This window comes from Kitasatospora sp. NPDC018058, assembly GCF_044327205.1.
Lineage (GTDB): Bacteria > Actinomycetota > Actinomycetes > Streptomycetales > Streptomycetaceae > Kitasatospora.
The window spans coordinates 112496-224413 of record NZ_JBIRFA010000012.1 but is presented as its reverse complement, the minus strand read 5'-3'; the positions used below and the strand labels follow the sequence as shown (position 1 = coordinate 224413).

The window sequence follows — 111918 nt, the reverse complement described above, 5'->3', positions numbered from 1 at the left end:
CGATCACCCTGGACCTGGAGGAGCTGGAGGAGGAGGCCGGCGGCAGCGGCGGGCTGACCTCCGAGTTCCTGGCCAAGGTCATCCAGGAGGACATCCAGGCCCAGTACGGCGCCCGCGAGGACCAGCTCGGTGAGGAGATCATGCGCGAGCTGGAGCGCCGGGTCGTCCTGTCGGTGCTGGACCGCCGCTGGCGCGAGCACCTCTACGAGATGGACTACCTCCAGGAGGGCATCGGCCTGCGGGCCATGGCGCAGCGCGACCCGCTGGTCGAGTACCAGCGCGAGGGCTTCGACATGTTCACCGCGATGATGGAGGGCATCAAGGAGGAGTCCGTCGGCTACCTGTTCAACCTGGAGGTCCAGGTCGAGCAGCAGGTCGAGGAGGTCCCGGTCGAGGACGCCCAGGTGGTGCTCGACAAGCTGGAGAAGGACGCCGCCCGCCCGGAGATCAAGGCCAAGGGCCTGGAGGCCCCGAAGCCCCAGCGGCTGCACTACACGGCCCCCTCGGACGAGGTCGGCGGCGGTGTCATCGAGGGCGACTTCGAGGACCTGGCGCCGGAGGACGAGGGCGACGGGCTGACCCGCGCCGAGCGCCGCAAGGCCGCCAAGTCCGCCGCCAAGGGCCGTCGCCGCAAGGGCTGAGCCCGACGTAGGACGCCGCACAGGGCGCCGCACCCGCACGGGGGCGGCGCCCTGTGCCGTCCCGTGCCGCCGGGGGGTCATCGGGCCTCCACGGCGGTGCACTGCCACTGCCCGGCCGGGCCGCGCTGCTCCAGCCGGAAGGCCACCATGTGGTGCCGCCGGCCGAGATCGACCCGGACGCAGGCCTCGACCGCGTCGGGTGAGGGCGATCGGTCGTGCACCGGGCCGAGCCGGGGCCGGCCGGCGGGGCCGCCGCGGCGCAGCGCACCGGCCCTGACCAGCGAGGCGAGCTGCCCGTAGCCGTCCAGGCTGGTGTGCCGCATCAGCTGGCCGGAGGGCCGGGCGCCGGTGAGCACCTCGACCAGCTGGTGGGCGAAGCGGGCGGCGAGCGCCCGGGGGTCGTGCTCGTGGGGGACGACGGTGCCGGTGCAGGCGGCGCGCGGTCGGCGCGGCCGGCGTCCGGCCGGGTCGCAGCCGCCGGAGGCGCGGACGCAGCGGTGCGGGCGGGCGGTGAGGTGGGCGGTCACGGTGGCTCCCGGTGCGGGTGGTGCGGGTACGGACGGGTCCAGGCTGGCGGCGCCGCGCGCGGGGCGGCAACGTGTTTTCGGGCCGCCCGGGGCCTGGCGCGGAGTTCACCTATCCGGGGGAATCGACCAATGCGGCGACGGGCCCGGCGGGCCGTCCGCCGATGCCCCGGTTGACGCCCGGGGGCGGGCCGTACGGTCCGAAAGGGGACGCCCCGGTACGGCGGACCGGGTGGCCCCGCCCGGGTCTGCCGATGCGTCGTACGGCCGTCCGCGCGCACCGTCGGAGCCTCGACCCGTTCCCGACGACGACGGGCGGCCGGGACGACGACGGCCGGAATCACGCCGCGGGCGGCGGGGGCCTCCACCGCCACGGTCGCGGCGCCCCGGCCGATCCGGCGGTGACGGGCCCGGACACGATGGACCCGGCCCGCCGGGGCGAGGTGCCGGAGAGCGGCCGTGGACCGGCCGGGAGGCCCTGCGGGCCGCGCGCCGATCGGGGTGGAGGGTGATCACGGCGGGCCCGGCGGAGCTTATTCTTGGGGCGCTGCAGAATCTGTGCCGCTGGACGAACCCCGCTGGACGAACCGGAGAGTGCCACCGATGCGCGTGTACGTGCCCACCACCCTGACCGGCCTGGCGGCGGCGCACGAGGGCGGCGCCCTGGAGCAGTCCGCGGCGTACGCCGTGACCCCCGCGCTGCGCGAGTGGTACGTCAGCGACGACCTGGAGGAGCTGGAGTACGCGGCGCTGAACCGGGCCGCCCAGTCCTCGCTGCGGCTGCTGGCCGACGACCCGGACGCCCCGCGCCGCCGGGTCGTGGTGGCGCTGGACGTCGCCGACTCCGCCGTGAAGCCCTTCCCCGGTGACGAGTACCAGGACCAGGCCTCGCTGGGCCGGGTGGTGCTGGCCGGCCCGGTGAAGCTGGCCAAGGCCGCCTCGGTGCACGCGGACGTGGCCGACGACGAGGTGGTCGCGGACGTCACGGCGGCGGTGGCGGCGGTGGCCGCGGCCGACGCGGGCGACCAGGACTCCCAGTTCACCGTGGACGGCGCCGAGGACCACGACCTGCTCTGGTACGCGACCCAGGAGATCCCCTCGCTGCTGGCCTGAGTGACCCCGGTCCTACCGGTGCGTCGTCCGTCCGGGTTACCGTTTGCGCCCGTGCGCACTCACATCGTTTGGGACTGGAACGGCACCCTCTTCCACGACATGGACGCGGTGCTCGGCGCGAGCAACGCCGCCTTCGCGACCATCGGCGTCGGGCCGATGACCATGCAGCAGTACCGCGAGCAGTACGAGATCCCGATCCCCAACTTCTACGAGCGGCTGCTCGGTCGGATGCCCTCCCAGGAGGAGTGGCTGAAGCTGGACGACGCCTTCCAGGACCGCTACCGCGAGCTCAGCCCGGCCTGCGGCCTGACCGACGGCGTGCTGGAGCTGCTGGAGGACTGGCAGAGCGCCGGGCACAGCCAGTCCCTGCTGTCGATGTACATGCACGACAAGCTGGTCCCGCTGGTCGACTCCTTCGGCCTGACCGGCCGCTTCCTGCGGGTGGACGGCCGCAGCGGCCCGTCCGGCGGCCAGAAGGCGGAGCAACTCACGAGGCACCTGGCCGCGCTCGGGGAGCAGGTGGACCCCGCCCGTACGGTCCTGATCGGCGACGCCGCGGACGACGCCCTGGCGGCACTGAACGCGGGTGCCCACGCGGTGCTCTACACCGGCGGCTCGCACACCCGGGAGAAGCTGGAGCCGGTCGGTGTCCCGGTGGTGGACAGCCTGGCCGAGGCGGTCGAGCTGGCGGGCCGGATGGCGGGCTGAGCCGCCCGGACAGTGGCGTGCGCCACGTCCGCCGTCCGCGTGTCCGAACAGGCGGAACCCGTCCCCGCTGGTCAGGCTGGAGCCGAGCCCGTCTCCTGGATCCTCGCCGCGCCCGCGACGTGATCCAGGAGACCGGCCCTGATCCCCAGCCGCCGGCAGGACGGAGCCGCCATGCCCATCGACGCAGTCACCGAGGTGCCGAACCCGGTCAACGAGCCGGTTCAGGCGTACGCGCCCGGCAGCCCGGAGCGGGAGCGGCTGGTCCGGCGGCTGGACGAGCTGGCGGCCGAGCAGATCCCGCTGCCGATGACCATCGGCGGCGAGCAGCGCTTCGGGGGCGGTGAGCGGATCGACGTCGTCCAGCCGCACTACCACGCCGCCAAGCTGGGCGTGCTCGGCAACGCCACCCGGGAGGACGCCCGGGCGGCGGTGGACGCGGCGCTGGCGGCCGGGCGGCAGTGGCGCTCGCTGTCCTTCGACGACCGGGCGGCGGTCTTCCTGCGCGCCGCCGACCTGCTGTCCGGGCCCTGGCGGGAGACGCTCAACGCGGCCACCATGCTCGGCCAGTCCAAGACGGTGCAGCAGGCCGAGATCGACTCCGCCTGCGAGCTGATCGACTTCTGGCGGTTCAACGTCCACTTCGCCCGGCAGGTCCTGGCCGACCAGCCGGTCTCCTCCCCGGGGGTGTGGAACCGGGTCGACCACCGCCCGCTGGAGGGTTTCGTCTACGCGATCACCCCGTTCAACTTCACCGCGATCGCCGGGAACCTGCCCACCGCCCCCGCGCTGATGGGCAACACCGTGGTCTGGAAGCCCGCGCCGACCCAGACGCTGGCCGCCCACTACCTGATGCGGCTGCTGGAGGCGGCCGGCCTGCCGCCCGGGGTGATCAACCTGGTCACCGGAGACGGCCTGCAGGTCTCCCCGGTGGCCCTCACCGACCCGGCGCTCGCCGGGCTGCACTTCACCGGCTCCACCGCGACCTTCCAGTCGCTGTGGCAGGCCGTCGGCGCGGGCATCGGCGGCTACCGCACCTACCCGAGGATCGTCGGCGAGACCGGCGGCAAGGACTTCCTGCTGGCCCACCCCTCGGCCGACCCGGAGATCCTGAAGACCGCCCTGATCCGCGGCGCCTTCGAGTACCAGGGCCAGAAGTGCTCGGCGCTCTCCCGCGCCTACCTGCCGCGCAGCGTGTGGCTGAGGATCAAGGACGACTTCCTGGCCGAGGTGGACGCCCTCACGGTGGGCGACGTCACCGACCTGTCCAACTTCATGGGCGCCCTGATCGACAAGCGGGCCTTCGAGAAGAACCGCATCGCGATCGAGCGGGCCAAGGCCGACCCGACCGTCGAGCTGGTGGCCGGCGGCCAGTACGACGACGCGATCGGCTGGTTCGTCCGCCCGACCGTCCTGGTCTCCTCCGACCACCGGGGCGAGATCTTCCGCACCGAGTACTTCGGCCCCATCCTGGCGGTCCACGTCTACGAGGACTCCCGCTGGGACGACGTGCTCGGCCGGGTCGACGCGGGCGCCCCGTACGGCCTGACCGGCGCGGTGATCGCGCAGGATCGTTACGCCATCGCCCAAGCCGTGGAGGAACTGCGCTTCACCGCCGGAAACTTCTACATCAACGACAAACCCACCGGCGCCGTGGTCGGCCAGCAGCCCTTCGGCGGCTCCCGGGCCTCCGGAACCAACGACAAGGCGGGCGCCGCCCAGAACCTGCTGCGCTGGACCTCGGCCCGGGCGATCAAGGAGACCTTCGTCCCGCCGACCCACCACGGATACCCGCACATGGGCTGAGAGTGAACATGAGGCTCCGGTTTGGACATGCTGTCCAGGACGGACCCGGCATCCTGCGGGTTTGCGCCTCCCTGTCCCTGTGCACCTTCGATTGATCCGGTTAGGCTGGCTGGCGTCGTCGGGTGGCTTGCAGGACGAAGGAGTCGTCCTACCCGCTGGGAGGGCATTTCATGCGTGCCATGAGCCCCTTTCAGTCGGATGGTGCGGCAGGATTGCGGTGACCCGTCGGTGTACATCCACACACCACCGAGTCACGCAACGGCGCGCGACAGGAGCCAAGAAGTCATGCAGACCAAGCTGGACGCAGCCAAGGCCGAACTGCTCAAGAAGGCAGCCGCAGCCGCTGAGAACAGCCAGGTGGGGGGAGCGGCGCCCGGGGAGGGTCTGAGCAACGGCGCTCTGACCGCGTACCTGCACCACTACTACCTGCACACCGCGCCCGAGGACCTGGTCGACCACGACCCGGTCGACGTGTACGGCGCGGCCGCCTCCCACTACCGCCTGGGCCTCAAGCGCCCCCAGGGCACCGCCGAGGTGCGGGTCCACACCCCCTCGGTCGAGGAGAACGGCTGGTCCTGCGGCCACACCGTGGTCGAGGTCGTCACCGACGACATGCCCTTCCTGGTGGACTCGGTCACCAACGAGCTGTCCCGCCAGGACCGCGCGATCCACATCGTCATCCACCCCCAGCTGGTCGTCCGCCGTGACATCACCGGCAAGCTGCTGGAGATCCTGGACGTCGACGCCTGCGCCCGCAGCCAGGCCGCCGGCACCGAGTGGCCCGCCGACGCGACCGTCGAGTCGTGGATGCACATCGAGATCGACCGCGAGACCGACCGCGACGACCTGCGCTCCATCGAGACCAACCTGCGCCGTGTGCTCGGCGACGTCCGCGAGGTCGTCGAGGACTGGGGCAAGATGCGCGAGAGCGCGCTGCGCCTGGCCGACGAGCTGGCCGAGGAGCCCCCGGCCGGCCTGGCCGAGCAGGAGGTCGGCGAGGCCTGGGAGCTGATGCGCTGGCTCGCCGACGACCACTTCACCTTCCTCGGCTACCGCGAGTACGACCTGGTCGAGCACGAGGACGAGGAGGTCCTCAAGGCCGTCGCCGGGACCGGCCTCGGCATCCTGCGCTCCGACCCGCGCAGCCACGACGACCGCCACCACTCGGTCTCCGAGGCCTTCGGCCGCCTCTCCGCGCCGGTGCGCGCCAAGGCCCACGAGAAGAAGCTCCTCGTCCTGACCAAGGCCAACAGCCGCGCCACCGTGCACCGCCCGGCCTACCTGGACTACGTCGGCGTCAAGAAGTTCAACGCCGCCGGCGAGCCGATCGGCGAGCGCCGCTTCCTCGGTCTGTTCTCCTCCGCCGCCTACACCGAGTCGGTCACCCGCATCCCGGTCGTGCGCCGCAAGGTCCAGGAGGTGCTGGACGGCTCCGGCTTCTCCAGCGAGAGCCACGACGGCCGCGACCTGCTGCAGATCATGGAGACCTTCCCGCGCGACGAGATCTTCCAGACCTCGGCCGCCGAGCTGCTCTCCATCGCCACCAGCGTGCTCTACCTGCAGGAGCGCCGTAAGCTGCGCCTCTTCCTGCGCCAGGACGAGTACGGGCGCTACTTCTCCGCGTTCATCTACCTGCCGCGCGACCGCTACACCACGCGCATCCGGCTGCTGCTCACCGACATCCTCAAGGAGGAGCTGAACGGCGCCACCATCGACTACACGGTGTACGCCACCGAGTCGGTGCTGACCCGCCTGCACTTCGTGGTCCGGGTCGCCCCGGGCACCGAGCTCCCCCAGCTCACCGACACCGACATCGAGCGGATCGAGAACCGCCTGGCCGAGGCCGCCCGGTTCTGGATGGACGGCTTCCACGACCAGCTGCACACCGAGCTGGGCGAGGAGAAGGCCGCCGAGCTCGGCCACAAGTACGCCAACGCCTTCCCCGACGGCTACCGCGCCGACTTCCCGCCGCGCACCGCCGTCTCCGACATCAAGCAGATCGAGTCGCTGCACGGCGAGGGCGACTTCCGCCTGAACCTGTACCAGCCGGTCGGCGCGGGCGACGACGAGCGCCGCTTCAAGATCTACCGGGTCGGCGGCCCGATCTCGCTCACCGAGGTCCTGCCGGTGCTGCAGCGCCTGGGGGTCGAGGTGCTGGACGAGCACCCGTACGCGCTGCGCCGCTCCGACGGCACCACCGCGTGGGTGTACGACTTCGGACTGAAGCTGCGCGAGGCCACCGGGCTCACCGACGAGGCCCGCGAGCGCTTCCAGGAGACCTTCGCGGCCACCTGGACCGGCAAGGCCGAGAACGACGGCTTCAACGAGCTGGTCCTGACCGCCGGGCTGAACTGGCGCCAGGCGGTGGTGCTGCGCGCGTACGCCAAGTACCTGCGCCAGGCGGGCTCCACGTTCTCCCAGGACTACATGGAGGACGCGCTCCGCAACAACACCCACACCACCCGCCTGCTGGTCAACCTGTTCGAGGCCCGGCTGAGCCCGAGCCACCGTTCGGGCGCCCTGGAGCTGACCGAGGGCATCCTGGAGGAGCTGGCCGGCGCGCTCGACGAGGTCGTCTCGCTGGACGAGGACCGCATCCTGCGCTCCTTCCTGAACCTCATCAAGGCGACCCTGCGGACCAACTTCTTCCAGCACGACGGCTCCGGCGCGTGGCACTCCTACGTGTCGATGAAGTTCGACCCGAAGGCCATCCCGGACCTGCCGGCCCCGCGCCCGGCGTTCGAGATCTGGGTCTACTCGCCGCAGGTCGAGGGCGTGCACCTGCGCTTCGGCAAGGTCGCCCGCGGTGGTCTGCGCTGGTCCGACCGGCGTGAGGACTTCCGTACCGAGATCCTCGGCCTGGTCAAGGCCCAGATGGTCAAGAACACCGTCATCGTCCCGGTCGGGGCCAAGGGCGGCTTCGTCGCCAAGCAGCTGCCGGACCCGTCGGTGGACCGTGACGCCTGGCTGGCCGAGGGCATCTCGTCGTACAAGACCTTCATCTCGGCGCTGCTGGACATCACCGACAACCTGGTGGCCGGCGAGGTCGTCCACCCGGCCGACGTGGTCCGCCACGACGAGGACGACACCTACCTGGTCGTCGCCGCCGACAAGGGCACCGCGACCTTCTCCGACATCGCCAACGGCGTCGCGGAGTCGTACGGCTTCTGGCTCGGCGACGCCTTCGCCTCCGGCGGCTCGGCCGGCTACGACCACAAGGGCATGGGCATCACCGCCCGCGGCGCCTGGGAGTCGGTCAAGCGCAACTTCCGCGAGCTCGGCGTCGACACCCAGTCCGAGGACTTCACCGTCATCGGCATCGGCGACATGTCCGGCGACGTCTTCGGCAACGGCATGCTGCTCAGCGAGCACATCCGCCTGGTCGCCGCCTTCGACCACCGCCACATCTTCCTCGACCCGAACCCGGACGCGGCCGCCTCGTACGCCGAGCGCCGCCGTCTGTTCGAGCTGCCGCGCAGCTCCTGGGACGACTACGACAAGTCGCTGATCTCGGCCGGCGGCGGGGTCTTCCCCCGCAGCGCCAAGTCGATCCAGATCAGCGCGCAGGTCCGGGCCGCCCTCGGCATCGAGGAGAGCCGCCTGACCCCGGCCGACCTGATGAAGGCGATCCTGCAGGCGCCGGTCGACCTGTTCTGGAACGGCGGCATCGGCACCTACGTCAAGGCCTCCGGCGAGACCAACGCCGAGGTCGGCGACAAGGCCAACGACGCCATCCGCGTCAACGGCGAGCAGGTCCGCGCCCGGGTCATCGGCGAGGGCGGCAACCTCGGCTGCACCCAGCTCGGTCGCATCGAGTACGCGGCCTCCGGCGGCCCCGAGGGCACCGGTGGCTGGATCAACACCGACGCCATCGACAACTCGGCCGGTGTGGACACCTCGGACCACGAGGTCAACATCAAGATCCTGCTCAACCAGGTCGTCGCCGAGGGCGACATGACGGTCAAGCAGCGCAACGTTCTCCTCGCCGAGATGACCGACGAGGTCGGCCACCTGGTGCTGCGCAACAACTACGCGCAGAACGTGGTGCTGGCCAACGCCGTCTCCCAGGCGCACAGCATGGTCAACGTCCACGCGCGGATGATCAACCGGTTCGAGGCGGCCGGCCAGCTGGACCGGGCGCTGGAGTTCCTGCCCGCCGAGCGCCAGATCCGCGAGCGCCAGCAGAGCGGTCGCGGCCTCTCGCAGCCCGAGATGTCCGTGCTGCTCGCCTACACCAAGATCATCCTGGCTGACGAGCTGCTGACCACCGACCTGCCCGACGACCCGTACTTCCGCGCCTCGCTGCACGAGTACTTCCCGAGCGCGCTGCGGGCGAAGTTCGCCGACGCGATCGACAGCCACGCGCTGCGCCGCGAGATCATCACCACGCTGATCGTCAACGACACGATCAACCGCGGTGGCTGCACCTTCGCCTTCCGCCTGAAGGAGGAGACCGGCGCGACCTACGAGGAGATCGCCCGGACGCACACCGCCGCGCGGGCCGTCTTCGGCCTGGAGGAGATCTGGGCCGAGATCGAGGGCCTCGACAACAAGGTCCAGGCCCGGGTCCAGACCAAGATGCGGCTGCACTCGCGCCGCCTGGTCGAGCGCGCCACCCGGTGGATGCTCAACAACCGCCGCCAGCCGCTCGACATCGCCGGCACCATCGAGTTCTTCCACGACCGGGTCAACCAGGTCTGGGGCTCGCTGCCCAAGCCGCTGCGCGGCGAGGACCTGGTCTGGTTCGAGTCGATCTACAACGAGCTCGCCTCGGCCGGAGTGCCGGAGGAGCTGGCCACCCGGATCGCCGGCCTGTCCTCGGTCTTCCCGACCCTGGACATCACCGAGGTCGCGGACCGCTCCGGCAAGGACGTCGCCGACGTCGCCGAGCTGTACTACGACCTGGGCGACCGCCTGCAGATCTCGCACCTGCTCGACCGCATCATCGACCTGCCCCGCACCGACCGCTGGTCGTCGATGGCCCGGGCCGCGATCCGCGAGGACCTCTTCGCGGCGCACGCGGCGCTGACCGCCGACGTCCTGGCCTGCGGTCCCGAGGGCGCCACCCCCGAGGAGCGCTACAACGCCTGGGCGGACCTCAACTCCACCCTGCTCAACCGCGCCAAGAGCACCCTCGACGACATAAGGGGTTCGGACAACTACGAGCTGTCCAGCCTCTCGGTCGCGATGCGTGTCATCCGCACCCTGCTGCGCACCGGTTCGATGCGCTGACGGACGGCCGAACGGAAGGGCCCGCGTCCACGGGACGCGGGCCCTTCCGCGTTCCGGTACCCGTTCTCTTTCGCGTTCCCGATCGTGCCCTGTGCGCCTTCCCGGGGTACCGGGGCCTGAAGCTGTCCATGACCAAGGATGAGGCGCTGGCCTCCGGCGCGCTGGAGACCGATCCGGTCTCGCTGCTCAACGGCTGCACCGACTTCGCGTACAAGGGCGGACCGGCGCCGGACCCGGTGCGGATGGCGGCCGAGGCGGACGCCCGGGCCAAGTCCGACCGGGCGACGGCCAAGATGGACGAGATCAAGGCGAAGATGAAGGCGCCCGAGACGCTGCCGCCGGGCGCCTCGGCGCTGACGGCCGACACCGACGAGTCGCCCGCGCCCGCGCAGGGCCGCGCGGGCGCGGGCGACGCCCTCGGACGTGACGGCCGCGCCGGTGCCGACCGCCAGGGTTCTGCCGCCGGGGCCCGCCCATGAGGGGCGCGTTCACCGGCTGTGTCGCTGACCGCTCAGCGCGAGGCGGCGCGTTGGAGGGCGCTGGCGAGGAGGGCGAGGTCGGTGGGGCCGTTGCCGAGCTCGCGGACCGGGCGGCGGGCGGGCGGGGCACCGAGTTGGAGCGGGTCTATCGCGACCACGGTGGGCCGCAGGGTGGCGGTGCGGGGGATGCGGCCGCTGATCCGGGCGGTCTGGAAGGCGGTGACCCCGCCGTCGGGCCGGCGCAGGTAGCCGCGGCCGGGGGTGTCCTCCGGGATGGCGGCCGCGTCGCCGAGGTGGATCAGCAGGTCGGAGTCGGCCGGGTCCTCGGTGCGCAGGGCGATCCGGAGCAGGGCGGCCTCGTCGACCTCGGTGCCGGCGCTCTCCTCCGGGCGGCCGGTGGCGACCGCGAGGTGGATGCCGAGCGGGCCGCCGCGCCGGGCGACGGCGGCGAGCGCGCGGGCCAGCGGGCGGCCGGCCGGCGAGGTGGGGGAGAGCAGGTCGTCGTAGTCGTCGACCACGACGACCAGCCGGGCCGGGGCCGGGTGGGCTGGGGCGGCGGCCGGCCGGGCGTCGGAGGCGCTGCGCGGCGGGATGATCCGCGCGCCGCCGGTCGAGGCGGCACCGACCGTGGCGGGCACCGGGATCTGCGGGCGGTCCGCGCCCAGGCCCCGGTCGTCCAGGCCGCGTCCGTCCAGGCTGTGCCCGTCCAAGATGCGCGCCGCGTGCCAGGCGGCGAAGTCCAGCCCGCCGAACAGCCGCTCCCGCAGGGCGAGTTCGTCCTCCAGCGCCTCGGCCGTGAGCAGTGCGGCGCGCGGGTCGGAGGCGGCGTTGACCCGCCCGGTGACGTGCGGCAGCTCGGTGCAGCCGTCCAGGCCGTCCTGCCCGTCCGCGGCGGCCCGGCCCTCGATGAGGGTGACGGCCAGGCGCTCGGGCCGTTCGGAGACGGCGAGCGAGGCGACCAGGGTGCGCAGCAGTTCGGTCTTGCCGGAGCCGCGCGCGCCGCCGATCAGCAGGTGCGGGCCGCCCGGGTCGGGGGAGGGGAGGGCGAGTTCGGGGTCGGCCAGGTCGAGGGTGCACAGCTCGTCCCGGGTGGTGCCGAGCAGCGCGCCGGCCGCGCCGATGCCGCCGGCGTGGGCGGCCCAACGGGCGGACAGCTTGGCCGGGGTGACGGTGTCGAGCTGGAGCAGGTCGAGCAGCCGCAGCGCGTCCGGCAGCGGGCCGCGGGCGGCCGGGGTGGCCTCGCGCAGCGGGGCGAGGACGCGGGCGAGCCGCTCGGCCCAGGCGTCGGAGACGGCGTCCAGCGAGACCTCGTGCAGGGTCTCGCGGCCGCGGGCGACCGGGCGGTCGATGGAGAGGTGGGTGCCGACCTCGCCGGTGATCAGCGCGGTGGCGCCGAGGCCCCGGGGGAGCAGCTCGGGCTGCTCGGCGAGGCAGATCGGGAAGATGCCGACCGCCGGGCCCTGCCGCAGCAGCAGGTCGAGCGCGTGCCGGGCGGCCTCGGTGGCCGGGCGGCCGTCCACCACGACCACGGTGGCGGGGTGGCCGCCGAGGCCGGCCGGGCCGCTGAGCCGGGTGGTGAGTTCGGTCAGCCGGGAGGTGGCCTGTTCGTCGTCGAGGCCGAGCAGCAGTCGGCAGTCCTGGCCGTCGGCGGGGCGCAGGTGGGGCAGCCAGAGCGCCCAGGCCCAGGTGTCGACGCGTTCCTCGGGGCTGCGGGCCGGGTCGGCGTCGACCACGACCAGGCTCAGCCCGGTCGGCGGGTGCAGCGCGGCGAGTTGGGCGACGACGGCGCGGGTGAGCGCGTCCAGGCGCTCGCGGGGGCCGCTGAGGCCGAGGCTGCCGGCGGTCTGCAGGTCGAGGGTGACCGGGACGGCGGGCAGCATGGTGCCGGGCGTGGTGCCGGGGCCGCCGGGGCGGTCGGCGGTGCCCAGGCGCAGGGTGAGCGCGTCGGGGTGGCCGGGACCGCGTTCCCAGAGCCGGGGGCCGGGGCCGACGGCGTTGAGCAGCACGGTGGCGAGGTCGGGCCAGCGCTCGCGCTGGGCGGCGGCCTGGCGCAGCCGTACCGCGGCGTGGTGGCGCTCGGCGCTCTCCTCGGGCGGTTCGGCGGTGCGGCCGGACAACAGGGAGAACAGGCCGAGGCCGCGTCCGTGGGTGGGCTCGGGGGCGGTGGGCGGCTCGATCACGGGTGGTGCGGGCCGGACCGGGCCGGGGGCGGCGAGCTGGAGGTGGCCGTTGCCGTCGGGCAGGGCGGCGCGGGCGGGTTCCCCGGCCGGTTCGAAGACCTGCAGGGTGGACTCGCCGATCCGCAGCAGGGCGCCGTTCTCCAGCGGGACGGCGGCTTCGGCCGGGGCGGGCGGGACGATCCGGCCGTCCAGGGTGGTGCCGTTGGTGGAGCCGAGGTCGCGGACGGCGATCCGGCCGTCCTCGCCGAGGTGCAGGGCGAGGTGCAGCCGGGAGACGTCCGGGTCGTCGAGCGGGACGTCGGCCTCGCCGGAGCGGCCGATCCGGATCTCCCGGCCGTGCAGTCGGTGCACGCCGCCGGCGTCCGGGCCGCCGACCACCCGCAGCTCGGCGGCGGGGGTGTCGTCGGGGTCGTCGGCGGTCGGGTCGGGCTCGTTGAGGCTGAGGACGGCTCCGTCGAGCAGCGGGGGGTGGCCGAGCAGGGTGTGCTCGTCCACCCGGTGCGCCCCGGCGTACAAGTGCACGTGGGTGGCGGCCCGCGGTCCGCGCACGCCCACGGCGCCCGCGAGCGCGCCCGCGATGGCGCCGAGCGCGGTGCCGACGGGCGCGGTGACCAGCACGTCCACGTAGGGGATGGCGGAGCCGGCGGCGGTCGGGCCGCTGCGCGGTCGGAGGACGGTCAGCCGGATCTGCATCTCGCCCGCGGGTCCCTTCTGCTGGTGTGATGCCTGGTACCGCTGCCACGTGTCGTCGCGGTCGCACCGGGCGGTCGCGTCGACCCTTTGGGCCACATGAGTGGCGAGTGTCCATCCTGCCATCCGGCGTGGACGGTCCGCGCACGGTACCGGATTTGACGATCTTGCGATCATCGCCATGGTGGAGGCGACGGAGAGTCAGGTCAACCGCAGCCGCGACGACGCCGCGACGGCCCCGGCCAGCGGCTCCGGCCGGTCCCCCGGGGAGCGTCCGGGAAGTCCCCTAGGGGATGTCCCCCAACCCTGCTCGGGTGGTCTGCCGACCACCTCAAAAACCTGAACGGACACGGTTAGAGTGGCCGCAAACACGGGCCCGGCAGGCTCACCGCACCGGCGGAGGAGCGCCCCGCGCGGGCGGCACGGCGAGGAGTGCGACAGGTGCGGCCAGTCGGCAGCAAATATCTGCTTGAGGAGACCCTGGGACGGGGTGCCACCGGGACCGTCTGGCGCGGCCTGGTGCGTCCGGACGTCCAGGTGCCGGGCAGTGAGCCCGGGCAGCAGGTGGCGATCAAGGTGCTGCGCGAGGAACTGGCGGCCGACCCGGACGTCGTGATGCGCTTCCTGCGCGAGCGCTCGCTACTGCTGCGGCTGACCCACCCGAACATCGTCCGGGTCCGTGACCTGGTCGTCGAGGGCGAGCTGCTGGCCCTGGTGATGGACCTGGTGGAGGGCCCGGACCTGGCCCGCTACCTGCGCGCCAACGGCCCCTTCAGCCCGATCGCGGGCGCTCTGCTGATGGCCCAGGTCGCCGACGCACTGGCGGCCAGCCACGCGGACGGGATCGTCCACCGCGACCTCAAGCCGGCCAACGTGCTGCTCGCCTCCGTCCTGGTGGACGGCACCGAGCAGATGCACCCGATGCTGACCGACTTCGGCATCGCCCGGCTCGCCGACTCCCCGGGGGTCACCCGCACCCACGAGTTCGTCGGCACCCCCGCGTACGTCGCGCCGGAGTCCGCCGAGGGCCGCCCGCAGACCTCCGCGGTGGACGTCTACGGCGCCGGGATCATGCTGTACGAGCTGGTCACCGGCCGCCAGCCGTTCCAGGGCGACAGCGCACTGGCCGTCCTCCAGGCCCACCTGTCGCAGGAGCCGCAGCGGCCCAGCACCATGCCCGAGCCGGTCTGGACGGTGATCGAGCGCTGCCTGCGCAAGGACCCGGCCCAGCGGCCGAGCGCCACCTCGCTGGCCCGCGCGCTGCGGGTGGTCGCGGCCGGGGTCGGCGTGCACGCCTCCCCGGCGGCGGTGGACGAGGCGCTCGCGGTCGCCGCCCTGCTGCTGCCGGACCCGCAGCCGACCACCGCGCCCGGCACCGTGCCGGCCGCACCCGGGGCCGGCGCCGAGGACCGCACCCAGGTGCTGCCCCCGCCCCCGGGCGGCCCGCAGTACGACCCGGCCGGGGCGACCCGGGTGATGGGCACCCAGCCGCCGCCCGCGCCCCCGTACGGCACCCAGGACCGCACCCAGGTGATGCCGCCCACCGCCGTGCCCCCGCCCGGAGCGCCCGCCGCGCCGCAGGAGGAGGCGCCGCACCCGTGGCAGACCCAGCTGCGCGCGGCGCGCGACCGCAACCAGCAGACCCAGGTCGGCTACTTCGGCCCCGAGGACTTCGAGGAGCCGCAGGTCGCCCCGCCGCCCTACCAGGCCGGACCGGGGGGCCAGGCCGGCCAGGGCGCGCCCGGCTACCAGCCGCAGCCGCCGGCCGGCTACCGCCCGGACCAGCGCCGCCAGGGCCCGCCGCCCGGCTACGTCCAGCGCCCGCCGGTCGCCCCGCCGCCCTACCGGAGCGGACAGGGAGGCCAGGGCGGCCGAAACGACCAGGGCGGCCCCGGCGCGCAGGGCGGCTACCGGCAGCCGCCGGCCGGGTACGGTCAGCCACCGGGTGGCTACCCGCCGCCCCCGCCCGCCCCGGTTCCGCGCCGGGCCGAGCCGCCCGCGCCGCAGTACCGGGAGCCCCCGCAGCGCCGCGAGGAGCCGCCCGCGCCGCCCCGGCGCGAGCCCGCCCCGCCGCGCGAGCGCCGTCCGCGCAGCCGCAACCGGATGTACATCCCGGGGCTCGGCTGCCTCAAGGGCTGTCTGATGGTGCTGCTGGTGCTGGCCCTGGCCGGCATCGCGTTGTGGAAGTTCACCCCGCTGCCGCACTACTGGGACAACGTCGTCGGCTGGTTCGACTCGGCGCGGGACTGGGTGAACAGCGTCTTCGGCGCATAGCCGCGGATCGCCTCCGGGGCGGCAGGATTGACGCTTTGTCGATAATTCACGAGATTTCCCGCCCCGGAGTCCCGCCCCGGGGCCGTCAGGCGGCCCGCACGGGGGGTCGGGGCGCGTAGGTTGGTCGCTGTTGTCCCGCCCCACCGAGCGCGCCCGGACCCCCGGAGCGCTCCCGCGCCGCCCACGGAGCAGCATTGGCACGCAAGATCGGCAGCCGGTACACCGTCCACCAGGTGATCGGCCGGGGTTCGGCCGGTACGGTCTGGCTCGGCGAGGGGCCGGACGGTCCGGTGGCGGTCAAGCTGCTGCGCGAGGACCTCGCCGCCGACCAGGTGCTGGTCGGCCGCTTCGTCCAGGAACGCACCGCGCTGACCAGCCTCGACCACCCCCGGGTGGTCGGCGTGCGCGACATGGTGGTGGACGGCAGCGACCTCGCCCTGGTGATGGAGCTGGTCCAGGGCACCGACCTGCGCTCCCGCCTGGAGCGGGACGGCGCCCTCCCACCGCAGACCGCCGCCTCGATCATCGCCGACGTCGCCGACGGCCTGGCCGCCGCGCACGCGGCCGGGATCGTCCACCGCGACGTCAAGCCGGAGAACGTCCTGCTCGACCTCGCCGCCGCCCCCGGCCCCGGGGGCGCCCCGCGCGCCAAGCTCACCGACTTCGGCGTGGCCCGCCTGGTCGACGCCCCGCGCCGGACCCGGGCCACCCGGATCATCGGCACCCCCGACTACCTCGCCCCCGAGATCATCGAGGGCCTGGAACCGCGCGCCGCCGTCGACATCTACGCCCTCGCCACCGTGCTCTACGAGCTGCTGGCCGGCTTCACCCCGTTCGGCGGCGGCCACACCGGCGCGGTGCTGCGCCGGCACGTCACCGAGCAGGTGCCGCCGATCCCCGGCCTGCCGGACGGGCTGTGGCGGATCATCTCGGAGTGCCTGGCCAAGGCCCCGGCCTCCCGGCTGCGCGCCGCGGAGCTGGCCGCCCGGCTGCGCGAGCAGCTGCCCTCGCTGGCCGGTCTGCCGGTGCTGGCGGTGCCCTCCCAGGGCCGCGCCCCGGCCGAGGAGCAGCTGACCCCCGGCGAGGCCGTCTACGCCGAGATCGACGCCGGCCCGGGCACCCACAAGCGGCGCCGCGGCCCGGCCGTTCCGCTGGTGCCCGGTGTCGCCCCGGACTCCACCCGGGACACCCACACCAGCCTGCGCCGCCCCTCGGCCGACGAGCTGGCCGCGTACGCGGCCGAGTCGCGCGCCCAGCGCGCCGCCCCGGGCCACCGCCGGGACCGCCAGGCCCTGCTGCGCCGCCGCCGGCTGCTGGCCGTGCTGCTGGCCACCGTCCTGCTGCTGGCGGGCGCCGCCGCGGCCTGGACGGCCTTCGCGACCACCGGGCCGGACCGCGGCCACCCGGCCCGCCCGGCCGTGCACAGCACCGCCCCGCGGGCCCCGTAGGGCCGGTCTCCCGGGTTTCGTCCGGATCGGGCAAGGGCCGGGAGGGCGGCTCCGACCCCGGGCGAACCGGGGGTGTCGTCATGACCACTCCCGGAACCATTACCCTGGGGGGCGTGGCAGCCGTCGATCCTTCCGAAGAGCTCAAGAACCTCGATACGACCATGGGGTCGATCGAGGCCGTCCTCGACCTGGACAAGATCCGGGCCGACATCGCGGTCCTGGAGGAGGAGGCAGCCGCCCCCACCCTGTGGGACGACGTCGCGAACGCGCAGAAGGTGACCAGCCGGCTCTCCTTCCTCCAGGGTGAACTGCGCCGGGTCGAGGGCCTGCGCGGCCGCATCGACGACCTGGGTGTGCTGTTCGAGCTGGCCGAGGCCGAGGACGACGCGGAGACCCGCGCCGAGGCCGAGGTCGAGCTGGTGGCCGTCAAGAAGGCGGTCGAGGAGCTGGAGGTCCGCACCCTCCTGTCCGGCGAGTACGACGCCCGCGAGGCGCTGATCAACATCCGTGCCGAGGCCGGTGGCGTCGACGCCGCCGACTTCGCCGAGCAGCTGATGCGCATGTACCTGCGCTGGGCCGAGCGGCACGGGTACCCCACCGAGGTGTACGACACCTCGTACGCCGAAGAGGCCGGCATCAAGTCCGCGACCTTCACCGTGAAGGCGCCGTACGCCTACGGCACCCTCTCGGTCGAGCAGGGCACCCACCGTCTGGTCCGCATCTCGCCGTTCGACAACCAGGGCCGCCGGCAGACCTCCTTCGCCGGTGTCGAGGTGCTCCCGGTCGTCGAGCAGGCCGACCACGTCGACATCGACGAGGGCGAGCTGCGGGTGGACGTCTACCGCGCCTCCGGCCCCGGCGGCCAGGGCGTCAACACCACCGACTCGGCGGTGCGCATCACGCACATCCCGACCGGCATCGTGGTCTCCTGCCAGAACGAGCGCTCGCAGATCCAGAACAAGGCGTCCGCGATGAACGTCCTCCAGGCCAAGCTGCTCGAGCGGCGCCGCCAGGAGGAGAAGGCGGCGATGGACGCGCTCAAGGACAGCGGCAGCTCCTGGGGCAACCAGATGCGCTCCTACGTGCTGCACCCGTACCAGATGGTCAAGGACGTCCGCACGGCGTTCGAGGCCGGTAACCCGCAGTCGGTGCTGGACGGCGACATCGACGGCTTCATCGAGGCCGGCATCCGGTGGCGCAAGCAACGCGAGACCAGCGCCGAGTAAGCACCCGGACACGGAGAAGGCCCCCGACCGCAGTGGTCGGGGGCCTTTCCGTCACGTCTCGTCGGTTCTCAGGCCAGCGCCTGCCGCGCGATCAGCGCCACCGCGAGCAGACCGGCCAGCAGGGCCAGCAGCATCGCGGGGGAGAGCGTGGCGAACGGCCCCTGCTGCTCCTGCAGCCGGGCCCGGTTGGCGCGGCACACCGGGCACCGCCCGTCGCTGACGCGGCCGTTGCAGTTGGCGCACACCAGATGGTCGCACGTCATGCGATCTCCTCCTCGCTGCTACAGCCAACGCACCGGACGGGGCTTTGGTTCCTTTTCCTGCCCTGTACGGGGGAGCGGCCGAACACGGTCGCCACCTCCACTCTGCCAGGTTCTGGCGCTTCCGGCTCCCGGGCTGTGAGATGGCTCGCAATATTCAGGGCATAACCGGACATTCTCCCCCAGATTTCGACCGCCGTCCTGGACCGACCCTGCGGGCCGGTCGCCGATTCGCGTATGGTCCCAGACCGGGAGCGGCCCTCCGCGCTCCCTTCGCCCGCCCCTGGACCGGGCCTCCGGGGTGGACCGACCGAGGACTGGCGCCGCCTAGGATGGCCTCCGTGATGCAGCCGTGATCAGATTCGACAACGTCTCCAAGACCTATCCCAAGCAGAACCGTCCCGCCCTGGACAACGTCTCGCTGGAGATCGAGAAGGGTGAGTTCGTCTTCCTGGTCGGCTCGTCCGGCTCGGGCAAGTCCACGTTCCTGCGCCTGTGCCTGCGCGAGGAGCGCCCCAGCACCGGTGCGGTGCACGTGCTGGGCAAGGACCTCGGCAAGCTGTCCAACTGGAAGGTGCCGCACATGCGCCGCCAGCTGGGCACCGTCTTCCAGGACTTCCGCCTGCTGCCGAACAAGACGGTCGCGCAGAACGTCGCCTTCGCCCTGGAGGTGATCGGCAAGCCCAAGAGCGCCATCAACAAGGTGGTGCCCGAGGTGCTGGAGCTGGTCGGCCTCGGCGGCAAGGAGGACCGCATGCCGGGCGAGCTGTCCGGTGGTGAGCAGCAGCGAGTGGCGATCGCCCGCGCCTTCGTGAACCGCCCGATGCTGCTCATCGCGGACGAGCCCACCGGTAACCTCGACCCGCAGAACTCGGTCGGCATCATGAAGCTGCTCGACCGCATCAACCGCACCGGCACCACGGTGCTGATGGCCACCCACGACCAGGCCATCGTCGACCAGATGCGCAAGCGAGTCATCGAACTCGACAAGGGGCTGCTCGTCCGCGACCAGGCCCGCGGCGTCTACGGGTACCAGCACTGACCCCCCAGCGCTGACCCGTAGGGCCGTCGGCCCGGACGCCAGACCGAGCAGTACCGACCCTGGAGTTGTATCCCGCATGCGTGCCCAGTTCGTCCTGTCGGAGATCGGTGTGGGTCTCCGACGCAACCTGACCATGACCATCGCGGTCGTCGTCAGTGTCGCGCTCTCCCTCGCCCTCGCCGGTTCCTCGCTCCTGGTCCGCGACCAGGTGAACTCCATGAAGGGGTACTGGTACGACAAGGTCGAGGTGAGCATCTACTTCTGCACCAAGGCGGATGCCCGCAACTCGCCGCAGTGCGACAAGGGCGCGGCCACCGACCAGCAGGTCCAGGACATCAAGGACCAGCTGGACAAGATGAGTTCGGTGGTCCAGTCGTCCACCTACGAGAGCTCCGCCGACGCGTACAAGCACTGGAAGGAGATGAACCCGGAGAACCCGCTCATCTCCGTCCTGGGCGCGGACGCCATGCCGCAGTCCTGGCGGGTCAAGCTCAACGACCCGACCAAGTACGACGTCATCCAGAGCGCCTTCGCCGGCAAGCCCGGCGTCAAGTCGGTCGAGGACCAGCGGAAGATCCTGGAGAACCTCTTCGGCCTGCTCAACGGTCTCCAGACGGCGGCCTTCGTGATCATGGTGCTGATGCTCTTCGTCGCGTTGCTGCTGATCGTCAACACCGTCCGGGTGTCGGCGTTCAGCAGGCGGCGCGAGACAGGCATCATGCGCCTGGTCGGTGCCTCGAACTTCTACGTCCAGATGCCGTTCATCGCCGAGGCCGCGTTCGCCGCGCTGCTGGGTGCGGTGATGGCCTCGGGGCTGCTGCTCGGCGGGCACTTCTTCGTCCAGCACTGGCTGGCCGACCGGGTGCAGTTCATCCACTTCATCGGTCTGAGCTCGGTGCTCGCGGTGATCCCGCTGCTGGTCGTGGTGGGTATGGGCATGGCCGGCATCGCGGCGTTCTTCACGCTGCGCAAGTACCTCAAGGTCTGATCCCCATCGGGTGCTTCGGCCCCGGACGGCACTGCGCCGTCCGGGGCCGTCGCCGTTTCGTGGTCCGTCGTTCCGGCCCGCCGCGCGCGATGCGGTGTCTACACTCCGGTCCATGCCGCAAACTCCGCGCAGGGCACGTCAGGTGGCCGCCCTCAGCCTGGTGTTCGGTGCCGTGCTGCTCGCGGGCGCCGCCACCGGCGCCTGGGGCGACCCGAGCGCGCCTTCGCGCCGCGCCTCCGCCGACCTCGCCCCGGCCGCCGCCGGGCTCCCGGCGGACCCGGCGGGCACCGCGCTGTCCGAGCAGCAGGCCGAGCACCTGCTCGCGGCCGGCGGCGACCGCTGGGGCGCGTACTACAGCGCCCGGGAGTACGCCGAGTTCAGCCAGGGCCTGGACGGCCGCTACCTGGGCGTCGGCCTCTCGGTCGGCCGCGGCGAGGACGGCGTCACCACGGTCTCCCAGGTCACCCCGGCCGGACCGGCCGCCGAGGCCGGGATCGCCCCCGGCGACCGGCTGCTGCGGATCGACCAGGACCAGGCCGACCGGCTGCCGGTCACCGAGGTGGTCGCCCGGCTGCGAGGGCAGGGCGGCGAGCGCGGCGTCGGCTCCGAGGTCACCCTGGCCGTCCGGCGCGGCGACGGGCAGGTGCGCGAACTGCGGCTGCGGCGCGTGCTGCTGGACAGCCAGCAGGTCACCGCCGAGCGGCTGGACGAGGCGGACCTGCGGATCACCGTCCGGGCCTTCACCAGCGGCGTGGCCGAGCAGGTGCGCACCGCGCTGCGCGCCCCGCACACCGGCGTGGTGCTCGATCTGCGCGGCAACTCCGGCGGGTTGGTGGACGAGGCGGTCGGCACCGCCGGGGTCTTCCTGGACGGCGGGGCGGTCGGCTCGTACCAGGAGCGCGGCGAGAAGCGGGAGCTGACCGCCCCGTCGGGCGGCGACCAGCGCACCCCGCTGGTGGTGCTGGTGGACGGCGGCACGATGAGCGCCGCCGAACTGCTCGCCGGGGCCCTGCAGGACCGCAGCCGCGCCGTGGTGGTGGGCTCCCGGACCTTCGGCAAGGGCACCGTCCAGCAGCCCAGCAGACTCGCCGACGGCGCGGTGCTGGAGATGACCGTCGGCCGCTACTACACCCCGGCCGGCCGCTCGCTGGACGGCACCGGCCTCGCCCCGGACGTCCCGGCCGCGGTCGGCGAGGACGCCGACGCGCTGGCCCTGCGCGTCCTCGCCGGGCTCGGCACCCGGGCCTGAGGCCCGCCGACGCCCCGCCGACACCCGCCGACGCCGCGCCGGCATCCGTCCGCACCCCGCGCCCGCGCCTAAAGCAGCTGCCCGATCCGGCGTCGAAGTGCGAGAATGACCGCGCTATGGCAAAGGAAACCGGACAGAAGCTGATCGCGCAGAACAAGAAGGCGCGACACGAGTACACGATCCTCGACACCTACGAGTGCGGCCTCGTACTCACCGGCACCGAGGTGAAGTCACTGCGCGAGGGGCGGGCCAACCTGGTCGACGGCTACGCCTACATCCAGAACCACGAGGCGTGGATCGACAACGTCTTCATCCCCGAGTACACCCAGGGGACGTGGACCAACCACGCGGCCCGGCGCAAGCGCAAGCTGCTGCTGCACAAGCTGGAGATCCGCAAGATCGAGACCAAGGTCCGCGACGCGGGCCACACCCTGGTCCCGCTCTCGCTGTACTTCAAGGACGGCCGGGTCAAGCTCGAACTCGCGCTCGCGGTCGGCAAGAAGTTGTACGACAAGCGCCAGACGCTGCGCGAGAAGCAGGACACCCGCGAGACGGCGCGTGCCGTGGCCGCGGCTCGACGGCGCCAGGGTTAATCCGCTGGACCCTCGCCCGTCGCCTCGCGTACTATGGCGCCAGCAACACGGACGGTCACCGTCCGAGCTGTTTCTCAATAAAACATGGGGATGATCGGTTTCGACAGGGGATGTTGAAACAGGGGAAGCGAGCCGAGGAACGCGGCAATGATCTCGTTAACCACGTGTCGCAAAAAAATAATCGCCAACTCTAAGCGCGATTCCCAGCAGTTCGCTCTCGCTGCCTAATAAGCACCGATAGCGCTTGGGTGTCAGACCGGGGAGTTCCCGACCCGGACCCTGGCATAATCTAGGGAACTCAACCGTCCGCCCGGGCTGCGGGGGTGGATGGGAAATCAAACAGCAGCTGGGCCTGTTGGCGGCTTGTCCGTGTGACCGCCAGGGCCGAGAAAAGCACAGCGGACTGCGCTCGGAGAAGCCCTGAATTAACTCCACTGGACCCGGGTTCGATTCCCGGCATCTCCACCACCCCATGTTCACACCGAAGGCCGTCCACCGCTCCGCGCGGAGGGCGGCCTTCGGATTTTTTACGATCCCGGTGAGGCGCGGCGGCCCACCCGGGCGTAGGATCATCCGTCCGCTCGTTTTCCGGAGCCGGATTCCGTCGCAACCCCCGAGGCCATGCAGAGCAACACGGACACCACCCCCACCGCCGACCACGAGACCGTCCGCGAGCGCGAGATCGCCGGTGAACAGCAGCACCTCGACACCGTCTACCACCGGCTGGAGGAGAAGCTCGCCGAGGCCGAGTACATCCTGGAGGACGCCGCCAAGCGGGTTCACGTCGGCACCCCCGGCGCGCTCGCCGAGCGTGACGCCCAGGTCTACCGGGCCGGCGCCCACCTCCAGCGACTCAACAACGAGTTCGAGGACTTCCTCTTCGGCCGGATCGACCTCCAGCGGGCGGACGCCCCGGAGGAGCACGGCATCCCGTCCGACACCCCGCTGGACCCGGCCGACCCGGCCGTCGCCGAGACCCTCCACATCGGCCGCCTGGGCGTGCTGGACGCCGAGTACGGCCCGCTGGTGATCGACTGGCGGGCGCCCGCCGCCGCGCCGTTCTACCGCGCCACCCCGGTCGAGCCGGGCCGGGTGATCCGCCGCCGGGTGATCCGTTCCAAGGGGCGCAAGGTGATCGGTGTCGAGGACGACCTGCTGCGCCCCGACCTCACCCCCACTCTGGACGGCCGGGAGCTCGCCGTGGTCGGCGACGGTGCGCTGATGGCCTCGCTCGGCCGCGCCCGCAGCCACTCGATGCGCGACATCGTCTCCTCGATCCAGAAGGAGCAGGACGAGGTGATCCGCGCCGCCGCGGCCGGTGCCACCCTCGTCACCGGCGGCCCCGGCACCGGCAAGACCGCGGTCGCCCTGCACCGTGCCGCCTACCTGCTCTACCAGGACCGACGCCGCTACGCCGGGGGCATCCTGGTGGTCTCGCCGACCCCGCTGCTGGTCTCCTACACCGAGGGCGTGCTGCCCTCGCTCGGCGAGGAGGGCCAGGTCGCCATCCGCGCGGTCGGCTCGCTGGTCGACGGCATCGAGGCCGGCACCTACGACACCCCGGCGGCGGCCCGGGTCAAGGGCTCGGCCCGGATGACGCAGCTGCTGCGCCGGGCCGCCCGGGCGGCGCTGGAGCTGGGCGCCCCGCAGGAGCTCAAGGTGGTGGCCCGCGGCGAGGTGCTGAAGCTGGACGCGGGTCGGCTGAAGGCCGTCCGCGGCAACGTCGTGGGCTCCGGCGGCACCCCGCTGAACCTGCTGCGCCCGCGCGCCCGCCGGCTGCTGCTGGACGCCCTGTGGCAGGAGGTCGTCAAGCACCTGCCCAAGCCCACCGACCACTACGCGCGTGAGCAGCGCCAGGAGGAGAAGGAGTCCTTCGACGAGTACGTCTCGGACGAGGCGCCGTTCCTGGACTTCCTGGACGCCTGGTGGCCGGCCCTGACCCCGCGCCGGGTGCTCGGCACGCTCAAGCAGAGCCGGCACATCAACCGGATCGCCCGCCGCGCCGTCACCCCGGACGAGGCGAGGCTGCTGGCCGCCTCCTGGCGCCACCTGTCCCCGGAGGGCGGGGGCGCGCTGTCCGCGCACGACGTCGCGCTGGTGGACGAGCTGCAGGTGCTGCTCGGCGAGCCGGCCCGGCCGAAGGTCCGCGAGGTGGACGCGGTGGACCTGCTGAGCGGCCTGGAGGAGGTCACCACCTTCGCCGACCGCAGCGCCCGCCAGCGCGACCGCCAGCCGGTCGAGCGCAAGGAGTACGCGCACGTCATCGTGGACGAGGCGCAGGACCTCACCCCGATGCAGTGGCGGATGATCGGCCGCCGGGCCCGGATGGCTACCTGGACGATCGTCGGCGACCCGGCGCAGTCCTCCTGGCCGTTCCCGCAGGAGGCCCAGGCCGCGCTGGACGAGGTGCTCTCCGGCAAGCCGCGCCGCCGCTTCACGCTGACCGTCAACTACCGCAACCCGGCCGAGATCGCCGAGGTCGCGGCCAAGGTGCTGGCGCTGGCCGCGCCGGGCACGCCCTCGCCGAGCGCGGTGCGCCGGGTCGGCGTGGAGCCGCGCTTCGCGGCCGTCGCCGACCCCTCGCCGGAGGCCTTCGGCAAGGCCGCCAGGGCCGAGCTGGAGCGGCTGCTGGGCGAGGTGGACGGCACCGTGGCGATCGTGGTGCCGATGGACCGCCGGGCGGAGGCGGCCGGCTGGGTCGAGGGCCTGGGCGAGCGCGTGGCGGTGCTGGGCAGCCTGGAGGCCAAGGGCCTGGAGTATGACGCGACGGTGGTCGCCGACCCGACCGGCATCGCCGGTGAGTCGGAGGCCGGTCTGCGGGTGCTGTACGTGGCGCTGACCCGGGCGACCCAGCGGCTGACCGTGCTGTCCGGCCCGGACGACCTGCCGGACGCGGCTGGCGTGCCCGCGCTGCTGCACGGCTGACCCGGACCAATGCGAAGGCCCCTCACCGACGGTGAGGGGCCTTCAGACGTTTACGACACCGACCCGCCATGCTCGCCTCGCGGCAAGTGGTCCCTCGAAGGGACGAAGGTTGGGCCCGGGGGCTTGGATCGAGCCGGTGTCCCGTCCAATGTAACGCATCGGCCCGGAGAGGCAAGGAGTGGACGGGGAAAGACCTCGGGCGGCGGGTCGGGGTTGTCGGATCCGCACACTCAATGAACGTTATTTCTGGCTACCCCTTGGTAGGTGCGACGATCGAGGTCTAGCATGCGCAGGCGATGCCTTCAACAAAATGTTGAGCCTGCGGGACAGACGGAAGAAGGAAGCGTCGATGGCGACGGTGCCCAGTGTCTCCAACTCGATCACGGTGCGACTGGAGGTCCCGGCCCGCGGCAACGCGGTCAGCGCGATCACCACGGCCGTGGAGTCCTCCGGTGGATCGGTGACCGGCCTCGACGTCACCGCGTCCGGCCTGGAGGCGCTGCGGATCGACGTGACCGTGGCGGCCACCTCGGTCGCGCACGGCGAGGAGATCGTCGAGAAGCTGCGGGCGATCGACGGCGTGTCGATCGGCAAGGTCTCGGACCGCACCTTCCTGATGCACCTCGGCGGCAAGATCGAGATGTCCTCGAAGCTGCCGATCCGCAACCGTGACGACCTGTCCATGATCTACACCCCGGGTGTCGCCCGGGTCTGCATGGCGATCGCCGAGAACCCCGAGGACGCCCGCCGTCTCACCATCAAGCGCAACAGCGTCGCGGTGGTCACCGACGGCTCGGCGGTGCTGGGCCTCGGCAACATCGGCCCGGCGGCCGCGCTGCCCGTCATGGAGGGCAAGGCGGCCCTGTTCAAGCGCTTCGCCGGGATCGACGCCTGGCCGATCTGCCTGGACACCCAGGACACCGACGAGATCGTGGCCATCGTCAAGGCGATCGCCCCGGGCTTCGCCGGCATCAACCTGGAGGACATCTCCGCGCCGCGCTGCTTCGAGATCGAGGCCCGGCTGCGCGAGGCCCTGGACATCCCGGTCTTCCACGACGACCAGCACGGCACCGCGATCGTGGTGCTGGCCGCCCTCACCAACGCGCTGAAGGTGGTCGGCAAGGAGATCGGCGACATCCGCGTGGTGATGTCGGGCGCCGGCGCCGCCGGTACCGCGATCCTCAAGCTGCTGCTGGCGGCCGGTGTCGAGCACGCCACCGTGGCGGACGTTCACGGTGTGGTCCACCAGGGCCGTGAGGACCTCAACGACAGCCTGCGCTGGATCGCCGAGCACACCAACCGCTCGGCCCGCACCGGCAGCCTCAAGGAGGCCGTGGCGGGCGCCGACGTCTTCATCGGCGTCTCGGCCCCGAACGTGCTGGACGGCGACGACCTGGCCACCATGGCCGAGGACGCGATCGTCTTCGCGCTGGCCAACCCGGACCCGGAGGTCGACCCGAACGTCGCCCGCCAGACCGCCGCCGTGGTCGCCACCGGCCGCAGCGACTTCCCGAACCAGATCAACAACGTGCTGGTCTTCCCGGGCGTCTTCCGCGGCCTGCTGGACGCCCAGAGCCGTACGGTCAACACCGAGATGATGATCGCCGCCGCCCGGGCGCTGGCCACCACCGTGGCCGACGACGAGCTGAACGCCAACTACATCATCCCGAGCGTCTTCCACAAGGACGTCGCCAAGACCGTCGCTTCCGCGGTGCGCGAGGCGGCCCTGGCCGGCGCCCAGGAGGCCCCGGTCCCGGCCCGCCCGACCCCCGGCATGGTCGGCACCCTCGACACCTCCGCCTTCCCCACCGTCAAGCTCTGACGGTCCGGCCCGACGACGTGTCGTCGATCGGCCAAATGTCCGATTAGCGGCCATAGTCGCCCGAGCGCGCCCCGAACCCTTGCGACACAAGGGCGAGGGGCGTGTTTGGGCTTGTCAGTCCTAGGGCGTACGGTAGCCCTGCACGGGGCAGGCGTGTCCGACAAGTACGGAACGTCCCCCTGGTCTTCCGGCGAGTCGTCCCGACCGCCGCCCGCGCCCGGTCCGCCGGAGCCGACGGAGCGTCACACCTCCAACGGGCGGGCGTTGTTCGGGTGGCCCGGCCGGGGCCCGATTGGCTTTCTCGGGGCCGGTCGGGGCAGGATTCGTTCCCAGGCAAGCGGGCGGGCCTTCGACGGCTCCGGCGTGCGGCATCGGGTGCGGACCCGGCCCGCGACCACGCATTGCCTGCATGAGCACAGTGTGCGGACCTGCGGCCCATCCGGGTGCCCCCCGGTGGGAGCACCGATGGGCCCCCGCACACCGCAAGCGAACAGACCACAGGAGTACACATGAACCGCAGTGAGCTGGTGGCCGCGCTGTCCGAGCGCGCCGAGGTGACCCGCAAGGACGCCGACGCCGTTCTGGCCGCCTTCGCCGAGATCGTCGGCGAGGTCGTCGCCAAGGGCGACGAGAAGGTCACCATCCCCGGTTTCCTGACCTTCGAGCGCACCCACCGCGCTGCCCGCACCGCCCGCAACCCGCAGACCGGTGAGCCGATCCAGATCGCGGCCGGCTACAGCGCCAAGGTGAGCGCCGGCTCCAAGCTGAAGGAAGCCGCCAAGGGCGCCTGAACCACCCCTTGAACGCCCGAGAGGCCGGGCTCCCCAGCGGGGAGCCCGGCCTCTCGCCGTACGGCCCGGTCGTCAGGCGTCGACCAGTTGCTCGCTGGGCAGCTCCACGTGGGCGCCCAGGTCGCGCAGCTTCTCCATGAAGTTCTCGTAGCCGCGGTTGATCAGGTCGATGCCGTGCACGGTCGAGGTGCCCTCGGCCGCCAGCGCCGCGATCAGGTACGAGAAGCCGCCGCGCAGGTCCGGGATGACCAGCTCGGCGCCGATCAGCTTGGACGGGCCGGAGACGACCGCGGAGTGCAGGAAGTTGCGCGCGCCGAAGCGGCACGGGGTGCCGCCAAGGCACTCGCGGTACAGCTGGATGTGCGCGCCCATCTGGTTGAGCGCGCCGGTGAAGCCCAGGCGCGACTCGTACACCGTCTCGTGCACGATGGAGAGCCCGGTGGCCTGGGTCAGCGCGACCACCAGCGGCTGCTGCCAGTCGGTCTGGAAGCCCGGGTGCACGTCGGTCTCCAGGGCGATCGCCTTGAGCTCGCCGCCCGGGTGCCAGAAGCGGATGCCCTCGTCGTCCACCTCGAAGGCGCCGCCGACCTTCCGGAAGGTGTTGAGGAAGGTCATCATCTCCAGCTGGCGGGCGCCGCGGACGTAGATGTCGCCCTTGGTGGCGAGCGCAGCGCAGGCCCAGGAGGCGGCCTCCAGGCGGTCCGGCAGGGCACGGTGGGTGTAGCCGCCCAGCTCGTCCACACCGGTGATCAGGATGGTGCGGTCGGTGCCCAGGGTGATGATCGCGCCCATCTTCTGCAGCACGCAGATCAGGTCGACGATCTCCGGCTCGATGGCCGCGTTGCGCAGCTCGGTGACGCCCTCGGCGAGGACGGCGGTGAGCAGCACCTGCTCGGTCGCGCCGACCGAGGGGTAGGGCAGCTCGATCTTGGTGCCGCGCAGCCGCTGCGGGGCGACCAGGTAGGTGCCCTGCGGGTGCTTCTCGATCGTGGCGCCGAACTGGCGCAGCACCTCGAAGTGGAAGTCGACCGGGCGGCCGCCGATGTCGCAGCCGCCCAGGCCCGGGATGAAGGCGTGGCCGAGGCGGTGCAGCAGCGGGCCGCAGAACAGGATCGGGATCCGCGAGGAGCCGGCGTGCGCGTCGATGTCGGCCACATTGGCGCTCTCGACGTGCGAGGGGTCGAGGATCAGCTCGCCGTCCTCGTCACCGGTGCGCACGGTCACACCGTGCAGCTGCAGCAGGCCGCGGACCACCTTGACGTCGCGGATGTCCGGGACGTTGCGCAGTCTGCTGGGGCCCTGGCCGAGGAGGGCGGCGACCATGGCCTTGGGGACCAGGTTCTTCGCACCGCGGACGCGGATCTCGCCTTCGAGCGGGTTTCCGCCGTGGACCAGCAGGACGTCGTCGGTCATCGTTCTCGCAATCCGGGGTGCCAGAGGAGTGGGACGGGCTCCGGTTCGGAGCCACTGGTGGACCGGTGGTTCGGGCGTACGGGCGCGCTCGGGCCCCCGGAGAATCCGAGTCGGCACCGTAGAGGGGCGTCCACCATCCGTAGATGGTAGTAGGCGTCCCGATGGTTCCCGTGAGCCTCTCCCGTGATGGTGCTCTCTCCCCGGTCCCTCCCGCCCGCCGATGCGGCCGTACGGGTGTTCGTTCGGCGTGGCGGGGTTTCGGGTGTTGCGGTGTCCGACCGGTGCCGTTCTGCGGGATCATGTGTGGCATGACGGCGGCCCATTCGCACGGAGGCCGGTCCCACACCGGCCGTCTGCTCGTCGCGACGCCCCTGCTCACCGATCCGAACTTCGCGCGGGCGGTGGTGCTCCTCCTCGACCACGACGCCGAGGGGGCGCTCGGTGTGGTCCTCAACCGGCCGACGCCGGTCGAGGTGGGCAGTGTGCTGGACGGCTGGGGCAGACTCGTCGGGCAGCCGGCGGTGGTGTTCCAGGGCGGGCCGGTGGCGCTGGACTCGGCGCTGGGCCTGGCCGTCGCGCCGGGGGAGCCGGGCACCGGCGAGCCGCTGGGCTGGCGGCGGGTGCACGGCGCGATCGGCCTGGTGGACCTGGAGGCGCCGCCCGAGGTGCTGGCCGGCGAACTGGGGAGCCTGCGGATCTTCGCCGGGTACGCCGGCTGGTCGCCGGGCCAGCTGGAGGCCGAGCTGGAGAGCGGCGCCTGGTGCCTGGTGGACTGTGAGCCCGGCGACATCTCCAGCCCCGAGCCGGAGCGGCTGTGGCGCTCGGTGCTGCGCCGCCAGCGCGGGCCGCTGGCGCTGCTGGCGACCTACCCGGACGACCCGATGCTGAACTGAACTCCGTACGGATGTGCGGGCCCGTCCGCGCGACACTGGCCCGGTTTCCGGAGGCGCCCATAGACTTGTCACCTATGAGCACTCTTGAGCCCGAGCGCGGCCTCGGCACCGGCACCCTGGTCGAGCCCGTCCCGCAGGTGTCCAACGGGGACGGCGACCACGAGCGCTTCGCGCACTACGTCCAGAAGGACAAGATCATGGAGAGCGCGCTCTCCGGGTCCCCGGTGGTCGCGCTCTGCGGCAAGGTGTGGGTGCCCGGGCGCGACCCGAAGAAGTACCCGGTCTGCCCGATGTGCAAGGAGATCTACGACGGCATCGGCAAGCCGCAGGGCGGCGACGGCGACAAGTAGTCCCCGGCCGCCCCGGTTCCGGCGCACGCCGTGCGACGCCGTTTCGCAGGGCACCGCGCTTCCGCAGAGGTCTATGCCAATCGTTCCGGGCGTGGGCAGGATGTCGGAATGGACCTCATTCCCGCACCTTCGAGTGCCGTCCGCCGCCCGGACGAGGACTTCCCGCTCGATGCCGCGACCACGCTGACCGCCCCGCCCGGGCTGGCCGACGCCGAGCGCTGGCTGCGCGGCGCGCTGTCCGCCGCCACCGGGCTGCCGTTCGGCCCGGGCCGGCCGGGCGCGGGGGTCGAGCTGGTGCGGGACGACCGGCTGGCCGCCGAGGCGTACCGGATCGCGGTGCGCCCCGGCCACGCCCGGCTCGCCGCGGGCGGCCCGGCCGGTGCGCTGTGGGCCGCCCAGACCCTGCGGCAGCTGCTCGGGCCGGACGCCTACCGGCGCTCCCCGCTGCGCCGCGAGGGCTGGGTGCTGCCCGGCGCGGACATCGCGGACGCCCCCCGGTTCGGCTGGCGCGGCGTGCTGCTGGACGTGGCCCGGCACTTCCTGCCCAAGTCCGACGTGCTGCGCTTCGTCGACCTGCTGGCGGTGCACAAGCTCAACGTGCTGCACCTGCACCTGACCGACGACCAGGGGTGGCGGGTGGAGATCAAGCGCTACCCGAGGCTGACCGGACGCGGCGCCTGGCGGGAGCGCTCGATGGTCGGCCACCGCGCCGGTCGGCGACGCGACGACCGCCCGCACGGCGGTTTCTACACCCAGGACGACCTGCGCGAGATCGTCGCGTACGCGGCCGCGCGCGGGATCACCGTCGTCCCGGAGATCGACCTGCCCGGCCACACCCAGGCCGCCGTCGCCGCCTACCCCGAGCTGGGCAACACCGACGTGGTGGACACCGCCGCGCTCGGCGTCTGGACGGACTGGGGGGTGAGCCACAACGTGCTCAACGCCTCCGAGGAGACCCTGCGCTTCTTCGAGGGGGTACTGGAGGAGGTCCTGGAGCTGTTCCCGTCCGAGTTCATCCACCTCGGCGGCGACGAGTGCCCCAAGGAGCAGTGGAAGGACAGCGCCGCCGTGCAGGCCCGGATCCGCGAGCTGGGCCTGGCCGACGAGGACGAGCTGCAGAGCCATCTGATCCGGCACTTCGACCGCTGGCTGGCCGAGCGCGGCCGCCGACTGATCGGCTGGGACGAGATCCTGGAGGGTGGCCTGGCCATCGCCACCACCCCGAAGGGCGCGGGTGCCGAGCGCCCGGAGGCGTGGGGGCGGTCACGCGCGGTGGTCTCCTCCTGGCGCGGCTTCGGCGGCGGGATCGCGGCCGCGCGGGCCGGGCACGACGTGGTGATGTGCCCCGAGCAGCACGTCTACTTCGACCACCGGCAGGCGGACGGTCCGGAGGAGCCGATCCCGATCGGCTTCGTGCGCACCCTGGAGGACGTCTACCGCTTCGAACCGGTGCCGAAGCAGCTGGACGGGGCCGCCGCCCGGCGCGTCATCGGCACCCAGGCCAACCTGTGGAGCGAGTTCACGGACAGCGCCCGGGACATCGACTACCGCGCCTTCCCCCGGCTGGTCGCCTTCGCCGAGGTCGCCTGGTCCGACCTGCCCGTCGAGCCGACCGAACGCGACTTCGCGGGCTTCGAGCGGCGGCTGGCCGTCCACCTCGGGGTGCTGGACGCGCTCGGCGTGGAGTACCGCCCGGCCGACGGCCCGCACCCCTGGCAGCGCCGGCCGGGAGTGGCCGGCCGGCCGATCGACGGACCGCCGCCGGTGCGGTGATCGGCGCGCCGTCGCGAAGTGGGGAGTGCGGGAACTTATGGGTGGTCATCTGACGTCAAGAACAGATGAACATCTGCCCAGGCCCGGTCCGGGTCGGGGCAGATACCGCCCGGTATCCGCCCCAAACGGGCAGTCCCGTTCACCGGTCCCGAAATGATCATCGAGCATTGTGTGCCAGAGTTGCCCAACCCGGCCCGATCGCCCGTACCCTACGGGCCAGGCCGGGCTGCTGACGCGGACAGCACGGCCAGGGCCGCGGGCGGCGAGCGATCGATGAGCAAGTGGAGCACGGTGGGACCCAGGTGAACCGGACGATCATGCTGCCGGCCTCGCTCGACGAGGCCGTCGACGCGCTGGCCGCCGCCCCGGCCGCGGTACCGGTGGCCGGGGCCACCGACCTCATGGAGGCCGTCAACGCCGGACGGCTGCGCCCCGCCGCCCTGGTCGGCCTCGGCCGGATCACCGAACTGCGCGGCTGGCGCTACGAGGACGGCGGCACCGCCGTCCTCGGCGCCGGACTCACCCACGCCCGGATGGACCGCCCCGACTTCGCCGCGCTCATCCCCGCGCTCGCCGACGCCGCCCGCACCGCCGGCCCGCCGCAGGTCCGCAACGTCGGCACCCTCGGCGGCAACATTGTCACCGCCGCCCCGGCCGGCGACACCCTCCCGGTGCTCGCCGCGCTGGAGGCCAGCGTCACCCTGGCCCGGGCCGGCGCCAGCCGCGAGGTGCCGGTCAGTCACCTGCTCACCGGCCTCGACCCGGTGCGCCCGGGTGAACTGCTCACCTGGGTGCGGGTCCCGCTGCTGCACGCGCCGCAGGTCTTCCTCAAGGCCACCGGACGCAGCGGCCCGGCCCGCGCCACCGCCTCCGTCGCGCTCGTCCTCGACCCGGCCCGGCGCGCCGTGCGCTGCGCCGTCGGAGCCGTCGCCCCGGTGCCGCTGCGCCCGCTGGAGGCCGAGGCCTGGGTGGCCGGCTGCATCGACTGGGACGGCAGCCGGGAGATCGACCCGGCCGCCACCGCCGCCTTCGGTGAGTACGTGGCCGCCGCCTGCGTCCCCGACAACTACGGCGCCGAGGGTGCCTGGGAGGCCGTGACCGAGGGGCCGACCGCGGCCGCCGTTCGGCTGCGGCGTACCGTAGCGGTGCTGGCCCGACGGGCACTGGGAAGGGCGCTGAAGTGACCACAGACCCCATCGAGACCCTCGACGCCGACCCGCTCGGCCTCACCCCGCAGGTCACCCGCGAGCTGCGCCCGTGCGCCTCCTACACGCTGCGGGTCAACGGTTTCGAACGACCCGTCACCGACGCCTGGATCGGTGAGAGCCTGCTCTACGTGCTGCGCGAGCGGCTCGGCCTGGCCGGCGCCAAGGACGGCTGCGAGCAGGGCGAGTGCGGCGCCTGCTCGGTGCAGGTGGACGGCCAGCTGGTGGCCGGCTGCCTGGTGCCCGCCGCGCTGGCCGCCGACAGCGAGATCAACACCGTCGAGGGCCTGTCGGCCGGCGGCGGCGCGAGCGACGTCCAGCAGGCGCTGGCCGCCTCCGGCGCCGTCCAGTGCGGCTACTGCACCCCCGGCATGGCGATGGCCGTGCACGACCTGCTCCAGCGCAACCACCGGCCCACCGAGGTCGAGGCCCGGCAGGCGCTGTGCGGCAACCTCTGCCGCTGCACCGGCTACCGCGGCGTGCTGGCCGCCGTCCAGACCGTCGCGGACGCCCGCGCGCTGGAGGCCGAGGAAGCGGAGGAGGCCGCCGCGGCCGCCGCCGAGGAGGCCGTCGCCGAGCCGCCCGCCGTGGAGACCCCGGTCGAGGTGTCGGCCGAGGCGTCGGTCGGGCAACCCGCCGCCGTCGAGCCGGAGCCGATCGTCGAGCCGCCGGTCTACACCGACGCCGAGGCCTGGATCGAGCACACCCCGCAGCCGGTCCCGGAGTCGGCGCCCGGCCAGGTCGTGCCCGACCCCGGGTACGGCGACGGCGGCTACGACACCGGCGTGTACGACACCTCCGCGCTGACCGCGATGCACCCGGGCATCCCCGCCCAGGCCTCCGACGACCAGGTCTACTACCCGCCGCAGGGCTACCCCGAGCAGACCTACCAGGCCACCCCCGCGCACGGCACCTACGTGCCGGCCGGCTACCCGGACGGCCACCAGCCGCAGCACGGCTACGACACCGGCTACGACGCCCCGGTCTACGAGCCCACCCCCGCGCACGGCACCCCGCTGCCCGCCGCCGTCTACGAGCCCACCCCCGCGCACGGCACCCCGCTGCCCGCCGCCGTCTACGACGGCACGCCCCCGCACGACACCCCGTACGCCGACCCGCACGGTGCCCCGGCCGGCGTCCCGTACACCGCCACCCCCGCCCACGGCATCCGCCTCCCCGAGGACGACCACGCATCATGACGTCGCCTACCGACATCGGCGCAGCAATCCAGCAGGACGGCGGCGAGGGCGGCGCGCCGGAGCCGTTCGGCCTGGGCAGCTCCCCGCTGCGCAGCGACGCGCTGCCCAAGGCGCTCGGCATCTACCCGTACGCGGCCGACCTGTGGGCCGAGGGGCTGCTCTGGGGCGCGGTGCTGCGTTCGCCGCACCCGCACGCCCGGATCCGCGGCATCGACACCTCGGCCGCGCTCGCCCTGCCCGGCGTGCACGCCGTGGTCACCGCCGAGGACCTGCCGCCCGGTCCGGACGGCACCCCGGACGGCGCCCCGGCCGGCCCGATCGTCGCCGACCGGCCGGTCCTGGCCGCCGGCGTGGTGCGCCACCACGGCGAGCCGGTCGCCGCGGTCGCCGCCGACCACCCGGACACCGCCCGGCTGGCGGTCGGCCTGATCGCGGTCGACTACGAGCCGCTGGAGGCCGTGACCGACCCCGAGCAGGCCTTCACCGCGCCGCCGCTGCACCCGGACGGCAACCTGTTCCGCCACCTGCCGCTGCGCACCGGGGACCCGGACGCGGTGGGCGAGATCATCGTCGAGGGCCTCTACCAGGTCGGTCGGCAGGACCCGGCCCCGCTCGGCGCCGAGGCCGGGCTGGCCGTACCGCGCCCGGACGGCGGCGTCGAGCTGCACCTGTCCTCCACCGACCCGCACGGCGACCGCGACCGCACCGCCGCCTGTCTGGGCCTGGAGCCCGACCGGGTCCGACTGGTGGTCACCGGCGTGCCCGGCGCCACCACCGACCGCGAGGACCTCGGCTTCCAGGTCACCCTGGCGCTGTTGGCGCTGCGCACCGGCCGCCCGGTGAAGATGACGCTGACCCGCGAGGAGTCCTTCCACACCCACGCCTCGCGCCACCCCGCGCTCCTGCGCTACCGCCACCACGCCGACGCCGAGGGCAACCTGGTGAAGGTCGAGGCGCAGATCCTGCTGGACGGCGGCGCCTACGCGGACGTCTCCGCCGAGGCGCTGGCCGCCGCGACGGCCTTCTCGGTCGGCCCGTACGTCTGCCCGAACGTGTTCGTGGACGCCTGGGCGGTGCGCACCAACAACCCGCCGGCCGGGCGGATGCGCGGCGAGGGCGCGCTGCAGGCCTGCTTCGCGTACGAGGCCCAGCTGGACCAGCTGGCCGCCCGGGTGGGCGTGGACCCGGTGGAGATCCGCCGCCGCAACGCGATGTCCACCGGCGACCCGATGCCGACCGGGCAGGCCGTCACCTGCCCGGCGCCGGTGAAGGCGCTGCTGGACGCGGTGTCGGCCGAGCCGCTGCCGGCCCTGCCGGTGGACGACCCGGACGCCGAGTGGCTGCTGCCCGGCGGGCCCGGCGGTGCCGGGGACCCGGCGGCGGTGCGCCGCGGCATCGGCTACGCCGTCGGCATGGTGCACATGCTCGGCGCCGAGGGCGAGGACGAGGTCTCCACCGCCACCGTGCGGGTCAGCGGCGACCACGCCACGGTGATCTGCGCGGCCGTCGACGCCGGACAGGGCTTCGCCACGCTGGCCCGGCAGATCGTGCAGACCGTGCTGGGCGTCAGCGAGGTCTACATCGCGCCCGCCGACAGCGACCAGTCGATCGCCGGGCCCTCCGCCCGGGGCCGGCACACCTGGGTCTCCGGCGGCGCGGTCGAGCGGGCCGCGCTGATGGTCCGCCATCAGCTGCTGCAGCCGATCGCGGCCAACTTCGGGATGTCCGTGGAGCTGCTGCAGATCGCCGACGGCAAGATCACCTCCTACGACGGGGTGCTCGGCATGCCGGTCGCCGAGGCGCTGGAGGGCAAGGAGCTCTGGGCGACCGCGCAGTGCCGCCCGCACCCGACCGAGCCATTGGACGAGTCCGGTCAGGGCGACGCCTTCGTCTCCATCTCCTTCTGCGCGATGCGCGCGGTGGTGGACGTGGACATCGATCTGGGGGCCGTCCGGGTGGTCGAGATGACCGTCGCCCAGGACGTCGGCCGGGCGCTCAACCCGCGGCAGATCGAGGACCGGATCGAGGCGGGCGTGGCCCAGGGCGTGGGCCTGGCGCTGATGGAGGACCTGTGCACGGAGGGCGGGGTGCTGCGCAACCCCTCGCTCACCGGCTACCGGCTGCCCACCTCGCTGGACACCCCGGAGGTGCGGATCGCCGCGCTGCTGGAGGAGCGGGACGTGGTCGCCACCTTCGGCGCCAAGGCGGTCAGCGCCGTCCCCGCGGTGGTCGCCCCGGCGGCCGTCGCTGCCGCCGTCCGGGCCGCCACCGGCCTGCCGGTCGGCCGGCTGCCGATCCGCGCGGAGGACGCGGTCACGGCCTGAGCGTGGCCCGGGCGTGGCCTGAGCGAAAAACAGAAAAGCGGAATGCGGAATTGCCGATCGACTTTCGAAGTCGACCGGCAATTCCCCTTTACGAGGCCGTGGCGGGAATTGAACCCGCGTTCACCGCTTTGCAGACGGTCCCCTGAGCCACTCGGGCACACGGCCAGTGAATTCAGGATGGCGGAGCGCGGGAATGGGGTCAATGAAGTTTTGTAAATTCTGTATGGCAATGTGTGCTACCGTCGAAGGCAGTGGCTGTTTTTCCCGCCACTCCGGACGAGCGCGTCGTACCCGGTGACGACAAGACGACGCAGTTCAGCGGCAATCCGGCCGCTGTGGACTGCGGAGGTACGGCCGTCATGGCTTGGCTCGTTCTGATCGTCTCGGGTCTCCTGGAGACCGTCTGGGCGGTGGCCCTGGAATCGTCCAAGGGCTTCTCCCGCCTCGTTCCCGGCCTCGTGTTCGGCGTCGCCCTGCTGTTCAGCATGGGCGGGCTGGCGTACGCGATGCGCACCATCCCGATCGGCACCGGGTACGCGGTCTGGGTCGGCATCGGCGCGGTCGGCACCGCGCTCTACGGCATGGCCGCCCTGGGGGACCCGGCGACCGCGGCCCGGATCGGCTGCCTGCTGCTGATCGTCTCCGGCGTGGTGGGGCTCAAGGTGCTGCACTGAGCCCCGGTCCTACGTCCAGGGACCCAGGAGATCACCGACTCGGGTCAGGGGTCACCGAGGCGGACGGCTCTTACGATGTGATGTATGAGCACTGCCTCCCCCACCTCCGTCGACTCCACCTCCATACCCGACGGAACCGACCCCGGTGGCGGGGTCCTCGGCGGCCGCTACCGCGCGCTGACGCTGGGGATCGTGTCGGTGGTCCTGGTGATCGCCTTCGAGGCGACCGCCGTCAACACCGCGATGCCGACCGCGGCCCGCCAGCTGAACGGCCTCGGGCTGTACGCCTTCGCCTTCTCCGGCTACTTCACCACCACGCTGTTCGCGCTGGTCGTCTCCGGTCAGTGGTGCGACCGGCGCGGGCCGCTGCAGCCGCTGTTCACCGGCATCGCGGTGTTCGGCATGGGCCTGGTGGTGGCCGGGACGGCGCCCGGCATGTGGGTGTTCGTGGCCGGGCGGGCGATCCAGGGCCTGGGCGGCGGGCTGGTGATCGTCGCGCTGTACGTGGTGGTCGGCCGGGCCTACCCGGAGCGGCTGCGGCCGGCGGTGTTCGCGGCCTTCTCCTCGGCCTGGGTGCTGCCCTCGATCATCGGGCCGCTGGTCTCCGGGACCGTCACCCAGCACCTCGGCTGGCGCTGGGTGTTCCTGGCGGTGCCGGTGCTGATCCTGCTGCCGCTGGCCGTGATGGGCCCGGCGCTGGCCCGGTCCGAACGGGAGCACCCGGTGCTCAAGGGCGCGGACTTCGACCGCCGCCGCACCCTGCTGGCCGCGATGGCCGCGGTCGGCGCCGGCCTGCTGCAGTACGCGGGGCAGCGGCGCGACCTGGTCGGGCTGCTCCCCGGGATCGCCGGGGCGGCGCTGCTGGTGCCGGCCGTCCTGGGGCTGCTGCCCGAGCGGACCCTGCGGGCCGGGCGCGGACTGCCGACCGTCATCCTGCTGCGCGGACTGGCGGCCGGGGCGTTCCTCGGGGCCGAGGCCTTCGTCCCGCTGATGATGACCACCCAGCGCGACCTCTCGCCGACGCTGTCCGGACTGACCCTGACCAGCGGCGGGCTCACCTGGGCCCTGGGCTCCTGGCTGCAGGGGCGGCCGGGGGCCGAGCGCTACCGCGAGGCGATGATCCGGGGCGGCTTCGTGCTGACCTCGGTGGCGATCGCGGGGGCCGCGCTGGTGCTGGTCCCGGCGGTGCCGGCCTGGGTGGCCTCGGTGGCCTGGGGCGTCGGCGGCATCGGGATGGGGCTGACGGTCGCGAGCGTCAGCGTGCTGATGATGAAGCTCTCCGCGCCGGAGGACGCCGGGGCCAACTCGGCCGCCCTGCAGATGAGCGACGCGCTGGGCAACGTGCTGCTGACGGGCCTGGCGGGGGTGCTGTTCGCGGCGCTGGGCGGTGGCTCGCTCGCCGCCGCCCACGAGGGCGCCGGGGCCGCCGGCTCGCCCGGCGCCTTCGCGGTGATCCTGCTGGTGATGGCCGGGGTGGCGCTGGTGGGGGCGCTGCTCTCCGGCCGGGTCCGCAGCCGCGCCTGACGGTCAGCCCACGGCGGCGGGGGAGGTGGCCGGCGGCGCCGCGGCCGGGGCGCCGAGGAAGTTCTCCCAGCCGCCGGCCGGGGACTGGCCCGGGGCGAGGCTCTGCAGTTTGCGCAGCACCGCCGGCTCCTGGGCGTCCAGCCAGTCCACCAGCTGGCGGAAGGAGACCAGCCGGACCTCCGGCTTGCCCGCGATGGCCTTGAGCGTGTCCTCGACGGCGTTCATGTAGATGCCGCCGTTCCACTCCTCGAAGTGGTTGCCGATGATGTACGGCGCCCGGTTGCCGTTGTACGTGCGGTCGAAGCCCATCAGGTAGGCGTCCCGGGCCTGGGCCTGGAAGCCCGGGTGGAGCGCCGGGTCGGCCTTGGTGTTGGGGCCGCACTGGTTGTACATGATGTTGTAGTCCATCGACAGCACCTGGAAGGTGTGCCCGGGGAAGGGGATGGCCTGCAGCGGGAGGTCCCACAGCTCGCCGCCCTGGATCTTCTGCGGCCACACCTGGGTGCCGTTGCCGCTGCTGTCGTAGCGCCAGCCGCGCTTGACCGCGGTGGGCAGCAGGTTGCGCCGGCCCTCCAGGCAGGGGGTGCGGCTGCCGATCAGCTCCTTGCGGTAGTCGAAGGGCAGCGCCGGCAGGTCGGTGAAGCCGGTGTTGGTGCGCCAGTTCATCACGAAGTCCATCGCCTGCTGGGTCTCGCTGTCCCACTCCTCGGGGGACCAGTTGCCGACGCCGGTGGCGCCGCAGAAGTGCCCGTTGAAGTGGGTGCCGATCTCGTGGCCCTCCAGCCAGGCGGCGCGCACGTTCTGCAGGGTGACGCGGATGTGCTGGTCGCTCAGGTAGCCGATCTCGGAGGCGCCGGCCTCGTGCTGCGGCGGACGGTACTGGTCCTTCTTGGACTCCGGCAGCAGGTAGAGGCCGCTGAGGAAGAAGGTCATCGAGGCGTTGTGCTCCTGGGCCAGCCGGCGGAAGCGGCCGAACAGGCCGTTGTCGAGCTCGCCGGCGCCGTCCCAGGAGAAGACCACGAACTGCGGCGGGCGCCGGCCGGGCCGGAGCCTCTCGGGGACGGGCTGGTGCGGCTGGGCGCCGGTGTCGGAGGTGGAGCCGTCGCCGATCAGTACGGCCTGCGGCTTCTGCGGGACCGCGGCCGGGGTGGGGCTCTGCCTGCCGTCCGTCGGGGCGGCCTGGGCGGCTCCGCCCGACGTGTGCTCTCCGCCGCCGGACCGGTCGCTGCCGCAGCCGGCTGCCAGGGCTGCGACGGTGGCCGCTCCGGCGGCCAACAGGGTCCGGCGGGAGAGAGCGTCCATGGTCACTCCGTTCATGAGGCGTTCGGCAGGCGTACAGCGTGCGGAAGTCCGGTCGGACTGGAGGAGCGATAGAACCCGTGATCGGGTCAGCATGGCATGCGGGCTGAAACGGTCTCAGAGGCGCATCGATCGGTCGTAATCGATCGCCCGATTGACGCAACCGAACCGGAGGACCGGGGCGTCGGTGCTGTTCGACGGGTCGTTCCACCGCGCCCGCTCGCGGACCGGGCCCGTCACGCTCGGTGCCGGAACCCCCACTCGGCGCACGGATGGGGGCTGCGACCCTGCCGATCGGCGGGTGCGGATACGACCGTCGTGGGGACGTGCCTTAGGGTCCGATCCGATTGAATGAGTTCCCAGGAAACTCCCAGAAAGCGGGATTCCGGTCGGCAGAGGGGAGCGCCCATGGGCGTCCAGCAGAACAGGAGCCCCTGGCCGGGCACCCTGGCGGCGGGCGCCGCGCTGGTGCTCGGCGCCTGGCTGCTGCACGGCGGCGGCGCGCCCGTGCTGCCGCCCGCCCCGCAGGCCGGGCAGGCGCTGTCCGGCCTCGCGCCGGTCTCCGTCGTCCCGCCGCTCGGCCCGTCCGCCCCGACCCGGGTCCGCATCCCGGCCGTCCGCCTGGACGCCCCCGTCACCGAACTCGGCCTGGACCCCGACGGCCACCTGCAGGCCCCGCCCGAGGCGGACCGCAACCTCGCGGGCTGGTACCGCGGCGGCGCCACCCCGGGCCAGCGCGGCACCGCCATCCTGGCGGGGCACGTCGACAACAAGGCCGGGCCGGCCGTCTTCTACCATCTCGGATCGCTCCGTCGGGGCGACCGGGTCGAGATCGCCCGGGTGGACGGAGCCACCGCCGTCTACCAGCTGTACGCCATCGAAGTGCACGACCGAAAGGACTTCCCGGACGACCGGGTCTACCGCCAGGCCGCCGACGCGCAGCTGCGGGTGATCACCTGCGGCGGCGCGTACAGCGAGGAACACGGCTACGAGGGCAACGTCGTGGCCTACGGATTCCTGGCCGACACCACTCCTCCGGGCGAAGCCGCATGACCACGCTCACCCTCGCCTCCCGCTGGAACCCGATCGACTGGCCGCTCACCCACGGCCCGGTCCCGTACGCCGTGCTCGCCGTCGGCTGGGCGGCGCTCGCACTGCTGGCCCTGTCCCGGCACGAGCGCTGGCGCGCCCCGCGCATGCTCGGCGCCCTGCTCGCGGGCGCAGCGCTGACCGCCCTGGTGAAGGTCGCCGTCGACAGTTGGTGGCGCCCCTTCCCCGAGGGCACGCCGGACTTCGTGATGCGCTGGATAGCCGTCGCACTGTTCGGCATATCCCTGCTCTGCTTCCGGGTGTCGCTGCTGTCCAACCGCCGCAGGCTGCTGGCGGCCGGCGGCGCCGCCCTGGTGGTGGTGATGGCCGCCTCGCAGATCAACCGGGGCTTCGACCAGTACCCGACCGCCCGGTCCATGCTGGCGCCGCGGACCGACGAACTGACCGAGGGTCGCGCGACCGCCGTCGTCCGGGGCGCGCCCGACCGGCCGCTCGCCGAGCTCTGGCACGCGTCGCCCGGTCTGCCCGACAAGGGCACTCTTTCCACCGTGACCATCCCCGGTACCAAGTCCGGCTTCTCCGCCCGGCCCGGCTACGTCTACCTGCCGCCCGCCTACCGGGCCAACCCCCGGCCGCTGCTGCCGGTCGTGGTGCTGCTGCCCGGCCAGCCCGGCGCCCCGGAGGACTGGGTCAACTCCGGCGGCATCCGGGACACCCTGGACGCCTTCGCCGCCGAGCACCAGGGCCTGGCGCCGATCGTGGTGGTCGCCGACGAGACCGGCGGTCAGTTCGCCAACCCGCTCTGCGTGGATTCGAAGATCGCCAAGTCGCAGACCTACCTGGCCGACGACATCCCGGACTGGATCCACCGAAACCTGCAGACCGCCACCGGCCGCGGCTCGCTCGCCATCGGCGGGATCTCGCTCGGCGGGACCTGCTCGCTCCAACTGGCCCTCAACCGGCCGGACGTGTACGGCACCTTCCTGGACGTCTCCGGTCAGGAGGAACCGACCCTGGGCAGCCACGACGAGACCGTGTCCAAGGCCTTCGACGGCGACGAGAACGCGTTCGCCGCCGTCGACCCGCTGCACCTGATGGCCCGCAAGCGGTTCCCCGACACCGCCGGCATGTTCGTGGTCGGCGCCAACGACCAGTGGTACCGGCCGGGCCAGGAGAAGGTGTACGCGGCGGCCCAGGCGGCCGGGATGAAGGTCGGCTACCAGACCATCCCCGGCCAGCACAGCTGGGTGGTGTTCCGCCAGGCCTTCGAGCAGAACCTGCCCTGGCTCGCCCAGCAGACCGGACTGATCCGGTGACCCGCCTGAAGCGGCCGCGACGCTCCCCCGGCCTTCGGCCGGGCGGTACCCCCAGGGCGCAAGCGCACCTCGCCGCGTTGTCGCCAGTCGCCGATGTCCCCCAGCTCGGAGGCCGGGAGGTGCCCCCACCGCACGGACTCTCACCCGGCCCGGCGGCTGGGAGGGGCCCCCATCCTCCGCCGTGCGGTGCACCCACTCGGACGCCGCGGTCCGATCCGACGACATCCGCCGGACGGCCCCCGGCGGCCCCGGCGGCCCCGACCGCCGAGCACGACCGCGGCGCCGACCTCGGGCCGGTCACCCGGACGGTGGAGCCGCGCCCGCAGCGGGTGCGGCGGGCGGCCCGGGTGCTCCGCGACCGGCTGCGCGCGGCGCCGCTGACCCTGGCGCTGCTGGCCGGGCTCTGGACGCTCGGCGCGGCCGCCGGGAGCCTGGCCACCGGGCCGTCCGAGCGGCTGCTCGGCCGTGCCGGCGTCGGCCTGCCTACGCTCGCCGAGGGCCGCTGGTGGACGCCGGTCACCTCGATGCTGTGGTGCTCGGGCATCGGCGCGTACGTCTTCACCAGCCTGCTGTTGCTCCTGGTCGGCCCGGCCGCCGAGCGGCGGCTCGGCCGACTGCGCACCCTCGCGGTGCTGGTCGGCGGGCAGGTGGCCGGCACCCTGCTGGGCGCCGGGCTGGTCGAGTTCGGCTCCGCGGTGGGGGAGCAGTGGACCGGCTCGGTGGCCGACCAGATCTCGGTCGGGCCCGGCGTCGGCCTGTTCGCCCTGGCCGGGGTGCTCGGCTACCGGCTCACCGTGCTCTGGCGCCGCCGGCTGCACCTGCTGGTGCTGCTCGTCCCGTTGGTCATGACGCTGTACGTCGGCCACCTGCAGAGCGTCCAGCGCTGCGCCGCCGCGCTGGTCGGACTGGGCGCCGGTGCCCTGCTCAGCCGGGGCCGGCCGTACCTGCGCACCCCCCGTTCCTCGCACACCGAGACCCGGGTGCTGGTCGCGCTCTGCCTGGTCGCCGCCGCCTTCGGGCCGCTGATCGCCTCGCTGTACGACAACGCCAGCGGGCCGTTCAACACCTTCTCCGAGCTGTACTTCTCGCACCGGCTCAGCCCGGAGGAGGTGGCCGACTTCTGCGCGATGTCGGCCCACGACTGCGCCCGGGCGCACGCCGTCGAGCGGATCTTCGACACCCCGGGGCGGCTGATGGCCGCACTGTTCCCGGCGCTGCTGCTGGTGCTCGCCGAGGGGCTGCGCCGGGGGCTGCGGTTCGCCTGGCGGATCACCGTCGTCGCCGAGCTGCTCTGGGTGGCGCTGCTGGCCTGGCTGTACCTGGACACCGGGCCGGTCAGCGGGGACGTGGTGCAGTACTTCGTCGAGGCGATGCTGCTGCCGCTGCTGACCACCGGTCTGCTGCTGGCCACCCGGCAGCGGTTCCGGGTACGGCTGTCCGGCCGGGCGGTGCGTCGGCTGGCCGTGGTGGTCGGTGGGGCCGCGCTGGTCTCCTCGGCCGCCTACGTGGGGCTCGGGCGCCTGGTGGCCCACCAGTTCGAGCCGGGGGCGACCGTCCGCCGGCTGATGCACGGACTGCCGGCCCAGTTCCTGCCGCCCGCGTACAACGACCTGACGCCGGACTACCCGATCGCGGTCGGGCCGGTGGCGCTGTTCCTGGAGACGTACTGCGGGCTGGCGTTCTGGGTGGTCACGCTGTGCGCGCTGCTGTCCGTCTTCCGCCGTCCGGTACTGCACACCGACGCGGCGGCCGCCGCCCGGGCCCGGGCGCTGCTCAGCGCGCACGGCGGCGGGACGCTGTCCTTCATCACGACCTGGGACGGCAACCACTACTGGTTCGACGAGCAGGGCCGCGCCGCCGTCGCCTACCGGCTGGTGGGCACCGTGGCGCTGACCACCGGCGACCCGTTCGGCGCGCCGGACGCGCGGGCGCGGGCGGTGGCCGGCTTCGCCCGGCACTGCGACGCCCGCGGCTGGACGCCGTGCTTCTACAGCGTCTCCGCCGAGACCAGGGCCGCCGCCGCCCAGCTGGGCTGGCGCTCGGTGCAGGTCGCCGAGGACACCGTGGTGCCGCTGCCCGAGCTGGCCTTCACCGGCCGCAAGTGGCAGGACATCCGCACCGCCCTCAACAAGGCCGGCAAGCAGGGCATCACCGCCGAGTGGTGGGCGTACCACGAGGCGCCGATCGCGCTGCGCGAGCAGATCCGGGCGATCTCCGAGGAGTGGGTCTCCGAGAAGGGCCTGCCCGAGATGGGCTTCACCCTCGGCGGGCTGGAGGAGCTGGACGACCCGGACGTACGGGTGCTGATCGCGGTGGACGAGCAGCGCACGGTGCACGGGCTGACCAGCTGGATGCCGGTGTACGAGAACGGCGTGCCGGTCGGCTGGACGCTGGACTTCATGCGGCGGCGCTCGGACGGCTTCCGCGGCGTCAACGAGTTCCTGATCGCCTCGGCCGCGCTCGGCTTCAAGGGCGAGGGCGCGCGCTTCCTGTCGCTGTCGGGCGCGCCGCTGGCCCGCACCGGGCAGGACGAGGAGCCCACCGGGCTGCAGCGGATGCTGGACTGGATGGGCAAGGTGCTGGAACCGGTGTACGGCTTCCGCTCGCTGCTCGCGTTCAAGGCGAAGTTCCAGCCGGAGTACCGGCCGATGTACATGGCCTACCCCGACCCGGCCGCGCTGCCCGGCATCACCAGGGCGATCGGCAAGGCCTACCTGCCGCACCTGACGGCGGGGCAGGGCGTGCGGCTGATGCGCAAGCTGTCGGGCTAGCCCTTCCCGGGCCCCGGACCGGGGACCGGTCGTGCCGGCCGCCGTGGTGGCCGGTTCTGACGGCCGGAAGCCCGGGGGCGCTCCCGGACTCCGTCCGGCGGTCAGCCGAGCAGCTGGGCGAGCGCGCGGTCGGCGTCCAGGTGCAGGTGCTCCTCGCCCTCGGCGACGAGCAGTCGGCTGCGCCACAGGAAACGCCGCAGGTCGGTGGTGTCGAACCGGAGCAGCGCGGTGCCCTCCGGGGCCCGCAGCTCCACCATGGTGCGCCGGCCGGTCGCGGGCCGGACGTGGACGTCGCCGACGCCGGCCGCCAGCTCCAGGCCGGCCGAGAGCAACTGGCGGGCGAAGACCCAGACGATGTCCTCGGCGCCCTGGTCGTCCGTGACCTCGTCCAGCGAGAACTCGGCGGGAAAGGCCATCCGCACCGCGAACGGGTCCTCCGGCAGGTAGGACAGCACCACGCGCAGCCGGGCGGAGCGGTGCGGGGAGAGGATCAGGTGGGCCTGGACGGTCTCTTCGACGGCGGCGTGCTGCATGGCGGGGTTCCTCCGGGCGGTCGGGGTGGGGCGGCCTTACACCGGTGAGAGCGGTGGGGCGGCCTGCCATTACGCGCCTCCGACGGGATTTCGATGTGACCATCGTCACGTCGATTTCCGGCCGCCCCGGCCCCGCGCCGACTCGGGTCGAAGCGGCCGAACGGTGGCGGGGCCGGTAGGCTGGGCGGGTTGTCCGATCGCCGCCCGACCGCGGGACGGGGCTGCAAAACCGCCCCTGACCTGCGATGATCCCCCCTCGGAGACCGTGAGTACTGCCGCCGCCTCCTCGATGCCGCTGTTCTCCGACGTACCGGAGACGCAAGATCCCGTCCGGGCCGTCGGCCACGCTGCGCCCGCCGCCTCGCACCACCTCTCCCCGGCCTTCCCCGGTCGCGCCCCCTGGGGCACCGCGGGCAAGCTGCGGGCCTGGCAGCAGGGTGCGCTGGACAAGTACATCGAGACCCAGCCGCGCGACTTCCTCGCGGTCGCCACCCCGGGCGCAGGCAAGACCACCTTCGCGCTCACCCTGGCCTCGTACCTGCTGCACAACCACCTGGTGCAGCAGGTGACGGTGGTCGCGCCGACCGAGCACCTGAAGAAGCAGTGGGCCGAGGCCGCCGCCCGGATAGGTATCAAGCTGGACCCGGCGTACTCCTCCGGACCGCTGTCCCGGGAGTACCACGGCATCGTGGTCACCTACGCGGGCGTCGGGGTCAACCCGATGCTGCACCGCAACCGGACCGAGGCCCGCAAGACCCTCGTGATCATGGACGAGATCCACCATGCCGGTGACTCCAAATCCTGGGGCGAGGCCTGCTTCGAGGCCTTCGAGCCCGCCACCCGTCGGCTGGCGCTGACCGGGACGCCGTTCCGCTCGGACACCAACCCGATCCCGTTCGTCTCGTACGAGGCGGGCGGCGACGGCATCCGCAAGTCCGTCGCCGACTACACCTACGGCTACGGGCACGCGCTCGCCGACCACGTCGTCCGCCCGGTGATCTTCCTCAGCTACAGCGGCAACATGCGCTGGCGCACCAAGTCCGGCGACGAGCTGGAGGCCAGGCTCGGCGAGCCGATGACCAAGGACCTGATCGCCCAGGCCTGGCGCACCGCGCTGTCCCCGCAGGGCGAGTGGATCCCGGCGGTGCTGCAGGCCGCCGACCGGCGGCTGTCCGAGGTCCGCAAGGCGATCCCGGACGCCGGCGGACTGGTGATCGCCACCGACCAGACGGTGGCCCGCGCCTACGCCAAGATGCTGCGCGAGATCAGCGGCGAGAAGGTCACCCTGGTCCTCTCCGACGAGACCGAGGCCTCGAAGCGGATCTCCGACTACTCGGCCGGGACCTCGCGCTGGATGGTCGCGGTCCGCATGGTGTCCGAGGGCGTCGACGTGCCGCGGCTGTGCGTCGGGGTGTACGCCACCTCGATCTCCACCCCGCTGTTCTTCGCCCAGGCCGTCGGCCGCTTCGTGCGCGCCCGCAAGCGCGGCGAGACGGCCTCGGTGTTCCTGCCGACGATCCCGATGCTGCTGGGCTTCGCCAACGAGATGGAGCTCCAGCGCGACCACGTGCTGGACCGGCCGAAGAAGGAGGGCGACGGCCTCTTCGACGAGGAGGACCGACTGCTCGCCGAGGCCGAGCGGGCCAACGACGGGCCGGACGGCGCGGGCGGCGATGAGTTCTCCTACGAGGCGCTCGGCTCCGACGCGGTCTTCGACCGGGTGCTGTACAACGCCATGGAATTCGGCATGCAGGCCCACCCGGGCAGCGAGGAGGAGGACGACTACCTCGGCATCCCGGGCCTGCTGGAGCCGGACCAGGTGCAGATGCTGCTGCAGAAGCGCCAGCACCGCCAGATCCAGCGCAGCAAGACCAAGCCCGCCGAGGAGGCCGACCTGCTGGAGCTGCCGGCCGAGCAGCGGCCGGTCGTCACCCACCAGGAGCTGCGCGAGCTGCGCAAGGAGCTGAACGCGCTGGTGGCCGCCTGGCACCACCGCACCAACCAGCCGCACGGCACCATCCACAACGAGCTGCGCCGCCAGTGCGGCGGGCCGCTCACCGCGCAGGCCACCGCCAACCAGCTGAAGGCGCGGATCGCCCGCATTCGGGAGTGGGCGAAGTAACGGTCCGGCGGGCGGGGGCGGGCCTGTCCGCCCCGGGCCTGTCTGCCCCGGTGTGTCCGGACATCGGACCGAGGTCGATCTCGTGCCCTGTTGTACCTGGTGACTTGGGGGTGTTTGTCCGGAATTCCGGCTGGCGTTGGTGACGATCACGCCCGAATTTTGGACAACCACTTCCGCCGCGACATTTCCTTCACTACCTTTCCCCCACGCTCTTCCGGTGGGCAACCCCCGCGGGACGGGCTCCGCAGGACCGCGCGGCCGTCAACGACGACGCCGCGCGGCCCGAGCGCGGCCACCCCCACCTGCGCGCGACGCCGGCCTTTCGGCCCGGCGCCGCCCGCCCCGCGAGCGCCGCGGAAAGGAATGTCCGTCGTGACTGCCGAGACCTCCCAGACGCTGGACCGCGGCGTCCGCGTCCTCAAGCTCCTCGCCGACTCCGAGCGCGGGCTCACCGTCACCGAGCTGGCCGCCCGGCTGGCCGTCAACCGCACCGTGGTCTACCGGCTGCTCGCCACCCTGGAACAGCACGGCCTGGTCCGTCGCGACATCGGCGGCCGCGCCCGGGTGGGCCTGGGCGTGCTGCGGCTGGCGCACCGGGTGCACCCGCTGCTGCGCGAGGCCGCGCTGCCCGCCCTGCGCAGCCTGGCCGAGGACCTCGGCGCCACCGCCCACCTGACCCTGGTGGACGGCAACGAGGCGCTGGCCGTCGCCGTGGTCGAGCCGAGCTGGACCGACTTCCACGTCGCCTACCGGACCGGACTGCGCCACCCGCTCACCGAGAGCGCGGCCGGTCGCGCGATCCTGGAGGCCCGCGGCTTCCCCAGCCAGCGCCGACCCGAGCAGGGCTTCGTCATCACCCGTGCGGAGGAGCAGTCCGGCGCCAGCGGGGCAGCCGCCGCGCTGCTCGGGCTGAGCGGCATCGAGGGCAGCGTCGGCGTGGTGATGCTGAACGGGCTGGTGCCCGAGCGGGTCGGCCCCCGGGTGGTGGAGGCGGCCACCGAGGTGGCCGACGCCCTGAGGTAGCGCCTCCGCCCCGGGCCGGCAGCGAGCGGGCGAACCACGGAGCGGCGCCGGGTGTGTTTGGATTCCCCTTGTGTCCGACACCAAGCTGCCCAAGGCCCTCTCCGCCCCGCGGACCCGCGCGCTCGCGCTCTGCGGGGTGCTGGTCGCCGCGCTGTTCGGCGTGGCCGCCTTCGTCCCGTTGCCGTACACCCTGACCTGGCCGGGCCTGACCGCGGACACCCTGGGCTCCTACCAGGACCGCCCGGTGCTCACCATCACCGGGGCGCCGCTGCGCACCACCGAGGGCGAGCTGCGGATGGTCACCATCTCGGCCACCAACCCGGGCCAGAAGACCAGGTTCTGGCGCGCCCTGCAGGCCTGGTTCGACCCCAAGGAGGCGGTCCGCCCGACCGACACCGTGTACCCGCAGGGCAACCCGGCCAAGGCCGAGGAGGTGACGGCCCAGCAGATGGCCGAGTCGCAGGACAGCGCCACCGAGGCCGCGCTCAGCTACCTCCACCTCTCGCCGGACCAGGTGAAGGTGAAGGTCGACCTGGGCGACGTGGGCGGCCCGAGCGCCGGCCAGATGCTGGCGCTGGGCATCGTGGACAAGCTGGCCGGCGACGGCAAGGGCGGTGACCTCACCGGCGGGCTGAAGGTCGCCGGCACCGGCACCATCGAGAAGGACGGCACCGTCGGCCCGGTCGGCGGCGTCCCGCTGAAGACCCAGGCGGCCGCCCGGGACGGCGCCACGGTGTTCCTGCTGCCCAAGGAGGAGTGCGCGGACGCCAAGGTGAACACCCCCAAGACGCTGCGCCTGGTGCCGGTCGGCACACTCGCCGAGTCGGTCTCGGCGCTGGAGGCGCTCAGGAGCGGGGGCAGCGTCCCCAGTTGCTGACCGGTCGCCGTCGCCGATTCTCCGTGGGTGGGCCGCCCTACTCGGCGGCCGCCTGGTCCACCAGCGGCAGGATCCGGTACGGCACCGGGTTCTCCAGCACGATCGCGGTGGAGGAACGGACGATCCCGTCGAAGCCCACCACCCGGTCGATCACCCGCTGCAGATCGGCGTTGGAGCGGGCCACGATCCGCACCAGCATGTCCCCGATGCCGGTGATCGTGTGCAGCTCCAGCACCTCCGGCACACCCGCCAGGTGCGCCCGCACGTCCGCGCCCTGGCCCTGGGAGATCTCCAGGGTGGCGAAGGCCGTCACCGGGTAGCCGATCGCCGCCGGGTCCACCTCCGGGCCGAACCCGCTGATCACCCCCTTGGCCTGCAGCCGGTCCAGCCGGGCCTGCACGGTGCCGCGGGCGACCTGCAGCCGGCGCGAGCACTCCAGCACACCGATCCGGGGCTCCTCCGCCAGCAGCCGGATCAGCCGGCCGTCCAGGGCGTCGATGGCGTCGTTCCCGCCGCCCGGCGGGGGAGTGGAAACGCCCTGGGGGGTGGGGGAGTTGGGCGAGCCGGGGGAGCTCGGGGAGTGGGCGGGGGGCATCGCGGCTCCTCCTCCGGTGGGCATTCTGTACAGCGGTGCCGCCGATTCTCCCGCTCCGGGGCACAGCTTGACCAGGAGGAAACGGAACAGTTGCGCGTAGGTCGGCTCGGCGCCACCCTCCAGCCACGACTCCGTGCCTCGGGCCCCACCCCGGACGCGGGGCGGTCCGTACGCCTACCGGGAGGGCCGTCATGACCGACACCGCCGCCGAACCCGTCCTGCTCGCCGCGGGCCTGGCCGAGGGGACGGGGGAGCCGGATCCGCTGGCGATGGGCCGCGCCGACGCGGTGGTCTTCGCGGTCGCCGACGCGCGGCGGGCGGCCCGCCGCTACTGCGCCGCGCTCGGACTGCGCTGCACCGCGTACGCCGGGCCGGAGACCGGCGAGCCGGAGACGGTGTCGTACGTGCTCTCCGCGCCGGGGACGCGGATCGTACTCACCTCGCCGGTGCGGGTGACCGGTCCGCGCGGCCGGGAGCTGGCCGCGCACCTGGCCCGGCACGGGGGCGGGGTGCTGGACCTCGCGGTGAGCGTGCCGGACGTCTACTACGCGTACGACTACGCGGTGGACCGGGGCGCGCTGTCGCTGGCCGAGCCGTACGAGGTGCGGGACCGGTTCGGCTCGGTGGTGCTGGCCACCATCGGGGTGCCGGGCGGCACCAGACACACGCTGGTGGACCGGGCCGGGTACGCGGGGCCGTACCTGCCGGGGTACGTGCCCTTCGAGGGCTGGTGACGCCGGGGTGACACCGGTGACGCGGCCTCAGCGGATCGCCGTCTCCACGATCGGCGGGTGGCCGTTCCAGTAGACGAACACCGAGTTGGCCTGGTCGCCCTTGGTGAAGTCCACCCGCATCCACTGGTCGCCGTTCCACACCTGCATCTGCCAGCCCGGGTCCGGGGTGGCGGAGACCAGCGAGGCCCGGTCGGCGCGGATGTCCAGGGCGACCCGGCCGCCGGGGATCGGATAGCTCCTCACCGTGGACGTCGCGGTGGCGGTCGGCGTGGGCCGCCGGGCGGGCGGGGTGGCCGGGGCGACGGTCGGTGGGCGGGTGGCGGTGGCGGTCGGGGAGGCCGGCGCGGGCGTGGGCCCGTCCTGGGCGGAGGTACGCGGTTGGTCGGGGGTGGCGGTCGCGGTGTACGGCGTGCCGTCGGCCCTCGGGGAGGGCAGCGGCAGCGCCGTGGGCTGCTCGAACGCGGCGTCGGTGAGCACCGCGTGCACGCCGAGCCAGGACAGCGCCACCGCCGCCCCGGTGGCCGCCGCCCAGGCGCCGAGCTGTACCAGTCCGTTCCGCATCGTCCGCACATCCTGCCGTATTCCCGGGCCGTCGAGGGCGGCACCCTCGCTGTTCGGCAGGGCAGTTGGGCGATGTCCGGACCCGGCCCGGGCCCACCCCCGAGGTACAGACCACTGCCCGCCGATGGCGTACCGTGCAGGCCCATGGCAACAGTGCTCGTGGTCGAGGACGACCCCTTCGTGCGTTCCGCCCTCATCCGCCACCTGACCGACACCGGTCACGCGGTCCGCAGTGTGGGCACGGCTCTGGAAGCGCTGCGGGAGGTCGCCCAGGTCGGCTGTGACCTGGTGATCCTGGACCTGGGACTGCCCGATCTGGACGGCAGCGAGGCGCTCAAGATGATCCGCGGGCTGACCGACGTCCCGGTGATCATCTCCACCGCCCGGGACGACGAGGCGGAGATCGTCCGTCTGCTCAACGACGGGGCCGACGACTACCTGGTGAAACCTTTCTCGGGGGAGCACCTGAGCGCCCGGATGGCCGCCGTGCTGCGTCGGTTCGGCAGCGGTGCCGCGCCCGTCGCCCAGGTGCTGCGGGTCGGCGGACTGGCCGTCGACCTACAGCGGCGCGAGGCCGTCCTGGACGGGCGGCTGCTCGACCTGACCCGGCGTGAGTTCGACCTGCTGGCCTTCCTGGCGGGTCGGCCCGGCGTGGTGGTGCCGCGCAAGGAGATCCTCGCCGAGGTCTGGCGGCAGACCTACGGCGGTGACCAGACCATCGACGTCCACCTCTCCTGGCTGCGCCGCAAACTCGGCGAGACCGCCGCCGACCCCCGCTACCTGCACACGGTCCGCGGCGTCGGGGTCCGGCTGGAGGCCGTCGGGGACCCCGGGGAGCACCGGACGTGAAGCGGTCCGCGCACTCGCTGCGCTGGGCCCTGATCAAGGCCGCCGTGGCCGGGACCACCATGGTCGCCCTGGCCTTCCTCATCCCGCTCGGCCTGATGGTCCAACAGACCGCCCGGGACCGGGCGTTCACCGCCGCCGAGCGGCAGGCCGCCGCGCTCGGCCCGGCGCTGGCCATCACCACCGACCAGGACGCCGTCAACCGGGCGCTGGCCAGCACCGACGCGGGCGCGCAGGGCCGGATGGCGGTGCACCTGCCGGTGCCCACCGGGGTGCCGACCGGCGGCGGGCCGGACGGGCCCACCATCGGCGAGGGGCGCGCGGCCCTCGCCGACGTGGCCACCGCCGGTGGGCAGGGCCGCTCCTTCACCGTCGCGGTGCCCGGCGGCTACACGCTGCTCCAGCCGGTCGCGGTGGACACCGGCCGGACCGCCGTGATCGAGGTGTTCGTGGCCGAGAGCGACCTCACCCGGGGCGTCTCCACCGCCTGGCTGGTGCTCTCCGCGGTCGCGCTCGGCCTGGTCGCCATCTCGGTGCTGGTCGCCGACCGGATGGGCAGCCGGATCGTCGCCTCCGCCCGCCGGCTCGCCACCGCCGCCCGTTCGCTCGGCGCCGGCAACCTCGCGGTGCGGGTCCCGGTGACGGGCAAGCAGGTCGACGGCAGCCCCGAGGAACTGCGCGAGGCCGCCCAGGCGTTCAACACCATGGCCGACCGGGTGGTCCAACTCGTCGCCGCCGAACGCGAGTTGGCCGCCGACCTGTCGCACCGGCTGCGCACCCCGCTGACCGTGCTGCGGCTCAACGCCGCCTCGCTCGGCGACGGCGACGCGGCCGACGCCACCCGGCACGCGGTGGCCCAACTGGAACGCGAGGTCGACCAGATCATCCGCTCCGCCCGCCGCGCCCCCGAGGACGCGCCCGCCGTCGTGGTCGGCTGCGACGCCGCCGAGGTGATCCGCGAACGGGTCGGCTTCTGGTCCGCGCTGGCCGAGGACGAGGGCCGCCGCTGGCAGCTGGCCGGCGCCGAACAGGCCGTGCCGGTACCCGTCCAGCGCGCCGACCTGGCCGCCGTCGTCGACGCGCTGCTCGGCAACGTCTTCCGCCACACCGCCGTCGGCACCGCCTTCTCGGTGGACGTCCTGGCCACCGACTCCTCGGTGATCGTGCTGGTCGGCGACGGCGGGCCGGGCTACAGCGACCCGGCCGCCGCCCTCAAGCGCGGCGAGGGCCACGGCGGCGAGGGCTCCACCGGCCTCGGCCTGGACATCGTCCGCAAACTCGCCGAGTCCACCGGCGGCGACCTGGCGCTCGGCCGCTCCGCCGTCCTCGGCGGCGCGGAGACCCGGCTGCGGCTGCGCACCCGGGCGGAGGGGGCGGCCCCCACGCGGGCCGGGCGGCGACGCTCGCGGGGCGCGCTGTTCCCGAAGTGACCCGGTGTCGCCCCGCCCGCGCGCCTTCGGTTCGGCTCGGCTCGGGGCGGTTTCGGGGCGGCGTCGGGGCCGTTCCTTAACTGCGGCCTAAGGGAGTTCTACCGCATGCTCAGCCCGCCGCTTCGGCCGCTTCCGCGCCGTTAGCGTCGGTCGCGCCGGTCACCCGACCGGCGAAGGCACTCGGAGGTAACGCGCCATGACCAGCCAGCCCACCCGCCGTTCCGGTCGCCGCAGGCGCAGCCGCAAGGGCGCGATCTTCGGGGCCTCCGCGGTCGCCGCCGCCGTGGTCGCGGGCGGGGTCGTGGTACTCGCCTCCTCGGCCAGCGCCGCCTCGCTCGGCGCCGTCTACAGCCGGACCAGCGACTGGGACTCCGGCTACACCGGTCAGTACCTGGTCACCAACCCGGACCGCAGCGCGATCGAGGACTGGACGCTCAGCTTCGACCTGCCGACCGGGGCGAAGATCGACTCGCTCTGGAACGCCACCTTCACCGCCGACGGGCAGCACATCACCGTCAAACCGGAGTCCTGGAGCAAGCGGCTGGAGCCCGGCAAGAGCGTGGTGGTCGGCTTCGTCGCCCGAGGCACGGGCGCGGCGCAAGCCGAGCCGGGCAACTGCCTGATCGACAACGTCTCCTGCAAGGCGGGCGACGGCACCGTGCCCACGCCCTCCGGGCGGCCGACGGCCACCGCCACCGCGGTTCCCACCGCCACGGCCACGGTCTCGGCTTCGGCCACGGCTTCGGCCAGTGCGAGTGCCACCGCCAAGCCCACCCCGACCGCCACCGCGAAGCCGACCACCCCGGCGCCGGTCCCTGTGACCACCGGCCCCGGCCAGCCCGCCACCCCCACGGCGACCGGTGCGCCCGTACCCCCGGCCGGCGCCGGGGCCGGCTTCGCCCCCTACGTGGACACCTCCCTCTACCCGCCCTACGACCTGGCCGCCACCGCCAAGGCCACCGGCGTGAAGAACTTCAACCTCGCCTTCGTGGTCTCCGGCGGCGGCTGCGTGCCCAAGTGGGGCGGCGTGAGCGACCTGTCCGTCGACGCGGTGGCCGCCCAGATCGGCGCGCTGCGGGCGGCCGGCGGCGACGTCCGGGTCTCCTTCGGCGGTGCCAACGGCAGTGAGCTGGCCCTCGCCTGCGGCTCCACCGCCGAGCTGGCCGCCGCGTACCAGAAGGTCGTCGACGCCTACGGGGTGACCAAGCTCGACTTCGACGTCGAGGGCGGTGCGATCGCCGACGCCGCCGCCAACACCCGGCGCGCCCAGGCCGTCGCCCAGCTGCAGAAGAACGCCGCCGCCAAGGGCAAGGCCCTCGACGTCTCCTTCACCCTGCCCGCGCTGCCCTCCGGCCTGACCCAGGAGGGCGTCAACCTGGTCGCCGATGCCAAGGCCAACGGCGTCGCGATCGGCGCCGTCGACATCATGGCGATGGACTTCGGCGACGGCGTCGCCCCCAACCCGCAGGGCCGGATGGGCACCTACGCGATCGCCGCGGCCACCGCCACCCAGGCCCAGGTCAAGAGCGTGCTGGGGCTGGACGACGCGGCCGCCTGGCGCAAGGTCGCGGTCACCCCGATGATCGGCGTCAACGACGTCGCCAGCGAGGTCTTCACGGTGGCCGACGCCAAGCAGCTCGCCGACTTCGCCGCGACCAAGCACCTGGCCTGGCTGGCGATGTGGTCCGGCACCCGGGACAAGGCCTGCGACGGCGGCGCCAAGGGCTACGCCGACGCCACCTGCAGCAGCATCGTCCAGCAGCCGCTGGACTTCACCCGGACCCTCGGCGGCTACACCGGCTGAGGTCCCCCCGCCCCCGGGCCCCCTGTTCGCCACCGGGCCCCTGGTCGGCCCCGGACGTCCGTGCCCAGCCCGCAGCCGGGCACGGACGGCCGGGGCGTCACTGTTCCGCAGCTCGGGCCGCATTTATGACGCTGCGTAGTCGATCGTGCCCAGGCCGGGGCCGGCGCCATCCGGTATCGTCGCTGGTTGGCCGAGCGGTGGACGGAGTGGACAGTGACAGCGGTGCAAGACGAGCGCAGCCCGGTGCGGACCGTACCCGACCCCTCGCCCGCCCCCCTGTCCGACCGGCTGCGGCTCGCGCTCGGCGCCCCCGTGCGCGCGCTGCGCGAGGCCCCCCGCCGCCCGCTGCTGGCCGCCTCGGCCCTGGCCCTGCTGTCCCTGGTCGTGTACGCAGTGGTCCGCCACTTCGTCCACACCTCGATGGTGGACATGATCGTCTACCGGGCCGAGGGCGCCGCCGTCGCCAACGGCACCGACCTGTACGCGCTGCGCGTCACCGAGTGGAACCTGCCCGCGACGTACCCGCCGTTCGCGGCGATGCTGTTCGTCCCGACCACCTGGTTCCCGGTCCCCTTCCTCCGGGTGGTGATCACTCTCGGCAACCTCGGGCTGCTCGCCCTGCTGACCCACCTGTCCTTCAAGCTGGTCGGCTGGCCCCGCCGCGAGCTGCGGCCGATCGGCGTGGTCCTGGTGACTGGCCTCGGCGTCTGGCTCGAACCCGTCTTCACCACGCTCCGGTACGGCCAGATCAACCTCGCCCTCGCCTGCCTGATCCTCTGGGACCTCACCCGGCCGGACACGCACCGTGGCAAGGGCATGGCGATCGGCATCGCGGCCGGCCTCAAGCTCACCCCCGGCCTGTTCGCCGTCTACCTGCTGCTCACCGGCCGGGTCCGGGCCGCCTTCACGGCCGGCCTCACCTTCCTCGGCACCTTCCTGATCGGCGCGCTCTTCCTGCCCGACGCCACCTGGGGCTTCTGGACCAAGTACCTCTACGACTCCTCCCGGGTCGGCAAGACCGAGATCGTCGACAACCAGTCGCTGCGCGGCGCCTTGGCCCGCCTGCTGCACACCGCCGACCCCGGAGTCCTCGCCACCCTCGGGGCCGGCCTGGTCGCGCTGGCCGGCCTCGCCGTCGCCGCCTGGGCCGCCCGCAGCGGCCGCTGGCTGCCCCGGTCCGAGGCCTGGGGCGTCTGCTGCGCCGCCGTCACGGCCGTGCTGATCTCGCCGATCAGCTGGACCCACCACTGGGTCTGGTGCGTGCCGCTGCTCGTCCTGCTCGCCGCCGAGGCCTCCGTCGAGCACGCCCGCCCGGCGGGCGTGCGCAGGCTCCGCTGGCGGGCCGCGTTCTGGGCCACGCTGGTCGCCTTCCTGTCCTTCGCGATGTGGGCCGCCAAGCCGCTCGGCCCGGCCGTCCTCCACATGTCACCGCTGCGCCAGCTGCCCACCTCGATCTATCCGTGGGTCGGACTCTGCTTCCTGCTCGCCGCCGCGATCCGGATGAGGGCCCGGCGGCGGTCCGCCGGCGCGCCCCCGGTCCGGCTGCCCGGACAGCGCGGCGGCGACGGCGGCCCGGACGCCACCCGCGGTCGTCAGCAGGCCCCCGCGGCCCGCTGATCCGGCGGGGGCGCCGCTGCGGTTGCCCGGTTCCCGGGGCTGTTCCGGCAGGTGCCGTTGCGGCACGTGTCGGTCCTGCCGGTGGTGTGCCCGGACGCGTCGTTCCTGCACGCGCCGCTGCGCGCTGCGGCGCACGCCTACGCGAGCAGCTCGGCGAGCGAGCCGTCCATGTCCAGCGCGGCCAGCTCGCTGCCCGGCGGGACCAGCCGGTGCGCCCGCTCCAGCCAGGCCGCGACGGCCGGCAGCGGCGCCTCCAGTAGCGCGTCCCCGGCGGGCGAGCTGAGCGCCAGGCAGAGCACGCTGCGCCGGCCCGAGCGGGTCGGCCAGATCCGCACGTCGCCCTGGCCGCACGGGCGGAAGGTGCCCTCGACCAGCAGCTCGCGGGCGAACACCCAGGTGACCGGGGAGCCGGTGTCCAGGTGGAAGGTGATGTACACCGCGTACGGGTCGTGGCTGCCGTAGGTCAGTCGGGCCGGGACGGGGACGCTGTGCTCGGGGGAGAGCACCAGGTTGAGCTCCAGCTCGTGCTCCACGACGCTGACGGGGCGGTCCATGATCGTCTTCCTCTCTGCCGTCGGTTCGTGCCCGGTTCCGGGCCCTGTGACCTTTGAGAGGGCGGTCCACTCCGGCTCTTACACACATTTCCAGGTTTTCTTCGGGACGTTTCCTGAGGGGTGGTGAACGGCTGGGGACGCGGCGCGCGGGCACCTGCCGCGCGCCGGTTTCTTTACCCCGGGCAGCCCTCCACTGTCCGGGGATTCGCCAACTTCCTGTCGGTACTCCGGTGAGGTACTACCCTTTGTGACTGCTCGGCGACTGTCCGCCCATCGCCGGCGCCCCCATACGCGCGCCGAGCGCCCCAGGGTGTGCGCGGGCGCGCCGCCGCGGCTTGCGTTGAGACCTGTTCCGACCCGTCCTGACCGTTCCGACCCCCCATCGGCCCTCGTCAGGACCTGGCAGGAGAGAAGACCGCCATGACGGACCGCCCCTTCGCCGCCGACGGCGACCCGTCCGTCGCGCCCGAGCCGGGCTACTACCCCGACCCCTCCATCCCCGGCTTCGTCCGGTACTGGGGCGGCTCGGCCTGGGTGCCGGGCACCAGCCGCCCCGTGCCCGCCGAGGGCGAGGTGCTGCAGCCGCCCCGGTTCGCCGCCCGGCGGCCCGCCCCCGACGTGGCCGCGGCGCGGGTGGTGCCGCCGCCGGTGGTGCCGGTGCCGCAGGCGCGCTCGCAGTCGCCCCTGTCGTCGTCGCGCCCGGTCGAGACCTCCGCCGACACCGGGCCGGTCTACCTCGACCAGACCGCCGGCGGGGCGTCGTTCGTGCTCGGGCCGCGGGTCGCGGAGGTGATCGGCGGGCCGGTGTTCCGCACCGTCGAGCCCGCCGCGGAGGAGGCCCCCGGGGCGTCCGGCTGGCAGGCCGATCCGCGGACGCAGCGGGGCCTGATGGAGACCGGCGGGGCGCCGCGCTGGGTCTCCTGGGGGGTGCTTCCGGGGGCGCCCGAATCGGAGGAGAGGAGCGCGGAGGCTGAGCGCGCTCCCGTTGCTGTGGAGGTGACCGCCGCGGTCGCGTCCGCTGGTGCGGTCACGGTGCGGGAGCCGCCGACGCCGGTCGCTGCCGCGGTGCCGGTGCCGGCGGTCGGGGCGGAGGGTGATCCGGCGGCGGAGGGGGAGGCCGCGCCCGCTCCCACGCGGTCCGTACCCACGCGGTCCGTACCCACTCCGGCGCCCACCCGGGTTCCGGTGCCCGCACCCGCCGCTTCGCCGCCCGTCGTGCGGCCGGCCCGGGAGGCCGCCGTCCGCCGTCGGTCCGCTGCCGCTCCCGGCGTGCCGGCCGGGCTGGGGCGGCGGCTGGCGGCTCGGGCGGTGGACACCGGCGTGCTGTCGGTGGTCGCCGTCGCCGCCGGGATCCCGCTCGGCCGCTCGGTGGCCGACCACCTCCAGCAGAAGCTCGACCAGGCCAAGATGGCCAGCGTCCTCACCCGCCGTCAGGTCCAGGTCTGGCTGGTGGACGACGTGGTGGTGGGCAAGCTGGCCGTGCTGCTCGGCATCCTGGTGTTCGTCAGCCTGCTCTACGAGGTGCTGCCGATCGCCCGGACCGGCCAGACCTTCGGCAAGCGGCTGGCCCGGATCCGGGTGGTGGACGCCGCCCGGCCCGGCGAATCCCGGCTGGGCCTCGGCCGCTCGCTGCTGCGCTGGACGGTCGGACAGCTCGGGCTGGTGCTGCTGCTCGGCCTGGTGTGGCCGGTGTTCGACCGTCCGGCGCGGCGCGGCTGGCAGGACCGGGCGGCCCGGACCCGGGTGGTCCGCGGCTGAGGCCCCAGCGCGGTTCGTCGCCGGGGGCGTTGAGGCGAGGTCGTTCCGGCCCGAACAGCAAAACGGACAAAATGTCCTAAGTGTCAAGAATGCGTGATGTTCTACTCGGGGAATGAGCACCCACGACCCCTCAGGCCCCCAGCCGGAGGGGGGCGGTAAGCCCTCCTTCGACAAGCAGCCCCCGTACCCCGGTGGCGGCACGCCGGAAGGCGAACCGCCGCGCCCGACCCCGTCCGACGCCCCGCCCGGCACCCCGGCCGAGGGCCCCGGTGCCTACCAGGGCACCTACGGTGGATCGGACCACGGCCAGAAGCCGTACGACCAGCCCCCGTCCGGCTACGGCACCGGCCCCGGCATGTACGGCACCCCCGGCCCCGTTCCCGGGATGCCGCCGATCGGCACCTGGCCCAGAAGGATCCTCGCCCGGCTCATCGACCTCATCCTCGTCGAGGCCGTCGGCGCGGTCGTCGTCGGGCCTTTCGTCGACCTCGGCACGCGCAACGGTTCCACCAGCGCGTTCTGGCTCGGCTGTGCCGTCTACCTCGTCTACGAGGGCCTGATGCTCAGCCGGGACGGCCAGACCCTCGGCAAGAAGGCGACGAAGGTCCGCGTCGCCATGCTGATCGACGGGAACCCGCCCACCCAGTCCGCCGCCTGGACCCGGGCGGCCGTCTTCATCCTCCCGGCCGTGCTCTGCTGCGCCGCCCTGTGGTGGCTCATCGATGGGATGTTCGGCGTCTTCGACAAGCCCTTCCGGCAGTGCATCCACGACAAGGCCGCGAAGACCGTGGTGGTCACCACCGAGGTCTGAACGCGACGGCGGAGCGGCGCCCGGCGGCGGATCAGCGCTGCCGGGCGTACTCGCGTCCGGTGGCGGCCCGGGAGCCGGGGCCCTTTGCACGGTCGGCCGGGCGGGAGGACAGGGACAGCGAGAGCACCGTCACCACGGTGCCGAGCGCCAACGCGAAGGCCACCAGCACCGCGACCTCCAGGACGCCAGAGGCGCCCGAGACGGCCAGCAGTGCCACCGTGGTGGCGACGACGGTGAACGAGCCGAGGCAGAACTGGGCAGCGGACGGACGCGGCATGGCGGGGGTCCTTCGCACGTCGGGGGAAACGGGCGGGAGTTGTGCCGGTTCCAAAGGTCCTACCCGGCAGGGGAGTTCGGTAAGTCCAGGCTAACCTGCAAGGTCGGGGGCACAGGGGGCGCACGGGCTCACCCCGGGGTCGTCCGAGCCCCTCGGTACGGTGGAGCCCGTCCACACCACGCAGACCGGGGGAACCGACCGTGCCCATCCCCGCCGACTGGCCCACCACCGAGGCCCAGGCGCTCGCCGAACAGGAACGACTGCGGCCGCTCGTCCAGGCCGTCGACGGCGACAGCTCCGAGGACCGGCTGATCGCCGGGGTCGACGTCGCGTACGACGACGACCACGACCTCGTCGTCGCCGCGGCCGTCCTGCTCGACCGGGACACCCTCGGCGTCGTCGAGGAGGCCACCGCCGTCGGCCGGATCGCCTTCCCCTACGTCCCCGGACTGCTCGCTTTCCGCGAACTCCCCGCCGTCCTCGACGCCTTGGCCGCCCTCACCCGCACCCCCGACACGGTCGTCTGCGACGGATACGGCCTCGCCCACCCGCGCCGCCTCGGCCTCGCCAGCCACCTCGGCGTCCTCACCGGACTGCGTACCCTCGGTGTCGCCAAGACCCCCTTCATCTTCGACCACCGCGAACCCGACACGGAACGCGGCTCCTCGACCCCGCTCACCGACCCCGCCACCGGCGAGGAGGTCGGCCGCGCCGTCCGCACCCGCCCCGGCGTGAAACCCGTCTACGTCTCGGTCGGCCACCGCATCGGCCTCGACACCGCCGTCCGCACCACCCTCGACCTCGCCCGCCGCTACCGGCTGCCCGAGACCACCCGACACGCCGACTCCCTCTGCCGCCGGGCCCTGGCCGAGGCCCTGCGTGCCCGGACGTCCTCGAACTGACCCCGCCCCGGGCGGAATTCGGGGCCGGTGTGTTAGACATGAGGCACCGGGGCCCGGCCCCGACCGCAGGGGACGGACGCACGGGGGAGGCGCCGAAGTGGGAGCAGGGACCGGTTCGACCGGGGGAAACGGACAGGGCTACCGGGTCGAGGTCGAACAACTCCGCACCTTCGCAGGCCAAGTGCGGCTGCTGCTCAAGACCTTCGAGAAGGACGCGAACGGCAAGACCGCCCACGGGCTCAGCGGCATCGGCAAGGACGCCTTCGGCACCTTCGCCGAGGCCACCGAGATCCACAGCCGCTACAGCACCATGCGGGACGCGCTGCGCGACGTGCTCAACCAGCTCCAGGGCGCCATCGACGAGGCCCAGAAGAGCGCCGAACTCACCGCGACCAACTACGAGGAACACGACCAGCACGTGGCCAAGAAGCTCAAGCTCGCCGACGACGGCTGGTCGGTCGCCGACCCCTCCGCCACGAGCGAGGTCGCCTACGAGGCGAACCAGGTCCCGTCCGTCCGCGGCAACGCCACCCGCTAGCCCACCGCCCGCGACCCGAACGGAGGGCAACCACCCGTGGTCTACACCGACTTCACCAAATACAGCCATGCCCAGCTCCGCACGATGGCGCAGGCCCTTGACCCCGGCGCGGTGATGGCCGCCGGCGACCCCTGGCGCAAGGCCGCGACCACCCTCAAGGACATCCGCAAGACCCTCACCAAGGTCAGCACCGAGGCCGCCACCTCCTGGGAAGGCCTCACCAGCAACGCCTTCCACACCAGCATGCTCAGCCTCGCCTCCAGCATCAACGAGGCCGCCGCCTACGCCAACGACGCGGCCAACACCCTCCACAACATGTCCGAGGCCATGGCCAAGGCCAAGCGCGACATGCCCGAGGAACCCGGCAACTGGGACAAACTCAAGGACACCGTCGGCGACTTCCTCAGCACCGACGACGAGCACGTCCAGATCGCCGACCGCAAGAAGGCCGAAGCGGCGACCGTCATGCAGACCCTGGCGATGCACTACCGCATCGCGACGCCGGCGTTGAAGGCTCCGCCGCTGCCTTCGCAGAAAGGCTATGAGAAGAATCCCACTGATCCGGGATCGCAGGATGACCCGAGCAACGCGGCGGCGGCCGTGACGGCCGCAGTGTTCTCAGGAACCTCATTCGGGGCCGGGGGAACGCAGGCCCGGTCGGCGGCTGTCACCGCGCCGCAGCGGGCCAAGGCCTCTCAGCCGCCAATGATGGCAAGTTCTACGTCCAAGAGCGCGGCCACCCCGACAGATTCCGGGATCAAGGGGGGTACGGCGCAGGCCTCGCCGAAGCCGTCGACTACGACGAGCCGTGGTCCGGATGCGGGTATCTCGGGCACTCCGGTGTCCCGCCCGAGCGGAAGCGTGCCGAGCCCCGTTACCTCTGGGACCCAGACGTCCGGCGTGAACGGGGCGCCGTCTACGGTCCCCACGAGTGGGCCGATCGCCGGCGGTGGTGGGCAGACAACTGTCAGTCCTTCGGGACCGACCATGCAGAGCGCCCCGGTCACGCCCAGTTTCGGGCAGGGTAAGTCCGGATTCGACGGCAAGGAGTTCCTTCGCGACGGCGCGGTGCCGGTGGAGGGTTCGGGACCGCGTGGGGGCCGGGCCGTCAGAGCCGGTGGTGGCGAGGTCTATCCGGGTATCGGATCTGGGGGCTGTCCGGAGCCCGGTGGCAAGCAGGGGGGCGGCTCTGTGGCCAGGCCTGGTGGAGCTGTCCGCGAGACGACGCCGCCCGGTGCCGGAGCACGCGCCAAGCAAGCCTTCACGGAAGGCGGATCCGGGCTGGGGGCTCGGAACCGGATGGGCGCCGAACCTGAAGCCCGTGGCGCGGGCGTCATGGCGCCCGGCATGCCGATGAGCGAGGCGCAGCGTCGCAAGAAGGGCCGGGGGAAGGACGGCAAGCGGCCCAACTACCTCGTCGAGGACGAGGAGACCTGGGCGTCGGAGAAGCCGGCGAACCCGAACGTGGTGGAATGAGGCCGTCCGTAAACGCATCCCGCAGGTCGGCGATCTGCGGGATGCCTCGTTGAGTGGGGTGACCGGGTTGACAAGCCGCCTGTTGGTGCGTGGTGCGGCTGCCCTTGCCGCCGGGACATTGGTCTGGGGTGCCGCCACACCGGTGGCTTTGGCCGATCAAGTCAGGGACCAGCAGTGGGCTCTGAAGACCTTCGAGGCCGAGGCCAAGGTCTGGCCGCTCAGCCAGGGGGAGGGCGTTGTCGTTGCGGTGCTCGACAGCGGCGTGAACTCGGAGCACCAGGACCTGACGGGGCAGGTTCTTCCAGGGGCGGACTTCTCCGGCAATAAATCGGACGGGCGTATTGACACCGATGGCCACGGCACCGCCATGGCGAGCCTGATTGCGGGGCATGGCCATGCTGGGCAGGCCGGAGTTATGGGCCTGGCCCCCAAAGCGAAGATCCTTCCGGTGAAGGTGCGGACGAGTGACGGTGGCCCCATCCCTGAGCAGAACGACTTGGCGGCGGCTATCCGCTTCGCAGCGGACAACGGTGCGAAGGTCATCAACATGTCGCTCGGGGGTTCGCGGTTCGATTCGCAATCGCGCAAGGCTGTCGCGTACGCAGTGTCGAAGGATGTCGTGCTGGTCGCGGCCACGGGCAACGACGGTAAGAGCGATGGCGTCGGGTATCCGGCGGCGTTCCCCGGAGTGGTGGCCGTAGGGGCAGTGGACTCCAAAGGGGTCGTGTGGGAGGACTCCACATCGGGTTCCGAGACCACGCTCATTGCGCCCGGTGTGGGGATCTATCACGCCTCGGCAAAGTCTCCCACCAGCTATTCGGTTGGGGACGGTACCTCCGACTCGACCGCCTACGTCTCTGCCACTGCCGCGCTCATCCGGTCCAAGTACCCGAACCTGTCCGCGGGCCAGGTGATCAATCGGCTGATCAAGTCGGCGACCCCACCGGCCAATGGGACGATCGTTCCCAACAACCACTACGGCTACGGAACCGTCTCGCCCGCGAAGGCACTGGAGCCGAATCCCGCAGTGGACAACGGGCCGAAGGAGAACCCGTTGGTTAAGCGGCCCGAGTCGAAGGGCACCCCGCCGGGCTACGACGACGACAGCGATGCGACGGACCAGCCCTCCGTGCAGCCCGTCGTCCCCGAAGGTGACAGCGGCGGCAGCAGCGACAGCACCGGCCTGGGGATCGCCGCAGCCGTCGCCGGTGCCGTGGTGCTGGGCGCGTCGGTGGCCGCCGTGCTGATGGCCCGGCGACGGAAGCGGGCGGCGGCTGCGGCCTCGGCGGCCGCAGCCGGGGTGTGGCCGCAGCAACCGCCGTACCAGCAACCGCCGTACCAGCAACCGCCGTACCAGCAACCGCCCTACGGTGGCCCCGGTCAGTGAGTGGCGAGCCAGTCGTCCCGTAGGGCCGCCATGTGGAGGACGTCCCAGTAGCGGCCGTCCCAGTGGTGGGCCTGGCGGGCACGGCCTTCGAGGGTGAAGCCGGCTTTCCGGTAGGCGCGGGCGGCGCGTTCGTTGTACGCGTAGACCTCCAGGTGGACGCGGTGGAGGCGGACGGTCTCGAAGGCGTGGCGCAGGACCAGGAGGGTGGTTTGGGTGCCGATGCCACGGCCGGTGCTGTCTGGGGTGAGGGCGATCCGGAAGTCGGCGGAGGAGTTGTCCGGGTCGACGTCGGTGAGGGCGGTGTCGCCGAGGAAGCGGCCGGTGGCGGGGTCTTCGACGGCGAGGTCGAGCCGGTCGGGCTGGTCGGGGCGGGTGGTGCACCAGTCTTCGATCTGGTCGCGGGTGAAGGCGGTGCGGGTGCCGGTGAGGCGGTTGGTCTCCGGGTCGGCGCAGAGCTCCCACATCGGGTCGGTGTGCCGGGTGTCCAGGGGGACGAGGCGGACGCTGGGGCCGTGGAGCACGGGCTTCACGGAGAGGGCGGAGAGATCGCTCGGCATGGCGCCCAGCATGCCCGGCGGTGCCCGGTTCGTACAGGGAATTACCGCGCGTCACAGGGCTGTTCGGCGACGGCGATCTGCTGCCGGTGGTGGGCCGGGGCGGTGAGTTCGTCGACGACGGCGACGGCGAGGTCGGCCTGGGCGATGCGGGGGCCGAGGACCTGGGGGCCGCCGACCCGGTAGCGGCCGGTGCCGGGGGCGGTGCGGTCGAGGTCCATCGGTGGGGTGACGACGACCCAGTCGAGGGTGACGGGGGAGTCGTGCAGCAGGTCGAGGGCGGCGGAGTGGCCGAGGGAGAAGGCGCGGTACGCCTCGGGGAACTCGGGGTCGTCGTGGACGGCGACGCCGGGGGCGGTCTCCAGGGTGGGGCGACGCCGACGCTGACGAGTCGCCGTACGCCGGCCCGGTCGAGGCCGGTGACGAGGGCGGTGGTGGCGGCGCGGTAGAACTCGGTGGAGGGTGTGTCGGGGGTGTAGACGGAGCTGACGGCGGCCGGGTGCCCGGGGGCGGTGGCGGCCACGGCGGCCGGGTCGGTGACGTCGCAGCGCAGCAGGGTGACGCCGTCCCCGGCGAGGTCGGCGTGGCGTTCGGGGTCGCGGACGGCGGCGGTGACGGTGAGGCCGCGCCGGCGGGCCTCGGTGACGACGGCTCGGCCGACCTGTCCGCCCGCGCCGTAGACGATGACGTCCGCGCGGTGCTGCTGTCCGGTCGTGGTGCTGGTCACGGGAGGTCTCCTGTCCGGTGGGGGAGGGCCTGTTCGGCTGCCGCTGTCGGGACGGTAGACCGGGGGGTGCCGGTTACTTCAACGGTACCGGCCCCGTAGCGGGTACCGTCGGGGGTATGACGCAGACCAGTCCCGCGCCGCTGGCGGCGGACTTCTTCCCGGCCGACTGCCCGGTGCAGACCGTGCCGGTGCTGGGCAGCCGCAAGTGGGCCTGGAAGATCATCCGCTGCCTGGAGGAGGGCCCGCGCCGCTTCTCGGAGCTGCGGGTGCCACTGGCCGGCATCACCGCCAAGGTGCTGGTGGAGTCGCTGCGTTCGATGGAGCAGGACGGCGTGGTGGCCCGGACCGAGTACGCCGAGAACCCGCCGCGCGTCGAGTACGCGTTGACGCCGCTGGGCCGCACGCTGCTCGGTCCGATGGACGCGGTGTGCGCGTGGAGCCGTCAGCACCTGGACAGTCTGCTGGCGGCCCGGCTGGAGTACGAGCGCGACGACCGCTGACCCGGCAACGCCTGGCAGCATTTCGGCGGTCGCTGGCGCCTTTGCCGCTGGTGGGAGGGGCGGCGCGGCCGCCATGCTGGGCCCATGAGCACTTCAGAGCACCCCCTGAGCCCCGTCGACGCGATCGTCCCCGACACCAAGGACTGGACCTGGGTGCTGGAACGCCCGTGCCCCGACTGCGGGTTGGACACCCCGGAGGTGGTGCCCACGGACGTCGCCGCGATGGTCCGGGCGAACGCGCACAGCTGGCTGGCGGTGCTGGCCGGCGATGAGGAGGAGCTGCGTCGCCGCCCGGCTCCGGAGATCTGGTCGGACCTGGAGTACGCCTGCCACGTCCGGGACGTCTTCCGGCTGTTCCTGGTCCGGCTGAACCTGATGCTGGACCAGGACGGCCCGCTGTTCCCCAACTGGAACCAGGATGAGACGGCGGCCGCCGAGCGCTACCGGGAGCAGCGGCCGAAGACGGTGGCCGGGGAGCTGGCGGAGGCCGCCGAGGCGCTGGCGGCGGCGTTCGAGGCGGTGGCGGGCGAGCAGTGGCGGCGGACCGGGAACCGCAGCGACGGGGCGCGGTTCACGGTCGAGTCCTTCGCCCGCTACCTGATCCACGACCCGGTGCACCACCTGTTCGACGTGACGGGCGAGCGGCCCTGAGGCGGGCGGGGGCGGGCGGGGTCACCAGCCGGAGGCCTCGCGCAGCATGGTGCGCCGCAGCCGCCCGGCCACGCTGGCGGTGTCGGTGCCGATGACGTCGGCGATCTCGGGTGCGGCGAGGCCGACGACGTAGTGCAGGATCGCGAGGTCGTCGTCGGCGGGGTGGCGGTCCTGGTCGACGGCGGTCGTCTGTCGGGTGTGTTCGGCGACGGTGGTGCGCAGGATCTGCCAGGCGAGCGCGGTCGGGTTGGGGCTGGTGAGCAGTTCCCGCCAGTGGACGGCGATTTCGGCGAAGGCCTGCTGCACGGCGGTGGTCGCGTCGCCGTGCCCGGTCAGCCACACCCGGGCGTAACTGAGGTACCGGGGGCGGTGGAGTTCGCAGAAGGCCGCGAATTCCAGTGGTACGTCCTCCGGTTCGCCGGGCTCGGGGGGAGGCTCGGCGGCGCTCGCGTGACGGTTGGTCATCTCGTCTTCTCGGAAAGGGAGATGGGTTTCTGGCGGTCGATCATCTGTGCTCACTCTACGGTAGGCCCTCGGTGCGCTGGGTGACCAATCTGATGGAATGCCCGGAACCCGACGCCGCTCGGCCGGTTCCGGCGACAGACGGTGCGGCGCGGCGGCGGTACTGTCGGGCGGGGGGTCGGGCCAGGGCCGGTCGGAGCCGGTCCGTGGAGTGGTGCGCAGTGGTGCGGGGGGCGTAGTGCGAGCGTGTCGCAGCTGGCCAGAGGGTATGGGAGGGCAGATGCTGCACGGCAGTTGAGGTGCCACCGTAGGGCCTGCCGGGTCCCACGTCCACGCCCACGGCGCGAAGCCGCGGCCGCACAACCGCCCGCGCAACCGCACTCACGGCGGATCTTGCATCGGAGCGGGTGTCGGTGGGCGGGAGCGGGTGCGGCGATCGCGCCCCGGCGGCCTGCGGCAACCGGGGCGCGGGGCGGGGCAGCGCGCGGGGGCGGCCCGGTCAGGAGTTCGTGCGGGCCTCCGAGGGGGAGAGCCGGTCGTCGGCGGCGTTGCCGCGTTCGACCTGGGCGGGGAAGGCCTCGACGGCTCGCCGCCGGGCCAGTTGGGCGGACGCGGCGGACGTGGCGGCTGCGGCCGCAGCCGCCGCAGCGGTCACCGCGGCGGCCTCCTCGCGCTCGCACCGGTGGGTCCCGGGAGCGCCGTGGGCGCCGGGGGTGCCGGGGGTGCCGATCGCATACCCACCGGAGGCGCACCCGCCACCCGCGTGCGCCGTACCGGCGTGTGCCGTCCCCGCGTGCGCCCCCGCCGCCCGCCTGCGCCGGCCGAGTGCGACCCGCTCGGCGTGTTCCTCGGCCGCCTGTCTAGCGGCCAGATAGGCCTGCACGGCGGCCATGCCGTAGACCGGCTGGATGAGCTGGTGCCCCTTGAAGAAGGGTCTGGCCGGCGCGAACCCGGCGGCGACCACAAGCTCGCGGATCTCGGCTATCTCCGCCTCGCTGCGGGCGGTGAAGCGGACCTCCCAGCCCTTCTTGTACGTATGGCCCTTCTCACCGCTGCGGCGGGCCGGGTCCGGGCGGCGGACGTATCCGGGCAGACGGCCGAGGCGGAGCTGGGCCGCGCGGAGGCCGGCGGTCTCGTCACGTGACATGACGTAAGCCTAGGCAATCCACGAGGCGGGATTGACGCACTGAGGGTCCCTTGCCGTATGCCCTTGATCACTCTGGGTCAGACGACCAGGTCGGCGATCGTTTCCGATCGGATCCGATAGCCATATGAACGTCATTTACTCCAAATGAGTGAGGGTATGGGGACTTTAGTGCAGGCTGATCCCGGTTTCGCGACGGTTGCGTAACAGTGCGTCAGGCTGCCGCTCGCGAGTCGCGGCGGTTGGGGATGGTGTCGGCATGAACTACCGGATTCCGTCTCCGCCGCCGTCCTTGGATGAACTGGCGAAGCGTCAGCTGAACGTCGTCACCGCGAGCCAGCTGCGTGCCCGGGGCGTGCCGGCCCGGGTCGTCACCGGGCACTGCCGTCGGGGCGGGCCCTGGCAGCGGTTGCTGCCCCGGGTCTACCTGCTGCAGTCCGGCGAGCCCACCCCGGAACAGCGGCTGTGGGCCGCGCTGCTGTATGCGGCGCAGAACGGTCGCGAGGAGGGTCGCCGCGCGGGTGCGGTGATCACCGGTGCGGCCGCCCTGGCCCTGTACGGCTTCGCCGCCGTGCCCAGGCTGCCCGCGGTGACCGGGGTGGACGTCCTGGTGCCCCGCCAGCGTCGGCTCAAGGACGCCGGCGAGGTGCGGATCCGGCGCACCGAACGGGAGTTGGTGGCCCGCTCGGTGCACGGCCTGGCCTGCGCGCCGGTCGCCCGGGCGGTCGCGGACGCGCTGTGCGAGTGGACGCTCGACCAGGGCGCCCCGGCGCCGGTGCGCGAGGTGCTGCGGGAGGCCGTCTCCCGGCCGGAGCACCGGTGCACGGTCCGGGAGTTGGCCGCCGAGCTGGTCGACTCCGGGCTGACCGCCGAGCCCCGCGTGCGCGCCGCGCTGGACGAACTGCTCGCCGCCGAACGGGACTTCGTGCTGGAGCAGGTCGGCCGGCTGGTGGACGAGTGGCTGCTGCCCGCCCCGCTGGCCGCCCCTGAGCTGCGGATGCGCGGCGGCACCTACATCGGCGTCCCGGACCTCTACTGGCCGGAGCGCGGCGTCGCGGTGGAGGTGGACTCCGACCTGCGCTGCGTCAGCGAGGGCGAGGCCGCCTGGATGCGCGGCGGCCAGCACCGGATGGAGTACCTGGGCATCCGGGTGGTGTACGTCTCCGGGGCCCGGCTGGCCGCCGATCCGGAGGGGGTCGGGGGTGAACTGCGCGAGGCCTACCGGGCCGGGGGGACGGACGTGGTGGAGCTGCTGGTCGTCTGAACCCCGGCGTCAGCCGCCGTCGGCACGTGCCAGTCGGTGCCGGTCGGCGTCGGTCGGGGCGGGTCGCCGCCGGTCGGCGTCAGGAGCGGACCACCGGCGTGCCGACCAGCTCGACCCCGGCCGCCCGCAGCTCGTCCAGCGCGGCGGCGGTGGTCTCCGGCGCCACCCCGGCGGTGAGGTCGAGCAGCACCCGGGTGGTGAAGCCGGCCCGAGCGGCGTCCAGGGCGGTGGCCCGGACACAGTGGTCGGTGGCGATGCCGACCACGTCGATCTCGTCGACCTGCCGCTCGCGCAGCCACTCCACCGGGCCGCGGTCGTTCTCGTCCAGCCCTTCGAAGCCGCTGTAGGCCGCCGAGTAGGCGCCCTTGTCGAACACCGCCTCGACCGCGCCGGAGATCACGGCGGGCGCGAAGTTGGGGTGGAAGCCCACGCCCTCGGTGCCGGCCACGCAGTGCACCGGCCAGCTGGAGACGTAGTCCGGCTCGGCGGAGAAGTGCTCGCCCGGGTCGATGTGGTGGTCCCGGGTGGCGAGGATGTGCTGGTAGCCGGGGGCGGACTCGGCGATCAGGTCGGTGATGGCGGCGGCCACCTCGGCGCCGCCGGCGACGGCCAGGCTGCCGCCCTCGCAGAAGTCGTTCTGCACGTCGACGACGATCAGTGCCCGGTGCATGGCTCGCATCCTCGGATGTGGGGGCGGTGTGCCCCGGTGGTGGGGCCCTCGGGGGCTCTGGGGGGACTCCGGGGGATTTCAGGGGAACTCTACGGCTGACTCTAGGGAGTGGCGCGCGGGGGCGGAAGGCCTCTGACCCACCGCCAGTCCGCGCGGATCCGGCCCGGCCGGGGTCAGTCGACCAGCTCGGTGGGGATGACCGGATCGCCCTTGGAGAGCTGAGTGGCCGACAGCGGCAGCGCCGCCCGGGCCCGGACGTGCCGCTCGCGGGCGGCGGTCAGCGGCTCGCGGCCGACCGTCTCGCCGCCCAGCACCAGCGGCACCTGGACCAGGTGCGCCCGGAGCTCGTCCGGGACCGGGCCGGTGCCGATCGCCTCGGCCTCGGCCACGCCCTCGGAGTCGGGCCGGCGGGCCGCCCACTTGCGGCCGCCGATGCTGGTCTTGCCGCCGGCGGCACGCTTGGCCACCGGCACCAGCGGGCCGTCCTCGGTCCCGGCGCGGGCGACCAGCTTGTAGACCATCGCGCAGGTCGGGTGGCCGCTGCCGGTGACCAGGCTGGTGCCGACGCCGTAGCCGTCCACCGGAGCGGCGGCCAGTGCGGCGATCGCGTACTCGTCCAGGTCCGAGGTGACGATGATCCGGGTCTTCTCGGCGCCGAGGTCGTCCAGCTGGCGGCGGACCCGGTGGGCCAGCAGGGTGAGGTCGCCGGAGTCGATCCGGACCGCGCCCAGCTCGGGGCCGGCCACCTCGACGGCCGTCCGGACCGCTTCGTGCAGGTCGAAGGTGTCGACCAGCAGGGTGGTGCCCTTGCCCATCGAGGCGATCTGGGCCTTGAAGGCGTCCCGCTCGCTGTCGTGCACCAGGGTGAAGGCATGCGCGGAGGTGCCGGTGGTCGGGATGCCGTGGGTGAAGCCGGCCTCCAGGTCGGAGGTGGCGGCGAAGCCGGCCACGTAGGCGGCCCGGGCGGCGGCGACGGCGGCCTGCTCGTGCGCCCGGCGGGCGCCCATCTCGATCACCGGACGGCCGCCGGCGGCGGCGGTCATCCGGGAGGCGGCGGCCGCGATCGCCGAGTCGTAGTTGAGGATTGACAGGATCACCGTCTCCAGGATCACCGCCTCGGCGAAGCTGCCCTCGACGGTGAGCACCGGCGAGCCGGGGAAGTAGACCTCGCCCTCGGGGTAGCCGTGGATGTCGCCGCGGAAGCGGTAGTCGGCGAGGAAGCGCAGGGTGTCGTCCTCGACGACGCCCCGGTCGGCCAGCCAGTCCAGTTGGGCGGTGCTGAAGCGGAAGTCCTCGACGGCGTCCAGCACCCGGCCGGTGCCGGCCAGGACGCCGTACCGGCGGCCGCTGGGCAGGCGCCGGGTGAACACCTCGAAGACGGAGCGGCGGTGCGCGGCCCCGCTGCGCAGGGCGGCCTGCAGCATGGTGAGCTCGTAGCGGTCGGTGAGCAGCGCGGTCGACCCGGCCGCGCGCACTGAAGTGGCGTCCATGAGGATGATGCTACTACCACTTAGCGTCAGATTGACGATTTCTCGCGACGGGGCCGGGGTCGGAATCGCCCGGGTGTCCCCCGGATGGCAGCATGGGGCGTGAGGGACAACGGACGAGTGTGCAACGAGGAGGCCCGGCGGTGAGTGTCGCGCCCGTGGAGATCGAGCGCCCGGAGGTCGAAGGACTGCCGGTGACGGAGCCGGACACGCCATGGGTGACCATCGTGCACAACGACCCGGTCAACCTCATGAGCTACGTCCAGCACGTCTTCCAGGCCTACTTCGGTTACCCGAAGGACAAGGCCCGGAAGCTGATGATGGACGTGCACAGCAAGGGCAGGGCAGTGGTCTCCAGCGGTTCCCGCGAGGAGATGGAGCGCGACGTCCAGGCGATGCACGGCTACGGCCTGTGGGCCACGCTGCAGCACGACTGAGCGCGTCGGGCGCCGACCGCACCGACCGCACCGGGCGCGCGCCGGGCCCACCCGCGACCGACCCGCCGCCGGCCCGGTGGCGCGGCCGAAGACCGAAGACGACGAAGACGGGCTGACCGATACAGATGGCTGGGTTGTTCGAGAGCACCGGCGATGGCGGCGCGGCGATCGCGCTGGACGAGGTGGAGGCCTCCATCCTGCGCTCGCTGGAAGTGCAGATGCTGGAACTGATCGGCCCCGGCCCGGGCGGCGACGGCGGTGACCCGCTGGCCGCGCTGTTCGCCGAGGGCCCGACCGAGGCTCCCGCCGATCCGGCGCTGGCCCGGCTGTTCCCGGACGCCTACGGCGACCCGGCGAAGCCGGACGACGCCGAGACGGTCGCCGCCTCCGGCGAGTTCCGCCGCTACACCGAGCTCGACCTGCGGGCCCGCAAGCGGGACGACGCGCTCCAGGTGGTCCGGGCGCTGGACGGCCTCGGCGGTGCCGAGGTGCTCAAGCTGGCTGCCCCCGAGTGCCTGCGCTGGCTGGGCGCGCTCAACGACCTGCGGCTGACCCTCGGGGTCCGGCTGGAGGTCACCGAGGAGGACGAGCAGGGCCTCTACGAGCTGCCGGACGGCGACGAGCGCAAGCCGCTGGTGATGGCCTACCTGTGGCTGGGGGCGCTCCAGGAGTCGCTGTTGGAGGCGATCACCGACTGAGAGTGGACCTGTTTCATCCGCTCTCCTGCGCAATCCTGCCCGCTTTCGGGCAAGCCCCGGCCGATTTGTCCAGCATGTGGACGATTTGCCGGGGCATTTTTCTTCAAAACGGGCAAAATATAACAGGTTATGCTCAAATATCGCTCAGATGAACACCGCTATCCGGATCCTGCGTGGTACGACTTCTCCACCCCACGAGACCCACCCAGGACGGTGCACCATGGCCGAGCAGTCGTACGACCAAGTGGTCGACACCACCCCGGATGAGGAGGGCTACGAGCGGGGCCTCGGCAGCCGCCAGATCCAGATGATCGCGATCGGCGGCGCGATCGGCACCGGCCTCTTCCTCGGCGCCGGCACCGCGATCTCCAAGTCCGGACCGAGCCTGATCCTGTCCTACGCGGTGGCCGGCCTGGTGATCTTCGTGATCATGCGGGCCCTCGGTGAACTGCTCACCTACCGCGCGGTCTCCGGCAGCTTCGCCGAGTACGCGCGGGAGTTCCTCGGCCCCTTCGCCGGCTACGTCACCGGCTGGACGTACTGGCTGTTCTGGGTCGTCACCGGCATGGCGGAGACCACCGCCGCCGCGGTCTACGTCAAGTTCTGGGCGCCCGGCATCCCGCAGTGGGCCAGCGCGTTGACCTTCCTGGTCATCCTCTACGCGGCCAACCTGATCTCGGTGAAGCTGTTCGGCGAGATCGAGTTCTGGTTCTCCATGGTCAAGGTCACCGCCATCATCGGCATGATCCTGATCGGCATCGGCGTGCTGACCCTGGGCTTCAGCAAGGCCGGTGACACCGCGTCGATCACCCACCTGTGGCAGAACGGCGGCTTCTTCCCCAAGGGCATCGGCGCCACCGTGATGACCCTGCAGATCGTCATGTTCGCCTACCTGGGCGTCGAACTCGTCGGCGTCACCGCGGGCGAGAGCGAGAACCCCGAGAAGACCCTGCCGCGCGCCATCAACACCCTGCCCTGGCGCATCGCGCTGTTCTACATCGGCGCCCTGGTGGTCATCCTCTCGCTCGTGCCGTGGACCGAATTCCAGCCCGGCGTCAGCCCGTTCGTCGCCGCCTTCGGCAAGATCGGCATCCCGGCCGCGGCCGGCATCATCAACTTCGTGGTGCTCACCGCGGCGCTCTCCTCCTGCAACTCCGGGATGTACTCCACCGGCCGCATGCTGCGCGACCTCGCCCTGCGCGGCCAGGCCCCCGGGCGGCTCACCAAGCTCAACACCCGCCGCACCCCGGCCTTCGCGATCACCGTCTCCTGCCTGCTGATGGGCGCCGGCGTGGTGCTCAACTACCTCGTCCCGGCGCGGGCGTTCGAGTACATCACCTCGGTCGCCACGGTCTGCGGCCTGTGGACCTGGGCGATGATCCTGATCTCCCAGATCCGCTACCGCAAGGCCTGGAAGGGTGGCCACCTGCCGCCGCCCACTTTCAAGGCCCCCGGCGGCATCTGGGCCAGCTGGGCCGCGCTCGCCTTCCTGGCCCTGGTCGTGGTGCTGATCGCGCTGGACGAGGACAACCGGATCTCGCTGTACGTCTTCCCCGGCTGGGCCGTGGTGCTGGTGATCGGCTACCAGGTGCTCAAGCGCCGCAACCCGCAGGCCGCCCACGGCGTGGCCCACGACCACCTGCACGCCCGCAACGGCGGCTGATCCCGGGTGCGGTCGGCCCCCCGCGACCGGGTGGCGGACGCCCGGTGACCGGGCCTCGGACGCCCCGGCGCCCCACCATCTGTTCTGGGGTCCGCCGGGGCATGGCATCCTGACCGCATGCTGACCATCACCCGAGAACTCCGCGACCGGATCGTGGCCCACGCCCGCGCCGACCACCCGGACGAGGCCTGCGGCGTGGTCGCCGGACCGGCCGGCAGCGGCCGGCCCGAGCGGTTCGTCCCGATGCTCAACGCCGCCCGCTCGCCCACCTTCTACGAGTTCGACTCGGGCGACCTGCTGAAGCTCTACCGCGAGATGGACGACCGGGACGAGGAGCCCGTCGTCGTCTACCACTCGCACACCGCCACCGAGGCCTACCCCTCGCGCACCGACGTGAGCTACGCCTCCGAGCCCTTCGCCCACTACGTCCTGGTCTCCACCGCCGACGGCAACGGCGAGGACGACCCCTACCAGTTCCGTTCGTTCCGCATCGTGGACGGCGAGATCACAGAGGAAGACGTCCAGGTCGTCGAGGTCTACGAGGTCTGACCGGCACCCACCTGGGCGAGGCCCGCCGATCCGCCGCGAGCGGTCGGCGGGCCCGTGTCGTCCTCGCGGGGTCTCAGCATCGGATACCGGAACATCCGGATCCCGAGACGGGCATGTCGGAGCGGGCCCGGGAATCTATACGATGAGCCCATGCGTTCCGTCGATGTGAGCAACCAGGCCCCGGGCGCCCGCCTCGTGGCGCGCCTGCACATCGACCTGTGCCGGCACGCCGGCGCGATCTGTCCCGGCACGCCCGCGCGCTCGCGCTGAGAGCCGCCTCGCCCCATCCCGGGCCCGCCGCCGAACCCGCGGTGCCGCGCCCCGGGCACCATCCGCCCGGCCGCGCCCGCTGCGGCCCACCCACCCCACACGACTCGCACAGGAGCGCACCCATGGCCATCGAGGTCCGCATCCCGACCATCCTCCGCACCTACACCGACGGCGCCAAGGCCGTCGAGGGCAACGGCAGCAACCTCGGGGAACTCTTCACCGACCTCGACGCCCGCCACCCCGGCATCGCCGCCCGCCTGCTGGAGGGCGGCGAGCTGCGCCGCTTTGTCAACGTCTACCTGAACGACGAGGACGTCCGGTTCCTGGAGGGCATCTCCACCGCCGTCGCCGACGGCGACAGCGTCACCATCCTGCCCGCCGTGGCCGGCGGCGCCCGCTGACCTTCCGGCTCCCCCGCCCGGTGGTGGGGGAGCCGCCCCTCTTCACCCTCACCGCCGTGGCCGGAGGCCTCCCTTGCGTTACGACAGTCCGCTCGAAGCCGTCGGCAACACCCCGCTGGTCCGCCTGCCGCGGCTGTCCGCCACCATCCCCGGCAACGCCGAGGGCCTGGTGAGCCTCTGGGCCAAGCTGGAGGACCGCAACCCGACCGGTTCGATCAAGGACCGCCCGGCGCTGCACATGATCGAGCGCGCCGAGGCCGCCGGCCGGCTCACCCCGGGCTGCACCATCCTGGAGCCCACCAGCGGCAACACCGGCATCTCGCTCGCCATGGCCGCCAAGCTCAAGGGCTACCGGATGGTCTGCGTGATGCCCGAGAACACCAGCGAGGAACGGCGCGAACTGCTCCGGATGTGGGGCGCCGAGATCATCTCCTCCCCGGCCGCCGGCGGCTCCAACACCGCCGTCCGGATCGCCAAGGAGATCGCCGCCGAGCACCCCGACTGGGTCATGCTCTACCAGTACGGCAACCCCGACAACGCGGGCGCCCACTACGCCACCACCGGCCCCGAGATCCTCGCCGACCTGCCGACCGTCACCCACTTCGTGGCAGGCCTCGGCACCACCGGCACCCTGATGGGCGTCGGCCGCTTCCTGCGCGAGAAGGTCCCCGGCGTCAGGATCGTCGCCGCCGAGCCCCGCTACGACGACCTGGTGTACGGGCTGCGCAACCTCGACGAGGGCTTCGTCCCCGAGCTGTACGACGCCGAGGTGCTCACCACCCGCTTCTCGGTCGGCTCCGCGGACGCCGTCCGCCGCACCCGCGAACTCCTCCAGCAGGAGGGCATCTTCGCGGGCGTCTCCAGCGGCGCCATCCTGCACGCCGCGATCGGCGTCGGCCGCAAGGCGGCGGCCGCCGGGGAGCGCGCGGACATCGTCTTCGTGGTCGCCGACGGCGGCTGGAAGTACCTGTCCACCGGCATCTACACCGCCGAGTCCACCGAGGCGGCGGTCGAGGCGCTCCAGGGCCAGCTCTGGGCCTAGGGCATCCGCCGATTCCCGCCGGGCGCGAATCGGCGGACCCGCCCTAGCTGCTCTGAAGGGCCCGCTGGGCCCGGGCCCAGACCTGCCGGTCCACCGTGCCGGCGCGGCGGCGGAAGGCCGACAGCGGCACCTCGCGCAGCTCGTCGGTCTCCAGCCAGCTGGTCCGGCCCTGCCGGTCGCCCACCGAACCGGGCGGCAGTGGCAGCACGCCCGGGCGCTCGGCGTGGTGCTTGCTGGTGATCTTCGCGACGGTGGCGGTCCGGCCGTGCACCCGCAGCACCAGGCAGGGGCGGTCCTTGGAACCGGGGCCGTCCTCGAACGGCACCTCCGCCCACCAGATCTCCTGCGGCTCCGGGCGGGACTTGGTGCTCGGGCGCGGCCGCGGACCGGTCGGCCCGGCCGGGCGCGGCGCCGGGCGGGTGCGCTTCACCAGCGCCGCGACGGCCGCCAGCACGGCGAAGCCCGCTACGGCCAGGACCGGCCAGATTCCCGTCATGCCATTCATGCGGCGAACCGTACCGGCCCGGCGGTGAACGCCACCACCGTGGTGACTGTGACAGTTGAGTATTTGTCCGCGTATTGCTCCCAGTTCGTCACGGAACGGCCACAGCGCCCGTTCTGCCGTGAACGCCCCGGTGTAACCCGGAAAAGCTGCCTCACGAACGTCTGCCCCCGTCCCCCCGGAGGTGCCCTCGTGAACGGATCATCCGAGCTCTGGTCGTACGCCGAGATCGCCAGGCACATCGACGTCCAGCCCGAGACCGTCCGCAACTACCGTCGGCACGGCCTGTTGCCCGACCCGGACGTGACCGACGGCAACGGCCACCCCCGCTGGTACCCCGACACCATCCGCGCCTGGGCCCGCAACCGCCCCCGGCGCCGCTGATCCGAGGCCCCGTCGCCGCCCCGGCGTTCTGGGTGATTCCAGCCACAGCCCGGCACGGGGACGGGGGCAAAGTGCTGCTCCGCCCTTACCCTCGACACACCAACGCAGTGCTACCGGCCGGCCGACCGGCCCGGCCTGCCGTTTTCCATGCTGTTTTCCATGCCGTTCTCAGCAGCAGCCAGGACGTGTCAGGGCGGAGGGGCTCGGATGAAACTGACCGTGGTGGGGTGCTCGGGGAGCTTCCCGTCCGTCGACTCGCCCTGCTCCAGCTACCTGGTCGAGGCCGACGGCTACCGCGTGGTGATCGACCTCGGCAACGGGGCGCTCGGCGCGCTGCAGAAGTACACCGGCCTCTACGAGGTCGACGCCGTCCTGCTCAGCCACCTGCACGCGGACCACTGCGTCGACCTGTGCGCCTACTGGGTCGCCCGCAACTACCGCGCCGAGGGCTGCCCCGACCTGCTGCCGGTGTACGGCCCGGCGGGCACCGCCGAGCGCCTCGCCCGGGCGTACGACATGCCGGAGAGCCCCGGGATGAAGGAGGTGTTCGAGTTCCGCACCATCACCCCCGGCAGCTTCGAGCTCGGTCCCTTCCGGGTCTCCGTCGCCCAGGTCAACCACCCGGTCGACGCCTTCGCCTTCCGGCTGGAACACGGTGGTCGCTCCCTGGTCTACTCCGGCGACACCGGCGAGAGCCCGGAACTCGTGGAACTCGCCCGCGACACCGACCTGTTCCTGTGTGAGGCCGCCTACCAGGACGGCCGGGACACCTACCGGGCCGTCCACCTCAACGGCCGGGAGGCCGGCGAGCACGCCACCGCCGCCGGGGCGCGCCGACTCGTCCTCACCCACATCCCGCCGTGGACCGACGCCGAGCGCAACCGCCGCGACGCCGCCGCCGCGTACGCCGGCCCGGTCGAGCTGGCCCGGCCGGGCGCGGTGTACGAGATCTGACCAGGTCGGCGGGGCTCCCCGAAGTCCCGGAAAGCCGCCCGGAACGCTGACAGTCGCGGTCCGCGGTCCGCCCGCTCCCCGGGCGGACACGCCCTACCGGCGTCCGGGCACCGGCAGGCCGAGGTGGTCGCGCAGGGTCGGGCCGGTGTAGTCGGTGCGGAACACCCCGCGCTCCTGGAGCAGCGGGACGACCCGGTCGACGAACTCGTCCAGCCCGCCCGGGGTGAGGTGCGGGACCAGGATGAAGCCGTCGGCCGCGTCCTGCTGCACGAAGTGGTCGATCTGCCCGGCGACGGTGGCGGGGGAGCCGATGAAGGACTGCCGGCCGGTCACCTCGATGACCAGTTCGCGGCTGCTCAGCCCCTTCTCGGCGGCCAGCGCCCGCCACCGTTCGGCGGTGCCGAGCGGGTCCGGGATGCGGACCCGGCCCTGGACCAGCGCGCTGTCCGGGACGGGGGCGACGGCCGGTAGCGGCCCGTCCGGGTCGTGGTCGGAGAGGTCGACGCCCCAGACCTGCTCCAGGACGTTGAGTGTGGTCTGCGGCCCGACCTGGGCCCGGCGGATCTCGGCGGCCCGCTCGGCCGCGTCGGCGTCGGTGTCGCCGAGGACGAAGGTGGCGGCGGGCATGATCTTCAGTTCGTCCGGCTTGCGCCCGTACGCGGCGAGCCGGCGCTTGACGTCGGCGTGGAAGGCCTGGCCGTCGGCGAAGGTGGAGTGCCGGCTGAAGACGACGTCGGCGGTGGCGGCCAGGCCGAGCCGTTCGGTGACGGCGGCCAGTGCGTTCAGCACGGTGATCGACTCGGGGCGGCCGACCACGTCCAGGTCGTGGATGCGGCCCTTGGTCTCGCGCAGCCGCAGGCCCTCGGCGAGGAAGAGGAAGTCGAACTTCCCGCGCTCGGCGGTCTGCGCGAGGTGCCGGAAGGAGTCGAACTCGATGTGGCTGCCGGAGGCCGGGTCGCTCCACACCGTGGTGTTGTTGACGCCGGGGAAGTGGGCGGCGAGGTGGATCTGCTTGAGCGGACGGTCCGTCATCGGGTCACCTCGGCGAGGGCGGGGGAGGCGTCCCGGGCGAGGTCGGCGGCGGCCACCGGGACGGCGACCACCGGGCGGCCCTGCGGCGGGCGCGGGGTGATGGACGGCCCGCGGACCGCGAAGTACGGCCCCTCGAAGTCGATGTGGTGCAGCTTCTCGCGGTCGATGAACCGGCCGGTGGCCGTGTCGCGGATCTCGGCGTCGTCCTCCCAGCTGTCCCAGAGCCGGGCGGCGACCTCGACGGCGTCGGCGGCCTCGGCCCACAGCTCGTCCTCGGGGGCGACCGGGCGGCGGCCGAAGGCCCGTGCCTCGGCCTCGGTGGTGGAGACGCCGATCAGCCAGCCGGCCCGGCCCTCGCTCACCCAGTCCAGGGTGTTGACCGAGATCGAGGTGTGGAAGGGCTCGGTGTGGGTGGTGGTGACGGTGGGGACCAGCCCGACCCGGCTGGTCAGCAGGGCGATCCGGGCGAGGGCGGCGAGCGCGTCGGGGCGGCGCGGTTCGGCGGCGAAGGAGTCGTCGAGGGTGACGAAGTCCAGGGTGGCCCGCTCGGCGAGGCGGGCGAGGTGGGCGTAGTACCCGGCGTCGGGGCGGCCGGGGCCGTCGGCGGGGCCGTCAGCGGTGGCGTCGACGGCGGCTGACAGGTGCAACTGACGGGACATGGCGAGCCTGACTTTCCTCGTGCGCACACGTGGGGACGCATGCGGGCGGCCGCCGGCGGATGGACGCGCGCGGCCGCGCGGTGACGGCCCGTGGCCGGGCGGAGCCCGGGCGGGCGGAGGGGAGGAGGACCGGCGCCGGGCGGGACGTCAGCCGGGCGGCGGCGGGGGAACGGTCAGCTCAGCCGCGACACGCCGCGGACCACACGCGACCGAAGTCGATGTGGCTGCGGGTGACCAGCGGGCACAAGGCGTTCACCGCTTCAGTTGACCAGGGCGTCCGTCGGTTCGTCAACCGCCGTTTCCGCGCGGGGAACCCCCGGGTATGCGCGAGGCCCAGCCCGGCCGCTGGGGGAGCAGCGGCCGGGCTGGGCCTCGACGGTGGGGACGGACGGGCCTCAGGCCTTGGTCACGTCCTCGATCTCGTCGTCGTCCTCGCGACCCGGGGTCTTGAGGTTGAACTTGGTGATCGCGAAGCGGAACGCGAAGTAGTAGATCGCGGCGAAGACCAGGCCGATCGGGATGATCAGCAGCGGGTTCTTGGCCAGGCTGAAGTTGATGCCGTAGTCGATCAGGCCGGCCGAGAAGCTGAAGCCGTGGTGGACGCCGAGGCCCCAGGTGATCGCCATCGAGGCCGCCGTCAGTACCGCGTGGATCGCGTACAGGACCGGGGCGATGAAGAGGAAAGTGAACTCGATCGGCTCGGTGACACCGGTGACGAGGCTGGTCAGCGCGACCGAGATCATCATGCCCATGACGGCCTTGCGGCGCTCGGGGCGGGCGCAGTGGGCGATCGCGATGGCGGCGGCCGGCAGCGCGAACATCATGATCGGGAAGAAGCCCGCCTGGAACTGTCCGGCCGTCGGGTCGCCCGCCAGGAAGCGGTTGATGTCGCCGTGCACGACGGTTCCGTCGGCCTTGGTGAAGTCGCCGGTCTGGAACCAGGCGTAGGTGTTGACGAACTGGTGCATGCCGATCGGGATCAGCGCGCGGTTGATCAGGCCGAACAGGCCTGCGCCGATCGCGCCCGCGCCCACCAGGCTGTTGTTGACGTGCGAGATCGCGTCACCGATGGGCTGCCAGCAGAGGCCGAACAGGACGCCCAGGCCGGTGCCGACGAAGGCCATGATGATCGGCACCAGGCGGCGGCCGTTGAAGAAGCCGAGCCAGTCGACCAGCTTGGTCCGGTGAAACCGCTGCCACAGGATGGCCGCGAGCAGACCGACCACGATGCCGCCGAGGACGCCCGGATCCTGCGGCTTGCCCTTCGGCAGGGCCTCGGTGATGGTGCCGTCGGCCGGGAAGGCGGTCAGCACCTTGCTGAACACGAGGTACCCGACCAGGGCGGCCAGCGCCGTCGAGCCGTCCGCCTTCTTGGCGTAGCCGATGGCGATACCGACGCAGAAGAGCAGCGGCAGCTGGGTGGTGATCGCACCACCCGCGGCGCCGAAGACCTCGACGAGCTTTGCGGGGAAGTGCCACTTCTCATGGATGTCGTCCTGGCCGAGGCGCGCCAGCAGACCCGCCGCCGGCAGCACGGCGATCGGCAGCTGGAGGCTGCGGCCGACCTTCTGGAGACCGGGAAGGACGCTATTGCCGAACTTCTTGATCGGCGTCGGAGCCTTGGCGGGCGCCGGTGCCTGCGCAGACTGACTCATGGGGGTGGGTTCCTAACGGCATGGCGGTCGGTCGGGGGAAGGCACAGGGGCCGAACCGCGAACTGGTCTACACCACGTGTGGTGTAGACCAGTTTTGTAGCACGGGTGGAGAAGACGGGGAACCCCGGAAAGCACCACCGCCGGGAAGCGCTATGAAATCGAAACCTAGTCGCGGAACGACGATCATGATTTCAGTCGCGATTGGGATTTTGGCTATTTGCGCAACAAAAAGCGCCGTCGCCCTGCGGTCACTGGGCCGGGGCGGGTGCCGGGGCGGCGCGGGATGATCCCGCCGCTCCGGGGCGTGCGCGGTGGCTGCTGAGAGTGACCGGGGCGTCGCGGGCGTGCCCGATGTGGCGTCCCCTACCCGCGCTCGGCCGCGGTGCGGAGCGCCGCCGGTGCGGCCGAATCGCGACCGAATTATCTTTTCGCTGGATAGCGGGCAGGGAATTGGGTCAATTTCTGAAATGCCGAAGGCCCTCGAACCGGTGGGTCCGAGAGCCTTTGCGGGCGACGTTCCGGGTGATGGGAATCAGGCCTTGGTGACGTCCTCGACCTCGCCCTCCTCCTCGCGGCCCGGCGTTTTCAGGTCGAATTTGACGATGATGAACCGGAAGAGCGCGTAGTACACCGCGGCGAAGCCGAGCCCGATGATGATGATCATCCACGGTTTGGTGGCGAGCCCCCAGTTGATCACGTAGTCGATCAGGCCGGCCGAGAAGCTGAAGCCGTCGTGCACTCCGAGCCCCCAGGTGATCGCCATCGAGGCGCCGGTCAGCAGCGCGTGCACGCCGTACAGGGCCGGGGCGAGGTAGGCGAAGGAGTACTCGATCGGTTCGGTGACACCGGTGACGAAGGAGGTCAGGCCGACCGAGAGCATCAGGCCGTAGATCTCCTTGCGGCGGTGCGGCTTGGCCGAGTGCGCGATCGCGAGTGCGGCGGCGGGCAGCGCGAACATCATGATGGGGAAGAAACCGGACTGGAACTGTCCGGCCGTCGGGTCGCCCGCCAGGAATCGCGGGATGTCGCCGTGCACGACGGTGCCGTCGGCCTTGGTGAACTCCCCGAACTGGAACCAGACGAAGGTGTTCAGCAACTGGTGCATACCGATCAGCAGCAGTGCGCGGTTGAACAGGCCGAAGATGCCGGCGCCGCCCGCGCCGAGATCGGCGAGGTACTGCGAGAAGTCGTTCAGGCCGCGGCCGATCGGCGGCCAGACCCACAGCGCGAGCACGGCGGTCAGCGTGCCGACCACGGCGGTGATCATCGGCACCAGTCGGCGGCCGTTGAAGAAGCCCAACCAGTCGACCAGCCTGGTGCGGTGGAAGCGCACCCACAGCCAGGCCGACATCAGGCCGATCAGGATGCCGCCGAGCACCCCCGGGTTCTGGTAGGTCGCGGCGGCGGCCTTCGCCGAGGAGTAGTCCACGCACTGGTCGCCGACGAGCACCGTCGGCGGCTCGCAGTTCTCCGGGAAGGCGTGCAGGACCCGGTAGTAGACGAGGAAGCCGACCACGGCGGCCAGGGCCGTCGAACCGTCCGCCTTCTTGGCCATGCCGATCGCCACACCGATGCAGAACAGCATCGGCAGGCCGAGTGAGGAGTCGAGCAGGGCGCCGCCGGCCGCCGCGAAGACCTTGGCGACGTCGTCCCAGCCCAGGCCGTCCTTGCCGAAGACGTCCGGCTGTCCGAGCCGGTTGAGGATGCCCGCCGCGGGGAGCACCGCGACCGGCAACTGCAGCGAGCGGCCCATCTTCTGGAGTCCGCCGTAGAAGGTGTGCCACCACGTGGTCTGTGGGGCCGCGGCTCCCGCCGAACTCGTCATTCGCCCTCCGGGGGCAGTTGCCGTCCCGAGGCCCGCTGCGGGACCCTCGGGCGGGGCCCAGGAACACCCGGGGTCCTTCCCGCGTTCACCGGAGTGCACATATATTGGTGTAGACCACTTTGGGACGCGGGCCGAACACCGGGACGCGGGCCCCGCTGACCGTCATTCTCGGGCGGCGGCCAGGAGCCTGCGCGTCGGAATAGGCCAAAAGTGGTCTAACGTGGCATACCGGACCGGCTCGGGTCATGCTTGTCGCGCTGCCCGGCAGCACGACCGCAGCTGAACCCGCGTCAGCCTCCGGCACGGACCTCACCGCCCGATGGTCGAGGACCACCCCAGCGCAGTGCAGGACGGCACCCGGCAGAGCCGCCGACGGGCCGAGACAGAGGGAGAGAACCAGATGGCCAGCAAGGCTGAGAAGATCGTCGCCGGTCTGGGCGGCATCGAGAACATCGAAGAGGTCGAGGGCTGCATCACCCGCCTGCGCACCGAGGTCAAGGACGCCTCCCTGGTCGACGAGGCCGCCCTCAAGGCCGCCGGCGCCCACGGCGTCGTGAAGATGGGTACCGCGATCCAGGTCGTCATCGGCACCGACGCCGACCCGATCGCCGCCGACATCGAGGACATGATGTGAACTGAGCCACCCGGGCTCACCACGACCGGCCCGCCGACCCGCGCAGGGGGACGGCGGGCCGAGGCACATCCGGAACCGGCGTCCGGAGCGACTACGCTCAGTGCCTATGTCACGCATCGACGGCCGCACCCCCGAACAGCTCCGCCCCATCACCATCGAGCGGGGCTGGAGCAAGCACGCCGAAGGCTCCGTCCTCATCTCCTACGGCGACACCAAGGTGCTGTGCACCGCCAGCGTCACCGAGGGCGTCCCGCGCTGGCGCAAGGGCAGCGGTGAGGGCTGGGTCACCGCCGAATACTCCATGCTCCCGCGTGCCACCAACACCCGCGGCGACCGCGAGGCCGTCAAGGGCCGCATCGGTGGCCGCACCCACGAGATCAGCCGGCTCATCGGCCGCTCGCTGCGCGCCGTGGTCGACCACCGCGCCCTCGCCGAGAACACCATCGTGCTCGACTGTGACGTCCTCCAGGCCGACGGCGGCACCCGCACCGCCGCCATCACCGGCGCCTACGTCGCCCTGGTCGACGCCGTCTCCTGGGCCCGCGAGCGCAAGCTGCTGCGCGCCAAGGGCCAGCCGATCACCGGCGGCGTCAGCGCCGTCAGCGTCGGCATCATCGACGGCGTCCCGATGCTCGACCTCCAGTACGAGGAGGACGTGCGCGCCGAGACCGACATGAACATCGTCTGCACCTCCGACGGCCGCTTCGTCGAGGTCCAGGGCACCGCCGAGGGCGCCCCCTTCGACCGCGACCTGCTCAACCGGCTGCTCGACCTCGGCACCCTCGGCTGCTCCGAGCTCGACGTGATCCAGCGCAAGGCCCTGGAGGGCTGAACCCGCATCAGGGGTGAACCGGCGCGGGCCGCACGGCCGTCGAGGTCTTCGGACGCGTCGTTCGACGTGCCGTCGGACGGCCTGCTGTACAGGCCGGGCCCGCAGACCGTACGGTTCCCGCAGCACCCCGCTGCGGGAACCGCGCACCCTGTGGCGCGCGTCCCTCCCCGCGGAACCCGCGCCATCAGGAGGACCGGATGCAGTCGAGCATCGCCCGCCCCGCCGCCCTCGCCGTGGCCGGACTGATCGCGATCCTCCCGCTCAGCATGGTGAGCTGCTCCGCCGCCCAGAAGGCGATCGACTGCGGCAACACCGCCGTGAAGGTCACCGGCGACATCGCCGACCTCACCAAGGCCTACGACAACGCCAGCAACGACTCGGCCGCCGCCGGGAAGGCGCTGCAGAAGCTCAAGGGCGACCTCGACCAGATCGGGAAGAACTCCAAGAACACCGACGTCGTCAAGGCCGCGACCGACCTGCAGAAGCAGGCCGACAAGGTCCAGCAGGCCGTCGACAAGAAGGAAGCCCCCGACCTCAAGCCGCTCGGCGACGCGGCGGGCAACCTCACCTCGGTCTGCACCGGCTGATCCGTTTCGCCCTCTGGATAAGGTGGGCGATATGTCCACCCGCCTGATCCTCGCCACCCGCAACCAGCACAAGGTCGCCGAGCTGCGCGCCATCCTCACCGACGCCGGCCTGGACGTCGAACTCGTCGGCGCCGACGCCTACCCCGAGATCCCGGACGTCCCCGAGACCGGCGTCACCTTCGCCGAGAACGCCCTGCTCAAGGCCCACGCCCTGGCCCGCGCCACCGGCCTGCCCGCCGTCGCCGACGACTCCGGCCTCTGCGTGGACGTCCTCAACGGCGCGCCCGGCATCTTCTCCGCCCGCTGGGCCGGCGAGCACGGCGACGACCGCGCCAACCTCGACCTGCTGCTCGCCCAGCTCTCCGACATCGCCGAGCCGCACCGCGGCGCCCACTTCTTCTGCGCCGCCGCCCTCGCCCTGCCCGACGGCACCGAGCGCGTCGTCGAGGGCCGCCTCCTCGGCACCCTGCGCACCGCCCCGGCCGGCGCCAACGGCTTCGGCTACGACCCGATCCTCCAGCCGCTCGGCGAGACCCGCACCTGTGCCGAGCTCACCGCGGACGAGAAGAACGCCATCAGCCACCGCGGCCAGGCCTTCCGGGCCCTGGCGCCGGTGGTGAAGGACCTGCTGGGCTGACGCCCCGTCCGCCGAACGCCGAAGGCCCGCCCCGGAATCATCCGGGGCGGGCCTTCGAACCTGAGGCTAGTGCGGCCTGAGGGATTCGAACCCTCACGGGGTTTCCCCCACCGGATCCTAAGTCCGGCGCGTCTGCCTGCTCCGCCAAGGCCGCGTGGCCTCTAGTCTAGGGCTTCGCTTCCGGCGGGAACACCGTGATTCCGTCCGGCGGCGTGGCCGCCTCTCCTCCGCCTGCAGGAGGTCGGAGTGACGGAGTGGCAGTTCGGGCGGAGCGGCCGGAGGGCGGTCGTGGCGTCGGAGCCGGCGTAGCCCTCTCCCGCACCCGGGAGAGGGCCGACTGCTTCCGAGCGCCTCAGGACTCGGGGATCCGCGACGACCTCACGCCGGCGTGGGTCACGAGTGCTCGTGCCCGCGTGACGCGGGCGGGATGCTCTGCTCGTACTGGAAGACGTTGTGGGGGTCGTACTCCGCCTTGATTTCGCGCAGCCGGTCGAAGTTGGAGCCCCAGTAGGCGGTTTCCCAATTCTGCATTCCGACATTCGGCACGTTGACGTAGGCACCGTTCACGTAGGGCCGCATCGCCTGGCTGAACTCGGCAGTCCATGCCTGGGCCTGGGGGGTGAGCGGGTCGCAGACGCCCGGCTGTGTTCCACGAGTTCCCCAGCCGGCACCGATCTCGCCGTAGAAGAGCGCGTCGCGATGCGGGAACGCAGTGCCGCAGCGGGGGGGGGGCTTCCTGACCGCCCCGCCGAAGGCCTGGGTGAAGTAGTTGCTGTCATATCTGTCTGGCAGCGGCCCGTTGAGGGGGAGGGGGAGACGGCGGTGGGGGGGGGCCCCCCCGGGGGGCCCCCCCCCCCCCCCGGGTGCGGGAATAACGGGGGTACAGGAGGGGTCAGGCCGCGACCTCCTGGTCGCGCCCCCCCCTGGCGCCGGGCGCCGGGGGGGGGGGGGGGGGGGGCGGGGGGGGGGGGGGGGGGGGGGGGGGGGGGGGGGCGGGGGGGGGGGGGGGGGGGGGGGGGGGGGGGGGGGGGGGGGGGGGGGGGCGCCCCCGGGGGGGGGGGGGCCCCCCCACCTCTGCGTTTGCGGGAATCCGGGGGATCCCGGAGGGATCAGGCCTCGACCTTGAGGTCGCGCAGCAGCTTGGCGACGTGCCCGGTGGCCTTGACGTTGTACAGCGCGCGCTCGACCTTGCCCTGCTCATCGACGACCACCGTGGAGCGGATGACGCCCAGGTAGGTGCGGCCGTAGTTCTGCTTCTCGCCGTAGGCGCCGTACGCCTCCAGGACCGCGTGGTCCGGGTCGGAGAGCAGGGTGACCTTGAGGTTCTCGGCCTCGCGGAACGTGCCGAGCTTCTCCGGCTGGTCCGGCGAGATGCCGATGACGTCGTAGCCGGCGCCCGCGAGGACCTCCAGGTTGTCGGTGAAGTCGCAGGCCTGCTTGGTGCACCCGGGGGTGAGGGCCTTGGGGTAGAAGTAGACGATGACCTTGCGGCCCAGGTGGTCGGCGAGGGAGACCTGGTTGCCGTCGGCGTCGGACAGGCTGAAGGCGGGCGCGGTGTCGCCGGGCTGGAGACGCTCAGTCATGGGGTGGACTCTCCTGGTGCGTGCGGCTGGGACGTGCGGTCGTACCACGGCAAACTTACCTCCGTTGGTGGGAGGGGCCGCGCGGCCTTGCTTGCCAGCTGACAAACTGGGTCGGTCGCACAGGACGACCAGGACTACATCGGCAAGTGAATGGGGTGGCCCGAGTGGGCGAGGCGAGTCAGGACAAGCCGCAGCGGACGGCCGTCCAGATCGAGGCGGACATCGAGCGTACCCGCGGCCGGCTGGCGGAGACCCTGGACGAGCTGGCCGTGCGGATCCACCCGAGCACCATCTCCGCCCAGGTCAAGGCCAAGGCGATGGCCTCCGTCGAGGAGAAGGCGGGCCGGGCGTACGTGGCCGCGAACGGCCTGGTGGAGAAGGTCCGGGCGCAGTTCGTGGACGAGAAGGGCCAGCCGCGCAAGGAGCGGGTCGTCCCGGCCGCGCTGGTCGGTGTGGGCCTGGTGCTGCTGATCGCCTCCTCCCGCCGGCGCCGCAAGGGCTGAGCGGTGGTGGTGGAACGGCCGGGCGCCCACGGGCACCCGGCCTTCCGTATGCCGGGCTGACGTCACGCTCCGCGCCCGGGAGCGGTACCTTCGGGACCGTGAGTACGAACGACGAAGCGACCCGCTCCGACCAGGAGCACGAGCCCGCGCGGCACGACCGGCTGGGCGAGAAGCTGCCGATCCGGATGCTGCACGACCGCGTGCTGGTGCGCATCGAGGGCAGCGAGGGCGAGCGCCGCTCGACCGGCGGCATCCTGATCCCGGCGACCGCGGAGCTGTCCAAGCGCTGTACCTGGGCCGAGGCCGTGGCGGTCGGCCAGAGCGTGCGCTCGGTGGAGCCCGGTGACCGCGTCCTGTACGACCCGGAGGACAAGCTGGAGGTCGAGGTCCGCGGCGCCACCTACGTGCTGCTGCGCGAGCGCGACCTGCACGCCGTCGCCGCGACCCGTTTCGGGGACACCGAGGGCTCGACCGGGCTGTACCTCTGACCATGGAGCGTCTGCGGTACTTCTTCGAGGCGGGGGTCGTCGGCACGGCGCTGTGGCCGGACGACGTGGAGAGCCCGTACGGCTACCCGGCCGAGCTGGACCGGCTGCCGATCAGTGCCGCGCTGGCGGCCGAGGTGGACGAGCTGTCGGAGTGGTACCAGTCCGTGATCGACTGGGACGACCCGGGCGGCCCGTCGCCCTGGTCGCAGGACGAGAAGGAGCGCTTCAACGCCCGGGCCCGTGCCGCGCTGGCCGCGCTGCGCGAGGAGCTCGGCCCGCGCTGGACGGTGGTGGACCGGTTGCGACCGGTCGACTGAACCACGGTCCAGCGCCCTCATCGGGCTCCGGGGCCGCCCGCCGTCGTCGTCCGGAGCTTCCCTTTCCCGGGCCGCTGATGGGCGCCGGATCGTCGGTGGTGGGCGCTAGGGTCCGGGCATGAGCAAGGCGGTGCCGGCGATCGGTGATGCGGAGCGGCGGGCCCGGTTGGGGCGGCGGCAGCTGTTGGCGCCCTCGGGGCGGGCGGCGCGGGTGGAGGATGTGGCCGACGCGGTGGTCGGGCTGCATGCGACGGACGCGGCCACGGTGTACCTGTCGGCCTGTGCGCGGCTGGCCGCGCCCTCGGCGGCGGAGGTGGACCGGGCGCTGTACGGGGACGTCTCGCTGGTGAAGCTGCTGTCGATGCGGCGGACGATCTTCGCGGTGACGGAGGGCTTCGCCCCGTACGTGAGTTCGGCGGCGGCGCGGGCGATCGCGGTGAAGGAGCGGGCGACGTTGCTCAAGCACCTGCGGGACCACGCCGAGGGCTGGGACGAGGCGCGGTTGGCGGAGACGGAGCGCGAGGTGCTGGCCGCGCTGGCGCGGCGTGGCGAGGCGACGACCAAGCAACTCGGCGATGATGTGCCGCAGTTGCGCGAGAGCATGCTGATGTCGGCGGGGAAGCCGTACGAGAACCGGCAGAGCGTGGGCAGCCGGCTGCTGCGGCTGTTGGCCTCGGACGGGCATGTGCGCCGCTGCCGGCCGCGCGGCTCCTGGCTGAGCAGCAGCTATCCGTGGGCGCTGGTGCCGCAGTGGCCGGACGTGCCGGTGCGGGAGGCGAAGGCGGAGGTGGTGCGGCGCTGGCTGGCGGCGTACGGTCCGGCGACGGTCGAGGACGTGAAGTGGTGGACGGGCTGGACTCTGGGGGACGTCCGTAAGGCGCTGGCGGACGTCGGGGCGCGGGACGTGGCGCTGGCGGACGGCTCGGCGGCGCTGGTGCTGCCGGGGGACGACGTGCCGACGGCGGCGCCGGAGCCCTGGGCGGCGCTGCTGCCGGCACTGGACCCGGCGGTGATGGGTTGGCGCGGGCGGGACTGGTACCTGCGGCCCGAGGACGTGCCGGCGCTGTTCGACCGGGCCGGCAACGCCGGGCCGACGGTGTGGTGGTGCGGCGAGGTGGTGGGCGGCTGGGCGCAGCGGGCGGACGGCGGGCTGGTGTGGCGGTTGTTCCGGGACGTCGGGGTGGAGGCCGAGCGGGCGGTGGCGGCGGAGGCGGAGCGGTTGGCGGGCTGGTTGGGGGAGGTGCGGGTGACGCCGCGGTTCCGTACGCCGCTGGAGCGGGAGCTGGTCGCGAAGGGCTAGCTCACCGGGTCGGCCGGTAGCTCACTGCGCCGGTGTCGTGGCCGAGTTGGTGGGCCCGGTGGTGCCGGTGGGCTGGCTGGTGGGCTTGGTCGGCCGGGTCTGGGTGGGCCGGGCGGTGGGGCTGGGCTGTTCCGGGCTGGGGGTGGGCTGCGGGTTCTGGGGGCTGGGGGCGGCCGGGTTGGGCGCGGGGGCGCCGGTGGTGGCGGGCGGCGCGCTGGGGGCGTGGGTGTGGGTGGTCGGCGCGGGGGCGCCGGTGGTGGCGGTGGCGTTGCCGGGGGTGGGGCCGGTGCTCGGGGGAGTGCTGCCGGGGGTGCCGGTGGGGGTCCAGTTGCCGGGGTCCGGGTTGGTGCGGCCGGTCTGCAGGTCGAACTGCTGGGTGGCGGTGCCGTTCAGGGCGGCGGTCATGTAGTCGGTCCAGATCTTGGTGGGGAAGGCGCCGCCGTTGATCCGGGTGAGGCCGGCGGTGCCGGCCAGCGGCTCCTTGGCGTGGCTCTTCGGGTTCTCCCGGAACAGGCCGACGGTGGTGGTGAGTTCGGGGGTGAAGCCGGCGAACCAGGCGGAGAGGTTGGAGTCGGTGGTGCCGGTCTTGCCGGCGGCGGGGCGGTTCAGGTCGAGGGCGGCGGCGCCGGTGCCGCGGGGGCTGACGACGTCGCGCAGGACGTCGGTGACGGAGTCGGCGATGCTGCGGTCCATGGCGGTGGTGGCCTTGTGGTCGGGCATCTTGGGGACGTCGACGGCGCCGCCGGGGTTGACGCGTTCGAGTTTGAGGACGGACCACGGGGTGTGGGCCTCGCCGTGGTTGGCGAAGGTGGCGTAGGCGCCGGCCAGGTCGAGGGCGCTGGGGGTGGCGGTGCCGAGGGTCATCGAGGTGTTGGCCGGGTCCATGCCGCGGACGCTGTCGGGGATGCCGAGTTTGACGGCGGTCTCCCGGACGCGGGTGAGTCCGGCGTCCACGCCCTCCTGGGCGTACACGGAGTTGACGGACTTGACCATGGCGTAGCGCAGGGTGATGTTGCCGTAGTCGACGTCGTCCTCGTTGGGCGGCGCGTAGGGGGTGGGGCCGCCGGTGACGGGGCGTTCGCTGCTGCCGTCGTAGCGGCTCTCGGTGGTGATCGGGCGGCCGTCCAGGGTGTGCTGGGCGATCAGGCCGGCGGCGAGGTCGACCGGTTTGAAGGTGGAGCCGATCTGGTTGTCCTGGCGCAGCGCGTCGTTGTAGGGCTGTTTGGCGTAGTCGGGGCCGCCGTAGACGGCGACGACGCGGCCGGTGGCGGGGTCGACGGAGGCGCCGGCGACCCGGATGTCGGTGTCGGTGGTGGGGCGGGCCTTGGGGTCGAGTTCGTCGGTGAGTTCGTCCTGGACGGCTTTGACGAAGGCGTCCTGCCTGGGCTTCTCGAAGGTGGTGGTGATCCGCCAGCCGCCGGCCTTGAGGGTGGGGGCGTCGATGATGCCGGAGGAGATCAGGTAGTCGTCGGCGACGCCGACCAGGTAGCCGGCCTGGCCGGAGAGGCCGGTGGCGGGCTGGGGGTCGATCGGGTCGGGGAAGGTGGTGGCGGCGCGGTCGGCCTGGGTGAGGAAGCCGAGTTGGACCATGCCGTCGAGGGCGTAGTTCCAGCGGGCTATGGCCTTCTCGCGGTTGGCGGGGGTGGCGGTCTTGACGTCGTAGAGGCTGGGGGCCTGGAGCAGGGAGGCGAGGTAGGCGCCCTGGCCGAGGGTGAGCCCGGAGACGTCGACGCCGTAGTAGGCGTGGGCGGCGCTCTGGATGCCGTAGGCGCCGCGGCCGAAGTAGCTGCTGTTGAGGTATCCGGCGAGGATGTCCTTCTTGTCGCGCTGCTGGTCGACCTTGAGGGCGATGAAGAGTTCGCGGCCCTTGCGCTCGAAGGTCTGGTCCTGGGTCAGGTAGTAGTTCTTGACGTACTGCTGGGTGATGGTGGAGCCGCCCTGCATGCCCTTGCCGAGCAGGGTGTTCCAGCCGGCCCGGAGCATGCCCTTCAGATCGATGCCGCGGTTCTGGTAGAAGGTGCGGTCCTCGGCGGAGACGACGGCCTGCTGGGTCTGCAGCGGGATCTGGTCGATGGTGACGTCGGTGCGGTTGACCGCGCCGGTGCGGGCGATCTCGGTGGTGCCGTCGGAGTAGAGGTAGATGTTGTTCTGGGCGACGGCGTGGGCGTTGGGGTCGGGCACCGGGACGATGACGTAGAGCACGGCGAAGGCGCCGACGGCGAGCAGGAGCAGCGCGGTGAGGGTGCCGAGGGTGACCCGCCAGGTGGGCAGGAGCCGGCGCCAGAGGGGGAGGGCGCGGCGGGCCTCGCGGCGGGCGGCCCGTTTGGCCTGGCGTCGGGTGCTCAAGGTCATGGCGAGATTATCTGCTATTTGACGTCAGATCAGTGGCCGCAGGGTGCCTGAACTGCGCGGTTGCGTTGGTCGGGTCGTGCGTCCCGGGGTACGTCGGAAATTCGGGTGTGGGGCGGGGGGCCCGGCGGTACGGTGAAAGGTGCAAACCATATAGCGCACCTGCTTCTGGCAGCTCCGCCCGCCTGGCCCGGCACCCCCGGGTACGGCCGGTCGGAGCCGTTGGAGCGTGCGCCGACGCGCGTGCGGGCAGCTGTCTGCCCGTATTTGTCGACAAGGAGACAATATGCAGAATCCTGCCACTGTGGGGGCGAGGCCCCCGGATACCGGTCCCGCGGTTCCCCTCGTCCGCCACACCGCGGCTTCCCTCGGGCTCTACGCCGCCGTCGCCCGCGGCGCCTTCCGCCGCTACTCCACCTACCGGGCCGCCACCCTGGCCGGCACCTTCACCAACACCGTCTTCGGCATCATCCTCGCCTCCTCCTTCCTGGCCCTCTGGCAGGCCCGCCCCGGCCTCGGCGGCTACGACCAGAGCCAGGCCGTCACCTACATCTGGGTCAGCCAGGGCCTGCTGGTCACGATCGCGGTCTGGGGCGGCGGCTTCCAGGACGACGTCCAGGACCGCTTCCGCTCCGGCGACATCGCCGTCGACCTCTACCGCCCGGTCGACTTCCAGGGCTGGTGGCTGGCCACCGACCTCGGCCGGGCCGCCTTCCAAGCGCTGATCCGCGGCACCGTGCCGATGCTGGTCGGCGCGCTGGTGTTCCGCAGCCGGTTGCCCGAGCAGCCGCTGACCTGGGTGTTCTTCCTGCTCTCGGTGCTGCTCGCGCTGCTGGTCAGCTTCGGGCTGCGGTTCCTGGTCTCGATCACCGGCTTCTGGCTGCACGACTCGGAGGGGGTGCGCGCGGTGATGCTGGTGGTCTCGATGTTCTTCTCCGGGATGCTGCTGCCGATCGCGCTCTTCCCCGGCTGGCTCGGCGACCTCGGCCGGGCGATGCCCTGGGCCGCGCTGATCAAGGTGCCGACCGACGTCTTCCTGGAGCGCGCGAGCGGCACCGGGCTGCTCGGGGCGCTCGGCTTCCAGCTCGGCTGGGCGGTCGCGCTGCTCGCCGCCGGGCGGGGCGCGCAGTGGCTGGCGACCCGCAGGGTGGTGGTGCAGGGTGGCTGAGCCGCTGGTCGCCCGCACCTCCTGGGCGGTCCGCTCCTGGTGGCTCTGCGCCCGGATGTGGATGCGCTCGATGATGGCCTACCGGGCCTCCTTCCTGCTGAACCTGCTGGCCAGCCTGGTCACCCACTCGCTCGACTTCGTCGTGCTGGTGATCATGTTTCGGCACACCGACGAACTCGGCGGCTGGAGGCTGCCGGAGATCGCCTTCCTCTACGCCACCGCGACCTTCTCCCTCGGCATGGCCAACCTGCTGGTCGGCTCGGCCGACGGCCTCGGCGTGCGGATCATGAACGGCTCGCTGGACACCATGCTGATCCGCCCCGCGCCCGCGCTCTCCCAGCTGTGCGCCGAACGCTTCAGCCTGCGCCGGCTCGGCCGCCCGCTCCAGGCCGCGGTGGTGCTGGTCTGGTCGCTGGCCGCCCTGGACGTCCACTGGACCTGGGACCGGGTGCTGCTGGTGCCCGTCCTGCTGGTGTGCGGCAGCGTCATCTTCGGCGCGATCTACATCGGCGGCGCCACCGTCCAGTTCTGGTGGGGCGAGTCCAAGGAGATCCAGAACTCCTTCACCTACGGCGGCGCGACCCTGCTGCACTACCCGCCGACCATCTTCGCCAAGGAACTGGTCGCCGGGGTGGTCTTCGGCGTACCGCTGGCCTTCGTCAACTGGCTGCCCTCCCTGCGCATCCTCGGCCGGCCCGACCCGCTCGGCCTGCCCACCGCCTTCCAGTACGCCTCCCCGGTCGCCGCCGCGCTGTGCGTCGCCGCCGCCGGGCTCGCCTGGCGCGCCGGACTGCGCGCCTACCGCGGCACCGGCAGCTGAACACCCGTACCCCTCGTAAGGAATCACCGTGGCACTGATCGAACTCCAGGACGTCCACCGCACCTTCACCGTGCGGGCCCGCACCGGCCGGTTCAGCCGGACCAAGCGCGAGGTGCGCGCGGTGGACGGGCTGAGCTTCACCGTCGAGGCCGGCGAGTGCGTCGGATACATCGGGCCCAACGGCGCCGGCAAGTCGACCACCATCAAGATGCTCACCGGCATCCTCGTCCCCAGCGCCGGACGGCTGCGCGTCGCCGGGGTCGACCCGGCCCGCGAACGCGTCGCGCTGGCCCGCCGGATCGGCGTCGTCTTCGGCCAGCGCACCACCCTGTGGTGGGACCTCCCGCTGCGCGACTCCTTCGAACTCGCCCGCCGGATCTACCGCATCCCCGACCGGCGGTACCGCGAGAACCTCGGCCGCTGCGTCGAACTGCTCGACCTGGAAGGCTTGTTGGACACACCCGTACGGCAGCTCTCGCTCGGCCAGCGCATGCGCGGCGACCTCGCGGCGGCGCTGCTGCACGACCCCCAGGTGCTCTACCTGGACGAGCCGACCATCGGCCTGGACGTGGTCAGCAAGGGCAAGGTGCGCGAGTTCCTGCGCGAGGTCAACCGCGACCGGGGCACCACGGTGCTGCTCACCACCCACGACCTGACCGACATCGAGCAGCTCTGCGGCCGGGTGATGGTGATCGACCACGGCCGGGTGGTCTACGACGGCGGGCTGGACGGGTTGCACACCACCGGCCGCAGCGAGCGCACGCTGGTGGTCGACCTCGCCGAGGCCCGGCCGCCGATCGAGGTGGCCGGGGCGCGGGTGGTCAAGGTCGAGGGGCCGCGGCAGTGGCTGGCCTTCCCGGCGCAGGAGAGCGCGGCGCCGATCGTGGCGGCGGTCGCGGCGCGGTACCCGCTGGCGGACCTGTCGGTGCGCGAGCCGGCCATCGAGGACGTGATCGCGCGGATGTACGCCGAGGTCGCGTTCGGCTGATGTGCGCCGAGGTCGCGATCGGCTGATCCCGCTTCCTCGGGCGCGCGTTCGGGCCCGTCACCCGTCCGGGGAGGGCACGTGACTCCCCGGCGGGCTGCCGAGTTGACCGGTGCAACCCTCGCCGAACCGCGCACCGGAGGCCCGCCGCCCGATGTCCGTACCCGACGTGACCGTGGTGGTCGCGGTCCGCAACGCCATGCCGCACCTCACCGCCTGCCTGGACTCGCTGGTCGGGCAGTCCCTGGCGCCGGGGCGGTTGGAGGTGGTGGTCGTCGACGACGGTTCCACGGACGGCGGCGAAGCGCTGTCGGACGAGTACGCCGCCCGCCGCCCCGGGCTGTTCCGGGTGGTGCACCAGCCCGACTCCGGCGGCCCGGCGGCCCCCTGCAACCGCGGCCTGGCGCTGGCCCGCGGCCGCTACGTGCTGTTCCTCGGCGCCCACGACCAGCTCGGCCCGGAGGCGCTGGAGCGGCTGGTCGCGGCCGCCGACGACTGGGGCTCGGACGTGGTGGTGCCCAAGCAGGTCGGGGTGAACGGGCGGCTGGTGCCGCAGGGCATCTTCCACGCCAACGCCGAGTCGGTGGGCTTCACCGACTCGGCGCTGGCCTGGGTGCTGTCCGACACCAAGCTGTTCCGGCTCGACTTCATCCGGCGCCACGGGCTGCGCCGCAACGAGGGGCTGAAGGTCTTCTCGGAACAGCCGTTCGCCCTGGAGGCCTGTCTGCGGGCGCGCCGGGTGTCCGTGCTCGCCGACTACGACTGCTGCTTCCTGGTGCCGCGCGAGGACCCGGGCGACGTCACGGAGCGGGCCGGGGTGCTGGACCGGCTGCGCGGGATCTTCGCGCTGCAGCAGATGGCGGTCGAACTGGCCGCACCGGGCGAGGAGTTGGACGCCATTCTGGCCCGCAGCTTCGCCTGGGACGTGCCCCGGCTGTTCCAGGACGGCTTCCTGCTGCTGGACGACGGGCTGCAGCGGCGGGTGTGCGAGGAGGTCGGCCGGATGATCGAGCTGTTCGACGCCCGCGCGGTGTACCACCGGCTGCCGGTCGCCGCCCGGGTGCGGCTCGAACTCGCCGCCGCCGTAAGGCCGCAGGCGCTGCGCGGCCAGATCCGCTACGAGGCCGCGCACGGCGAACCGCCGGTGGTGGCGGACGGGCGGCGGCGCTACGCGGGTTACCCGGCCTTCCGGGACACCCGGCTCGGCCTGTCGGACGGGCTGTTCCTGCTGCGCGAGGAGCCACTGGTCGAGGCCGCGCCGCGGCTCAACCTGGCCCAGCAGCTGTGGCGGGGGATCGTCCCGGAGCAGCTGCGGCGCGGGCTGCGGCGCTCGCCGCTGTGGCGTCGGCTCGCCGACTCGGTGAACGGGGGGCAAGGCTGAGCGGGCGGTCGCCCAGGTCCAGGAGCGCGTGATCGCCGGGGTCCGGAGCGCGTGATCGCGAGGCACGCCCCCGTCCGCGCCGGGCAACGGGCAGACTGGCGGGGTGAGTGACGAAGCCTTCAGCAGGACCGGCCCCGGGGTCCGGTTCACCGCGGCCGACGAGCAGAAGAGACGCGGCGTCCGCCGGATGAAGACCATCGCGACCGGCCTGCTGGCCTTCGCGAGCCTGGTCTTCGCCCTCGCCACCTGGGCCAAGGCGGACGGCGCCGGCGCCTGGGCCGGGTACGTGGCGGCCGCCGCCGAGGCGGGCATGGTCGGCGCGCTGGCCGACTGGTTCGCGGTGACGGCGCTGTTCCGCCGCCCGTTCGGACTGCCGATCCCGCACACCGCGATCATCCCGACCAAGAAGGACGCCTTCGGGCGCTCGCTCGGCGACTTCGTCGGCGAGAACTTCCTCTCCGGCCACGTGGTGCGCGGCCGGCTCGCCGCGCTCGGCATCGGCCGCCGGCTGGGGGAGTGGCTGGCCGCGCCGGGCAGCGCCGAGCGGGTCACCAAGGAGGCCTCGGCGGCGCTGCGCGGGGTGCTCGCGGTGCTGCGCGACGACGACGTGCAGGCGGTGGTCGCCGAGGCGGTCACCCGGCGGGCCGCCGCCACCTCGGTGGCCGAGCCGATGGGCCGGATGCTGGGCAAGGTGGTCGCGGACGGCGGGCACCACGGCGTGGTCGACCTGGTGGCCGTCCGGGCGCACGGCTGGCTGGTCGCCAACCACGAGGACGTGGTCCGGAAGGTCTCCCAGAAGACCCCGGGCTGGACGCCGAAGTTCATCGACCACCAGGTCGGCGAGCGGGTCTACAAGGAGTTGCTGCGCTTCGTCACCGACATCCGGGACGACCCGGACCACCCGGCCCGCGGCGCGATCGACAACTTCCTCGTCGACTTCGCCGCCGAGCTGCAGACCGACCCGGAGACCATCGCCCGGGTCGAGCGGGCCAAGGGCGAGCTGCTGGCCCGCCCCGAGGTGCAGGACCTGATCAACTCCACCTGGGCGGCCGTGCGCACCCTGGTGGTGAGCGCGGCCGAGGACGAGGACAGCGAACTGCGCCGGCGCATCCGCGACGGCGTGCGCCGCTTCGGCGAGCGCCTGGCCACCGATGCCAAGCTGCAGGCCAAGGTGGACGGGTGGCTGCAGGACGCCGCCCAGTACCTGGTCGACACCTACCGGACCGAGATCACCTCGCTGATCTCCGAGACGGTGGCGAGCTGGGACGCCGACGACGCCTCCCGCAAGATCGAGGCCAACGTCGGGCGTGACCTGCAGTTCATCCGGATCAACGGCACGGTGGTCGGCGCCCTGGCCGGGCTGCTGATCCACACCGTGGCGGTCGCGCTCGGGGGGTGATCCCCGACGTCCCCGGTCGGCCGCAGCGACTTGGGCCTATCCTGGGCCCACATGCGCGATACGCGCGTAGAAGGCGCGGAGAAGGCGCGGAGAAGGAAGAAGGGAACCACCGTGGTCCAGCCGGACGGAAGTCGGATCGGAAACCCCACCGGTAACACCGCTGACCGGAGCATCGAGGCGTTCATCGCCGGGATGCCCAAGGCGGAACTGCACGTCCACCACGTCGGCTCGGCCTCGCCGCGGGTCGTCGCCGACCTGGCCGCCCGCCACCGGGGCCAGTCCAAGGTGCCGACCGACCCGGCCGCGCTCGCCGAGTACTTCACCTTCACCGACTTCGCCCACTTCATCGAGGTCTACCTGAGCGTCGTGGACCTCGTCCGTGACGCCGAGGACGTCCGCGCGCTCACCTACGGCGTGGCCGAGGACATGGCCCGCCAGAACATCCGGTACGCCGAGCTGACCATCACCCCGTACTCCTCGGTCAAGCGCGGGATCCCCGACGTCGCCTTCATGGAGGCGATCGAGGACGCCCGGCTGCGCGCCGAGAAGGAACTCGGCGTGGTGCTGCGCTGGTGCTTCGACATCCCGGGCGAGGCCGGCCTGGAGTCGGCCGAGGTGACCGCCCGGCTGGCCACCGAGCTGGCCCCCGAGGGCCTGGTCAGCTTCGGCCTGGGCGGCCCGGAGATCGGCGTGCCGCGGCCGCAGTTCAAGCCGTACTTCGACCGGGCGCGGGCGGCCGGCCTGCACTCCGTCCCGCACGCGGGCGAGACCACCGGGCCGCAGACGGTCTGGGACGCGATCCGCGAGCTCGGTGCCGAGCGCATCGGGCACGGCACCCAGGCGGTGAAGGACCCGGCACTGCTCGACCACCTGGGCGAGCACCGCATCGCGCTGGAGGTCTGCCCGACCTCCAACATCGCCACCCGGGCGGTGGAGCGGATGGAGGAGCACCCGATCAAGCAGATGGTGGACTCCGGGCTGCTGGTGACCGTCAACAGCGACGACCCGCCGATGTTCGGCACCGACCTCAACACCGAGTACGCGGTGGCGGCGCGGCTGCTGGGGCTGGACGAGACCGGGGTGGCGGCGCTGGCGCGCAACGCGGTCGAGGCCTCCTTCCTGGACCAGGCCGGCAAGGCGCGGCTGACCGGTGAGATCGACGCCTACCTGGCGGGCTGGCAGCGCTGACCCCTCCCCTGTGACCGCCCCGTCGGCTTCGGCCGGCGGGGCGGTTCCGTTTCCGGCGCCGTTCCCGCGTTCCCGGTGCCGGGCCGCGCGGGGTGGTGCCGGGTGGGCCGGGTGCTTCCGGGGCGGCGGCATCAGCGGCTCCCGAGTGTGACGCCAAAGTGGCGCCATGAATGGCTCGACATGGCACCACCTCTGTGCCATGCTTGAGCCATGGACCTCACGCCGTACGTCGAAAACCTCCGGAACGAGCTGGCGGTGGCCGCCGCCACCGGCGGGGAGGAAGCCCGGGCGCTGGCCGACCGGCTGACGCTCCCGCTGGAGTCGGCCGTGCGGCTCACCCTGCTCAACGCACTCTCGGCCGCCATGGGTGAAGTCACCCGGGACCTCGCCCCGGGCTCGGTGGACGTGCGGTTGCGCGGGCTCGACCCCGAGTTCGTGGTGACCGCGCCGCCCGGCTCCGGCGCCTTCCACGGCGACGTGCCGCCCGTGGTGCCGCCGGTGGCTCCGGTGGTGCCACCCGTGGCGCCGGCCGCGCTGCCGTCGGTGTCGGAGTCGGACGAGTCGGGCACCGCCCGGATCAACCTGCGCCTGCCCGCGCACCTCAAGGCCCGGGCGGAGGAGGCCGCCGGACAGGAGGGCCTCTCCCTTAACGCCTGGCTGGTCCGGGCCGTCGCCGGCGCGCTGGAGGGCGGCCGGCCCGCCGCCCGCCCGGCCTCCGGCCTCGGCACCCGGACTTCGCGCAGTGCCGGCGGCCAGGGCTTCACCGGCTGGGTCCACTGACACTTCCGCAGCCGCGCCACCTTCCGCACCTTCAACGTCACCCCCGCTCCGACCAGCGGGAACACCTACACGAGTCAAGAGGACGGGACAGCCATGCCTACGTATGAGACCGACGGACCGATCTCCGCCTCCCTTGAGTTCGAGATCGGCACGGTGTGGATCCGCGCCGGCAAGCGCACCGACGCGGTGATCGAGGTCCGGCCCGCCAACGCGGCCAGGGACGCGGACGTCAAGGCCGCCGAGCTGACCCAGGTCGACTTCTCCGGCGGCCGGCTCACCCTCAAGGGCCCCAAGCAGCGCACCGTGTTCTCCAACAAGAAGGGCTCGATTGAGATCCTGGTCGAGCTGCCCTCCGGCTCCGAGGTGCACGCCGACTCCCCGATGGCGGACTTCGTCACCGAGGGCCCACTCGGCGACTGCCGGCTGAAGACGTCCATGGGCCGGATCCAGGTCGACCGGGCCGACAGCGTGCGGCTCAAGACCGATATGGGGGACGTCCGGATCGGCACGGTCGCCGGGGACGCCGAGGTGACCGGCGGCGGCCGGATCGAGGTCGGCTCCGTCGGCGGCTCGCTGACGGTCAAGAACAACAACGGCGACACCGAGATCGACGAGGTGCACGGCGAGTTGACCGCCAACTCCTCCAACGGCCGGATCCACGTCGGCCTCGCCGAGGCGAGCGTGGACGCCAAGTCGGCGAACGGCCACATCCGGCTCGGCCAGGTGGTCCGCGGCAAGGTCTCCCTGCAGACCGCCGTGGGGGACTTGGAGGTCGGCATCGCGGAGGGCACGGCGGCCTGGCTCGACGTGCACAGCAAGTTCGGCGGTGTCCGCAACAGCCTCGGCCAGGCGGAGGGCCCGGGAGACGCCCGGGAGACCGTCGAGGTCCGCGCCAACACCCAGGTCGGCAGCGTCACCATCCGGAGGGCCTGATGGCGGCGATCTCCGCGGTAGGGCTGACCAAGTCCTATGAGGACAAGGCGGTGCTCAGGGGCATCGACCTGTCCATCCCGGCCGGCAGCGTCTTCGCCCTGCTCGGGCCGAACGGCGCCGGCAAGACCACCACCGTGCAGATCCTCTCCACCCTGATCCCGGCGGACGGCGGCTCGGCCCAGGTGGCCGGGCACGACGTGGTCCGACAGGCCGACGGCGTGCGGAAGGCGATCGGGGTGACCGGCCAGTTCTCGGCGGTGGACAACCTGCTCACCGCCGAGGAGAACCTGATGCTGATGGCAGACCTCAATCACCTCCGCCGTCGGGAGGGGCGGAGGCGAGCCGAGGACCTGCTGAGCCGTTTCGACCTCGCCGAGGCCGCGCGCAAGCCCGTCGCCACCTTCTCCGGCGGCATGCGGCGCAAGCTCGACCTGGCGATGACGCTGGTCGGCGACCCCCAGGTGATCTTCCTGGACGAGCCGACCACCGGGCTGGACCCGCGCAGCCGGCGCACCATGTGGGAGATCATCCGGGGGCTGGTCGCCGACCGCGGGGTGACGATCTTCCTCACCACCCAGTACCTGGACGAGGCCGACCAACTCGCCGACCGGATAGCCGTCCTGGACGGCGGCCGGATCGTCGCCGAGGGCACCGCCGACGAGCTGAAGCGGATCGTCCCCGGCGGGCGGATCCGGCTCCAGTTCGCCGACGCCGCCCGGCTGGGCGTCGCCGCCACACTGTTCGACTACGCCACGGCCGACGCCGAGGCCCTGGTGCTGGACATCCCGGGGGACAACTCCGTCCTCACCGTGAAGGCCGTGCTGGACGCGCTGGACAACGCGTCCGTGCAAGCGGAGTCGCTGGTCGTGGAGACGGCCGATCTGGACGACGTGTTCCTCACACTGACCGGGAAGGGTGCGCGATGAGCGAGCGATGGGGGTACCCCCGGCCGAAGGCTGGGGGAGAGCGAGTCATCGAGAGGTGCGCGTGGGCGAACGCCCGCGCCGAGCGAATCATCGAGAGGTGCGCATGAGCGCGACGACCTATGTGGTCAGCGACTCGCTGACCATGCTGCGGCGCAACCTCAAGCGGGCGCAGCGGTATCCGGCGATGACCTTCTCCGTCGTGGTCATGCCGGTGATGATGCTGCTGCTCTTCAACTACGCCTTCGGGGGCGCGCTGGGGGCCGGCATCGGCGGCGGGAGCTACATCGACTACGTGACGCCGGGGATCGTGCTGATGGCGGCGACGGCGGGATCGGTCGCCACCGCGGTGGGCGTGTGCGTCGACATGACGGAGGGGATCGTCAACCGGTTCCGGACGATGTCGGTATCACGGTCGGCGTTCCTGGCCGGGCACGTGGTCGGCAGTGTGATCCAGACGGTGGTCGCGCTGGTGTTCGTGATCGCCGCAGCCTTCGCGATGGGGTTCCGGTCGAGCGCCGGCCCGGTGGAGTGGCTCGCGGCCGCGGGGCTGCTGCTCTTCGTCACCCTGGCGCTGACCTGGATATCGGCGGGGATCGGACTGGTGTCGAAGACACCGGAGAGCGCGAGCAACACGCCGCTGCCGCTGACGTTCCTGCCGTTCATCGGCAGCGCGATCGTCCCGCCGGACTCGATGCCCACCGTGCTGCGGTGGTTCGCCGAGTACCAGCCCTTCACCCCCATCATCGAGACCCTGCGCGGCCTGCTGATGGGTACCGAGATCGGCACCAGCGGCTGGAGTGCCCTCGCCTGGTGCACCGGCCTCACGCTGGTCGGCTACCTCTGGTCGCGGAGGGTCTTCTACCGGCGGTGACGGGGGTACGGCCGGTAGCGCACCAGGCCCGGGCGGTGGGACAACCCGCCGCCCGGGCCGTGGTGGTGACGGACCGTCGTAGTAAAGTCCGCGCCAAGGATCGGCAAAAGACCGCCCGGGGGGACGGATGACGGCGAGGCGCCGCGAGCAGATCGCGTGGTGGCTCAGGGGCGGGGCGGCCGCGGCGCTCCTGGCGTACCTGGCGGGCTGGCACGCCTCCCGGTCGGGCGGGCTGGTGGAGGTCGAGCAGTGGCTCAACCATCCGGTGCTGCTGGGCGGCGCGGCGGTGGTGATGCTGGTGGTCTCGGCGGTGGCCGAGTTCGAGTTCCGCGCCAGGTGGTCGCAGATCGGCTTCGCGGCCGTCCTGGCGCCGTTCGTCGTCGCGGGGATGATCGGTACGGTCGCGTCGTCGGTCTCCGTCATCTCCGAGCCGTCGGTGGAGCGGAAGGTCCACCCGGACCATCCGGACCGGGTGTTGACCGTTACCAACGTCGCCTTCTCGATCGACCCGGTCTACCGCGTCCAGCTGCTGACCGGCAGCGGCTGGTCCGCCCGCCACTGGAACCTGGGCGCCTGGGACGGCGAGCACGACTACCTCCAACGTGCCGAGTGGAGCGCGCAGGACCGGATCACGGTGACCACGGAGCACCAGATCGCGGTCTTCACCGTGACCCCGGACGGCCGCCTGGGCGACTCCTCGGTGCGGCCCCGATAGTCGCTGACAGGCCCTAGGGTCGTCGGCTGTCGGTCGGCCACGGGCACTGACCTGCGGTGGCACAACTGCCGTCCGAGCCGTCACAGTTCCCCTGTAGTAAAGTCCGCGCCAAAGATCGGCAAAAGGCACCCGGGGGGACGGATGGCGGCGAGGCGCCGCAAGCGGATCGCGTGGTGGCTCAGAGGCGTCGCGCTGTCAGCGCTCCTGGCGTACCTGGCGGGCCGGCACGCCTCCCGGTCGGGCGGGCTGGTGGAGGTCGAGCGGCGGCTCGACCGCCCGGTGCTGCTGGTCGGGACGGCGGTCGTGCTGGTCGTGGCCTCGCTGGTGGTCGAGCGCGAAGTCCGCACCAGGCGGTCGCAGGTCGGCTTCGCGGGCGGCTTGGCGGCGCTCGTCTGCCTCGGGCTGCCGCTCGCGGTGATGACGTATGTGTTCGGCGGCTACGGCGGGCGGGTCGACCGGTTCGTGAGTCCGAACCGCCAGGACCGGGTGCTGACCGTCACCAACGTCGCCTTCTCGATCGACCCGGTCTACCGGGTGGAGGTGGTGGCCGGCAGCGGCTGGTCCGCCCGTCACTGGAGCATGGGCGTCTGGGACACCAGTGCCGACGACTTCGTCCGCGTCGACTGGTCCGGGCCGGACCAGATCACGGTGACGGGGCGGAAGGCGCTCACGGTCTTCGACGTCCGCCCGGACGGCAGCCTGAGCGAGCCCCGGGTGGCGACGCGGTAGAGCCCGGCGGCCCCGGCCCGTCGGCGGCCGCGGCCTAGAGTGGTGCCATGCGATGGGGGACGCAGCCGCGCTGGGCGCGGTGGGTGGCAGCGGTGTACGTGATCGGGTTCCTCGAAGGGACCGGCGCGCACGCCTACGACGTGTTCACGGGCGGCCTGCACGCCTTCCACTCCTGGCCGCTGCCGAGCCAACTGCTCTTCCACGCCCTGCTGGTCCTCGACCCGCTCGCCGCCGTCTGGGTCGCCCGGGCGCGTCCGGCGGGTCCGCTCCTCGGTGCGGGCATCATGGTCGCCGACCTGCTCGCGAACTGGTGGGGGAACTGGGACGGCCTCGTCCACCACCCGCTGGACTACCTCCGGTTCGTCGGCCTGCCGGTGATGACCCTCTTCGGGCTCTTCGTCTTCGCTACGGCGGCCCCGCTCCACCGCGCGTTCGGCGCGTTCGGCCGGTTCGGCCTGTTCGGTCATGCGGGCCGGGAAGCCCGGAGGGCCCCGCGCGCCCAGTGAGCCCGGTGAGCCGCCCGGGCGTGCGGAGCCCGTCGACCGTCAGCCGGAGGCCTTGCCGCAGAGCGCCTTCTCCAGGACGGCCTGGTAGAGCCGGTCGGACTTACCGGAGTCGCTCTTGTCGTACTCGTTGTACGACAGCGTGACCTGCCGGCTGCCGTCCCGCGTGCCGAGCACGGCGGTCGAGTAGCCCGGGATGTCGCCGGTGTGCCCCCAGACCTGGCCGCAGGAGAGGTTTTCGCGGATCACGCCGAGCCCGTACTCGCCCCCGTTGCCGCCGGGGACCGGCACCGTGGTGGTCATCTCGGCGAGCTGCGCCGGGGCGAGCAGCCGGCCGCCGAACAGCGCCTCGTGGAAGCGGTTGAGGTCGTCGGTGGTGGAGATCCCGGCGCCGGCCGCGTCCGCGATGGTCGGGGAGAGCCGGGTGACGTCCCCCGGGCCCTCGGGGAACTTGAAGTAGCCGTGCGCGTGGGGTCCGGGGATCGCCGTGGAGGAGTCGGGCAGGGAGGTGTGGCGCAGTCCCAGCGGCCGGATGATCCGGTCGGTCACCTCCTCCCGCCAACTGCGGCCGGTGACCTGCTCGATGAGCATGCCGATCACGACGTAGTTGGTGTTGGAGTAGTGCCAGTCCTGCCCGGGCGCGAAGTAGGGCGGCATGGCGGTGCCGATGGCCAGCAGCTGTTCCGGCGTGTACGCGATCCAGCGTCCGGTGGCGAGGAACTCCCGGTTGCCCGCCTCGGTGGTGGAGCGGACGTGCGGGTCGTCCAGGTAGTTGTGCAGCCCGCTGGTGTGGTTGAGGAGTTGTCGGACGGTGATGTGGTCGCCGTTGGGTACGGTGCCGGGCAGGTAGTGCTCGATCGGGTCGTCCAGCTCGATCCGCCCTTCGCCGACCAGCTGGAGGGTGACGGTGGAGACGAAGGTCTTGGTGACGCTGGCGATCCTGAACCGCCCGTCGGCGCGTGCCGGTCGGCCGGTGTCCAGGTCGGCGGTGCCGGCCGCGCCGCGCCAGGTGACCCGGCCGTGGTCGCGGATCTCCGCGAACGCGGCCGTGCTGACGCCCTGCTCGACCATGGACTTCAGCTCGGGCCGTAAGTCGGCCGAGCCCTGCGGCGGGACGACCGGGGTGGCGGCCGCGGCGCTGGGCGCGAGCGTGGCGACGGTGGCGGTGGCGAGTGCGGCAGCGGCGACCCGTACGCCGATCCGCGCGCTGATTCGGTGGCGGGACGGATGAGTTGTGGTCATGCCCGTCACGCTCGCATCGGCGGCCACCGGCGGTCCTCCTCCCGACGAAGGGCCCGGCTCTCCGTCTTCTGAAGGAGAGCCGGGCCCCGTTCGGAGGAGACCGGGGTCGTCGTCAGGCCGGGGTTGTCACCAGGTGTCGATGCCCATGGTCTTGGCCGCGCTGTGGATGGCGTTGTAGTGCGCGATCGACATGTCGGACTTCTTGTCCTTCGGCGGCAGCTTCTTGTCCGCGGCCCGGAACTCGTCGCGCGCGGAGGCGAGCAGGCTGGTGCCGTAGGAGACCGGGACATCGTTCTTGCCGTGGATCGGGTGGGACTTGGCGGCGGTCTGGCTGCCGGCGTTGGCCAGGATGCTGCGGGCCTGGTTGTACGCGTCGGCCTTGACCGTCTTCGGGTTGCGGACCTGGGCCTGGATCCCGGCCACCGAGCGGGTCTGCTCGGCGGCCATGGCGACGGGGGCGACGGCGGCGGTGAGGGCGCCCGTCATCACGACGGTCGCGAGGGCGTTACGGACGATCCTGTTCATGTGAAGTCCTTTCCGTGAAAATCTCAAAGATTCGCCTCCGCATCGGACATGGGGATGGTCGGAGTGCGAACGTCTCGGCCCTACCCCTGCCCTCGGTAGCGGAAAACCGGCCTGCGTCGGGTTCATGCGGGAGCGATGGGATCAAGCCGTTTTCTGGATTTACGGAAGTCGTATCGCCAGACTGTGGCGGTGAAGCCTGACCTCTACCCCGAGCTGCTCGCCGCCGGCACCCTCGCCGCCGCGCTGGAGCGGACGGCCGCCGAGCTGGCCGTGGACCTCACCGTGCTGCCCGGAAACTGGGGCGACACCTCGGCGGCCATCGCGGCCGCGGTCCCCGAACGCAAGCCGCTCCACGTCCACATCGGGGCCGAGCAGCGCTGGTTCGGCGTGACGGGGTGGAGCCGAGGCGTCCAGATGATCACGGGAGGCGCGACCGAACTCCGGGACATCGTTCGGGCCGCAGTGGCCTGGGGGAGCGGCGACAGCCTGCGGGAGTTGCGCGACCGACTGCCCTTCCTGGAGTTCACGGAACTCGCCGAGGCCCACGAGCGCGGGCCCGCCGCAGCGGTCGGGGTGCAGTGGCGGCGGATCCGCGAAGAGGCCGCCGAAGAGCCGGAGTTCACCGAGTTCGGCCTGCTGGTGGAGGCCGCCCACGCCGAACCGAGACTGCGGCAGCTGTACCCCTTCTCCAGCCATTGGGTGCTCGGCTTCCGTGGCCACACCGGCGTCCCGTCCAGGGCGGCGGTCGCGATCGTCCCCGCCCACAACGGCCGCCCCTACCGGGTGCAGCGGTTCCCGCACGAGGGCCTGATCGCTGAGGCCGCGACGGCGCAGGAGGCCGTCGCGCTGGCCGTCGCCCACCTCCCGGCCGACCTCGGCCCCGCCGTGGCCGGCAGCGAGGAGGACGGATGAGCGGCACCGACCAGCCCGACCTGGACGAGATCGAGCGGTGGTTCGCCGCCGTGGCCGAGGGCCGGGTGAGCCGGGACGAGGCCGACCGCTGGGCCGGCCGCTGGCTGCTGGACGACGACCTCGGCTGGGACGCGCTCTCCCTCTGGGCGCTGGGCCTCCTCTACGGCATCGATCTGCCCGTCGGCCCCGAGGGCCCGTACCTGCACGACGACGAGCAGGTGCGGGAGTGGCTGGGAGAACTGCGCCGCCGTCGCGCCCGGTGAGGGCCTACGCGTTGGACCAGGAGCGGGTGGACAGCACCAGCAGATAGCCGTCCGGGTCCTGGACGGTCACGCCCCAGGTGTCCCAGTACGGGTTGTGGGCGGGGACCCGCTTGCCGCCGTGCTGTTCGAGCCGCTCGACCAGGGAGTCCGGCACCGGCTCGCCGAGGTAGACGACCAGGAGGTCCTCGGCGGTCGGCCGCGGCTCGATCGGCGCGGCGGGGTCGTGGACGAGCTCCAGGTGCCAGGCGGCATCGGGCCAGCCGGCCATGAGCAGGGAGTGCTCGCCGGGGGTGCCGTCCGTCTCGTGCCGGTAGAGGACGTCGAGCCCGAGCCCCGAGATCCAGAAGTCCTCCGCCGCGCGGAGGTCGCGCGAGGGGCGGGCGATGCGGATGTGAGCGGTGGCGTCAGCCGGCATGGTGCTACTTCCTTGCGATGGGGCGATGGGGCGATGGGGCGGACGGGGCGATGGGGCGTGGGTCCGTGATCGGCGATGGCTGCGAGCCTAGAGATCACGGAGCCGGGTGCCATCGGGCGCTGGTCGTAGTCCTCGGTGCCGAGCAGACGTCGGCCTGACCGGCCCCCGGCTCAACAGGGATCGATGTCCGGTCTTCCGTCTAGGCTGCGTGCCCATGGTCGAACGAGAGGACACGCGGCAGGAAACCGGGGACGCGACGTGGGCGGGCGTACGGGAGCGGGTGGGTGCGCTGGCCGCCGATCCGCGCAGCGTGGTGGTGTTCGGTTCGAGCGGGCACCGGTTCCGGCTGGACGAGCCGCTGACGGCCGCCGAGCTGGCCGAGTTCGAAGCACGCACCGGTGCTGAACTGCCCGAGGAGTACCGGCAGTTCCTGCTGCACGTCGGCGCGGGCGGCGCCGGTCCGGCGCACGGGGTGTTCCCGGTGCGCAAGGTGCAGGGCCGCTGGCGCTGGGAGGGCGACGGCGCGGACCTGGCCGACCTGTCCCGGCTGGCCGAGCCGTTCCCCCGGCAGGGCCCGGACCCAGAACTGGTGCGGGCGCTGCTCGCGGAGCGTCCGGAGGAGGAGGACTTCGAGGAGATCGAGGAGTTCGACGACGCCGTCGAGGCCTGGGACGAACGCTGGGTGCCGGTGATGTTCGCCCCGGAGCGCACGGCGGGCGCCGTCGTGATCTCCCATCTCGGCTGCGCCGCCCGGCAGTGGCTGATCCTGAGCGGCCCCGAGCGGGGCCGGATCTGGTCCGACGACCGGGTGGACGACGAGGACCTCGCCCCACTGCTCGACGTGCGCGGCGAGCCGGTGACCTTCACCCGGTGGTACCTCGGTTGGCTGGAGGAGAGCGAGCGGCAGGTGGCCGGCGCCCCTGCCGCGGCCGGGTGACCGCGTCGGCCCGGGGCCGTGAAAATGCCAGGATCCCGCCGCCCGTCCTTGGTTAGCCTCGACGCCATGACCTGGCTGCCTGATGACTTCGTCCACCCCGTCCACGTCCCCCTGCTCAGCGGTGACTACCACCTGCGTCCGATCACGGAGGCCGACGCAGCCCTCGACTATCCGGCGGTGATGGGCTCCCGTGAGCGCCTGTGGGGCATCTTCGGCCCGGCCTGGGGCTGGCCCGCGGAGACGATGACCTTCGAGGCGAACCGGATCGACCTGGCGCGGCACGAGCGGGAGATCGCCGCCCACCAGTCCTTCAACTTCGTCCTGCTCGACCGCGCCGAGACCGCGATCCTCGGCTGCGTCTACATCGACCCGCCGGAGCGGACCGGCGCGGACGGCGAACTCTCGTGGTGGGTGGTGGACGAGCTGGTCGGCGGCGAGGTGGAGCAGGCGTTGGACGCCCTGGTGCCGCAGTGGGTCGCCGCCGACTGGCCGTTCCAGCGGCCGCGTTACCTGGGACGCGACATCTCCTGGCAGGACTGGAAGGCGCTGCCGGCGGTCTGATCCTCCGGTTCCGACGTCTGGGGGCGGCGCGGTGAGCTCTCAGACGTCGGCCTGTCCGATCGGCGGCGGAGACGGCTCCGCGGGCGGCGGCAGCGGCGAGTAGCGGGCGCGGCTGCCGTTGAAGTGGGCCAGGTGGTACGTCGCGCCCTCGAACTCCAGCTCCATCGGCGGAGGATCCGTCACCGGCGGGGCCCAGCGGGTGAAGTCCTCACCCTCGACCTCGATCTGCGTCTCCAGCCTCGGCGTGCCCCAGTACCGCACGTAGCTCTCCGCGTGCTCCG

Annotated in this window: 104 protein-coding genes, 2 tRNA genes, 1 other RNA gene, 3 pseudogenes and 1 riboswitch (2 of these 111 only partly in view); of the genes and pseudogenes, 79 read left to right on the top strand and 31 right to left on the bottom strand. The window is 72.7% G+C overall.

The window, feature by feature from the left end; genetic code table 11:
* Nucleotides 1–641, top strand: the 3' end of a protein-coding gene (gene secA / locus ACH4E7_RS19440; RefSeq protein WP_396250242.1) for a preprotein translocase subunit SecA. The gene continues 2125 nt to the left of window position 1, outside the view; only the last 641 of its 2766 coding nucleotides appear in the window; its start codon lies beyond the left edge, outside the window; it ends in the stop codon at nt 639–641.
* A gap of 77 nt (nt 642–718) precedes the next feature.
* Here secA and ACH4E7_RS19435 read toward each other — a convergent pair whose 3' ends face one another.
* Nucleotides 719–1168, bottom strand: a complete 450-nt coding sequence (locus tag ACH4E7_RS19435; protein ID WP_396250241.1) for an Rv3235 family protein — start codon at nt 1166–1168, stop codon at nt 719–721.
* A 600-nt stretch (nt 1169–1768) separates the two neighbouring features.
* Here ACH4E7_RS19435 and ACH4E7_RS19430 point away from each other — a divergent pair.
* From ACH4E7_RS19430 to ACH4E7_RS19410, 5 genes are all read left to right on the top strand, one after another.
* Nucleotides 1769–2278, top strand: a complete 510-nt coding sequence (locus tag ACH4E7_RS19430; RefSeq protein ID WP_355676369.1) for a DUF6912 family protein — start codon at nt 1769–1771, stop codon at nt 2276–2278.
* 51 nt (nt 2279–2329) lie between these two features.
* Entirely contained in the window at nt 2330–2986 is a 657-nt protein-coding gene (locus ACH4E7_RS19425; protein WP_396250240.1) for an HAD family hydrolase, read from the top strand.
* 177 nt (nt 2987–3163) lie between these two features.
* Nucleotides 3164–4789, top strand: coding sequence for an L-glutamate gamma-semialdehyde dehydrogenase (pruA, locus tag ACH4E7_RS19420; protein ID WP_396250267.1), 1626 nt, complete (start codon nt 3164–3166; stop codon nt 4787–4789).
* Between the two features lie 285 nt (nt 4790–5074).
* Nucleotides 5075–10021, top strand: a complete 4947-nt coding sequence (locus tag ACH4E7_RS19415) for an NAD-glutamate dehydrogenase (RefSeq protein ID WP_396250239.1) — start codon at nt 5075–5077, stop codon at nt 10019–10021.
* Nucleotides 10022–10149: 128 nt separating this feature from the next.
* A complete protein-coding gene (locus tag ACH4E7_RS19410) occupies nt 10150–10500 on the top strand; it encodes a hypothetical protein (protein ID WP_396250238.1) in 351 nt (116 codons plus the stop codon).
* Between the two features lie 32 nt (nt 10501–10532).
* Here the strand turns inward: ACH4E7_RS19410 and ACH4E7_RS19405 are convergent, their stop codons facing one another.
* Nucleotides 10533–13373, bottom strand: coding sequence for an FtsK/SpoIIIE domain-containing protein (locus ACH4E7_RS19405; protein WP_396250237.1), 2841 nt, complete (start codon nt 13371–13373; stop codon nt 10533–10535).
* A 438-nt stretch (nt 13374–13811) separates the two neighbouring features.
* Here ACH4E7_RS19405 and ACH4E7_RS19400 point away from each other — a divergent pair, with 438 nt between their 5' ends.
* The 3 genes from ACH4E7_RS19400 (at nt 13812) to prfB (ending at nt 18318) form a co-directional block, all read left to right on the top strand.
* Entirely contained in the window at nt 13812–15644 is a 1833-nt protein-coding gene (locus tag ACH4E7_RS19400) for a protein kinase (protein ID WP_396250236.1), read from the top strand.
* A gap of 194 nt (nt 15645–15838) precedes the next feature.
* Nucleotides 15839–17092, top strand: coding sequence for a serine/threonine-protein kinase (locus ACH4E7_RS19395; RefSeq protein WP_396250235.1), 1254 nt, complete (start codon nt 15839–15841; stop codon nt 17090–17092).
* Nucleotides 17093–17205: 113 nt separating this feature from the next.
* Nucleotides 17206–18318, top strand: a complete 1113-nt coding sequence (gene prfB / locus ACH4E7_RS19390; RefSeq protein WP_396250234.1) for a peptide chain release factor 2 — start codon at nt 17206–17208, stop codon at nt 18316–18318.
* 68 nt (nt 18319–18386) lie between these two features.
* Here the strand turns inward: prfB and ACH4E7_RS19385 are convergent, their stop codons facing one another.
* The gene (locus ACH4E7_RS19385; protein ID WP_396250233.1) at nt 18387–18581 is read right to left on the bottom strand and encodes a hypothetical protein; all 195 of its coding nucleotides are present in this window, start codon (nt 18579–18581) and stop codon (nt 18387–18389) included.
* 349 nt (nt 18582–18930) lie between these two features.
* Between ACH4E7_RS19385 and ftsE the strand changes: the two genes are divergently transcribed.
* The 8 genes from ftsE to ACH4E7_RS19345 all read left to right on the top strand — a co-directional run bounded on the left by ftsE (nt 18931) and on the right by ACH4E7_RS19345 (nt 27988).
* Nucleotides 18931–19620 (top strand): cell division ATP-binding protein FtsE, encoded by a 690-nt coding sequence (gene ftsE, locus ACH4E7_RS19380; RefSeq protein WP_030059730.1) that lies wholly within the window; start codon nt 18931–18933, stop codon nt 19618–19620.
* Between the two features lie 76 nt (nt 19621–19696).
* The gene (ftsX, locus tag ACH4E7_RS19375; protein WP_396250232.1) at nt 19697–20608 is read left to right on the top strand and encodes a permease-like cell division protein FtsX; all 912 of its coding nucleotides are present in this window, start codon (nt 19697–19699) and stop codon (nt 20606–20608) included.
* Between the two features lie 112 nt (nt 20609–20720).
* Complete coding sequence (locus ACH4E7_RS19370; protein ID WP_396250231.1) at nt 20721–21857, top strand: S41 family peptidase; 1137 nt, start codon at nt 20721–20723, stop codon at nt 21855–21857.
* 116 nt (nt 21858–21973) lie between these two features.
* Nucleotides 21974–22450: an SsrA-binding protein SmpB gene (gene smpB / locus ACH4E7_RS19365; RefSeq protein WP_045695776.1), complete on the top strand. Its 477-nt coding sequence runs from the start codon at nt 21974–21976 to the stop codon at nt 22448–22450.
* 86 nt (nt 22451–22536) lie between these two features.
* Nucleotides 22537–22918, top strand: a transfer-messenger RNA (tmRNA) gene (gene ssrA / locus ACH4E7_RS19360).
* Nucleotides 22919–23071: 153 nt separating this feature from the next.
* Nucleotides 23072–25375, top strand: a complete 2304-nt coding sequence (locus ACH4E7_RS19355; RefSeq protein WP_396250230.1) for a HelD family protein — start codon at nt 23072–23074, stop codon at nt 25373–25375.
* Nucleotides 25376–25724: 349 nt separating this feature from the next.
* Nucleotides 25725–27197 carry an NAD-dependent malic enzyme gene (locus ACH4E7_RS19350; RefSeq protein ID WP_396250229.1) on the top strand — a complete coding sequence of 491 codons (1473 nt, stop codon included), beginning with the start codon at nt 25725–25727 and terminating at the stop codon, nt 27195–27197.
* Nucleotides 27198–27706: 509 nt separating this feature from the next.
* A complete protein-coding gene (locus tag ACH4E7_RS19345; protein WP_030059737.1) occupies nt 27707–27988 on the top strand; it encodes an HU family DNA-binding protein in 282 nt (93 codons plus the stop codon).
* 72 nt (nt 27989–28060) lie between these two features.
* On the opposite strand, the gene murA is transcribed toward ACH4E7_RS19345, so the two are convergent.
* Entirely contained in the window at nt 28061–29401 is a 1341-nt protein-coding gene (gene murA, locus ACH4E7_RS19340) for a UDP-N-acetylglucosamine 1-carboxyvinyltransferase (protein ID WP_030283988.1), read from the bottom strand.
* 299 nt (nt 29402–29700) lie between these two features.
* Between murA and ACH4E7_RS19335 the strand changes: the two genes are divergently transcribed.
* The 6 genes and pseudogenes from ACH4E7_RS19335 to ACH4E7_RS19310 all read left to right on the top strand — a co-directional run bounded on the left by ACH4E7_RS19335 (nt 29701) and on the right by ACH4E7_RS19310 (nt 37145).
* Nucleotides 29701–30294 (top strand): YqgE/AlgH family protein, encoded by a 594-nt coding sequence (locus ACH4E7_RS19335; RefSeq protein WP_396250228.1) that lies wholly within the window; start codon nt 29701–29703, stop codon nt 30292–30294.
* 74 nt (nt 30295–30368) lie between these two features.
* A complete protein-coding gene (locus ACH4E7_RS19330; RefSeq protein ID WP_153460824.1) occupies nt 30369–30644 on the top strand; it encodes a DUF3039 domain-containing protein in 276 nt (91 codons plus the stop codon).
* Nucleotides 30645–30752: 108 nt separating this feature from the next.
* Nucleotides 30753–32417, top strand: a complete 1665-nt coding sequence (locus tag ACH4E7_RS19325; RefSeq protein WP_396250227.1) for a beta-N-acetylhexosaminidase — start codon at nt 30753–30755, stop codon at nt 32415–32417.
* 317 nt (nt 32418–32734) lie between these two features.
* On the top strand, nt 32735–33601 hold the full coding sequence (locus ACH4E7_RS19320) for an FAD binding domain-containing protein (RefSeq protein WP_396250266.1): 867 nt from the start codon (nt 32735–32737) through the stop codon (nt 33599–33601).
* A gap of 71 nt (nt 33602–33672) precedes the next feature.
* Nucleotides 33673–34183, top strand: a pseudogene (locus tag ACH4E7_RS19315) ((2Fe-2S)-binding protein); the annotation flags it as partial.
* 634 nt (nt 34184–34817) lie between these two features.
* On the top strand, nt 34818–37145 hold the full coding sequence (locus ACH4E7_RS19310; protein WP_396250226.1) for a xanthine dehydrogenase family protein molybdopterin-binding subunit: 2328 nt from the start codon (nt 34818–34820) through the stop codon (nt 37143–37145).
* 93 nt (nt 37146–37238) lie between these two features.
* Here the strand turns inward: ACH4E7_RS19310 and ACH4E7_RS19305 are convergent.
* Nucleotides 37239–37310: transfer RNA gene (locus tag ACH4E7_RS19305), tRNA-Cys, on the bottom strand.
* An 83-nt stretch (nt 37311–37393) separates the two neighbouring features.
* Nucleotides 37394–37460, top strand: a riboswitch (guanidine-III (ykkC-III) riboswitch).
* 44 nt (nt 37461–37504) lie between these two features.
* On the opposite strand from ACH4E7_RS19305, the gene ACH4E7_RS19300 reads away from it, so the two are divergent.
* Complete coding sequence (locus ACH4E7_RS19300; protein ID WP_396250225.1) at nt 37505–37819, top strand: DMT family transporter; 315 nt, start codon at nt 37505–37507, stop codon at nt 37817–37819.
* An 84-nt stretch (nt 37820–37903) separates the two neighbouring features.
* On the top strand, nt 37904–39343 hold the full coding sequence (locus tag ACH4E7_RS19295) for an MFS transporter (RefSeq protein WP_396250224.1): 1440 nt from the start codon (nt 37904–37906) through the stop codon (nt 39341–39343).
* A gap of 3 nt (nt 39344–39346) precedes the next feature.
* Here ACH4E7_RS19295 and ACH4E7_RS19290 read toward each other — a convergent pair whose 3' ends face one another.
* Nucleotides 39347–40645, bottom strand: a complete 1299-nt coding sequence (locus ACH4E7_RS19290) for a hypothetical protein (RefSeq protein WP_396250223.1) — start codon at nt 40643–40645, stop codon at nt 39347–39349.
* Between the two features lie 405 nt (nt 40646–41050).
* Between ACH4E7_RS19290 and ACH4E7_RS19285 the strand changes: the two genes are divergently transcribed.
* The 3 genes from ACH4E7_RS19285 to ACH4E7_RS19275 all read left to right on the top strand — a co-directional run bounded on the left by ACH4E7_RS19285 (nt 41051) and on the right by ACH4E7_RS19275 (nt 45779).
* Entirely contained in the window at nt 41051–41695 is a 645-nt protein-coding gene (locus ACH4E7_RS19285; RefSeq protein WP_396250222.1) for a class F sortase, read from the top strand.
* Nucleotides 41692–43008: an alpha/beta hydrolase gene (locus ACH4E7_RS19280; RefSeq protein ID WP_396250221.1), complete on the top strand. Its 1317-nt coding sequence runs from the start codon at nt 41692–41694 to the stop codon at nt 43006–43008. The genes ACH4E7_RS19285 and ACH4E7_RS19280 overlap by 4 nt, the downstream gene beginning before the upstream one ends.
* A 308-nt stretch (nt 43009–43316) precedes the next feature.
* Nucleotides 43317–45779 (top strand): rhomboid family intramembrane serine protease, encoded by a 2463-nt coding sequence (locus ACH4E7_RS19275; protein WP_396250220.1) that lies wholly within the window; start codon nt 43317–43319, stop codon nt 45777–45779.
* 101 nt (nt 45780–45880) lie between these two features.
* On the opposite strand, the gene ACH4E7_RS19270 is transcribed toward ACH4E7_RS19275, so the two are convergent.
* Nucleotides 45881–46312, bottom strand: coding sequence for an SsgA family sporulation/cell division regulator (locus ACH4E7_RS19270; protein ID WP_396250219.1), 432 nt, complete (start codon nt 46310–46312; stop codon nt 45881–45883).
* A gap of 289 nt (nt 46313–46601) precedes the next feature.
* On the opposite strand from ACH4E7_RS19270, the gene ACH4E7_RS19265 reads away from it, so the two are divergent.
* The 3 genes from ACH4E7_RS19265 (at nt 46602) to ACH4E7_RS19255 (ending at nt 50334) form a co-directional block, all read left to right on the top strand.
* The gene (locus ACH4E7_RS19265) at nt 46602–48434 is read left to right on the top strand and encodes a DEAD/DEAH box helicase (RefSeq protein WP_396250265.1); all 1833 of its coding nucleotides are present in this window, start codon (nt 46602–46604) and stop codon (nt 48432–48434) included.
* Nucleotides 48435–48806: 372 nt separating this feature from the next.
* On the top strand, nt 48807–49457 hold the full coding sequence (locus ACH4E7_RS19260; protein ID WP_350739323.1) for a helix-turn-helix domain-containing protein: 651 nt from the start codon (nt 48807–48809) through the stop codon (nt 49455–49457).
* A gap of 70 nt (nt 49458–49527) precedes the next feature.
* Nucleotides 49528–50334 carry a S16 family serine protease gene (locus ACH4E7_RS19255; RefSeq protein WP_396250218.1) on the top strand — a complete coding sequence of 269 codons (807 nt, stop codon included), beginning with the start codon at nt 49528–49530 and terminating at the stop codon, nt 50332–50334.
* Nucleotides 50335–50371: 37 nt separating this feature from the next.
* Here ACH4E7_RS19255 and ACH4E7_RS19250 read toward each other — a convergent pair whose 3' ends face one another.
* The gene (locus ACH4E7_RS19250; protein WP_396250217.1) at nt 50372–50929 is read right to left on the bottom strand and encodes an Lrp/AsnC family transcriptional regulator; all 558 of its coding nucleotides are present in this window, start codon (nt 50927–50929) and stop codon (nt 50372–50374) included.
* A gap of 191 nt (nt 50930–51120) precedes the next feature.
* On the opposite strand from ACH4E7_RS19250, the gene ACH4E7_RS19245 reads away from it, so the two are divergent.
* Nucleotides 51121–51663: a VOC family protein gene (locus ACH4E7_RS19245; RefSeq protein ID WP_396250216.1), complete on the top strand. Its 543-nt coding sequence runs from the start codon at nt 51121–51123 to the stop codon at nt 51661–51663.
* A 27-nt stretch (nt 51664–51690) separates the two neighbouring features.
* On the opposite strand, the gene ACH4E7_RS19240 is transcribed toward ACH4E7_RS19245, so the two are convergent.
* Complete coding sequence (locus tag ACH4E7_RS19240) at nt 51691–52224, bottom strand: hypothetical protein (RefSeq protein WP_396250215.1); 534 nt, start codon at nt 52222–52224, stop codon at nt 51691–51693.
* A 144-nt stretch (nt 52225–52368) separates the two neighbouring features.
* On the opposite strand from ACH4E7_RS19240, the gene ACH4E7_RS19235 reads away from it, so the two are divergent.
* From ACH4E7_RS19235 to ACH4E7_RS19220, 4 genes are all read left to right on the top strand, one after another.
* Entirely contained in the window at nt 52369–53073 is a 705-nt protein-coding gene (locus tag ACH4E7_RS19235; protein WP_396250214.1) for a response regulator transcription factor, read from the top strand.
* 17 nt (nt 53074–53090) lie between these two features.
* On the top strand, nt 53091–54500 hold the full coding sequence (locus tag ACH4E7_RS19230; RefSeq protein ID WP_396250264.1) for a sensor histidine kinase: 1410 nt from the start codon (nt 53091–53093) through the stop codon (nt 54498–54500).
* A gap of 196 nt (nt 54501–54696) precedes the next feature.
* On the top strand, nt 54697–56304 hold the full coding sequence (locus tag ACH4E7_RS19225) for a cellulose binding domain-containing protein (protein ID WP_396250213.1): 1608 nt from the start codon (nt 54697–54699) through the stop codon (nt 56302–56304).
* A gap of 213 nt (nt 56305–56517) precedes the next feature.
* Nucleotides 56518–57921 (top strand): glycosyltransferase 87 family protein, encoded by a 1404-nt coding sequence (locus tag ACH4E7_RS19220; protein WP_396250212.1) that lies wholly within the window; start codon nt 56518–56520, stop codon nt 57919–57921.
* A 137-nt stretch (nt 57922–58058) separates the two neighbouring features.
* Here ACH4E7_RS19220 and ACH4E7_RS19215 read toward each other — a convergent pair whose 3' ends face one another.
* Nucleotides 58059–58475 (bottom strand): SsgA family sporulation/cell division regulator, encoded by a 417-nt coding sequence (locus ACH4E7_RS19215; protein WP_355671848.1) that lies wholly within the window; start codon nt 58473–58475, stop codon nt 58059–58061.
* 420 nt (nt 58476–58895) lie between these two features.
* Between ACH4E7_RS19215 and ACH4E7_RS19210 the strand changes: the two genes are divergently transcribed.
* Both ACH4E7_RS19210 and ACH4E7_RS19205 read left to right on the top strand, forming a co-directional pair.
* Nucleotides 58896–60233, top strand: coding sequence for an RDD family protein (locus ACH4E7_RS19210; RefSeq protein WP_396250211.1), 1338 nt, complete (start codon nt 58896–58898; stop codon nt 60231–60233).
* 112 nt (nt 60234–60345) lie between these two features.
* On the top strand, nt 60346–61044 hold the full coding sequence (locus tag ACH4E7_RS19205) for an RDD family protein (protein WP_396250210.1): 699 nt from the start codon (nt 60346–60348) through the stop codon (nt 61042–61044).
* 31 nt (nt 61045–61075) lie between these two features.
* Here ACH4E7_RS19205 and ACH4E7_RS19200 read toward each other — a convergent pair whose 3' ends face one another.
* Complete coding sequence (locus ACH4E7_RS19200; RefSeq protein WP_396250209.1) at nt 61076–61321, bottom strand: hypothetical protein; 246 nt, start codon at nt 61319–61321, stop codon at nt 61076–61078.
* Between the two features lie 200 nt (nt 61322–61521).
* Here ACH4E7_RS19200 and ACH4E7_RS19195 point away from each other — a divergent pair, with 200 nt between their 5' ends.
* From ACH4E7_RS19195 to mycP, 4 genes are all read left to right on the top strand, one after another.
* Nucleotides 61522–62223 carry an endonuclease V gene (locus ACH4E7_RS19195; protein WP_396250208.1) on the top strand — a complete coding sequence of 234 codons (702 nt, stop codon included), beginning with the start codon at nt 61522–61524 and terminating at the stop codon, nt 62221–62223.
* A 97-nt stretch (nt 62224–62320) separates the two neighbouring features.
* Nucleotides 62321–62761 (top strand): hypothetical protein, encoded by a 441-nt coding sequence (locus ACH4E7_RS19190; RefSeq protein ID WP_396250207.1) that lies wholly within the window; start codon nt 62321–62323, stop codon nt 62759–62761.
* 36 nt (nt 62762–62797) lie between these two features.
* The gene (locus tag ACH4E7_RS19185; protein WP_396250206.1) at nt 62798–64237 is read left to right on the top strand and encodes a hypothetical protein; all 1440 of its coding nucleotides are present in this window, start codon (nt 62798–62800) and stop codon (nt 64235–64237) included.
* A gap of 58 nt (nt 64238–64295) precedes the next feature.
* Complete coding sequence (mycP, locus tag ACH4E7_RS19180) at nt 64296–65624, top strand: type VII secretion-associated serine protease mycosin (RefSeq protein ID WP_396250263.1); 1329 nt, start codon at nt 64296–64298, stop codon at nt 65622–65624.
* On the opposite strand, the gene ACH4E7_RS19175 is transcribed toward mycP, so the two are convergent.
* From ACH4E7_RS19175 to ACH4E7_RS19165, 3 genes and pseudogenes are all read right to left on the bottom strand, one after another.
* Nucleotides 65618–66181 carry a GNAT family N-acetyltransferase gene (locus ACH4E7_RS19175; RefSeq protein ID WP_396250205.1) on the bottom strand — a complete coding sequence of 188 codons (564 nt, stop codon included), beginning with the start codon at nt 66179–66181 and terminating at the stop codon, nt 65618–65620. The genes mycP and ACH4E7_RS19175 overlap by 7 nt on opposite strands.
* 41 nt (nt 66182–66222) lie before the next feature.
* The gene (locus tag ACH4E7_RS19170; protein WP_396250204.1) at nt 66223–66399 is read right to left on the bottom strand and encodes a hypothetical protein; all 177 of its coding nucleotides are present in this window, start codon (nt 66397–66399) and stop codon (nt 66223–66225) included.
* Between the two features lie 212 nt (nt 66400–66611).
* A pseudogene (locus ACH4E7_RS19165) lies at nt 66612–66905 on the bottom strand (NAD(P)H-binding protein); the annotation flags it as partial.
* Between the two features lie 116 nt (nt 66906–67021).
* Between ACH4E7_RS19165 and ACH4E7_RS19160 the strand changes: the two are divergent.
* Together ACH4E7_RS19160 and ACH4E7_RS19155 are read left to right on the top strand one after the other, a co-directional pair.
* Entirely contained in the window at nt 67022–67405 is a 384-nt protein-coding gene (locus tag ACH4E7_RS19160) for a winged helix-turn-helix transcriptional regulator (RefSeq protein ID WP_396250203.1), read from the top strand.
* An 84-nt stretch (nt 67406–67489) separates the two neighbouring features.
* The gene (locus ACH4E7_RS19155) at nt 67490–68056 is read left to right on the top strand and encodes a DinB family protein (RefSeq protein WP_396250202.1); all 567 of its coding nucleotides are present in this window, start codon (nt 67490–67492) and stop codon (nt 68054–68056) included.
* 21 nt (nt 68057–68077) lie between these two features.
* On the opposite strand, the gene ACH4E7_RS19150 is transcribed toward ACH4E7_RS19155, so the two are convergent.
* Nucleotides 68078–68521, bottom strand: coding sequence for a hypothetical protein (locus ACH4E7_RS19150; RefSeq protein ID WP_396250201.1), 444 nt, complete (start codon nt 68519–68521; stop codon nt 68078–68080).
* Nucleotides 68522–69017: 496 nt separating this feature from the next.
* Nucleotides 69018–69665, bottom strand: coding sequence for a hypothetical protein (locus ACH4E7_RS19145; RefSeq protein ID WP_396250200.1), 648 nt, complete (start codon nt 69663–69665; stop codon nt 69018–69020).
* A 256-nt stretch (nt 69666–69921) separates the two neighbouring features.
* On the opposite strand from ACH4E7_RS19145, the gene ACH4E7_RS19140 reads away from it, so the two are divergent.
* The gene (locus ACH4E7_RS19140; protein WP_396250199.1) at nt 69922–70926 is read left to right on the top strand and encodes a hypothetical protein; all 1005 of its coding nucleotides are present in this window, start codon (nt 69922–69924) and stop codon (nt 70924–70926) included.
* Between the two features lie 79 nt (nt 70927–71005).
* Here ACH4E7_RS19140 and ACH4E7_RS19135 read toward each other — a convergent pair whose 3' ends face one another.
* Both ACH4E7_RS19135 and ACH4E7_RS19130 read right to left on the bottom strand, forming a co-directional pair.
* Complete coding sequence (locus ACH4E7_RS19135; protein ID WP_396250198.1) at nt 71006–71596, bottom strand: isochorismatase family protein; 591 nt, start codon at nt 71594–71596, stop codon at nt 71006–71008.
* 173 nt (nt 71597–71769) lie between these two features.
* Nucleotides 71770–73086 (bottom strand): nicotinate phosphoribosyltransferase, encoded by a 1317-nt coding sequence (locus tag ACH4E7_RS19130; RefSeq protein ID WP_396250197.1) that lies wholly within the window; start codon nt 73084–73086, stop codon nt 71770–71772.
* A 140-nt stretch (nt 73087–73226) separates the two neighbouring features.
* Here ACH4E7_RS19130 and clpS point away from each other — a divergent pair, with 140 nt between their 5' ends.
* The 7 genes from clpS to ACH4E7_RS19095 all read left to right on the top strand — a co-directional run bounded on the left by clpS (nt 73227) and on the right by ACH4E7_RS19095 (nt 78143).
* Nucleotides 73227–73520, top strand: a complete 294-nt coding sequence (clpS, locus tag ACH4E7_RS19125; RefSeq protein ID WP_396250196.1) for an ATP-dependent Clp protease adapter ClpS — start codon at nt 73227–73229, stop codon at nt 73518–73520.
* Nucleotides 73521–73645: 125 nt separating this feature from the next.
* Nucleotides 73646–74218, top strand: coding sequence for a DUF2017 domain-containing protein (locus ACH4E7_RS19120; protein ID WP_396250195.1), 573 nt, complete (start codon nt 73646–73648; stop codon nt 74216–74218).
* Between the two features lie 220 nt (nt 74219–74438).
* Nucleotides 74439–75881 (top strand): amino acid permease, encoded by a 1443-nt coding sequence (locus tag ACH4E7_RS19115; protein WP_396250194.1) that lies wholly within the window; start codon nt 74439–74441, stop codon nt 75879–75881.
* A gap of 117 nt (nt 75882–75998) precedes the next feature.
* On the top strand, nt 75999–76430 hold the full coding sequence (locus ACH4E7_RS19110; RefSeq protein ID WP_396250193.1) for a Mov34/MPN/PAD-1 family protein: 432 nt from the start codon (nt 75999–76001) through the stop codon (nt 76428–76430).
* A 150-nt stretch (nt 76431–76580) separates the two neighbouring features.
* Nucleotides 76581–76700: a putative leader peptide gene (locus ACH4E7_RS19105; RefSeq protein ID WP_396250192.1), complete on the top strand. Its 120-nt coding sequence runs from the start codon at nt 76581–76583 to the stop codon at nt 76698–76700.
* Between the two features lie 122 nt (nt 76701–76822).
* Nucleotides 76823–77101 carry a MoaD/ThiS family protein gene (locus ACH4E7_RS19100; RefSeq protein WP_355671868.1) on the top strand — a complete coding sequence of 93 codons (279 nt, stop codon included), beginning with the start codon at nt 76823–76825 and terminating at the stop codon, nt 77099–77101.
* Between the two features lie 73 nt (nt 77102–77174).
* Nucleotides 77175–78143, top strand: coding sequence for a PLP-dependent cysteine synthase family protein (locus ACH4E7_RS19095; protein ID WP_396250191.1), 969 nt, complete (start codon nt 77175–77177; stop codon nt 78141–78143).
* Between the two features lie 43 nt (nt 78144–78186).
* Here the strand turns inward: ACH4E7_RS19095 and ACH4E7_RS19090 are convergent, their stop codons facing one another.
* Entirely contained in the window at nt 78187–78648 is a 462-nt protein-coding gene (locus ACH4E7_RS19090) for a type II toxin-antitoxin system PemK/MazF family toxin (protein ID WP_396250190.1), read from the bottom strand.
* 189 nt (nt 78649–78837) lie between these two features.
* On the opposite strand from ACH4E7_RS19090, the gene ACH4E7_RS19085 reads away from it, so the two are divergent.
* Together ACH4E7_RS19085 and ACH4E7_RS19080 are read left to right on the top strand one after the other, a co-directional pair.
* Nucleotides 78838–79029, top strand: coding sequence for a MerR family transcriptional regulator (locus ACH4E7_RS19085; protein ID WP_396250189.1), 192 nt, complete (start codon nt 78838–78840; stop codon nt 79027–79029).
* A gap of 207 nt (nt 79030–79236) precedes the next feature.
* Nucleotides 79237–79983 (top strand): MBL fold metallo-hydrolase, encoded by a 747-nt coding sequence (locus ACH4E7_RS19080; protein ID WP_396250188.1) that lies wholly within the window; start codon nt 79237–79239, stop codon nt 79981–79983.
* 93 nt (nt 79984–80076) lie between these two features.
* Here the strand turns inward: ACH4E7_RS19080 and ACH4E7_RS19075 are convergent, their stop codons facing one another.
* From ACH4E7_RS19075 to ACH4E7_RS19060, 4 genes and pseudogenes are all read right to left on the bottom strand, one after another.
* A complete protein-coding gene (locus ACH4E7_RS19075; protein ID WP_396250187.1) occupies nt 80077–81015 on the bottom strand; it encodes an LLM class flavin-dependent oxidoreductase in 939 nt (312 codons plus the stop codon).
* A 5-nt stretch (nt 81016–81020) separates the two neighbouring features.
* Nucleotides 81021–81674: pseudogene (locus ACH4E7_RS19070) on the bottom strand (LLM class flavin-dependent oxidoreductase); the annotation flags it as partial.
* A gap of 395 nt (nt 81675–82069) precedes the next feature.
* Nucleotides 82070–83329, bottom strand: a complete 1260-nt coding sequence (locus ACH4E7_RS19065; RefSeq protein WP_355671873.1) for a PTS transporter subunit EIIC — start codon at nt 83327–83329, stop codon at nt 82070–82072.
* Nucleotides 83330–83861: 532 nt separating this feature from the next.
* On the bottom strand, nt 83862–85154 hold the full coding sequence (locus ACH4E7_RS19060; RefSeq protein ID WP_396250186.1) for a PTS transporter subunit EIIC: 1293 nt from the start codon (nt 85152–85154) through the stop codon (nt 83862–83864).
* 319 nt (nt 85155–85473) lie between these two features.
* Here ACH4E7_RS19060 and ACH4E7_RS19055 point away from each other — a divergent pair, with 319 nt between their 5' ends.
* From ACH4E7_RS19055 to rdgB, 4 genes are all read left to right on the top strand, one after another.
* Complete coding sequence (locus ACH4E7_RS19055) at nt 85474–85788, top strand: glucose PTS transporter subunit EIIB (RefSeq protein ID WP_396250185.1); 315 nt, start codon at nt 85474–85476, stop codon at nt 85786–85788.
* 106 nt (nt 85789–85894) lie between these two features.
* Entirely contained in the window at nt 85895–86620 is a 726-nt protein-coding gene (rph, locus tag ACH4E7_RS19050; RefSeq protein ID WP_396250184.1) for a ribonuclease PH, read from the top strand.
* Nucleotides 86621–86817: 197 nt separating this feature from the next.
* Complete coding sequence (locus ACH4E7_RS19045; protein WP_396250183.1) at nt 86818–87207, top strand: hypothetical protein; 390 nt, start codon at nt 86818–86820, stop codon at nt 87205–87207.
* Between the two features lie 31 nt (nt 87208–87238).
* Nucleotides 87239–87844 carry an RdgB/HAM1 family non-canonical purine NTP pyrophosphatase gene (gene rdgB, locus ACH4E7_RS19040; protein ID WP_396250182.1) on the top strand — a complete coding sequence of 202 codons (606 nt, stop codon included), beginning with the start codon at nt 87239–87241 and terminating at the stop codon, nt 87842–87844.
* 70 nt (nt 87845–87914) lie between these two features.
* Here the strand turns inward: rdgB and ACH4E7_RS19035 are convergent.
* From ACH4E7_RS19035 to bcp, 3 genes are all read right to left on the bottom strand, one after another.
* Nucleotides 87915–87998 (bottom strand) — tRNA-Leu (locus tag ACH4E7_RS19035).
* Nucleotides 87999–88237: 239 nt separating this feature from the next.
* Complete coding sequence (locus ACH4E7_RS19030; protein ID WP_396250181.1) at nt 88238–88423, bottom strand: BBE domain-containing protein; 186 nt, start codon at nt 88421–88423, stop codon at nt 88238–88240.
* 530 nt (nt 88424–88953) lie between these two features.
* Entirely contained in the window at nt 88954–89427 is a 474-nt protein-coding gene (bcp, locus tag ACH4E7_RS19025) for a thioredoxin-dependent thiol peroxidase (RefSeq protein WP_396250180.1), read from the bottom strand.
* 164 nt (nt 89428–89591) lie between these two features.
* Between bcp and ACH4E7_RS19020 the strand changes: the two genes are divergently transcribed.
* The 4 genes from ACH4E7_RS19020 to ACH4E7_RS19005 all read left to right on the top strand — a co-directional run bounded on the left by ACH4E7_RS19020 (nt 89592) and on the right by ACH4E7_RS19005 (nt 92035).
* Nucleotides 89592–89930: a DUF3618 domain-containing protein gene (locus tag ACH4E7_RS19020; protein WP_396250179.1), complete on the top strand. Its 339-nt coding sequence runs from the start codon at nt 89592–89594 to the stop codon at nt 89928–89930.
* Nucleotides 89931–90115: 185 nt separating this feature from the next.
* Nucleotides 90116–90418 carry a co-chaperone GroES gene (locus ACH4E7_RS19015; RefSeq protein ID WP_079136310.1) on the top strand — a complete coding sequence of 101 codons (303 nt, stop codon included), beginning with the start codon at nt 90116–90118 and terminating at the stop codon, nt 90416–90418.
* A gap of 2 nt (nt 90419–90420) precedes the next feature.
* Nucleotides 90421–90735 (top strand): hypothetical protein, encoded by a 315-nt coding sequence (locus ACH4E7_RS19010; RefSeq protein WP_396250178.1) that lies wholly within the window; start codon nt 90421–90423, stop codon nt 90733–90735.
* 118 nt (nt 90736–90853) lie between these two features.
* On the top strand, nt 90854–92035 hold the full coding sequence (locus tag ACH4E7_RS19005; RefSeq protein WP_396250177.1) for a winged helix DNA-binding domain-containing protein: 1182 nt from the start codon (nt 90854–90856) through the stop codon (nt 92033–92035).
* Nucleotides 92036–92056: 21 nt separating this feature from the next.
* On the opposite strand, the gene ACH4E7_RS19000 is transcribed toward ACH4E7_RS19005, so the two are convergent.
* The gene (locus tag ACH4E7_RS19000) at nt 92057–94387 is read right to left on the bottom strand and encodes a transglycosylase domain-containing protein (protein WP_396250176.1); all 2331 of its coding nucleotides are present in this window, start codon (nt 94385–94387) and stop codon (nt 92057–92059) included.
* Nucleotides 94388–94670: 283 nt separating this feature from the next.
* Between ACH4E7_RS19000 and ACH4E7_RS18995 the strand changes: the two genes are divergently transcribed.
* The 13 genes from ACH4E7_RS18995 (at nt 94671) to ACH4E7_RS18935 (ending at nt 106785) form a co-directional block, all read left to right on the top strand.
* On the top strand, nt 94671–95552 hold the full coding sequence (locus ACH4E7_RS18995) for an ABC transporter permease (protein WP_396250175.1): 882 nt from the start codon (nt 94671–94673) through the stop codon (nt 95550–95552).
* Nucleotides 95545–96372, top strand: a complete 828-nt coding sequence (locus tag ACH4E7_RS18990) for an ABC transporter permease (RefSeq protein WP_396250174.1) — start codon at nt 95545–95547, stop codon at nt 96370–96372. The genes ACH4E7_RS18995 and ACH4E7_RS18990 overlap by 8 nt, the downstream gene beginning before the upstream one ends.
* 28 nt (nt 96373–96400) lie before the next feature.
* The gene (locus ACH4E7_RS18985; protein ID WP_396250173.1) at nt 96401–97360 is read left to right on the top strand and encodes an ATP-binding cassette domain-containing protein; all 960 of its coding nucleotides are present in this window, start codon (nt 96401–96403) and stop codon (nt 97358–97360) included.
* Nucleotides 97361–97511: 151 nt separating this feature from the next.
* Nucleotides 97512–98738 (top strand): glycosyltransferase family 2 protein, encoded by a 1227-nt coding sequence (locus tag ACH4E7_RS18980; RefSeq protein WP_396250172.1) that lies wholly within the window; start codon nt 97512–97514, stop codon nt 98736–98738.
* Nucleotides 98739–98841: 103 nt separating this feature from the next.
* Nucleotides 98842–100137, top strand: a complete 1296-nt coding sequence (locus tag ACH4E7_RS18975) for a DUF445 domain-containing protein (RefSeq protein ID WP_396250171.1) — start codon at nt 98842–98844, stop codon at nt 100135–100137.
* A 51-nt stretch (nt 100138–100188) separates the two neighbouring features.
* Nucleotides 100189–101325 (top strand): adenosine deaminase, encoded by a 1137-nt coding sequence (locus ACH4E7_RS18970; RefSeq protein ID WP_396250170.1) that lies wholly within the window; start codon nt 100189–100191, stop codon nt 101323–101325.
* 210 nt (nt 101326–101535) lie between these two features.
* The gene (locus ACH4E7_RS18965) at nt 101536–102105 is read left to right on the top strand and encodes a toxin-antitoxin system HicB family antitoxin (protein ID WP_396250169.1); all 570 of its coding nucleotides are present in this window, start codon (nt 101536–101538) and stop codon (nt 102103–102105) included.
* Nucleotides 102106–102198: 93 nt separating this feature from the next.
* Nucleotides 102199–103038 (top strand): DUF4097 family beta strand repeat-containing protein, encoded by an 840-nt coding sequence (locus tag ACH4E7_RS18960; protein ID WP_396250168.1) that lies wholly within the window; start codon nt 102199–102201, stop codon nt 103036–103038.
* A complete protein-coding gene (locus ACH4E7_RS18955; protein WP_396250167.1) occupies nt 103038–103964 on the top strand; it encodes an ATP-binding cassette domain-containing protein in 927 nt (308 codons plus the stop codon). Before ACH4E7_RS18960 ends, ACH4E7_RS18955 begins: the two co-directional genes overlap by 1 nt.
* Before the next feature lie 103 nt (nt 103965–104067).
* Nucleotides 104068–104835 (top strand): ABC transporter permease, encoded by a 768-nt coding sequence (locus tag ACH4E7_RS18950; protein ID WP_396250166.1) that lies wholly within the window; start codon nt 104068–104070, stop codon nt 104833–104835.
* 127 nt (nt 104836–104962) lie between these two features.
* Entirely contained in the window at nt 104963–105550 is a 588-nt protein-coding gene (locus ACH4E7_RS18945) for a hypothetical protein (RefSeq protein ID WP_396250165.1), read from the top strand.
* A gap of 141 nt (nt 105551–105691) precedes the next feature.
* On the top strand, nt 105692–106279 hold the full coding sequence (locus ACH4E7_RS18940) for a hypothetical protein (RefSeq protein WP_396250164.1): 588 nt from the start codon (nt 105692–105694) through the stop codon (nt 106277–106279).
* Nucleotides 106280–106326: 47 nt separating this feature from the next.
* On the top strand, nt 106327–106785 hold the full coding sequence (locus ACH4E7_RS18935) for a hypothetical protein (RefSeq protein ID WP_396250163.1): 459 nt from the start codon (nt 106327–106329) through the stop codon (nt 106783–106785).
* Nucleotides 106786–106824: 39 nt separating this feature from the next.
* Here ACH4E7_RS18935 and ACH4E7_RS18930 read toward each other — a convergent pair whose 3' ends face one another.
* The gene (locus ACH4E7_RS18930; protein ID WP_396250162.1) at nt 106825–108024 is read right to left on the bottom strand and encodes a serine hydrolase domain-containing protein; all 1200 of its coding nucleotides are present in this window, start codon (nt 108022–108024) and stop codon (nt 106825–106827) included.
* Nucleotides 108025–108150: 126 nt separating this feature from the next.
* On the bottom strand, nt 108151–108549 hold the full coding sequence (locus tag ACH4E7_RS18925; protein ID WP_396250161.1) for a hypothetical protein: 399 nt from the start codon (nt 108547–108549) through the stop codon (nt 108151–108153).
* A gap of 189 nt (nt 108550–108738) precedes the next feature.
* Here ACH4E7_RS18925 and ACH4E7_RS18920 point away from each other — a divergent pair, with 189 nt between their 5' ends.
* Nucleotides 108739–109461, top strand: coding sequence for a DUF6193 family natural product biosynthesis protein (locus ACH4E7_RS18920; protein ID WP_396250160.1), 723 nt, complete (start codon nt 108739–108741; stop codon nt 109459–109461).
* Complete coding sequence (locus ACH4E7_RS18915) at nt 109458–109724, top strand: hypothetical protein (RefSeq protein ID WP_396250159.1); 267 nt, start codon at nt 109458–109460, stop codon at nt 109722–109724. The genes ACH4E7_RS18920 and ACH4E7_RS18915 overlap by 4 nt, the downstream gene beginning before the upstream one ends.
* 4 nt (nt 109725–109728) lie before the next feature.
* Here ACH4E7_RS18915 and ACH4E7_RS18910 read toward each other — a convergent pair whose 3' ends face one another.
* Nucleotides 109729–110139, bottom strand: coding sequence for a VOC family protein (locus ACH4E7_RS18910; RefSeq protein WP_396250158.1), 411 nt, complete (start codon nt 110137–110139; stop codon nt 109729–109731).
* A 214-nt stretch (nt 110140–110353) separates the two neighbouring features.
* Between ACH4E7_RS18910 and ACH4E7_RS18905 the strand changes: the two genes are divergently transcribed.
* Complete coding sequence (locus ACH4E7_RS18905; RefSeq protein WP_396250157.1) at nt 110354–111076, top strand: SMI1/KNR4 family protein; 723 nt, start codon at nt 110354–110356, stop codon at nt 111074–111076.
* Between the two features lie 66 nt (nt 111077–111142).
* Nucleotides 111143–111637 carry an N-acetyltransferase gene (locus ACH4E7_RS18900; protein WP_396250156.1) on the top strand — a complete coding sequence of 165 codons (495 nt, stop codon included), beginning with the start codon at nt 111143–111145 and terminating at the stop codon, nt 111635–111637.
* Between the two features lie 39 nt (nt 111638–111676).
* On the opposite strand, the gene ACH4E7_RS18895 is transcribed toward ACH4E7_RS18900, so the two are convergent.
* Nucleotides 111677–111918, bottom strand: the 3' portion of a protein-coding gene (locus ACH4E7_RS18895) for a hypothetical protein (protein ID WP_396250155.1). Its footprint extends 316 nt past the window's final position; only the last 242 of its 558 coding nucleotides appear in the window; the start codon falls outside the window, past its right edge; the stop codon is at nt 111677–111679.

Coding starts and splice junctions, on each gene's coding strand:
- ACH4E7_RS19430 (WP_355676369.1), top strand. CDS start 1,769: ATGCGCGTGTACGTGCCCACCACCCTGACCGGCCTGGCGGCGGCGCAC.
- ACH4E7_RS19415 (WP_396250239.1), top strand. CDS start 5,075: ATGCAGACCAAGCTGGACGCAGCCAAGGCCGAACTGCTCAAGAAGGCA.
- ACH4E7_RS19410 (WP_396250238.1), top strand. CDS start 10,150: ATGACCAAGGATGAGGCGCTGGCCTCCGGCGCGCTGGAGACCGATCCG.
- ACH4E7_RS19405 (WP_396250237.1), bottom strand. CDS start 13,373: ATGCAGATCCGGCTGACCGTCCTCCGACCGCGCAGCGGCCCGACCGCC.
- ACH4E7_RS19385 (WP_396250233.1), bottom strand. CDS start 18,581: ATGACGTGCGACCATCTGGTGTGCGCCAACTGCAACGGCCGCGTCAGC.
- ftsX (WP_396250232.1), top strand. CDS start 19,697: ATGCGTGCCCAGTTCGTCCTGTCGGAGATCGGTGTGGGTCTCCGACGC.
- ACH4E7_RS19370 (WP_396250231.1), top strand. CDS start 20,721: ATGCCGCAAACTCCGCGCAGGGCACGTCAGGTGGCCGCCCTCAGCCTG.
- smpB (WP_045695776.1), top strand. CDS start 21,974: ATGGCAAAGGAAACCGGACAGAAGCTGATCGCGCAGAACAAGAAGGCG.
- ACH4E7_RS19355 (WP_396250230.1), top strand. CDS start 23,072: ATGCAGAGCAACACGGACACCACCCCCACCGCCGACCACGAGACCGTC.
- ACH4E7_RS19350 (WP_396250229.1), top strand. CDS start 25,725: ATGGCGACGGTGCCCAGTGTCTCCAACTCGATCACGGTGCGACTGGAG.
- ACH4E7_RS19345 (WP_030059737.1), top strand. CDS start 27,707: ATGAACCGCAGTGAGCTGGTGGCCGCGCTGTCCGAGCGCGCCGAGGTG.
- murA (WP_030283988.1), bottom strand. CDS start 29,401: ATGACCGACGACGTCCTGCTGGTCCACGGCGGAAACCCGCTCGAAGGC.
- ACH4E7_RS19335 (WP_396250228.1), top strand. CDS start 29,701: ATGTGTGGCATGACGGCGGCCCATTCGCACGGAGGCCGGTCCCACACC.
- ACH4E7_RS19330 (WP_153460824.1), top strand. CDS start 30,369: ATGAGCACTCTTGAGCCCGAGCGCGGCCTCGGCACCGGCACCCTGGTC.
- ACH4E7_RS19325 (WP_396250227.1), top strand. CDS start 30,753: ATGGACCTCATTCCCGCACCTTCGAGTGCCGTCCGCCGCCCGGACGAG.
- ACH4E7_RS19320 (WP_396250266.1), top strand. CDS start 32,735: ATGCTGCCGGCCTCGCTCGACGAGGCCGTCGACGCGCTGGCCGCCGCC.
- ACH4E7_RS19310 (WP_396250226.1), top strand. CDS start 34,818: ATGACGTCGCCTACCGACATCGGCGCAGCAATCCAGCAGGACGGCGGC.
- ACH4E7_RS19300 (WP_396250225.1), top strand. CDS start 37,505: ATGGCTTGGCTCGTTCTGATCGTCTCGGGTCTCCTGGAGACCGTCTGG.
- ACH4E7_RS19295 (WP_396250224.1), top strand. CDS start 37,904: ATGAGCACTGCCTCCCCCACCTCCGTCGACTCCACCTCCATACCCGAC.
- ACH4E7_RS19290 (WP_396250223.1), bottom strand. CDS start 40,645: ATGGACGCTCTCTCCCGCCGGACCCTGTTGGCCGCCGGAGCGGCCACC.
- ACH4E7_RS19285 (WP_396250222.1), top strand. CDS start 41,051: ATGGGCGTCCAGCAGAACAGGAGCCCCTGGCCGGGCACCCTGGCGGCG.
- ACH4E7_RS19280 (WP_396250221.1), top strand. CDS start 41,692: ATGACCACGCTCACCCTCGCCTCCCGCTGGAACCCGATCGACTGGCCG.
- ACH4E7_RS19270 (WP_396250219.1), bottom strand. CDS start 46,312: ATGCAGCACGCCGCCGTCGAAGAGACCGTCCAGGCCCACCTGATCCTC.
- ACH4E7_RS19265 (WP_396250265.1), top strand. CDS start 46,602: ATGCCGCTGTTCTCCGACGTACCGGAGACGCAAGATCCCGTCCGGGCC.
- ACH4E7_RS19250 (WP_396250217.1), bottom strand. CDS start 50,929: ATGCCCCCCGCCCACTCCCCGAGCTCCCCCGGCTCGCCCAACTCCCCC.
- ACH4E7_RS19245 (WP_396250216.1), top strand. CDS start 51,121: ATGACCGACACCGCCGCCGAACCCGTCCTGCTCGCCGCGGGCCTGGCC.
- ACH4E7_RS19240 (WP_396250215.1), bottom strand. CDS start 52,224: ATGCGGAACGGACTGGTACAGCTCGGCGCCTGGGCGGCGGCCACCGGG.
- ACH4E7_RS19235 (WP_396250214.1), top strand. CDS start 52,369: ATGGCAACAGTGCTCGTGGTCGAGGACGACCCCTTCGTGCGTTCCGCC.
- ACH4E7_RS19225 (WP_396250213.1), top strand. CDS start 54,697: ATGACCAGCCAGCCCACCCGCCGTTCCGGTCGCCGCAGGCGCAGCCGC.
- ACH4E7_RS19215 (WP_355671848.1), bottom strand. CDS start 58,475: ATGGACCGCCCCGTCAGCGTCGTGGAGCACGAGCTGGAGCTCAACCTG.
- ACH4E7_RS19210 (WP_396250211.1), top strand. CDS start 58,896: ATGACGGACCGCCCCTTCGCCGCCGACGGCGACCCGTCCGTCGCGCCC.
- ACH4E7_RS19205 (WP_396250210.1), top strand. CDS start 60,346: ATGAGCACCCACGACCCCTCAGGCCCCCAGCCGGAGGGGGGCGGTAAG.
- ACH4E7_RS19200 (WP_396250209.1), bottom strand. CDS start 61,321: ATGCCGCGTCCGTCCGCTGCCCAGTTCTGCCTCGGCTCGTTCACCGTC.
- ACH4E7_RS19175 (WP_396250205.1), bottom strand. CDS start 66,181: ATGCCGAGCGATCTCTCCGCCCTCTCCGTGAAGCCCGTGCTCCACGGC.
- ACH4E7_RS19170 (WP_396250204.1), bottom strand. CDS start 66,399: ATGGACCTCGACCGCACCGCCCCCGGCACCGGCCGCTACCGGGTCGGC.
- ACH4E7_RS19160 (WP_396250203.1), top strand. CDS start 67,022: ATGACGCAGACCAGTCCCGCGCCGCTGGCGGCGGACTTCTTCCCGGCC.
- ACH4E7_RS19155 (WP_396250202.1), top strand. CDS start 67,490: ATGAGCACTTCAGAGCACCCCCTGAGCCCCGTCGACGCGATCGTCCCC.
- ACH4E7_RS19150 (WP_396250201.1), bottom strand. CDS start 68,521: ATGACCAACCGTCACGCGAGCGCCGCCGAGCCTCCCCCCGAGCCCGGC.
- ACH4E7_RS19145 (WP_396250200.1), bottom strand. CDS start 69,665: ATGTCACGTGACGAGACCGCCGGCCTCCGCGCGGCCCAGCTCCGCCTC.
- ACH4E7_RS19140 (WP_396250199.1), top strand. CDS start 69,922: ATGAACTACCGGATTCCGTCTCCGCCGCCGTCCTTGGATGAACTGGCG.
- ACH4E7_RS19135 (WP_396250198.1), bottom strand. CDS start 71,596: ATGCACCGGGCACTGATCGTCGTCGACGTGCAGAACGACTTCTGCGAG.
- ACH4E7_RS19130 (WP_396250197.1), bottom strand. CDS start 73,086: ATGGACGCCACTTCAGTGCGCGCGGCCGGGTCGACCGCGCTGCTCACC.
- ACH4E7_RS19120 (WP_396250195.1), top strand. CDS start 73,646: ATGGCTGGGTTGTTCGAGAGCACCGGCGATGGCGGCGCGGCGATCGCG.
- ACH4E7_RS19115 (WP_396250194.1), top strand. CDS start 74,439: ATGGCCGAGCAGTCGTACGACCAAGTGGTCGACACCACCCCGGATGAG.
- ACH4E7_RS19110 (WP_396250193.1), top strand. CDS start 75,999: ATGCTGACCATCACCCGAGAACTCCGCGACCGGATCGTGGCCCACGCC.
- ACH4E7_RS19105 (WP_396250192.1), top strand. CDS start 76,581: ATGCGTTCCGTCGATGTGAGCAACCAGGCCCCGGGCGCCCGCCTCGTG.
- ACH4E7_RS19100 (WP_355671868.1), top strand. CDS start 76,823: ATGGCCATCGAGGTCCGCATCCCGACCATCCTCCGCACCTACACCGAC.
- ACH4E7_RS19090 (WP_396250190.1), bottom strand. CDS start 78,648: ATGAATGGCATGACGGGAATCTGGCCGGTCCTGGCCGTAGCGGGCTTC.
- ACH4E7_RS19080 (WP_396250188.1), top strand. CDS start 79,237: ATGAAACTGACCGTGGTGGGGTGCTCGGGGAGCTTCCCGTCCGTCGAC.
- ACH4E7_RS19075 (WP_396250187.1), bottom strand. CDS start 81,015: ATGACGGACCGTCCGCTCAAGCAGATCCACCTCGCCGCCCACTTCCCC.
- ACH4E7_RS19065 (WP_355671873.1), bottom strand. CDS start 83,329: ATGAGTCAGTCTGCGCAGGCACCGGCGCCCGCCAAGGCTCCGACGCCG.
- ACH4E7_RS19060 (WP_396250186.1), bottom strand. CDS start 85,154: ATGACGAGTTCGGCGGGAGCCGCGGCCCCACAGACCACGTGGTGGCAC.
- ACH4E7_RS19055 (WP_396250185.1), top strand. CDS start 85,474: ATGGTCGAGGACCACCCCAGCGCAGTGCAGGACGGCACCCGGCAGAGC.
- rph (WP_396250184.1), top strand. CDS start 85,895: ATGTCACGCATCGACGGCCGCACCCCCGAACAGCTCCGCCCCATCACC.
- ACH4E7_RS19045 (WP_396250183.1), top strand. CDS start 86,818: ATGCAGTCGAGCATCGCCCGCCCCGCCGCCCTCGCCGTGGCCGGACTG.
- rdgB (WP_396250182.1), top strand. CDS start 87,239: ATGTCCACCCGCCTGATCCTCGCCACCCGCAACCAGCACAAGGTCGCC.
- ACH4E7_RS19030 (WP_396250181.1), bottom strand. CDS start 88,423: ATGCGGCCCTACGTGAACGGTGCCTACGTCAACGTGCCGAATGTCGGA.
- bcp (WP_396250180.1), bottom strand. CDS start 89,427: ATGACTGAGCGTCTCCAGCCCGGCGACACCGCGCCCGCCTTCAGCCTG.
- ACH4E7_RS19015 (WP_079136310.1), top strand. CDS start 90,116: ATGCTGCACGACCGCGTGCTGGTGCGCATCGAGGGCAGCGAGGGCGAG.
- ACH4E7_RS19010 (WP_396250178.1), top strand. CDS start 90,421: ATGGAGCGTCTGCGGTACTTCTTCGAGGCGGGGGTCGTCGGCACGGCG.
- ACH4E7_RS19005 (WP_396250177.1), top strand. CDS start 90,854: ATGAGCAAGGCGGTGCCGGCGATCGGTGATGCGGAGCGGCGGGCCCGG.
- ACH4E7_RS19000 (WP_396250176.1), bottom strand. CDS start 94,387: ATGACCTTGAGCACCCGACGCCAGGCCAAACGGGCCGCCCGCCGCGAG.
- ACH4E7_RS18995 (WP_396250175.1), top strand. CDS start 94,671: ATGCAGAATCCTGCCACTGTGGGGGCGAGGCCCCCGGATACCGGTCCC.
- ACH4E7_RS18980 (WP_396250172.1), top strand. CDS start 97,512: ATGTCCGTACCCGACGTGACCGTGGTGGTCGCGGTCCGCAACGCCATG.
- ACH4E7_RS18970 (WP_396250170.1), top strand. CDS start 100,189: ATGCGCGATACGCGCGTAGAAGGCGCGGAGAAGGCGCGGAGAAGGAAG.
- ACH4E7_RS18965 (WP_396250169.1), top strand. CDS start 101,536: ATGGACCTCACGCCGTACGTCGAAAACCTCCGGAACGAGCTGGCGGTG.
- ACH4E7_RS18960 (WP_396250168.1), top strand. CDS start 102,199: ATGCCTACGTATGAGACCGACGGACCGATCTCCGCCTCCCTTGAGTTC.
- ACH4E7_RS18955 (WP_396250167.1), top strand. CDS start 103,038: ATGGCGGCGATCTCCGCGGTAGGGCTGACCAAGTCCTATGAGGACAAG.
- ACH4E7_RS18950 (WP_396250166.1), top strand. CDS start 104,068: ATGAGCGCGACGACCTATGTGGTCAGCGACTCGCTGACCATGCTGCGG.
- ACH4E7_RS18945 (WP_396250165.1), top strand. CDS start 104,963: ATGACGGCGAGGCGCCGCGAGCAGATCGCGTGGTGGCTCAGGGGCGGG.
- ACH4E7_RS18940 (WP_396250164.1), top strand. CDS start 105,692: ATGGCGGCGAGGCGCCGCAAGCGGATCGCGTGGTGGCTCAGAGGCGTC.
- ACH4E7_RS18935 (WP_396250163.1), top strand. CDS start 106,327: ATGCGATGGGGGACGCAGCCGCGCTGGGCGCGGTGGGTGGCAGCGGTG.
- ACH4E7_RS18930 (WP_396250162.1), bottom strand. CDS start 108,024: ATGACCACAACTCATCCGTCCCGCCACCGAATCAGCGCGCGGATCGGC.
- ACH4E7_RS18925 (WP_396250161.1), bottom strand. CDS start 108,549: ATGAACAGGATCGTCCGTAACGCCCTCGCGACCGTCGTGATGACGGGC.
- ACH4E7_RS18915 (WP_396250159.1), top strand. CDS start 109,458: ATGAGCGGCACCGACCAGCCCGACCTGGACGAGATCGAGCGGTGGTTC.
- ACH4E7_RS18910 (WP_396250158.1), bottom strand. CDS start 110,139: ATGCCGGCTGACGCCACCGCTCACATCCGCATCGCCCGCCCCTCGCGC.
- ACH4E7_RS18905 (WP_396250157.1), top strand. CDS start 110,354: ATGGTCGAACGAGAGGACACGCGGCAGGAAACCGGGGACGCGACGTGG.
- ACH4E7_RS18900 (WP_396250156.1), top strand. CDS start 111,143: ATGACCTGGCTGCCTGATGACTTCGTCCACCCCGTCCACGTCCCCCTG.